Source organism: Stenotrophomonas forensis (genome assembly GCF_028752115.1).
Taxonomy (GTDB): domain Bacteria; phylum Pseudomonadota; class Gammaproteobacteria; order Xanthomonadales; family Xanthomonadaceae; genus Stenotrophomonas; species Stenotrophomonas forensis.
Genome location: NZ_CP082270.1, coordinates 396907 through 508837, shown reverse-complemented (window position 1 = coordinate 508837; position 111931 = coordinate 396907). Strand labels below are relative to the sequence as shown.

At 66.8% G+C, this 111931-nt stretch carries 106 protein-coding genes and 1 riboswitch (2 of these 107 running past the window's edge); of the genes, 49 read left to right on the top strand and 57 right to left on the bottom strand.

The window, feature by feature from the left end:
* Positions 1–719, top strand: the 3' portion of a protein-coding gene (locus tag K5L94_RS02375) for an ATP-binding protein (RefSeq protein ID WP_164086238.1). The gene continues 628 nt to the left of window position 1, outside the view; only the last 719 of its 1347 coding nucleotides appear in the window; its start codon lies off the left edge, out of view; the stop codon is at positions 717–719.
* Here K5L94_RS02375 and K5L94_RS02370 read toward each other — a convergent pair.
* A complete protein-coding gene (locus tag K5L94_RS02370) occupies positions 716–2185 on the bottom strand; it encodes a sensor histidine kinase (protein WP_274511936.1) in 1470 nt (489 codons plus the stop codon). The two genes, K5L94_RS02375 and K5L94_RS02370, sit on opposite strands and share 4 nt — an antisense overlap.
* Positions 2182–2901 carry a response regulator transcription factor gene (locus K5L94_RS02365; protein WP_164086236.1) on the bottom strand — a complete coding sequence of 240 codons (720 nt, stop codon included), beginning with the start codon at positions 2899–2901 and terminating at the stop codon, positions 2182–2184. The genes K5L94_RS02370 and K5L94_RS02365 overlap by 4 nt, the downstream gene beginning before the upstream one ends.
* 144 nt (positions 2902–3045) lie before the next feature.
* Between K5L94_RS02365 and msrB (K5L94_RS02360) the strand changes: the two genes are divergently transcribed.
* The 4 genes from msrB (K5L94_RS02360) (at position 3046) to K5L94_RS02345 (ending at position 7739) form a co-directional block, all read left to right on the top strand.
* The gene (msrB, locus tag K5L94_RS02360) at positions 3046–3621 is read left to right on the top strand and encodes a peptide-methionine (R)-S-oxide reductase MsrB (protein ID WP_164086235.1); all 576 of its coding nucleotides are present in this window, start codon (positions 3046–3048) and stop codon (positions 3619–3621) included.
* Positions 3622–3623: 2 nt separating this feature from the next.
* Complete coding sequence (locus K5L94_RS02355; protein ID WP_274511935.1) at positions 3624–5390, top strand: cytochrome c biogenesis protein DipZ; 1767 nt, start codon at positions 3624–3626, stop codon at positions 5388–5390.
* 14 nt (positions 5391–5404) lie between these two features.
* Positions 5405–6142, top strand: coding sequence for a peptide-methionine (S)-S-oxide reductase MsrA (gene msrA / locus K5L94_RS02350; protein WP_049456430.1), 738 nt, complete (start codon positions 5405–5407; stop codon positions 6140–6142).
* A 148-nt stretch (positions 6143–6290) separates the two neighbouring features.
* Positions 6291–7739, top strand: a complete 1449-nt coding sequence (locus tag K5L94_RS02345; protein WP_274511934.1) for an aminotransferase-like domain-containing protein — start codon at positions 6291–6293, stop codon at positions 7737–7739.
* A 65-nt stretch (positions 7740–7804) separates the two neighbouring features.
* Here the strand turns inward: K5L94_RS02345 and bioD are convergent, their stop codons facing one another.
* A complete protein-coding gene (bioD, locus tag K5L94_RS02340; protein ID WP_274511933.1) occupies positions 7805–8482 on the bottom strand; it encodes a dethiobiotin synthase in 678 nt (225 codons plus the stop codon).
* Positions 8483–8550: 68 nt separating this feature from the next.
* On the opposite strand from bioD, the gene K5L94_RS02335 reads away from it, so the two are divergent.
* Both K5L94_RS02335 and K5L94_RS02330 read left to right on the top strand, forming a co-directional pair.
* Positions 8551–9033 carry a GAF domain-containing protein gene (locus K5L94_RS02335; protein ID WP_004154035.1) on the top strand — a complete coding sequence of 161 codons (483 nt, stop codon included), beginning with the start codon at positions 8551–8553 and terminating at the stop codon, positions 9031–9033.
* Positions 9030–9392, top strand: a complete 363-nt coding sequence (locus K5L94_RS02330; RefSeq protein WP_053448682.1) for a TfoX/Sxy family protein — start codon at positions 9030–9032, stop codon at positions 9390–9392. The genes K5L94_RS02335 and K5L94_RS02330 overlap by 4 nt, the downstream gene beginning before the upstream one ends.
* A gap of 95 nt (positions 9393–9487) precedes the next feature.
* Here K5L94_RS02330 and K5L94_RS02325 read toward each other — a convergent pair whose 3' ends face one another.
* Positions 9488–10066, bottom strand: a complete 579-nt coding sequence (locus K5L94_RS02325; protein ID WP_053448681.1) for a histidine phosphatase family protein — start codon at positions 10064–10066, stop codon at positions 9488–9490.
* Positions 10067–10207: 141 nt separating this feature from the next.
* Positions 10208–10430: riboswitch (cobalamin riboswitch) on the top strand.
* Positions 10431–10545: 115 nt separating this feature from the next.
* Here K5L94_RS02325 and btuB point away from each other — a divergent pair.
* Positions 10546–12390: a TonB-dependent vitamin B12 receptor gene (gene btuB, locus K5L94_RS02320; protein ID WP_053448680.1), complete on the top strand. Its 1845-nt coding sequence runs from the start codon at positions 10546–10548 to the stop codon at positions 12388–12390.
* Between the two features lie 141 nt (positions 12391–12531).
* On the opposite strand, the gene gph is transcribed toward btuB, so the two are convergent.
* The 3 genes from gph to K5L94_RS02305 form a co-directional block, all read right to left on the bottom strand.
* Positions 12532–13188, bottom strand: a complete 657-nt coding sequence (gph, locus tag K5L94_RS02315) for a phosphoglycolate phosphatase (RefSeq protein ID WP_053448679.1) — start codon at positions 13186–13188, stop codon at positions 12532–12534.
* 65 nt (positions 13189–13253) lie between these two features.
* Positions 13254–14045 carry a class I SAM-dependent methyltransferase gene (locus tag K5L94_RS02310; RefSeq protein ID WP_053448678.1) on the bottom strand — a complete coding sequence of 264 codons (792 nt, stop codon included), beginning with the start codon at positions 14043–14045 and terminating at the stop codon, positions 13254–13256.
* Positions 14042–14971 carry a LysR family transcriptional regulator gene (locus K5L94_RS02305; RefSeq protein ID WP_053448677.1) on the bottom strand — a complete coding sequence of 310 codons (930 nt, stop codon included), beginning with the start codon at positions 14969–14971 and terminating at the stop codon, positions 14042–14044. Before K5L94_RS02305 ends, K5L94_RS02310 begins: the two co-directional genes overlap by 4 nt.
* 108 nt (positions 14972–15079) lie before the next feature.
* On the opposite strand from K5L94_RS02305, the gene K5L94_RS02300 reads away from it, so the two are divergent.
* The gene (locus tag K5L94_RS02300) at positions 15080–15718 is read left to right on the top strand and encodes an NAD(P)-dependent oxidoreductase (RefSeq protein WP_053448676.1); all 639 of its coding nucleotides are present in this window, start codon (positions 15080–15082) and stop codon (positions 15716–15718) included.
* A 103-nt stretch (positions 15719–15821) separates the two neighbouring features.
* On the top strand, positions 15822–16733 hold the full coding sequence (locus K5L94_RS02295; RefSeq protein ID WP_053448675.1) for an MBL fold metallo-hydrolase: 912 nt from the start codon (positions 15822–15824) through the stop codon (positions 16731–16733).
* Positions 16734–17094: 361 nt separating this feature from the next.
* On the opposite strand, the gene dinB is transcribed toward K5L94_RS02295, so the two are convergent.
* Positions 17095–18189, bottom strand: coding sequence for a DNA polymerase IV (gene dinB, locus K5L94_RS02290; protein WP_053448674.1), 1095 nt, complete (start codon positions 18187–18189; stop codon positions 17095–17097).
* 191 nt (positions 18190–18380) lie between these two features.
* On the opposite strand from dinB, the gene fabA reads away from it, so the two are divergent.
* Both fabA and fabB read left to right on the top strand, forming a co-directional pair.
* On the top strand, positions 18381–18896 hold the full coding sequence (gene fabA, locus K5L94_RS02285) for a 3-hydroxyacyl-[acyl-carrier-protein] dehydratase FabA (RefSeq protein WP_004154008.1): 516 nt from the start codon (positions 18381–18383) through the stop codon (positions 18894–18896).
* Entirely contained in the window at positions 18896–20104 is a 1209-nt protein-coding gene (gene fabB / locus K5L94_RS02280; protein WP_274511932.1) for a beta-ketoacyl-ACP synthase I, read from the top strand. Before fabA ends, fabB begins: the two co-directional genes overlap by 1 nt.
* Positions 20105–20238: 134 nt before the next feature.
* Here fabB and K5L94_RS02275 read toward each other — a convergent pair whose 3' ends face one another.
* From K5L94_RS02275 to K5L94_RS02265, 3 genes are read right to left on the bottom strand one after another with little or no spacing between them, the layout of a single operon-like run.
* Positions 20239–20922: an HAD family hydrolase gene (locus tag K5L94_RS02275; protein WP_053448673.1), complete on the bottom strand. Its 684-nt coding sequence runs from the start codon at positions 20920–20922 to the stop codon at positions 20239–20241.
* On the bottom strand, positions 20919–21620 hold the full coding sequence (locus K5L94_RS02270) for a pseudouridine synthase (RefSeq protein ID WP_274511931.1): 702 nt from the start codon (positions 21618–21620) through the stop codon (positions 20919–20921). The genes K5L94_RS02275 and K5L94_RS02270 overlap by 4 nt, the downstream gene beginning before the upstream one ends.
* Positions 21617–22681 (bottom strand): class I SAM-dependent methyltransferase, encoded by a 1065-nt coding sequence (locus K5L94_RS02265; RefSeq protein WP_197564372.1) that lies wholly within the window; start codon positions 22679–22681, stop codon positions 21617–21619. Before K5L94_RS02265 ends, K5L94_RS02270 begins: the two co-directional genes overlap by 4 nt.
* A 158-nt stretch (positions 22682–22839) precedes the next feature.
* Between K5L94_RS02265 and K5L94_RS02260 the strand changes: the two genes are divergently transcribed.
* Positions 22840–23103 carry a hypothetical protein gene (locus tag K5L94_RS02260; RefSeq protein WP_005407925.1) on the top strand — a complete coding sequence of 88 codons (264 nt, stop codon included), beginning with the start codon at positions 22840–22842 and terminating at the stop codon, positions 23101–23103.
* 67 nt (positions 23104–23170) lie between these two features.
* Here K5L94_RS02260 and K5L94_RS02255 read toward each other — a convergent pair whose 3' ends face one another.
* Together K5L94_RS02255 and K5L94_RS02250 are read right to left on the bottom strand one after the other, a co-directional pair.
* Positions 23171–23464 carry a DUF3247 family protein gene (locus K5L94_RS02255; RefSeq protein WP_049456370.1) on the bottom strand — a complete coding sequence of 98 codons (294 nt, stop codon included), beginning with the start codon at positions 23462–23464 and terminating at the stop codon, positions 23171–23173.
* A 43-nt stretch (positions 23465–23507) separates the two neighbouring features.
* Positions 23508–25493 (bottom strand): hybrid sensor histidine kinase/response regulator, encoded by a 1986-nt coding sequence (locus K5L94_RS02250; RefSeq protein ID WP_274511930.1) that lies wholly within the window; start codon positions 25491–25493, stop codon positions 23508–23510.
* A 251-nt stretch (positions 25494–25744) separates the two neighbouring features.
* Between K5L94_RS02250 and K5L94_RS02245 the strand changes: the two genes are divergently transcribed.
* Positions 25745–26311 (top strand): DUF3016 domain-containing protein, encoded by a 567-nt coding sequence (locus K5L94_RS02245; protein WP_274511929.1) that lies wholly within the window; start codon positions 25745–25747, stop codon positions 26309–26311.
* A 133-nt stretch (positions 26312–26444) separates the two neighbouring features.
* Here the strand turns inward: K5L94_RS02245 and alr are convergent, their stop codons facing one another.
* Both alr and K5L94_RS02235 read right to left on the bottom strand, forming a co-directional pair.
* A complete protein-coding gene (alr, locus tag K5L94_RS02240) occupies positions 26445–27515 on the bottom strand; it encodes an alanine racemase (RefSeq protein ID WP_274511928.1) in 1071 nt (356 codons plus the stop codon).
* Complete coding sequence (locus K5L94_RS02235; protein ID WP_053448667.1) at positions 27494–28798, bottom strand: D-amino acid dehydrogenase; 1305 nt, start codon at positions 28796–28798, stop codon at positions 27494–27496. Before K5L94_RS02235 ends, alr begins: the two co-directional genes overlap by 22 nt.
* A gap of 149 nt (positions 28799–28947) precedes the next feature.
* Between K5L94_RS02235 and K5L94_RS02230 the strand changes: the two genes are divergently transcribed.
* A complete protein-coding gene (locus K5L94_RS02230) occupies positions 28948–29427 on the top strand; it encodes an Lrp/AsnC ligand binding domain-containing protein (RefSeq protein ID WP_004140558.1) in 480 nt (159 codons plus the stop codon).
* Positions 29428–29482: 55 nt separating this feature from the next.
* On the opposite strand, the gene K5L94_RS02225 is transcribed toward K5L94_RS02230, so the two are convergent.
* Positions 29483–29665 (bottom strand): hypothetical protein, encoded by a 183-nt coding sequence (locus tag K5L94_RS02225; RefSeq protein WP_053448666.1) that lies wholly within the window; start codon positions 29663–29665, stop codon positions 29483–29485.
* A gap of 106 nt (positions 29666–29771) precedes the next feature.
* Positions 29772–30143: a hypothetical protein gene (locus tag K5L94_RS02220; protein WP_053448665.1), complete on the bottom strand. Its 372-nt coding sequence runs from the start codon at positions 30141–30143 to the stop codon at positions 29772–29774.
* A 138-nt stretch (positions 30144–30281) separates the two neighbouring features.
* Here K5L94_RS02220 and msrB (K5L94_RS02215) point away from each other — a divergent pair, with 138 nt between their 5' ends.
* The 7 genes from msrB (K5L94_RS02215) (at position 30282) to K5L94_RS02185 (ending at position 35774) form a co-directional block, all read left to right on the top strand.
* On the top strand, positions 30282–30749 hold the full coding sequence (msrB, locus tag K5L94_RS02215; RefSeq protein ID WP_004153995.1) for a peptide-methionine (R)-S-oxide reductase MsrB: 468 nt from the start codon (positions 30282–30284) through the stop codon (positions 30747–30749).
* A 91-nt stretch (positions 30750–30840) separates the two neighbouring features.
* The gene (gene motA / locus K5L94_RS02210; protein ID WP_008264562.1) at positions 30841–31695 is read left to right on the top strand and encodes a flagellar motor stator protein MotA; all 855 of its coding nucleotides are present in this window, start codon (positions 30841–30843) and stop codon (positions 31693–31695) included.
* Between the two features lie 3 nt (positions 31696–31698).
* Positions 31699–32661: a flagellar motor protein MotB gene (gene motB, locus K5L94_RS02205; RefSeq protein WP_133933691.1), complete on the top strand. Its 963-nt coding sequence runs from the start codon at positions 31699–31701 to the stop codon at positions 32659–32661.
* A 148-nt stretch (positions 32662–32809) separates the two neighbouring features.
* Positions 32810–33298, top strand: coding sequence for a hypothetical protein (locus K5L94_RS02200; protein ID WP_274511927.1), 489 nt, complete (start codon positions 32810–32812; stop codon positions 33296–33298).
* 13 nt (positions 33299–33311) lie between these two features.
* Positions 33312–33587, top strand: a complete 276-nt coding sequence (locus K5L94_RS02195; RefSeq protein ID WP_004153991.1) for a DUF4031 domain-containing protein — start codon at positions 33312–33314, stop codon at positions 33585–33587.
* A gap of 152 nt (positions 33588–33739) precedes the next feature.
* The gene (locus K5L94_RS02190) at positions 33740–34738 is read left to right on the top strand and encodes a formylglycine-generating enzyme family protein (RefSeq protein ID WP_274511926.1); all 999 of its coding nucleotides are present in this window, start codon (positions 33740–33742) and stop codon (positions 34736–34738) included.
* 64 nt (positions 34739–34802) lie between these two features.
* The gene (locus K5L94_RS02185; RefSeq protein ID WP_274511925.1) at positions 34803–35774 is read left to right on the top strand and encodes a formylglycine-generating enzyme family protein; all 972 of its coding nucleotides are present in this window, start codon (positions 34803–34805) and stop codon (positions 35772–35774) included.
* Between the two features lie 58 nt (positions 35775–35832).
* On the opposite strand, the gene K5L94_RS02180 is transcribed toward K5L94_RS02185, so the two are convergent.
* The 3 genes from K5L94_RS02180 to K5L94_RS02170 form a co-directional block, all read right to left on the bottom strand.
* The gene (locus K5L94_RS02180) at positions 35833–38925 is read right to left on the bottom strand and encodes a DNA repair protein (RefSeq protein WP_274511924.1); all 3093 of its coding nucleotides are present in this window, start codon (positions 38923–38925) and stop codon (positions 35833–35835) included.
* A 27-nt stretch (positions 38926–38952) separates the two neighbouring features.
* A complete protein-coding gene (locus K5L94_RS02175; protein ID WP_164086214.1) occupies positions 38953–39198 on the bottom strand; it encodes a hypothetical protein in 246 nt (81 codons plus the stop codon).
* A gap of 397 nt (positions 39199–39595) precedes the next feature.
* Positions 39596–40138, bottom strand: coding sequence for a DUF6630 family protein (locus K5L94_RS02170; RefSeq protein ID WP_164086213.1), 543 nt, complete (start codon positions 40136–40138; stop codon positions 39596–39598).
* A 90-nt stretch (positions 40139–40228) separates the two neighbouring features.
* Between K5L94_RS02170 and K5L94_RS02165 the strand changes: the two genes are divergently transcribed.
* The gene (locus K5L94_RS02165; RefSeq protein ID WP_012509930.1) at positions 40229–40477 is read left to right on the top strand and encodes a DUF3297 family protein; all 249 of its coding nucleotides are present in this window, start codon (positions 40229–40231) and stop codon (positions 40475–40477) included.
* A gap of 84 nt (positions 40478–40561) precedes the next feature.
* On the opposite strand, the gene K5L94_RS02160 is transcribed toward K5L94_RS02165, so the two are convergent.
* From K5L94_RS02160 to K5L94_RS02150, 3 genes are all read right to left on the bottom strand, one after another.
* Positions 40562–42211 carry a Na+/H+ antiporter gene (locus tag K5L94_RS02160; RefSeq protein WP_008267158.1) on the bottom strand — a complete coding sequence of 550 codons (1650 nt, stop codon included), beginning with the start codon at positions 42209–42211 and terminating at the stop codon, positions 40562–40564.
* A gap of 117 nt (positions 42212–42328) precedes the next feature.
* A complete protein-coding gene (locus tag K5L94_RS02155) occupies positions 42329–43117 on the bottom strand; it encodes a dioxygenase family protein (protein ID WP_053448661.1) in 789 nt (262 codons plus the stop codon).
* A gap of 31 nt (positions 43118–43148) precedes the next feature.
* Positions 43149–43559, bottom strand: coding sequence for a DoxX family protein (locus tag K5L94_RS02150; RefSeq protein ID WP_032128753.1), 411 nt, complete (start codon positions 43557–43559; stop codon positions 43149–43151).
* Between the two features lie 96 nt (positions 43560–43655).
* Between K5L94_RS02150 and K5L94_RS02145 the strand changes: the two genes are divergently transcribed.
* A complete protein-coding gene (locus K5L94_RS02145) occupies positions 43656–44537 on the top strand; it encodes a LysR family transcriptional regulator (protein WP_274511923.1) in 882 nt (293 codons plus the stop codon).
* A gap of 171 nt (positions 44538–44708) precedes the next feature.
* On the opposite strand, the gene K5L94_RS02140 is transcribed toward K5L94_RS02145, so the two are convergent.
* A complete protein-coding gene (locus K5L94_RS02140) occupies positions 44709–47771 on the bottom strand; it encodes a bifunctional diguanylate cyclase/phosphodiesterase (RefSeq protein ID WP_164086210.1) in 3063 nt (1020 codons plus the stop codon).
* Positions 47772–47947: 176 nt separating this feature from the next.
* Between K5L94_RS02140 and K5L94_RS02135 the strand changes: the two genes are divergently transcribed.
* Entirely contained in the window at positions 47948–50059 is a 2112-nt protein-coding gene (locus K5L94_RS02135) for a M13 family metallopeptidase (protein WP_053448658.1), read from the top strand.
* Between the two features lie 106 nt (positions 50060–50165).
* On the opposite strand, the gene K5L94_RS02130 is transcribed toward K5L94_RS02135, so the two are convergent.
* Both K5L94_RS02130 and K5L94_RS02125 read right to left on the bottom strand, forming a co-directional pair.
* On the bottom strand, positions 50166–51338 hold the full coding sequence (locus tag K5L94_RS02130; protein ID WP_053448657.1) for an MFS transporter: 1173 nt from the start codon (positions 51336–51338) through the stop codon (positions 50166–50168).
* A complete protein-coding gene (locus K5L94_RS02125) occupies positions 51335–52552 on the bottom strand; it encodes an MFS transporter (protein ID WP_274511922.1) in 1218 nt (405 codons plus the stop codon). The genes K5L94_RS02130 and K5L94_RS02125 overlap by 4 nt, the downstream gene beginning before the upstream one ends.
* A gap of 133 nt (positions 52553–52685) precedes the next feature.
* On the opposite strand from K5L94_RS02125, the gene K5L94_RS02120 reads away from it, so the two are divergent.
* Together K5L94_RS02120 and K5L94_RS02115 are read left to right on the top strand one after the other, a co-directional pair.
* The gene (locus tag K5L94_RS02120) at positions 52686–53273 is read left to right on the top strand and encodes a TetR/AcrR family transcriptional regulator (protein WP_053448655.1); all 588 of its coding nucleotides are present in this window, start codon (positions 52686–52688) and stop codon (positions 53271–53273) included.
* Positions 53274–53628: 355 nt separating this feature from the next.
* Complete coding sequence (locus K5L94_RS02115; RefSeq protein ID WP_004153965.1) at positions 53629–54243, top strand: hypothetical protein; 615 nt, start codon at positions 53629–53631, stop codon at positions 54241–54243.
* Positions 54244–54282: 39 nt separating this feature from the next.
* On the opposite strand, the gene K5L94_RS02110 is transcribed toward K5L94_RS02115, so the two are convergent.
* From K5L94_RS02110 to K5L94_RS02070, 9 genes are all read right to left on the bottom strand, one after another.
* Positions 54283–54627: a hypothetical protein gene (locus K5L94_RS02110; RefSeq protein WP_164242055.1), complete on the bottom strand. Its 345-nt coding sequence runs from the start codon at positions 54625–54627 to the stop codon at positions 54283–54285.
* A gap of 18 nt (positions 54628–54645) precedes the next feature.
* Positions 54646–55416: a LytR/AlgR family response regulator transcription factor gene (locus tag K5L94_RS02105; protein WP_274511921.1), complete on the bottom strand. Its 771-nt coding sequence runs from the start codon at positions 55414–55416 to the stop codon at positions 54646–54648.
* Entirely contained in the window at positions 55406–56665 is a 1260-nt protein-coding gene (locus K5L94_RS02100) for a sensor histidine kinase (protein WP_053448654.1), read from the bottom strand. The genes K5L94_RS02105 and K5L94_RS02100 overlap by 11 nt, the downstream gene beginning before the upstream one ends.
* A gap of 212 nt (positions 56666–56877) precedes the next feature.
* Positions 56878–58527, bottom strand: coding sequence for a M28 family metallopeptidase (locus tag K5L94_RS02095; RefSeq protein WP_164086205.1), 1650 nt, complete (start codon positions 58525–58527; stop codon positions 56878–56880).
* A 109-nt stretch (positions 58528–58636) separates the two neighbouring features.
* Complete coding sequence (locus K5L94_RS02090; RefSeq protein WP_274511920.1) at positions 58637–59923, bottom strand: RNA polymerase sigma factor; 1287 nt, start codon at positions 59921–59923, stop codon at positions 58637–58639.
* 45 nt (positions 59924–59968) lie between these two features.
* Positions 59969–60325 carry a DUF1428 domain-containing protein gene (locus tag K5L94_RS02085; RefSeq protein WP_274511919.1) on the bottom strand — a complete coding sequence of 119 codons (357 nt, stop codon included), beginning with the start codon at positions 60323–60325 and terminating at the stop codon, positions 59969–59971.
* A 23-nt stretch (positions 60326–60348) separates the two neighbouring features.
* Complete coding sequence (locus tag K5L94_RS02080) at positions 60349–60759, bottom strand: VOC family protein (protein ID WP_274511918.1); 411 nt, start codon at positions 60757–60759, stop codon at positions 60349–60351.
* Positions 60760–60795: 36 nt separating this feature from the next.
* The gene (locus K5L94_RS02075) at positions 60796–61218 is read right to left on the bottom strand and encodes a VOC family protein (RefSeq protein ID WP_008266068.1); all 423 of its coding nucleotides are present in this window, start codon (positions 61216–61218) and stop codon (positions 60796–60798) included.
* A 63-nt stretch (positions 61219–61281) separates the two neighbouring features.
* On the bottom strand, positions 61282–61695 hold the full coding sequence (locus K5L94_RS02070) for a YciI family protein (RefSeq protein WP_053448649.1): 414 nt from the start codon (positions 61693–61695) through the stop codon (positions 61282–61284).
* Positions 61696–62418: 723 nt separating this feature from the next.
* Here K5L94_RS02070 and K5L94_RS02065 point away from each other — a divergent pair.
* A complete protein-coding gene (locus K5L94_RS02065) occupies positions 62419–62826 on the top strand; it encodes a YciI family protein (protein ID WP_053448648.1) in 408 nt (135 codons plus the stop codon).
* Here the strand turns inward: K5L94_RS02065 and K5L94_RS02060 are convergent.
* Positions 62804–64885, bottom strand: coding sequence for an NHL repeat-containing protein (locus K5L94_RS02060; protein WP_053448647.1), 2082 nt, complete (start codon positions 64883–64885; stop codon positions 62804–62806). The two genes, K5L94_RS02065 and K5L94_RS02060, sit on opposite strands and share 23 nt — an antisense overlap.
* A gap of 165 nt (positions 64886–65050) precedes the next feature.
* On the opposite strand from K5L94_RS02060, the gene K5L94_RS02055 reads away from it, so the two are divergent.
* Positions 65051–66571, top strand: coding sequence for a tetratricopeptide repeat protein (locus K5L94_RS02055; protein WP_053448646.1), 1521 nt, complete (start codon positions 65051–65053; stop codon positions 66569–66571).
* A gap of 7 nt (positions 66572–66578) precedes the next feature.
* On the opposite strand, the gene K5L94_RS02050 is transcribed toward K5L94_RS02055, so the two are convergent.
* Positions 66579–67355 carry a lytic transglycosylase domain-containing protein gene (locus tag K5L94_RS02050; protein ID WP_053448645.1) on the bottom strand — a complete coding sequence of 259 codons (777 nt, stop codon included), beginning with the start codon at positions 67353–67355 and terminating at the stop codon, positions 66579–66581.
* 194 nt (positions 67356–67549) lie between these two features.
* Positions 67550–68923, bottom strand: coding sequence for a D-serine/D-alanine/glycine transporter (cycA, locus tag K5L94_RS02045; RefSeq protein WP_053448644.1), 1374 nt, complete (start codon positions 68921–68923; stop codon positions 67550–67552).
* Between the two features lie 229 nt (positions 68924–69152).
* Between cycA and K5L94_RS02040 the strand changes: the two genes are divergently transcribed.
* A complete protein-coding gene (locus K5L94_RS02040; protein WP_053448643.1) occupies positions 69153–70769 on the top strand; it encodes an EAL domain-containing protein in 1617 nt (538 codons plus the stop codon).
* 312 nt (positions 70770–71081) lie between these two features.
* Here K5L94_RS02040 and K5L94_RS02035 read toward each other — a convergent pair whose 3' ends face one another.
* Both K5L94_RS02035 and K5L94_RS02030 read right to left on the bottom strand, forming a co-directional pair.
* Entirely contained in the window at positions 71082–72266 is a 1185-nt protein-coding gene (locus tag K5L94_RS02035) for an MFS transporter (RefSeq protein ID WP_274511917.1), read from the bottom strand.
* Positions 72263–73441 (bottom strand): serine hydrolase domain-containing protein, encoded by a 1179-nt coding sequence (locus tag K5L94_RS02030; protein ID WP_274511916.1) that lies wholly within the window; start codon positions 73439–73441, stop codon positions 72263–72265. The genes K5L94_RS02035 and K5L94_RS02030 overlap by 4 nt, the downstream gene beginning before the upstream one ends.
* A gap of 228 nt (positions 73442–73669) precedes the next feature.
* Here K5L94_RS02030 and K5L94_RS02025 point away from each other — a divergent pair, with 228 nt between their 5' ends.
* Positions 73670–74569, top strand: coding sequence for a LysR family transcriptional regulator (locus K5L94_RS02025; RefSeq protein ID WP_008268258.1), 900 nt, complete (start codon positions 73670–73672; stop codon positions 74567–74569).
* Between the two features lie 232 nt (positions 74570–74801).
* A complete protein-coding gene (locus K5L94_RS02020; protein ID WP_274511915.1) occupies positions 74802–76409 on the top strand; it encodes an ATP-binding cassette domain-containing protein in 1608 nt (535 codons plus the stop codon).
* A gap of 100 nt (positions 76410–76509) precedes the next feature.
* Here the strand turns inward: K5L94_RS02020 and K5L94_RS02015 are convergent, their stop codons facing one another.
* Positions 76510–77835: a GTP-binding protein gene (locus tag K5L94_RS02015; RefSeq protein ID WP_053511349.1), complete on the bottom strand. Its 1326-nt coding sequence runs from the start codon at positions 77833–77835 to the stop codon at positions 76510–76512.
* Between the two features lie 69 nt (positions 77836–77904).
* On the opposite strand from K5L94_RS02015, the gene K5L94_RS02010 reads away from it, so the two are divergent.
* Positions 77905–78276: a MerC domain-containing protein gene (locus tag K5L94_RS02010; protein WP_053448638.1), complete on the top strand. Its 372-nt coding sequence runs from the start codon at positions 77905–77907 to the stop codon at positions 78274–78276.
* A 172-nt stretch (positions 78277–78448) separates the two neighbouring features.
* On the opposite strand, the gene K5L94_RS02005 is transcribed toward K5L94_RS02010, so the two are convergent.
* On the bottom strand, positions 78449–78733 hold the full coding sequence (locus K5L94_RS02005; RefSeq protein ID WP_053511351.1) for a metal-sensing transcriptional repressor: 285 nt from the start codon (positions 78731–78733) through the stop codon (positions 78449–78451).
* 50 nt (positions 78734–78783) lie between these two features.
* On the opposite strand from K5L94_RS02005, the gene dmeF reads away from it, so the two are divergent.
* A complete protein-coding gene (dmeF, locus tag K5L94_RS02000; RefSeq protein ID WP_274511914.1) occupies positions 78784–79749 on the top strand; it encodes a CDF family Co(II)/Ni(II) efflux transporter DmeF in 966 nt (321 codons plus the stop codon).
* Between the two features lie 91 nt (positions 79750–79840).
* On the opposite strand, the gene K5L94_RS01995 is transcribed toward dmeF, so the two are convergent.
* Positions 79841–80125 carry a hypothetical protein gene (locus K5L94_RS01995; protein ID WP_274511913.1) on the bottom strand — a complete coding sequence of 95 codons (285 nt, stop codon included), beginning with the start codon at positions 80123–80125 and terminating at the stop codon, positions 79841–79843.
* 90 nt (positions 80126–80215) lie between these two features.
* On the opposite strand from K5L94_RS01995, the gene K5L94_RS01990 reads away from it, so the two are divergent.
* The 3 genes from K5L94_RS01990 to K5L94_RS01980 all read left to right on the top strand — a co-directional run bounded on the left by K5L94_RS01990 (position 80216) and on the right by K5L94_RS01980 (position 82460).
* Positions 80216–80632 (top strand): hypothetical protein, encoded by a 417-nt coding sequence (locus tag K5L94_RS01990; protein ID WP_197582241.1) that lies wholly within the window; start codon positions 80216–80218, stop codon positions 80630–80632.
* Between the two features lie 127 nt (positions 80633–80759).
* The gene (locus K5L94_RS01985; protein WP_148564919.1) at positions 80760–81434 is read left to right on the top strand and encodes a hypothetical protein; all 675 of its coding nucleotides are present in this window, start codon (positions 80760–80762) and stop codon (positions 81432–81434) included.
* A gap of 183 nt (positions 81435–81617) precedes the next feature.
* A complete protein-coding gene (locus K5L94_RS01980; RefSeq protein WP_274511912.1) occupies positions 81618–82460 on the top strand; it encodes a class I SAM-dependent methyltransferase in 843 nt (280 codons plus the stop codon).
* A 3-nt stretch (positions 82461–82463) separates the two neighbouring features.
* On the opposite strand, the gene K5L94_RS01975 is transcribed toward K5L94_RS01980, so the two are convergent.
* Together K5L94_RS01975 and K5L94_RS01970 are read right to left on the bottom strand one after the other, a co-directional pair.
* Complete coding sequence (locus K5L94_RS01975; protein ID WP_274511911.1) at positions 82464–83432, bottom strand: polysaccharide deacetylase family protein; 969 nt, start codon at positions 83430–83432, stop codon at positions 82464–82466.
* A 41-nt stretch (positions 83433–83473) separates the two neighbouring features.
* Complete coding sequence (locus tag K5L94_RS01970; RefSeq protein WP_274511910.1) at positions 83474–84124, bottom strand: hypothetical protein; 651 nt, start codon at positions 84122–84124, stop codon at positions 83474–83476.
* A 133-nt stretch (positions 84125–84257) separates the two neighbouring features.
* Between K5L94_RS01970 and K5L94_RS01965 the strand changes: the two genes are divergently transcribed.
* The gene (locus K5L94_RS01965) at positions 84258–84938 is read left to right on the top strand and encodes a hypothetical protein (protein WP_274511909.1); all 681 of its coding nucleotides are present in this window, start codon (positions 84258–84260) and stop codon (positions 84936–84938) included.
* 27 nt (positions 84939–84965) lie between these two features.
* Here the strand turns inward: K5L94_RS01965 and K5L94_RS01960 are convergent, their stop codons facing one another.
* A complete protein-coding gene (locus K5L94_RS01960; RefSeq protein WP_274511908.1) occupies positions 84966–85139 on the bottom strand; it encodes a hypothetical protein in 174 nt (57 codons plus the stop codon).
* Between the two features lie 9 nt (positions 85140–85148).
* On the bottom strand, positions 85149–85961 hold the full coding sequence (locus tag K5L94_RS01955; RefSeq protein WP_274511907.1) for an alpha/beta fold hydrolase: 813 nt from the start codon (positions 85959–85961) through the stop codon (positions 85149–85151).
* A gap of 220 nt (positions 85962–86181) precedes the next feature.
* On the opposite strand from K5L94_RS01955, the gene K5L94_RS01950 reads away from it, so the two are divergent.
* Positions 86182–86661, top strand: coding sequence for a DUF4440 domain-containing protein (locus tag K5L94_RS01950; protein WP_274511906.1), 480 nt, complete (start codon positions 86182–86184; stop codon positions 86659–86661).
* Positions 86662–86721: 60 nt separating this feature from the next.
* Here K5L94_RS01950 and K5L94_RS01945 read toward each other — a convergent pair whose 3' ends face one another.
* From K5L94_RS01945 to K5L94_RS01935, 3 genes are all read right to left on the bottom strand, one after another.
* Entirely contained in the window at positions 86722–87618 is an 897-nt protein-coding gene (locus K5L94_RS01945; RefSeq protein ID WP_274511905.1) for a hypothetical protein, read from the bottom strand.
* Positions 87619–87718: 100 nt separating this feature from the next.
* Positions 87719–88864: a YncE family protein gene (locus tag K5L94_RS01940; RefSeq protein WP_274511904.1), complete on the bottom strand. Its 1146-nt coding sequence runs from the start codon at positions 88862–88864 to the stop codon at positions 87719–87721.
* Positions 88865–89125: 261 nt separating this feature from the next.
* A complete protein-coding gene (locus K5L94_RS01935; protein WP_274511903.1) occupies positions 89126–90550 on the bottom strand; it encodes a GAD-like domain-containing protein in 1425 nt (474 codons plus the stop codon).
* A 334-nt stretch (positions 90551–90884) separates the two neighbouring features.
* Between K5L94_RS01935 and K5L94_RS01930 the strand changes: the two genes are divergently transcribed.
* The gene (locus tag K5L94_RS01930; protein ID WP_274511902.1) at positions 90885–91310 is read left to right on the top strand and encodes an energy transducer TonB family protein; all 426 of its coding nucleotides are present in this window, start codon (positions 90885–90887) and stop codon (positions 91308–91310) included.
* A 453-nt stretch (positions 91311–91763) separates the two neighbouring features.
* Positions 91764–92132 (top strand): hypothetical protein, encoded by a 369-nt coding sequence (locus K5L94_RS01925; protein ID WP_274511901.1) that lies wholly within the window; start codon positions 91764–91766, stop codon positions 92130–92132.
* Between the two features lie 403 nt (positions 92133–92535).
* Here the strand turns inward: K5L94_RS01925 and K5L94_RS01920 are convergent, their stop codons facing one another.
* The 3 genes from K5L94_RS01920 to aceE all read right to left on the bottom strand — a co-directional run bounded on the left by K5L94_RS01920 (position 92536) and on the right by aceE (position 99619).
* The gene (locus K5L94_RS01920) at positions 92536–95667 is read right to left on the bottom strand and encodes an N-6 DNA methylase (protein ID WP_274511900.1); all 3132 of its coding nucleotides are present in this window, start codon (positions 95665–95667) and stop codon (positions 92536–92538) included.
* Between the two features lies 1 nt (position 95668).
* Positions 95669–96769, bottom strand: coding sequence for a DNA cytosine methyltransferase (locus K5L94_RS01915; RefSeq protein ID WP_274511899.1), 1101 nt, complete (start codon positions 96767–96769; stop codon positions 95669–95671).
* A 162-nt stretch (positions 96770–96931) separates the two neighbouring features.
* Entirely contained in the window at positions 96932–99619 is a 2688-nt protein-coding gene (gene aceE, locus K5L94_RS01910; RefSeq protein ID WP_274511898.1) for a pyruvate dehydrogenase (acetyl-transferring), homodimeric type, read from the bottom strand.
* A gap of 544 nt (positions 99620–100163) precedes the next feature.
* Here aceE and K5L94_RS01905 point away from each other — a divergent pair.
* Both K5L94_RS01905 and K5L94_RS01900 read left to right on the top strand, forming a co-directional pair.
* Positions 100164–100724 (top strand): PadR family transcriptional regulator, encoded by a 561-nt coding sequence (locus tag K5L94_RS01905; RefSeq protein ID WP_274511897.1) that lies wholly within the window; start codon positions 100164–100166, stop codon positions 100722–100724.
* A 60-nt stretch (positions 100725–100784) separates the two neighbouring features.
* Complete coding sequence (locus K5L94_RS01900; protein ID WP_133936411.1) at positions 100785–101582, top strand: siderophore-interacting protein; 798 nt, start codon at positions 100785–100787, stop codon at positions 101580–101582.
* A gap of 750 nt (positions 101583–102332) precedes the next feature.
* On the opposite strand, the gene K5L94_RS01895 is transcribed toward K5L94_RS01900, so the two are convergent.
* Entirely contained in the window at positions 102333–103166 is an 834-nt protein-coding gene (locus K5L94_RS01895; protein WP_274511896.1) for a hypothetical protein, read from the bottom strand.
* A gap of 208 nt (positions 103167–103374) precedes the next feature.
* Between K5L94_RS01895 and K5L94_RS01890 the strand changes: the two genes are divergently transcribed.
* Positions 103375–103776 carry a hypothetical protein gene (locus K5L94_RS01890; RefSeq protein WP_164086172.1) on the top strand — a complete coding sequence of 134 codons (402 nt, stop codon included), beginning with the start codon at positions 103375–103377 and terminating at the stop codon, positions 103774–103776.
* A gap of 220 nt (positions 103777–103996) precedes the next feature.
* On the opposite strand, the gene K5L94_RS01885 is transcribed toward K5L94_RS01890, so the two are convergent.
* The gene (locus K5L94_RS01885) at positions 103997–104704 is read right to left on the bottom strand and encodes a YceI family protein (RefSeq protein ID WP_274511895.1); all 708 of its coding nucleotides are present in this window, start codon (positions 104702–104704) and stop codon (positions 103997–103999) included.
* A 75-nt stretch (positions 104705–104779) separates the two neighbouring features.
* Positions 104780–105370 carry a malonic semialdehyde reductase gene (locus K5L94_RS01880; RefSeq protein ID WP_274511894.1) on the bottom strand — a complete coding sequence of 197 codons (591 nt, stop codon included), beginning with the start codon at positions 105368–105370 and terminating at the stop codon, positions 104780–104782.
* Between the two features lie 126 nt (positions 105371–105496).
* Between K5L94_RS01880 and K5L94_RS01875 the strand changes: the two genes are divergently transcribed.
* The 5 genes from K5L94_RS01875 (at position 105497) to K5L94_RS01855 (ending at position 108875) form a co-directional block, all read left to right on the top strand.
* Positions 105497–106456 (top strand): mitochondrial fission ELM1 family protein, encoded by a 960-nt coding sequence (locus K5L94_RS01875; RefSeq protein ID WP_274511893.1) that lies wholly within the window; start codon positions 105497–105499, stop codon positions 106454–106456.
* 104 nt (positions 106457–106560) lie between these two features.
* Positions 106561–106788, top strand: a complete 228-nt coding sequence (locus K5L94_RS01870; protein ID WP_049457909.1) for a hypothetical protein — start codon at positions 106561–106563, stop codon at positions 106786–106788.
* Between the two features lie 48 nt (positions 106789–106836).
* Positions 106837–107688 (top strand): DUF2145 domain-containing protein, encoded by an 852-nt coding sequence (locus K5L94_RS01865; protein ID WP_274511892.1) that lies wholly within the window; start codon positions 106837–106839, stop codon positions 107686–107688.
* Positions 107689–107723: 35 nt separating this feature from the next.
* A complete protein-coding gene (locus tag K5L94_RS01860; protein ID WP_197565056.1) occupies positions 107724–108239 on the top strand; it encodes a hypothetical protein in 516 nt (171 codons plus the stop codon).
* Positions 108240–108314: 75 nt separating this feature from the next.
* Positions 108315–108875: a queuosine precursor transporter gene (locus K5L94_RS01855; RefSeq protein WP_180880388.1), complete on the top strand. Its 561-nt coding sequence runs from the start codon at positions 108315–108317 to the stop codon at positions 108873–108875.
* Between the two features lie 306 nt (positions 108876–109181).
* Here the strand turns inward: K5L94_RS01855 and glnE are convergent, their stop codons facing one another.
* On the bottom strand, positions 109182–111931 hold the 3' portion of the coding sequence (glnE, locus tag K5L94_RS01850; protein WP_274511891.1) for a bifunctional [glutamate--ammonia ligase]-adenylyl-L-tyrosine phosphorylase/[glutamate--ammonia-ligase] adenylyltransferase. 46 nt of this gene lie beyond the right edge of the window; only the last 2750 of its 2796 coding nucleotides appear in the window; its start codon lies beyond the right edge, outside the window; it ends in the stop codon at positions 109182–109184.

Genomic DNA, 111931 nt, shown 5'->3' with positions numbered 1-111931 from the left:
TGGCCAATGCCTTCAACCACATGGCCGAACAGCTGCAGCAGCTGCTGGAAAGCCAACGCGTGCTGGCGCAGGCCGTGGCGCACGAGGTACGCACCCCGCTGGCGCGGATGCGTTTCGGCCTGGCCGACCTCGAGGACACCGCGCTGGATGAGCTCCAGCGCGATGCATTGGGCGGCCTGCGCACCGATGTCGACCGGCTGCAGCACCTCACCGACGCCGGCGTCGAGTACGCTGCCCTCGGCCGCTGCCACCAGCTGACCCGCCAGCGCCTGCAGCTGGCGGCGCTGGTGCGCGGCGTGATCGCCCAGTTCGCCCCGCTGCCGATGCCGGTGCAGCAGGTGCTGTCGCCGGTGGGCCTGGTCAACGTCAACCGGCACATGCTGGAACTGGCGCTGCGCAACCTGCTCGGCAATGCGCTGCGCTATGCACGCCGGCAGATCCGCATCGCCAGCACGGTGAACGATGGCTGGCTGTGCCTGCAGGTGGAGGATGACGGCCCCGGCATCGCGCCGGAACTGCGTGGCCAGGTCCTGCAACCGTATGTGCGGCTGGACCCGGGAAGTCCCGGCTTCGGGCTTGGCCTGGCGCTGGTGCAGGTAGTGGCCGACAAGCATGGCGGCCACGTCGAGGTAACCGATTCAGATCTGGGCGGCGCCTGCATCCGCCTGCACCTGCCGCTGGAAACCGGCGGCGTAGTAGAAGGCGATACGGCCTGCTAGCCCGCCGGTTCCGCGCGCGGCAGGGCAAACACGAACAGTGCGCCACGTTCGCTGTCACGCAGTTCGATGCGACGACCGTGCAGCTGCACGATGCGCTGCACGATCAACAGGCCCAGCCCACCGTTCTCGCCGCGTCGCGCGCCCAGCGCGGCCGGTGCCTGGAACAGCTGCGTGCGCAGCGCTGGCGCCACGCCGGGGCCATCGTCGGCGACGCTGACCTCTACGCTGTCGAGTGTCGCGCGCAGGCGTACTTCGATCTGGCCTCCCTCCGGCGCATGCCGCAACGCATTGTCGAGCAGATTGGTCAGCACACGCTCGACCAGGCCCAGGTCGGCACGCACCAGCGGCAGGCCGGGCGGGAAGTCGGCATGCAGGCGCTGGTTGCGCGCCTGCGCGGCCAGCTCGAACTTCTGCAGCACGTCCTGCAGCAGCTCCGGCAGCGCGAAGACCTCCCACTCCAGGCGTACCTCGCCATGCTCCAGCCGCGCCAGCTCGAACAGCGCGCGCGCCAGCCGACCGACCTTGGCACTCTGCGCCAGGGCGATGCCGAGGTAGCGGCGGCGCTCATCCGGTGACAGCGTGGCGTCCTTCAGCGCCAGCGTTTCCAGATAACCGTGCAGCGACGACAACGGCGTACGCAGGTCATGCGAGATGTTGGCCACCAGTTCGCGCCGCTGCAGGTCCTGCTGGCGCAGCTGCTGCCATTGTTCGCCCAGCCGCTGCGCCATCTGCGCGTGCGCGTGCTCAAGGATCACCAGCTCGTCGCGCTCGCCGGGGCGCAGGGGCTCCGGTGGCGGCAGTGGCGTCGGTGCGTCGATGTCGAAGGCCTGGATGCGCCGGGTCAGCCGCCGCAGCGGGCGGGTTACCCAGTAGAACGCCACCAGCCCGGCCAGCAGGCCGAGGCTGCCAACCAGCATCACCGACCACCAGGTGGTGTTCCACTGGCTGCCGGCGGCGAGATCGTCGGCCAGCATCTGCCGGTGCTCGCCGACCAGCACCACGTACACGTAACCCGCCTGGCGGCCCTGCACGATCAACGGCGCGGCACTGAACACCTTGCGGCCATCGGCGCTGCGCGGATCGTCGCCGAGGATCGGCAGCGGCGCGCCGGCCAGCAGCCGGCGCAACGGTGCCACGTCCACCCGGTTGCGTAGCAGATGGCCGCTGGGCGCATCGTGGCCGAGGATGCGGCCCTGGTCGTCCAGCAGGTAGACCTCGACGCTGGGGTTGACCGCCATCAACTGGCCGAACAAGGCGCGCACCGCGGCGTCGCGCATGCCGCTGGTGTCCATCAGCTCGCTGCGCTGGGCGATGTGCTCGGCCAGGCCCAGCGACAGGCGCTGCACCACTTCCTGTTCGTGGCGGGTGTTGGCACGCATCTGCAGCGCCAGCAGCGCCATGCAGCACATCAGCATCAGTGCGGCGATCACCGCCGCCAGCTTCTGCCACAGGTTCGGCCTGATCATGCCGCCGCCCCGGCCGGATCGACCAGCTTGTAACCGCGCCCCCACACCGTCAGCAGCCGCCGCGGATTGGCCGGGTCGGTTTCGATCTTGCTGCGCAGCCGGTTGATATGGGTGTTGACCGTGTGCTCGTAGCCATCGTGCTGATAGCCCCAGACCTGGTTGAGCAGTTCCATGCGCGCGAACACCTGGTCCGGATGACGGGCGAAGAACAGCAGAAGGTCGAATTCGCGCGGGGTCAGTTCCAGCGCAGTGCCCTCCACCGACGCGGTGCGTGCAACCGGGTCCAGCTGCAGCCCGCCCAGTTCGATCGCGCCGGCATCGATGCGGGCGCTCTGCGCCATCGCCTCGGCGCGGCGCAGCAGCGCGCGCACCCGTGCCACCAGTTCCGGCATCGAGAAGGGTTTGGCCAGGTAGTCGTCCGCACCCAGTTCCAGGCCGACGATGCGCTGGGTTTCACTGCCACGTGCACTGATGATGATGATCGGCACATAACGCGCCATCGCGCGTGCGCGCTGGCAGACCTGCAGGCCGTCCACGCCGGGCAGCATCACGTCCAGCACCAGTGCATCCCACGGGCCGTCCTGTTCAAGCAGGCGCAGTCCCGCATCGCCGCTGTCGGCGTGGGCTACGTCATAGCCTTCATCGCCCAGATGCATGCGCAGCAGGTCGGCGATGTGGGCATCGTCTTCAACGATCAGCACGCGTTTGGTCGACATCGGCAGCTCGGGGCCAGTGGGGAGGCTGGCTGCATTGTGGCGCGGGACGGCCGCCGATACCTCACGAAAAATTGAATCCTGCGTGAGGATTTGTTGACCCGGGCGGGCGCAGCATGGCCCCGTCGCCCCTTCCCGGAGTCCGCCATGACCCTCACCCGCCGCCATCTGCTGGGCCTGGGCGGTGTCGCCACCGCTGCCGGCCTGTTCGGCCTCGGCGCCTGCAGCCGCGCCGCACCGGCCGCTGCCGAAGCGCGCCCGGCGCGCCAGTTCGAGGTCATGCACAGCGACGCCGACTGGCGCCAGCGCCTGACCCCGGCCCAGTACGCGGTGCTGCGCCAGCAGGCCACCGAGCGGCCATGGAGCAGCCCGCTCAACAAGGAGCACCGGCAGGGCACGTTCGCCTGTGCCGGCTGCGCGCTGCCGCTGTTCTCCTCGTCCACCAAGTTCGAGAGCGGCACCGGCTGGCCGAGCTTCTGGGCTCCGCTGCACAACGCCATCGGCGAAGACCGCGACGTCACCTTCGGCATGCTGCGGGTGGAGGTGCACTGCCGCCGCTGCGGCGGCCATCTCGGCCACGTTTTCAATGACGGCCCGCGCCCGACCGGGCTGCGCTACTGCATGAACGGTGCAGCGCTGGTGTTCGTTCCCGGTGCGGCCGATGGCGGCACCGCCGACGGCTGGCGGGTGCCGGTCGGTTCTTCCCCCACGTCCGGAGCCTGACCATGCTGCTCTTGCTGCTTGCCTACCTCGGGGGTGCGTTGTCCCTGCTCAGCCCCTGCATCCTGCCGGTGCTGCCGTTCGTGTTCGCGCGCGCCGACCGTCCCTTCGTGCGCAGCACGCTGCCGCTGCTGCTGGGCATGGCGCTCACCTTCACCGTGGTGGCCAGCCTGGCGGCGGTGGGCAGCCAATGGGTGGCGCAGGCCAACCAGGTCGGCCGCTGGATCGCGCTGGTGCTGATGGCGCTGTTTGCGCTGGCGCTGCTGTGGCCGCGACTGGCGGACCATCTGCTGGCCCCGTTCCAGCGCGTGGGTGCACGCTTGAGCGCACGCGCCGATGCCGCTGACGCCGCAGGACGCGGTGGCGCAGGGACCTCGCTGCTGATCGGCATCGCCACCGGCCTGCTGTGGGCCCCATGCGCCGGGCCGATTCTGGGCCTGGTGCTGACCGGCGCCGCCCTGCACGGCGCCAGCGTCGGCACCACTGCGCTGCTGCTGGCCTATGCACTGGGCGCGATCACCGCGCTGGCGCTGGCGGTATGGATCGGCGGCCGGGTGTTCCGCGCGATGCAGGCGCGGCTCGGCGTGGGTGATGTGCTGCGCAAGGTGCTGGGCGTGGCCGCGCTGCTGGCCGTCGTGGCGATCGGCCTCGGCTGGGACACCGGCCTGCTGACCCGCCTGTCCACGGTCAGCACCGCGCGCATCGAGCAGGGCCTGCTGGACGCGGTACCCGGCGCACAACCGGCGGCACCGCCGATGATGATGGCCGGCGCCAATGCCGGTGCCGATGCACCGCTGCCGGTGGAGGGCACCCTGCCCGCGCTGGATGGCGCCACCGGCTGGCTCAACAGCCCGCCGCTGACCGCCCAGCAGCTGCGCGGCAAGGTGGTGCTGGTCGACTTCTGGACATACTCCTGCATCAACTGCCTGCGCGCGATGCCGTTCGTGCACGAATGGGAGCGCCGCTACCGCGACCACGGCCTGGTGGTGATCGGCGTGCACACGCCGGAGTTCGCCTTCGAGCGTGACCCACGCAATGTGATGAAGGCGGTGCAGCAGCTGAAGGTCGAGTACCCGGTGGCGCTGGACAACCAGTACACGATCTGGCGTGCGTTCAACAACCGCTACTGGCCGGCGCAGTACTTCGTCGATGCGCAGGGCAACATCCGCGGCCACCAGTTCGGCGAAGGCAACTACGCGCGCTCGGAACAGGTGATCCGCCGGCTGCTGACCGAAGCCGGCCAGACCCACCTTCCGCCGCCAGCCGATCCCGCCGCGGCCGACCTGCAGGGCGTTGCCGCGCAGGCCGACATGGGCAACCTGCGCTCGCCGGAAACCTACCTGGGCCACGCCCGTGCCGAACAGTTCGCCTCGCCCGGCGGGCAACGCAGCGACATCGCGTTCGACTACACGCTGCCCACCGCCCTGGCGCTGAACCAGTGGGGCCTGTCCGGGCAGTGGACGATCACCGACGAAGCCGCGCAACTGCAGCGCGCCGGCGGCCGCATCGCCTTCCAGTTCCATGCGCGCGACCTTCACCTGGTGCTGGCACCGGGCCAGGACGGCAAGCCGGTGCGCTTCCGCGTGTGGCTGGACGGCAAGCCACTGCCCGCCACCGATGCCGGCAGTGACGTCGGCGCCGATGGCAGTGGCGTGGTCAACGAACACCGCCTGTTCCAGCTGGTGCGCCAGCGCGGCACGGTCGGCCCGCACCGCTTCGAGATCGAATTCCTCGATGCGGGCGTGCAGGCCTACGCCTTCACCTTTGGTTGAACCGGGAGGACACGATGAAACTCTCCTTTGAACAGGGTATTGCTGCAGGTGTTGCCGGTCTTGTAGCCACCGCATTGATCGCCGGCGTGCTGCTGGTCGACCACGGCGCGATCGCCGCACCGGTCGAAGCCAGCGCGCAGGCCAAGGCACTGCCGGTACCCACCGGCGATGCGGCGTTCCGCGATGACGCCACCCACGCCAGCGTGGTGTTTGCCGGCGGCTGCTTCTGGGGCGTGCAGGGCGTGTTCCAGCACGTCAAGGGCGTGAGCAATGCGGTATCCGGCTACATCGGTGGCAGCGCCGCCAACGCACACTATGAGCGGGTCAGCAGCGGCCAGACCGGTCACGCCGAAGCGGTGAAGATCGACTACGATCCGCGCCAGGTCAGCTACGGGCAGCTGATGCAGGTGTTCTTCTCGGTGGTGCACGACCCGACCCAGCTCAACCGCCAGGGGCCGGACCACGGCAGCCAGTACCGGTCGGCGATCTTCAGCGACGACGCGCGCCAGCAAGCCGCCAGCCGCGCCTACATCGCCCAGCTCGGCCAGGCCGGCAGCTACCGCGCACCGATCGTCACCCAGCTGGGCAGCGGCCAGCGCTTCTACCCGGCCGAGAGCTATCACCAGAACTACATGACGAACTACCCGCAGGCGGCCTACATCCGCTACTACGACGCACCGAAGCTGGCGGCGCTGGGCAAGCAGTTCCCGGCACTGTACCGGCGCGATGCGGTGCTGGTGCCGATGCGGTAATCGCCGGCAATACCCACGCAGAAAAAGACGCACGGCGATCCCGCCGTGCGCTTGGGAAGTATCGGCCGCGCCCCGATCAGGCCCGTCCGACAACGACATGCTAGGCTCGCCAACGTCAGGGGTACAGCTCCAGTTGACGGGAACTTCGATGGATACAGATGACCAGAGCGCGATGATCCCTCCCCGCTACCAGCGGCTGTCCGATGAACTGGCCGAGGCCATCCACGGCGGTCGCCTTCCCGTTGGCAGCCGCCTGCCCTCGCTGCGGCAGATGGCGCTGCAGCGCAGGCTCAGCCTGAACACCGTGATCGCGGCCTATCGCCAGCTGGAAGATGCCGGCCTGGTGATTCCACGACCCAAGGCCGGCTTCGAGGTCGCACCGCGCCTGTCGGTGCCGGAACGTTCGTTGCGCGATACGCCGTCGGCGCCCACCGCGCCGCTGCAGCAGGCGCTGATGGCCCGTGTGCTGGAGGCACAGCGCCGACCCGGCGTGATCGACCTGGCCTTCGCCGGCCCCCGTGGTCGCCAGTTCTATCCCGGGGCGCAGCTTGCCCGGCACACTGCACAGGTGCTGCGTCATGGCCAGCAGACGGTGGAAACCTATGCACGCCCGAATGGCTCGCCGCGGCTGCTGGCGCAGATCGTGCGCCGCGGCCCGCGCATGGGCCTGCACACCCACAGCGACCGCCTGCTGCTGACCCATGGCGCGATGGAAGCGCTGCAGCTGGCGCTGCGTGCCGTCACCCAGCCCGGCGATGCGGTCGGCATCGAGGCGCCCTCCTACTTCAATCTGTATCCCCTGCTGGCCACCCTCGGCCTGCAGGCCATCGAACTGCCCACCCACCCGCAGCAGGGGCTGGATGTCGATGCCCTGGAGGCCCTGCTCGAACACACGGCGCTGGCCGCGCTGGTGGTGATGCCGACCGTGCACAACCCGCTGGGCTGCACCATGCCCACATCCGCCAAGCAGCGACTGGCCGAACTGGTCAATGCACGCCAGCTGCCGCTGATCGAAGATGCAGTGTATGCCGAGCTGCAGTTCTGCGAACCGCCCGCGCCCCTGCTCAAGGCCTTTGATCGCGACGGATGGGTGATGGTGGTCGGTGGTTTCTCCAAGACCCTGGCGCCGGACTATCGCATCGGCTGGCTGGAGGGTGGCCGCTTCGCCGAACGCATCGCGCTGCTGAAGTTCCAGTCCACCGGCGGCGAACCGCAACTCCTCGGCGATGCGGTGGCAGCCTACCTGGAGGCGGGCAGCTACGAGCACCACCTGCACCGCATGCGTCGCCTGTATCGCGAGCAGGTGGGGCGGCTGCGCCAGCTGGTGGCCGAGCACTTCCCGGCTGGCACCCGCGCCACCGAGCCGCAGGGCGGTTTCCTGCTGTGGCTGGAACTGCCGGGCGTGGACACGCGCGAACTGTTCGAGCGTGCGCTGCAGGAGGACATCGTGTTCATGCCCGGCCAGGTCTATTCGCGCGGCGCCCGCTACCGGCATTGCCTGCGGCTGTCGTGCTGCCAGACCCTGGATGCGCGCTTCATCGGTGCGGTGGAGCGACTGGGTGCGATCGCCCGCGAGCTGGCGGCTGCAGCACGGTAGTGCCGGCCGCTGGCCGGCAACTGCATCCACCCAACGATCCCGGGATTGCCGGCCAGCGGCCGGCACTACAGGTGCGCGGCCAGCGCTTCGCCATTTGCCCCCGGCAGGTGCGGCAGCCGCCCCCAGCACGGCATCGGCAGGCGCTGCCGCAGCGTGGCGATGTTCTCGTCCTGGCGCTGCATCGCCGGGTCGATGTGATTGCCGACCCAGCCCAGGCACTCGACGCCGCTGGCCTGCAGCGACTGCGCGGTCAGCCGCGCATGATTGACGCAGCCCAGCCGCATGCCCACCACCAGCAGCACCGGCAACTGCAGCGCGCGCACCAGGTCCAGCTGGTCCAGCGTGGCCGAGACCGGCGCCAACCAGCCGCCAACGCCCTCCACCACCACGACATCGGCCTGCGCACGCAGGCGCGCGAACGCGGCCACGATCGGCGCCAGCTCCACCTGCACGCCATCTTCGGCAGCGGCCAGCTCCGGTGCCAGCGGCTGCCGCAGCGCATACGGGTTCAGGTCGGCATAGTCCGGTACCGGCCAGCTGGCCGCCTGCAGGGCCAGCGCGTCGTCGTTGCGCAGGCCCTGCCCCAGATCCTCGCTGCCGCTGGCCACCGGCTTCATGCCGACCGCGCGCAGGCCACGACGGCGCAGTGCGTGCAGCAGCGCGGTGCTGACCGCGGTCTTGCCGATCTCGGTATCGGTGCCGGTCACGAACAGGGCAGGTGGCAGCGTGGCGGGCAATGGCATCGATGGGCTCCAGCAGGGCAACAGAGCGTGCATTATCGCCGGCCGCGCACGCTTGCTAGACTGCGGGCATGTTCGCCAATGCCTCGCTCACCGGCAGCAAGCCGGAACAATACGCCCAGCTGCTGGAACAGGCCCGTGGCCTGGTCTACGCCGAGTCCGACCGCATCGCCAACGCGGCCAACCTCTCCGCACTGGTCTACCACGCCCTGCCCGACCTGAACTGGGTCGGCTTCTACCTGTACGACGGCAAGGAACTGGTGGTCGGCCCGTTCCAGGGCCTGCCCGCCTGCGTGCGCATCCCGCTGGACAAGGGCGTGTGCGGCGCGGCCGCCAGCCAGCGCGTGACCCAGCGCGTGGACGACGTCGATGCCTTCCCCGGCCACATCGCCTGCGACTCGGCCTCGCGCTCGGAGCTGGTGGTGCCACTGCTGCGCGGTGATGAGCTGATCGGCGTGTTCGACATCGACAGCCCGAAGGTTGGCCGCTTCGATGCCGAGGACCAGGCCGGGCTGGAGGCCATCGCCCGCGTGTTCGTCGAGGCCCTGGGATGAGCGCACCGAAGCTGCGCAACATCGGCCCCAAGAGTGCGGCGTGGCTGCGCCAGGTCGGCCTGCGCAGCCGCGAGGAGCTGGTCGCGATCGGTGCGGTCGGCGCCTTCGTCAAGGTCAAGCGGGCGGGCTTCAAGCCCAGCCTGAACCTGCTGTACTCGCTGGAAGGCGCATTGCTGGACTGCCACTGGCAGGAACTGAGCGAGGCGCAGCGCGAAGCGCTGGTGCAGGACTACGAAGCACGCATCGCCGCGCACCCGCTGAAGGCGGCCGGCCCGGCCTCCGGCCCGGTGCATGAGCAGCGCTTCGATGCCTACGATGACGCTGAAGACAGCGTCGCCGAGAGCGCCGACGAGGATTGAGGCCTCCGCGTTCCTGGGGATGCCGGCCAGCGGCCGGCACTACCACTGTGATGCGGGATCGGTCGTGCCGGCCGCTGGCCGGCACAACCCTCGGCTCAGGGCTGCTGCAGTTCCAGCAGTTCGCCCACCAGACCTGCTTCACCGCGTTCCAGCCGTACCCGCAGGCGTGTGCCATGGTCGATGCGCAGCGCCCAGCACAGCGACATCGGCAGGCCGCACACCTGCGACAGCACCATGCGCAGCGGGCCACCGTGGCTGACCACCAGTGTCGGCAGCGGGTCATCATCATCGAGCAGGCGATCCAGCGCGCGTGCGATGCGCCGCTCGAAATGGCCCCAGCTCTCGCCGTTCGGTGGCGGGAACGCGTGCGGGTCGGCATGGAACGCCGCCAGCGCGTCTTCCGGCAGATCGAACAGGGACTGCCCGTCCCAATCACCGAAATCCAGTTCTTCCCACTCTTCGTCCGGCTCCACATCCAGGCCGCGCGCCGTGGCCAGCGCCATCGCCGTATGCAGCGAGCGCAGCCGCGGCGAACTGATCACCCGCTCCCACGGCTGTGCGGCGTAGGCGTCGACCAGTTCCTGTGGCAGCGGCGCCAGCTGCGGTGGATCGGTGCGGCCATCGAGGAACTCATCGCGACCGTTGCCGGCATGGCGGACCAGGTCGAGGATCATGCGTGCGCCCCGTACAGGCAACGCGGGAACAGCGGAAAACGGGCGGACATCGGCAACGGCACCACGGGATCGAGGGACCATTCTAAGGGCACAGCAAAGGCAGTCGAGCAAGCTCGACCCTACGGCTGCCGGGGATGGCGTAGACTGCGCGCACTTCCAGGTGACCTGCGGCCTTGGCCGGCAGGTTGAAACGGGAAGCCGGTGACGCGTGATTCCACGCCAGGCCGGCGCTGCCCCCGCAACGGTAAGCACGTCAGTTCCAGGCAACAACGCCACTGTGCCACGCGCATGGGAAGGCGCCTGGACGGTGGCCTCGCGCCACCCGGCGGCAAGCCCGGAGACCGGCCCGGAAGCCTCAGGTCGCGATGCGGTGGGCATGGCGCTGGATGAGCACGGCGTCGGCCGTGGCATCGGCGCGTGTCTGGCTTCGCGGCTCCTCCCCTTCGCTGCGCGGGCGTGCGTGGCACCTGGAGTACCCCATGAAGCTGCAGTCCCGAATGCTGTCCCTGGCCGTGCTGGCCGCCCTGCCCGCGCTGGCGCAGGCCGCCGATGACACCACCGCGCTCGACCAGGTGCTGGTTACCGCCACCCGCACGCCGATCGCTCTGCAGGACAGCATCGCGCCGGCCCAGGTGATCGACCGCGCGCAGATCGAATCCAGCCAGGCCACCTCGCTGCAGGAACTGCTGCGCGGCCGCGCCGGCATCAACCTGACCAACACCGGCGGCCTGGGCAAGCAGAGCTCGCTGTTCCTGCGCGGCACCAACTCCGGCCACACCGTGGTGCTGGTCGACGGCGTCCGCATCAACAGCGCCGACCTCGGCCTGGCCATGTACCAGGATCTTCCGCTGGCGCAGATTGAACGCGTGGAGATCGTGCGCGGGCCGCAGTCCAGCCTGTATGGCGCCGATGCCATCGGTGGCGTGATCCAGATCTTCACCCGCCGCAACGCCGGTGACTTCGCTCCGCACTTCCAGCTCGGCGGCGGCAGCAACGGCCTGCGCGAGGCCAGCGGCGGCATCGGGGGTGGCACCGAACGTGGCTGGTTCGGTGCCGACATCGCCTACCAGCATTCCGATGGCATCGACGCCTGCCGCGGCTCTTCCTCGGTGTTCACTGCCGGCTGCTTTGCCGACGAGCACGACCGCGACGGCTACCGCAACCTGTCCAAGAGCCTGCGTGGCGGCTACACCTTCAACGACCAGTGGAACGTGGAAGGCAGCGCGCTGCGTGCCGATGGCAGGAACCACTACGACGGCTACTACAACTACTCCGAAACCCGCCAGCAGGTACTGGCCGGCAAGGTGCGCTACACGCCGTCCGAACGCGCGGCATTCACTGCCAACGTCGGCCGCAGCGACAACGAATCGGACAACTACGGCGCGCCAGGGGTGTTCGGCAGTGCGCAGACCCACCGCGACAGCGCCTCGCTGCAGGGCGATTTCGGCCTGGCCGAAGGCCAGCTGCTGAGTGCCGGCGTGGACTGGAGCGAAGACAACCTGGATGGCAGCAGCGCGGGCTACCTCGTCGACAGCCGTCGCAACACCGGCGTGTTCGTGCAGTACCAGGGCCGCTTCGGCCGCCACCAGCTGCAGGCCAGCGCACGCAACGACGACAACCAGCAGTTCGGCAACCACGCCACCGGCAGCGTTGGCTGGGCGATGCAACTGGAGCACGGCCTGCGCGTCAACGCCAGCTACGGCACCGCGTTCAAAGCGCCGACCTTCAGCGACCTGTACGACCCGTGGAGCGGCGTGCCGACGTTGAAGCCGGAGAAGTCCAAGAGCGCCAACCTTGGCGTTTCACAGCAGGGCCAGGGCTGGCGCTGGGGCCTGGACGTGTACGAAACCCGCATCGATGACCTGATCACCTACGATGCGCTCACGATGAAGATGCAGCAGGTGGAGAAGGCGCGCATCCGTGGCGCCGAACTGACCGGTGGCGTGCTGCTGGCCGGCTTCGATATCAACGCGCAGTTGAGCTACACCGACCCACGCAACCGCACCCGCGGCAGCACCCAGTTCGACAACTGGCTGCCGCGCCGCGCGCAGCAGACCGCGCGCCTGGACATCGACCGTCGCTTCGGCGACGTCCGCGCCGGACTGACCGTGCAGGGCGCGGGCAAGCGCTATGACAACGCCGGCAACTCGGTGAAGGTCGGCGGCTACGGCACGCTGGACCTGCGCGCCGAGTACGCGCTGACGCCGTCGTGGTCGCTGCTGGCGCGTGCGGCCAACGTGTTCGACCGCAGGTACGAGACCGTGGCGTGGTACAACCAGCCCGGCCGCGAGTACCAGCTGAGCGTGCGTTACCAGCCGAAATGACCGCAACGGTCATGGTGGTGCCGGCCGCTGGCCGGCAGCATCATGACCTCCGGCAGAGCGCCCCGGATTGCCGGCCAGCGGCCGGCACTACCCGTTGCGTCGGTCCGGGTTACCGGCCGGCGACCAGGGATGTCCGTTGCATCAGCGCTGCAACCCCGGCAACTCACGCAGGTCGTCGATCACGGCCACCGCATGTGCGGTGGCCAGATCCAGGCCACGCGGATAGCCATAGCGCACCAGCGCGATCGGCATGCCGGCCTCTTCGGCGGCGCGGTAGTCGGTCAGCGAATCACCGACCATCAGGCAGGCGTCTACCGGCAACCCGAAGTGCGCAGCGATGTGGCGCAGCGGTTCACCACTGGGCTTGCGCTGCGGCAGCGAGTCGCCGCCCAGTATCAGCGCGAACGCTTCGCCGATGCCCAGGTGCTGCAGCAGCGGAGGCACCAGCGCTTCTGGCTTGTTGGTGCAGATCGCCAGCGGCACGTTGCGCGCACGCAGCTGTGCCAATGCGTCGGCAACGCCATCGAACAGGCGTGGGCTGCGCAGCAGGCATTCCCGGTAGTGCACCATGAACACCGGCATCACCGCGGCCAGATCGACCTCGCGGCCGGCGGCATGCACGGCCTGCTCCACCAGGCGACGCACACCATCGCCGATCCAGCCCAGCACCGTGGTTTCCGGCACGCGCGCCACACCGATGTCTTCCAGCGTGCGGTTCAGTGCTTCGGCGATATCGGCCGCGCTGTCGACCAGCGTGCCATCGAGGTCGAACACGACCAGCGGATAGGGATACGACAAGGGACGGCACCTGTGCGACGTGGGGCCGTCCATTGTACGTCGGCCTGCTTTTCTGCAGGCCCGCCTCAGCCGATCCTGCGCGCGCGGGTGGCCAGGAACGTGGGCAGATAACGGTCGATCAGAAAGCGCGGCTGCGGCTGCCAGTCTTCCATGAAACGATCGATGACGAAGCCGGCGTCGAGCTGACCGCCGATGAGTTCGGTCAGGCTGTGGCCGAAGGTGAGCGCATCGCCGCGCGCCAGCTTGGCCTCGCGCTCGGCCGGTGCCAGGTCTTCCAGGTCCGAATAGGGAATGGCGTACTGCGGCCGGATCAAGCCCTGCGCATCCAGCTGCGGATCGCGCGCACCAACGAACAGCACCGGGTTGTAGAAGCTGGCCATCAGCATGCCGTCGCGCGCGAGCACGCGATGGCACTCGCTCCACACCGGGCGCACGTCGGGCACGTACAGGTTCGAGATCGGCTGGAACACCACATCGAAACTGCCGTTGGCGAACGCGTGCAGGTCGCGCATGTCGCCCTGCACCGTGCGCAACTGCAGGCCATCGCGCGCCGCGACCTGGCGGTCCTGCTCCAGCTGCCCGTCGGACAGGTCGAACACGGTGACCTCGGCACCGGCCGCGGCCAGTACCGGCGCCTGCTGTCCCCCGCCCGAAGCCAGGCACAGGATGCGGCGGCCGCGCACATCGCCCAGCCAGTCCAGCGGCAGTGCACGCGGCGTCAGATGCACCTGCCAGCGCCCTTCGCGCGCGGCGGCGATGGTTGAGCTTTCAACCGGGCGCGACCACTCGCGCACCTCGCTGGCCTGGCGGTCCCAGGCAGCACGGTTGTGGTCGATCAAGGCCTGTCCATGGTTCATGTGTTCTCCTTGCCCGGCGGGCGCCAATCCAGGTCCTGGAAGGCCGGGCTGGCGAAACACTCGCCCAGGTAGTCCAGGAATCGACGCATGATAGCGGGCTGCTGGCGCCGTGATGCGTACACGGCATGAATGCCGAGTTCGTCCAGGCTGAAATCCGGCAGCAGTTCGATCAGCTCGCCAGTGCGCAGCAGCGGCGCCACCTGGTAGGTCGGCAGCATCGCGATGCCGGCACCGGCCCGCACCGCCTCCAGCAGCAGCGAGGCCTCGTTGGCACTGATGTTGCCGCCCACCGCCACCGACAGCGAACGGCCGTCGCGGTGCAACTGCCAGAGGCTCTTGCCGACGTAGTGGTGGGTCAGGCAGTTGTGTGCGGCCAGGTGCTCGGGAGCGGTCGGCGTGCCGCGTGCCTGCAGGTAGGACGGCGTCGCGCACAGCACCGAGCGGCAGGTGGCCAGCCGCCGCGCGATCAGGCTGGGATCGATCTGGCGCGCGATGCGCACCGCCAGGTCCACCCGCTCTTCCACTAGGTTCACCGTGCGGTCGACCAGCAGCAGCTCGATGCGCGCCGCCGGGTGGCGTGCGACGAAACCGGCCACCGCGCGCGCCAGATGGCTCTGCCCGAACGACACGCTGGCGGTCACCCGCAGCGTGCCGTGCGGCTCGGGATCATCGCTGGCCAGCTCGCCCTGCAGCGCCTCGCCGATCTCCAGCATCTGCCGGAAGCGCGCCAGCGCCGCTTCGCCGGGACCGGTCAGGCTGACCCGGCGCGTGGTCCGGTGCAGCAGGCGCGCCCCCAGCCAGCCTTCGACCTCGGCCAGGTAGCGGCTGACCATCGCCCGCGACATGTCCAGCACCTCGGCGGCCGCGGTCAGGCTTCCGCGCTCGGCGACCTCGACGAACACAGTCATGGCGGTCAATCGGTCCATATGCTCGATCCATGCAACAAACAAGCGCGTTATACGCTGTTTTTCGAGCGACTGCAGCGGCCTAGAGTGGCCCCATTCGCACCCCACACCGCCCCACGGAGTCCTGCCATGAAGATCGCCCTCATTGGTTCCACCGGCAACATCGGCCGCCAGATCGCCCGCCACGCGCTGGCCCACGGCCACGAACTCACCGTCATCGTGCGCAGCGCGCAGGATCTTCCGGCCGAGCTGGCCGGCGCGCATCCGGTGATCGCTTCGCTGGACGACCCGGATGCGCTGGTTGCCGCCATCACCGGCCACGACGTGCTGGCCAGCGCCTACGGCCCGCGGCCGGGCGATGACATCGGCCGCGTCGGCGAGGTCGCCGCACAGCTGGCCGCCGCTGCGCGCAAGGCCGGCGTGCCACGCCTGGTAGTGGTCGGCGGTGCCGGCAGCCTGGAAGTCGCCCCCGGCGTGCAGCTGGTGGATACCCCGAACTTCCCGGAGGCCTACAAGCCGTACGCGCTGGCCCATCGCGAAGCCTTCAAGCGCCTGCAGGCGGTGGAGGACCTGGACTGGACCTTCTTCTCGCCGGCCGCCGAAATCGGCCCGGGTGAAGAGCGAGGCCAGTACCGCGTGCAGCCCAAGGCGTTCCTCGCCGATGCCAGCGGCCACAGCCGCATCAGCTACGCCGACTATGGCGCTGCGTTCGTCGCCGAGCTGGAAGCACACAAGTACCCGAAGCAGATCATCACTGCGGCGTATTGATCATGGCGTGCGCGGGCCTGCCCGTTCGCCGGGCATGGCCTGGCGCTACCCACCTGTAACGCCGAGCCGATGCTCGGCACGATATCCCCACAAGGACATCCCCATGCGTACCGCTGCCCTGCTGCTCCCCCTCGCCCTGGCCGCCAGTTTCACCAGTGCCCCGCTGCTGGCCGCACCGGCTACCCCGTCGCACGCCACGGCGGCCAAGTCCCAGCTGCGCCTGCAGACATTCCACCCCGGCCCGCAGGCCATGTTCTCGGTGTCCTCGGTGCTGATCGAAGGCCGCCATGACGCAATGCTGGTTGATGCGCAGTTCGGCGCCAGCGACGCGCGCAGGCTGGTCGAGCTGATCCGCGCCAGCGGCAAGCAGCTGACCACGATCTACATCAGCCACGGCGACCCGGACTACTACTTCGGCCTGGCCACGCTGCAGGATGCGTTCCCGCAGGCGCGCATCGTCGCCACCGCGCAGACTGTCGCCCACATCCAGCAGACCCAGGCCGGCAAGCTGGCCTACTGGGGACCGAAGATGGGGGCCGATGTCCCCGCGCGCATCGTGGTGCCACAGGTGCTGGAGGGAGACGCGCTGCAGCTGGAAGGTCAGCGCCTGCCGCTGATCGGCCTGGATGGCCCGACCCCGGACCGCAGCGTGCTGTGGATACCGTCGCTGCGCGCGATCGTCGGCGGCATTCCGGTGGTGGCGGGCGAGCATGTGTGGATGGCCGACACCCAGACGCCCAAGTCACACGCCGACTGGCTGCAGACCCTGCAGCGCCTGCAGGCACTGAAGCCGAAAGTGGTGGTGCCGGGGCACTACGCACCGGGTGCGGCACTGGATGCCAGTGCACTGCGCTTCACCGCCGATTACATCCGCGCCTTCGATGCCGAGACGGCAAAAGCCAAGGACAGCGCGGCGCTGGTGAAGGCGATGCAGGCGCGCTACCCGAAGCTGGCCGGCGTCGAGTCGCTGCAGCTGAGTGCGAAGGTGGCCAAGGGCGAGATGCAGTGGCCATGAGGTAGGGGTTTTCTTTTGCAGGGCTGCGCCCTGCACCTGCCGAAGCAACGTCAACGTCAACGTCAAGGTCAAAAGCCGAGGTTCCGTGGGTTGGCGGGGTGGGTCCGGTGGCGGGGGACGCCGTAAACCCCCAGACCGGCCCAGCCGCTGGCGGCTGTGCGTTCGGGCGCTTGCGAAGCAGTGCTTCGCAAGCAAAGCGCCCTCACCCCTGGGGGCTTGGCCGCGGCATCCATGCCGCGGACACCCCCGCCACCGGACCCACCCCGCCTTCGACAGTTCTCTGCGATCTGTAGCTTTTTGTAGAGTCGAGCCATGCTCGACTGCCGTTCGTTGCGGAATCGAAATGTTCGACGGCGAACGATCAATTTCCTTCAGAATCGTTCGTTCCGTGCTCGAACAATTCGCCCTGCACCACCGGCTCCTTTTCGCGGAAACCGCCCAGGCCGACGCCCACCAGGCGGTAGCGGGTTTCGGCCGGCAGGTCGACGCGGGCACGCAGGGCCAGGGCGATGTCGCGCAGTTCTTCCATCGATTCCGGCGGGCGCTCCGGGGTGAAGCTGCGGGTAAGGATGCGGAACTGCGCGGTCTTCAGCTTCAGCACCACGGTGTGGCCGACGCGCTCGGTCTTGCGGGTGGCATGCCAGGTCTTCTCCGCCAGCTGCACGATCGCCTCGCTCAGGTCCTCCAGCAGCAGGTCTTCGGCGAAGGTGTCCTCCGAAGAAATCGACTGCACCTGCTGGTCCGGTTCCACCGGCCGCTCGTCCACACCGCGTGCGCGGTTGTACAGGCTGCGGCCGAAGCTGCCGAACGCCTCTTCCAGATCAACCAGCGCCCACTGCCGCAGGTCGCCACAGGTGACGATGCCGCGCGCGGCCAGCTTGCCTTCCATCACCTTGCCCACGCCGGGCACCCGGTTCACCGGCAGCGGCAGCAGGAACGCGTCCACCCGCTGCGGTGGAATCACGAACTGCCCATCGGGCTTGCGCCAGTCCGATGCGATCTTGGCCAGGAACTTGTTCGGCGCGATCCCGGCTGAAGCGGTCAGCTGGGTTTCTTCACGGATCTGCGTGCGGATGGTGCGGGCGATATCGGTGGCCAGCTCGATGCCGCTCTTCGGCTCGGTCACGTCCAGGTAGGCCTCGTCCAGCGACAGCGGCTCGACCAGATCGGTATGGCGCAGGAAGATCTCGCGCACCTGGCGTGACACCGCCTTGTAACGCGAGAAGTCCGGCGGCACGAAGATCGCATCCGGACACAGGCGTTCAGCACGCAGCGCCGGCATCGCCGAGCGCACGCCGAACACGCGGGCTTCGTAGGAGGCCGCACACACCACCGAGCGGGCGCCGCGCCATGCCACGACCACCGGCTTGCCACGCAGTGACGGATCGTCGCGCTGCTCCACCGACGCGTAGAAGGCGTCCATGTCGACGTGGATGATCTTGCGCAGTGCGTTCATGGTTGGCCGACATCATACCCGCACCGTACCGGTCCAGACGGCGAAGTATGGTCGTTGTGCATCAACGGGATGCGCGATCTGGGCGGAAAACACTACGCACGCGTACGGTGCGGCGGTTTGATTCCCGCTGCAACCGTCGTGCATCCTCGACGGATTGTTGCCTCGTTTTCGCTTCCAGGATTGCGCTTTCCATGACTCGTCTCCACGCGTTCAACCGCGACCAGCTGCTGGCCAGCGCACGCGGTGAACTGTTCGGCGCCGCCGCCGGCCGTCTGCCCAACGATCCGATGCTTATGTTCGACCGCATCACCGAAATCCGCGAGGACGGCGGACCACATGGCAAAGGCATGGTACGCGCCGAACTGGATATCCGCCCGGACCTGTGGTTCTTCGGCTGCCATTTCATCGGCGACCCGGTGATGCCCGGCTGCCTGGGCCTGGATGCCATGTGGCAGCTGACCGGCTTCTTCCTGACCTGGCTGGGCGCCCCCGGCAAGGGCCGCGCGCTGGGCTGCGGTGAAGTGAAGTTCACCGGCCAGGTGCTGCCGGATGCCAAGCTCGTGCGCTACGAGATCGATATCAGCCGGGTCATCAACCGCAAGCTGGTGATGGCCCAGTCGGACGCCCGCATGTACGTGGATGACCGCGAAATCTACAGCGCGCGCGACCTGCGCGTCGGCCTGTTCACCGAAACCGGGAGCTTCTGATGCGTCGCGTCGTCATCACCGGCATGGGCATCACGTCCTGCCTCGGCAATGATCTGGATACCGTCTCGGCCGCGCTGCGCGAAGGCCGCTCGGGCATCACCACGCTGGCCGACCACGCCGAAGCCGGGCTGCGCAGCCAGGTCGGCGGCCGTGTCGACCTCGACCTGGACGCGCTGATCGACCGCAAGCAGAAGCGCTTCATGAGCGATGCGGCGGCCTTTGCCTACCTGTCCATGCGCGATGCCATCGCCGATGCCGGGCTCAGCCCCGAGCAGGTCAGCAACCTGCGCACCGGCCTGATCGCCGGCTCCGGTGGCGGCTCCAGCGAATGGCAGATCGGCGCGGTCGACCTGCTGCGCGAACGTGGCGTGCGCAAGGTCGGCCCGTACATGGTGCCGCGCACGATGTGCTCGACGGTCTCGGCCTGCCTGGCCACCGCCTACCAGATCAAGGGCGTCAGCTACTCGCTGTCGGCCGCCTGCGCGACCTCGGCGCACTGCATCGGCGCGGCCGCGGACATGATCCGCCACGGCGCGCAGGACATCATGTTTGCCGGCGGCGGCGAAGACCTGCACTGGTCGATGAGCGTGATGTTCGATGCGATGGGTGCCCTGTCGACCAGCTTCAACGAGACCCCGGCCAGCGCCTCGCGCCCGTACGACAAGGACCGCGACGGCTTCGTCATCGCCGGTGGCGGCGGCATGCTGGTGCTGGAGGACTACGACCACGCCGTCGCACGCGGTGCGCACATCCATGCCGAACTGATCGGCTACGGCGTGACCTCCGATGGTGCCGACATGGTGGCGCCGTCCGGCGAAGGCGCCGTGCGCTGCATGAAGATGGCGCTGCAGGGCATCGATCGCCCGCTGGACTACCTCAACACCCACGGCACTTCGACCCCGCTGGGCGACGTCACCGAGCTCAACGCGATCCGCGAAGTGTTCGGCGATGCAGTGCCACCGCTGTCCTCGACCAAGGCGTTGTCCGGTCATTCGCTGGGCGCGGCCAGCGTGCACGAGGCGATCTACTGCCTGCTGATGATGCGCGACGGCTTCGTTGCCGGTTCAGCCAACATCGCCGAGCTGGACCCGAAGGTGGAGAACTTCCCGATCCTGCGCGAAAGCCGCGAGCAGAGGCTGGATACGGTGATGTCCAACAGTTTCGGCTTCGGTGGCACCAACGCCGCCCTGGTGTTCGGGCGGGTGTGAGGGGAAGGTGTGCCGACCAACGGTCGGCACCCACCGGGGCATTGGGGTGTGCCAACCAAGGTTGGCATCCACCAGAGCGGTGAAGTGTGCCAACCAAGGTTGGCACCCACCGTCAGGTGCGGTTGGCACCCACCTTATTTCGGCAGCAGCGGCAGCAGCAGTGCGTGCGCGTCCACCAGCGAGCCGACGATGCGATGGCCCAGTGCGCGCAACTCTTCGTCCGGGTGCACCAGGTCCGGCACCTGGATCACGGTCATGCCGGCCGCCAATGCGGCGCGCGTACCGGCTGGTGAGTCCTCCAGCGCCAGGCAGCGCTCCGGCGCCTGGCCCAGCCGCTGTGCAGCCAACAGGTAGATATCCGGCGCCGGCTTCGGCCGCGCCACGTCGCCACTGGTGATCACCGCATCGAAGTAGGGCAGCAGGCCCGCCGCGGCCAGCTTGCGGTTGGCGCGAGGCTGCCGCGTGGTGGTCGCCACCGCGCGCGGAACCGCGTGCGCCTTCAGCAGTTCCAGCAGCTCCAGGATGCCCGGCCGCAGCGGCAGGCCGGTCTGCGTGCGAGCTTCATACAGGTCATGGCAGCGTGCCGCGACCGCTTCGATCACGCTGTCTTCGATGCCCTGCGCGCGCAGCAGCGCGTGCGTGTCACGATCGCCGAGGCCAACCATGCGCAGGAACACTGCCTTGTCCAGGCCCAGTCCGAATTCGTCCGCGGCCTCGCTCCAGCAGGCCAGCGCGACCCGCTCGCTGTCGATCATCAGGCCGTCCATGTCGAAGATGACGGCGTCGGGCAGGAACGGCAGCGCAGCGATGGTAGTCATGGAGCGAACAACGTATCCAGGTCGGTGGAGGTGAGCTGCCGCCATTGCCCTTCCTCCAGCCCCTGCAGGTCCAGCCCGCCAACGCAGCTGCGGTGCAGGGCCTGCACGTGGTTGCCGGTGGCGGCGAACATGCGACGTACCTGATGGTAGCGGCCTTCGTGCAGCACCAGGCGTGCGCGGCGCGCGTCCAGCACCTCGAGTTCAGCCGGCAGCAGGGGCGTCTTCTCGGACTCCAGCATCAGCGTGCCGCTGGCGAACAGGGCCACTTCATCGCCGCGCAGGTCGTCGCTCAGTTCCACTTCGTAGACCTTGGGCAGCTTCGATTTCGGCGAGATGATCCGGTGCAGCAGGCCACCATCGTCGGTCAGCAGCAGCAGGCCACTGGTCTCGCGGTCGAGGCGGCCGACCGTGGACAGCACCGGGTCGCGGTCGCGGAAGCGCGGCGGCAGCAGGTCGTAGATCAGGCGGCCGATGTCCTTGGTCGAACAGGTGTAGCCGGCCGGCTTGTACAGCGCGATCGACAGCCCCACCGGCGGGTCCAGCGGCTCGCCGTCGACGCGGATGGCCTCGTGCGGCACCTGATCATCGGCGTACAGCACTTCGCCGTCGGCATCGGTGACGCGGCCCTCGCGGAACATCCACTGCACCTGCTTGCGGCTGCCATAGCCCAGGTTGGCGATGTGCTTGACCAGTTTCATCGGCCCTTCCCCTTCACCGCTTCAACCAGCTTGAAACCGTCGCGCTCGGCAACCACGCGCACCGCGCCGAAGCTGTCGTTGAGGGTGTGCTCGTACGGCAGGTGGCGGTTGGCCACCACGTACAGCCGCCCGCCCGGGCGCAGCGCCTGCGCGGCTACGGCGATGAAACGCTGGCCGATGTCCGGGCGGTCGGCCCGCGACGGTGTGTGGAACGGCGGGTTGCTGATGATCACGTCGTAGCCCGGCTCGATGCCGGCGGTGACGTCGCGCCACAGGAAACGCAGCGGCAGCGGGCGCGGCGGCGGCGCCAGGTTCAGTTCGGCCAGGGCCAGCGCGCGCTGCTCGGCCTCGTACAGGTCCAGCGCGGTGATCTTCGGGCAGCGCTCCAGCAGCTCGCGCGACAGGTAGCCATAACCGGCACCGAGGTCGGCGGCACGCCCGGCCAGGTCGGCCGGCAGGTGCTCGGCCAGCAATGCCGAGGCCGGATCGATGCGGTCCCAGGCGAACACGCCCGGGCGGCTGAGGAAACGGCCGCCGACGATCGGGCGCACCGCATCCAGCGCCGACCAGCGCTTGGCCAGGTCGGCATCGTGCTGGCCCTGCATCGGCGCGGTCCAGTACACGCGGCAATGGTTCTTGGTCAGGCTGCCGCCGAGGCCGGTCAGCTGCTTGAGGTCGCCTTCGCCGGAGCGTGCGCCTTCGTTGTTGGACTGGCAGGCCACGATGCGACCGCCGTCGGCCACCAGCGCCAGCGCGCGGGCGAACAGCGCACGGGCCTCTTCGCGCTGGCGCGGCGGCAGCACCAGCACCAGCGGGTAGCGGCCCTTGCCGGCCACGTCATCCAGCTGGCCGCTGACGGTCCAGCCGGCGGCCTGCTGCAGCGGCTGCGCGAACGGGGCGAAGCTCTGCTCGCAGTGCACCTCGCGGTTGCCCGCCGCTTCGCGCAACGGCCAGCCGTCGCGGGCACGCAGGAAGGCCACCGGGCCCTCCGGCCAGCGCAGGGCACCTTGGGAGAACGGCAGGAACAGGGTCTGCAGGGGGGCGTCGTCGCTGGAGGCCATCGGCGCGGGTACTTCAAGCGTGAGGGCCGTCCATTGTACCGGCTTGGCCGGTCCGGCCCCGGCGGGCCACTTTGCGAAACCCGAACGGGGCCTTGATGTGCCAGCAACATTGAAACGTTCAGGGTAGAGGCTCCCCCCGGAAACCCAGGAGAACCTGCATGCGAGCCTTGTTCGTCGGTGGCGTGGTCGACAACAGTGAAATGGACCTGGAAGGCAGCCATCCGCCCGTGCACTACCCCGAGGACACCGGCGGCGGCCACTCGCGCTACCGGCTGCACCAGGTCGGCCATGGCGCCGACGGCAGCGTGGCCTATGCGGTGTACGGCGCGCCAGACCTGGCCGACGATGAGGTAGCCCGGGTCGCGGAAGAACGCGCCTATGCGCGCCGCTTCGAGGCAACGCCCACGCTGTTCGAGCATTGATCCCCCTGCAGCGCCGGAGCCCGCGCTCGGGCGGTAGCGCCGCGCGAGGGCTCGGCGCTCCATCGGATCAGGGCGCCCTGGGTGGCAGACGGTCGATGCTGGCGATCTCATCCAGCCAGACGTGGTGCTGCTGCACCGGCGTGTCGTAGTCATCCAGGCGCAGCTGGCCATTGCTGCCTTCATCGCCAGCATCGTTGCGGTACTGCTGGAGCGTGGGTTTCACCGCCACGGTACCCAGCAGGCGGCGACCGTCATGCAGGGTGAGTTGCACCTGCGTTTCACCTTCCAGCTGTGGTAGCAGGGCTTCCAGGCGCGCGATCTGCGCCGGATCGGTATGGATGCGGGGAGCTGTGCGGGACATCGGCGACCTCCTGCATGCAGGGTCGCCGATCGGCCGTGAATGCTCAGTGCAGCGCGCTGTCTGCGCGCGGCACCTGCACCTTGCGTACGGCGGCCACCAGCTGCGCCACCGAATAGGGCTTGGCCACGTGTTCCTGGAAGCCCGATGCCAGCGCGCGGCGGCGGTCATCGGCGCGCGCCAGCGCGGTCACCGCCACCGCCGGCAGGGTCGCCGCATCCACCCCCATGTCCTCGCGCAGCGTACGCACCAGGCCATAGCCATCCATGCCCGGCATGCCGATGTCGGTCAGCATCACGTGGTACTGCAGGTGGCCGGTGTCGGCCAGCAGCGCCAGCGCCTCGCCGGCCGAACTGGCCGCGGAGACACTGGCGCCCTGCTCTTCCAGCATGCGCCGCAGGTACTCCAGCACTTCCGGCTGGTCTTCCACCGCCAGCACATGCATGCCGCGCAGCGGATACGGCTCGACGATCACCGGTTCCAGGATCGGCCCGCTGATCACTTCGCGCAGCGGGCGGCGCTCGGCATCGGGAAGGTGCTGCGGCAGCCGCACGGTGAAGGTGGCGCCGTGGCCGTGGCCTTCGCTGGCGGCGGTCACGGTGCCACCATGCAGTTCGACCAGCTGCTGCACGATCGCCAGGCCCAGGCCCAGGCCACCGTGGCGGCGCGTGGTGGTGCCATCGGCCTGGCGGAAACGGCTGAACAGGTGATTGAGGAATTCAGGCGCGATACCGTCGCCGGTGTCATGCACGGTGATCACCCAGTGGTTGCCGTCGGCCTGCAGCTGCAGGTCGATGCGGCCTTCGGCCGGGGTGAACTTGATGGCATTGGAGAGCAGGTTCCACAGCACCTGCTGCAGGCGGGTGGCATCGCCCAGCACCAGGCTGGGCTGCTCGGGCAGTTGCAGGTGAACGTCCAGCGCCTTGCCTTCGGCTACCAGTTCCTGCGCGCCGATGGCTTCGCCAAGCAGCAGATTGAGGTCCAGCACTTCCACTTCCAGCTGCACCTTGCCCAGCAGCATGCTGCTGAGGTCGAGCATGTCCGAGATCAGCCGCTTCTGCGCGCCGGCGCTGTTGGCGATCACGTTCAGGCCCTTGAACAGCGGGCTGGTGTTGTCCACGCGCTGCAGCAGCAACTCGCTCCAGCCCAGGATGGTGGTCAGCGGCGTGCGCAGCTCGTGCGACAGCGTAGCCAGGAATTCGTCCTTCAGCCGCGCCATGTTTTCCGCGGCACTGCGCGCGGCTCGCTCGGACTGCAGCAGTTCCTCGCGGGCCAGCTCGATCTCGCGGCGTTCGGTCACGTCCGGGCTGCTGCCGGCCAGGCCGATGAAACGTCCCATGCGCGAGAAGCGCGGCCGGGCGTTCATCTCCAGCCAGCGCCACTGGCCATCGGCGCGGCGAGCACGCACCAGGGCATGCATGGAACGCTGTGCCTTCAGTGCCTCCTGCAGTTCGTACTCGAACACCGAGGCGTCATCGGGATGGACCAGGCCGCGCCACACATCTTCCGGCACGCGCGTCTCGTCACCACCGAAGAACTCACTGAAGGCACTGTTGACGAAACGGGCATGGCCACGCTCGTCCAGCACCCACACCGGCATCGGCAGGCCATCGGCCAGCGCGCTGAAACGGGCTTCGCTCTCGCCCAGTTCCACTTCCATCTGCTTGCGCGCGGTGATGTCGAAGAACAGGATGCCGACCTTGTCTTCGCCGGGACGGCCCACGCGCACGGCATCGACCGCGAACGAACGGCCGAGCGCACGCGCTTCCATCTCGAACTGCGCCGGGCGGCCGCTGCGGGCGACCTCGCCGTAGATGCGGAACCAGTCTTCCTCGTGGTTCGGCTCCAGCAGGCTCATGCGCTGGCCGCGTACATCCTTCAGCCCGGTATGGCGCTCGAAGGCATCGTTGACCTCGATGAAGCGATAGTCGACCGCATGATCGCCCTCGAACAGCACCTGGATCACGCAGAAGCCGGCGTTGATGCGCTCAAGCACGCCATGATGCAGGTCGGGTTCGGGCGCCGGCACCATCAACGGTGGGCGCTCCACTAGGGGCGGCAGTGTGGACAAGGGCGTCTGGACGGGCCGGATTGGAGACACAGCATCTTCCAGAGAGCGTATTCACAGCGTCAAGCGCCGTCAGTCAGGGTTGACGACGATGAATTGGCGGCAACCGCTCTTGCGCATGACGCAATCGGCCGTTGCGGTGGCCCGGAAGCGGGATCACACTCGATCCATAGATGGATAGAACCGTCCCCAACGATGGGGCGCAGGAGACCGTCATGAACCGCACATTGGCCACCGCCCTGCTGCTGGCAGGCGTCCTCATGGCCGGCGCCGCGAACGCCGCGCCGCGTACCGTCACCGATCCGCAGGCCCCACGCGCGCTGCAGGCCGATGGCCCGGTCAGCGTGAAGTGGGACGATCCGGCCGGTTTCACCGAAATCCGCCGCAGCACCAACCGCTTCGAAGCCGAACGTGGCGACTGGGTGCAGCAGCTGGCCCGCTACGTGCAGACCACGGCGGCCAAGCCGCTGCAGTCCGGGCAGACCCTGGACGTGACCCTGGTCGACATCAAGCGTGCTGGCGACTATGAGCCCTGGCACGGCCCGCGCGGCAGCGACATCCGGATCATGCGCGACATCTATCCGCCGCGGATCACGCTGCAGTACACGCTGAAGGACGCCAGCGGCCGCATCGTTGACGAGGGCGAAGCCAAGCTGAGCGACAGCGGCTACCTGCACAACCTGGGGCTGAGGAGCGAAAGCGATCCGCTGCGTTACGAGAAGCGCCTGATCGATGATTGGGTGAAGCGTCAGCTGACCAGCCAGGCGACCGCAGCGCGGTAATTCCGCGCCGCGCTCGGCTCTGGCAGGTGTCGACCTTGGTCGACACGCATTCAAAGCGCCGACCAAGGTCGGCCGCTACCAGAGCCGTGGACGCCATGCATCCAGGTAGTGCCGGCCGCTGGCCGGCATCACCTCACTCCTGATATACGCGCGCCACGCGCTTGACCGCACAGGGCAGCTGATAGGCACTTACGCCACAGCGCGGTGCCAGTTCAGACAACGTCGGCGCAGTACCCCACAGTTCCACGACACTGCCGACGCCGGCCTGCGGATGCGCGGTCAGCTCCACGGTCAACATGTCCATCGACACGCGCCCGATCAGGCCACCGGGCTGGCCGTCGATCAGCACCGGGGTGCCGTTCGGGGCGAACTGCGGATACCCGTCGGCGTAACCCAGCGCGACCACACCCACGCGGGTGCGCGACTTCGCCACGAAGCGGGCGCCATAGCCCACCGGCTCGCCGGCCTCGATCCAGCGCTCGGCGATCACCTTCGACTGCATGGTCATCACCGGGCGCAGCCGCGCAGTGATCTCCGAAGCCTCCGGCAGCGGGTTGGCGCCGTACAGCATCAGGCCCGGGCGCACCCAGTCGCTGCGCACATCCGGCCAGCCGAGCAGCGCCGGCGAATTGCACACGCTGGTCTCGCCTTCCAGGCCGTCGATGGCGCGGGCGAAGGTCGCGGCCTGTTCGTGGGTGCGTTCGCTGTCCAGCTCGTCGGCACGCGCCAGGTGGGTCATCAGCACGATGCGCTCGACCTGCGGCAGTGCCGACAGGCGCGCATGCGCGGCACGGAAGCTGTCCACGTCCAGGCCCAGGCGATGCATGCCGCTGTCCAGCTTCAGCCACACGGTCAGCGGGCGCGGGCTGTCGAAGGCAGCCAGCGCCTCCAGCTGCCACGGTGAGCCCACTGCGAACCAGAAATCGTGTTCGGCCACCAGCCCCATGTCGCTCGGCTCGAAGATGCCTTCCAGCAGCAGGATCGGCGCGCGGATGCCGGCCTGGCGCAGTTCCAGCGCCTCTTCGATGGTGGCCACGCCGAAACCATCGGCCTCGCCTTCCAGCGCCTGTGCACAGCGCACCGCACCGTGGCCGTAGGCATCGGCCTTGATGATCGCCAGGGCCTTGCCACCGCCCAGTTCACGGGCGAGCCGGTAGTTGCTGCGCAGGGCGCCCAGATCGATCAGCGCGCGGGCAGGACGCATGTGCGGTTCTCATGTTGCGGCGCGTGACCGTACTGGCCGTAGCGGAAAATATCCAGGCCCTCGGTGCTGATCTGCGGCTGGCGCGCGCTCATCAGGTCGGCCAGGTAGCGGCCCGAGCCACAGGCCATGGTCCAGCCCAGGGTGCCGTGGCCGGTATTGAGGTACAGGTTGCGGAAAGGTGTGGCGCCGATCACCGGCGTACCGTCCGGCGTGGCCGGGCGCAGGCCGGTCCAGAACTGCGCGCGCGACAGGTCGCCGCCCTTCGGGTACAGGTCGCTGACCACCAGCTCCAGGGTTTCGCGACGGCGCTGCGACAGCGACAGGTCGAAGCCTGCAACCTCGGCCATGCCACCGACACGGATGCGGTCGTCGAAGCGGGTCACCGCCACCTTGTAGCTCTCATCAAGGATGGTCGAGGTGGGCGCCATCGCCGGATCGGTGATCGGCAGGGTCAGCGAGTAGCCCTTCAGCGGGTACACCGGCAGGCGCATGCCCAGCGGTGCCACCAGCGCGGGCGAGTAGCTGCCCAGCGCGACCACGAAGCGGTCGGCGGTTTCCAGCGTGCCGCCGATGCGCACGCCGCTGATGCGGTCGCCATCGAACTCCAGGCCGGTGATGTCCTGGTCGAAACGGAACTCGACGCCGGCATCCACGCACATCTGCGCCAGGCGGCGGGTGAACAGCTGGCAGTCGCCGGTCTGGTCACGCGGCAGGCGCAGCGCGCCGACCAGGCCATCGACATGGGCCAGGGCCGGTTCGGCCTGGATGATGCCGGCGCGGTCCAGCACCTCGTACGGCACGCCGTACTGGGCCAGGATCTCGATGTCCTGCGCCGAGGCATCCAGCTGCTGCTGGGTGCGGAACAGCTGGGTGGTGCCCAGGTCACGGCCCTCGAACTCGATGCCGACCTGCGCGCGCAGCTCGTTCAGGCAGTCGCGGCTGTACTCGGACATGCGCACCATGCGTGCCTTGTTGATCGCATAGCGCTCGTGGGTGCAGTTGCGCAGCATCTGCCACAGCCAGCGGTACTGGGCCAGGTCCATGCCCGGCTTGATCGCCAGCGGCGCGTGCTTCTCGAACAGCCAGCCGATGGCCTTCTTCGGCACGCCCGGCGCTGCCCACGGCGAGGTGTAGCCGAACGACAGCTGCCCGGCATTGGCGAAGCTGGTTTCCAGCGCCGGACCGGGTTGGCGGTCGATGACCGTGACTTCAAACCCGGCCTGTCGCAGGTACCAGGCACTGGTGGTGCCGATCACGCCGCTGCCGAGAACTAGGACTCGCATGGGACTTCTCCAACCCGATCATTCCCTGCACTGGAGCGTGCCGGGACCATAATTGGGGAAGTATAGACAGCCAATACCAGTTGATTTGCCTGATTTGAAATCAACCGGCAGGATGTTCTCCTGCAATTCATTCCCCAAGGTTGACGGCCATGGCCACCCGTACCCGCGAACTGGACAAGATCGACCGCAAGATCCTGCGCATCCTGCAGGCCGAGGGCCGCATTTCCTTCACCGAACTGGGTGAGCGGGTCGGCCTGTCCACCACCCCGTGCACCGAGCGCGTGCGCCGGCTGGAACGCGAAGCGGTGATCACCGGCTACCACGCCCACCTCGACCCGGCGGCGGTGAAGGCCAGCCTGCTGGTGTTCGTGGAGATCAGCCTGGCCTACAAGTCCGGCGACATCTTCGAGGAATTCCGGCGCGCGGCGCTGAAGCTGCCCAACGTGCTGGAGTGCCACCTGGTGTCGGGCGACTTCGACTACCTGCTGAAGGCGCGGATCAGCGAGATGGCCTCCTATCGCAAGCTGCTCGGCAGCACGCTGCTGACCCTGCCGCATGTGCGCGAATCGAAGAGCTACATCGTGATGGAAGAAGTGAAAGAGACGCTGAGCCTGCCGATTCCGGACTGAGGGCTCAACGCAGTTGGGGCCAGAGCCCGCAATGCGGGATCCGACCCCGGGCCCGTCAGCGCTGCTGAGGGTGCTTCTGCGAGCGCTGCTCCTGCTGCTTGCCGCCCTTGTGCGACTGCTGCGGTTCCATCTGCTGTTGTTGCTGCTGCTGTTGCTGCGGGTTGCGGCCCTGCGGTTCCTTGCCGGGATGACGGTTCTGCTGGTTTTTCATGATCGCGATCCAATGGACGAAGGACATGCGACGACGGGATGCCGGCGCACCGCCAAAGTGGTCCCGGAACGGTTAATCGCAGGCGAAAAAGCAGTGATCCGCACGCGGTTGTTTTCGTGCGTTCAGGCCGGCGCTAGCGGATCTGCTGGCCGTCGCCCTGCGGCACGCTGTCGTAATAGCGGCCGGTACGCGAATCGAACACACGGTTGGGACCGGCCGGGCGCACACCGGGGACGATGCGTCCATTGCGGTCGTAGACCTTGTCGGCCGGCTTCGGCGCCGGGGTGGGTGCAATCCGGGCCGGACCGGTGGATTTGATCGGTTGCGCCGGCTGCGGTGACGGCAGCACCTGGGGCTGCGGGCGGGCCGCTTGCGGCGGCGGTGCCACCGGCGCGGGGGCCACGGTGGTGGTGCTGCGGGTGGCGGTCGGATCGGCAGTGGGCACCTGGGCCAGCGCCAGCGCGGGCAGCAGGGCGATCAGCAGCAGGGGAAGGGTCGGTTTCATGGCACGCTCCGGCGTGGATCGCGTTCACCTTGCGCCTGCGCCTGTGTGCCGCCCATGAACGGCCATCACACTTGCAAGGCCTCGCCGCCACCCCCATTTCCGCAGGCATCCCCAGGCCATCACCCACGGAGAGCCGGCATGACTGCCTTCGACCTGACGCCCCCCACCGCCACCCAGACCGAGGCGCTGATTGCCGGCCTCAGCAGCGAGGAGCGCCGCGTGCTACTGCAGCACGGCACCGAAGCGCCGTTCTGCGGGGTCTTCCTCGACAACAAGCGCGAGGGCGTCTACTGCTGCCGGCTGTGCGCGTTGCCGCTGTTCCGCTCCAGCACCAAGTTCGATTCCGGCACCGGCTGGCCCAGCTTCTTCGCCCCGTTCGACCCGGCGCATGTGCGCGAGATCCGCGACACCAGCCACGGCATGGTCCGCACCGAGATCACCTGCGCCCGCTGTGGCAGCCATCTGGGCCATGTGTTCCCGGACGGCCCGCCGCCCACCTACGAGCGCCACTGCCTGAACTCGGTCTCACTTTCGTTCACCGGCAATGGCGAGCCATGGCCTGATCCGCTGCGGCGTGGCGGTGCGGAGGCCGGTGTGGCGGGCTGAAACACCCCGCCGACCGATTTCACAGAATTCCCTCTTCAGAAAACCACGTGAAGGGCCGACAAGGAGATATCCCCGCTCCTTGCGTCGCGCCATGCTCATCATCGTTGGATTCCTGGTCGTCATCATCAGCGTGCTGGGCGGCTACCTCGGCGCACACGGTCGGCTGGGGGCGCTGTGGCAACCCTACGAGCTGGTCATCATTGGCGGTGCCGCACTGGGTGCGTTCCTGGTCGGCACCCCGGCCAAGACGGTCAAGCAGACCCTGCAGGCCATGGTCGGCGTGTTCAAGGGCCCGCGTTACAAGCAGCAGGACTACATCGATGTGCTCAGCCTGCTGTACGAACTGCTCAACAAGGCGCGCCGCGAAGGCTTCATGGCGCTGGAAGACCATGTCGAGCGTCCGGCCGAGAGCGCGCTGTTCGGCAACTACCCCAAGGTGCAGGCCGACCACCACCTGATCGACTTCATCACCGACTGCCTGCGCCTGATGATCGGCAGCAACATCGAGCCGCACGAACTGGAGCCGCTGCTGGAATTGGAGCTGGAAAAGCACCACGCCGAGGCCATGGCGCCGTCGCAGGTGCTGACCAAGGTCGCCGACGGACTGCCCGGTTTCGGCATCGTCGCCGCAGTGCTGGGCATCGTCATCACCATGGGCTCGATCGGTGGTGACATCGTCGAGGTCGGCGGCCACGTGGCCGGCGCGCTGGTCGGCACCTTCCTCGGCATCCTGCTGGGCTACGGCTTCGTCGGCCCGATGGCGGCGGCGATGGAAGCCCGTGCCGAGCAGGACAGCCGCATCTACGAGTCGGTGAAGACCGCCCTGCTGGCCTGCCTGCGCGGCTACAACCCGAAGATCGCGCTGGAATTCGCCCGCAAGACGCTGCCGTCGAATGTGCGCCCGGCCTTCTCCGATTTCGAGCAGCACCTGAAGACGGTCAAGTAAGCCATGGCCGAGACCAAGCCCACCGTCATCGTCCGCCGGGTCAAGAAGGGCGGCCACGCCGCCCACCACGGCGGCTCGTGGAAGGTGGCCTATGCCGACTTCGTGACCGCGATGATGGCCTTCTTCCTGGTGCTGTGGCTGATGGCCAGCACCAGCAAGCCGGAACGGGCCGCCATTTCCGAGTACTTCCGCAACCCCAGCCCGCTCAGCGGCAAGAGCGCCACCCCCGCCCCCGGCATGGCCGGCCCGGGCGGTGCCAGCACCTCGATGATCAAGCTCGGCGGTGCCACCGACGTTTCCCGCGGCAACAGCAACGATCCCTTCCAGAACCAGAAGGAGGCGGTGCCGCAGCCGGTGGACCAGCAGCAGCGCGACAAGCAGCAGCTGGAGCAGCTGATGAAGGAACTGCAGGAAGCGATCAGCAGGAGCCAGGCGCTGGAGCCGTTCAAGGACCAGCTGCTGCTGGACCTGACCCCGGAAGGCCTGCGCATCCAGATCGTGGACAAGCAGAACCGGCCGATGTTCGACCTCGGCAGCGCCACGCTGAAGCCGTACACGCAGCAGATCCTGCACGAGCTGGCCGAATACCTGAACCACGTTCCGAACCGGATCAGCCTGACCGGGCATACCGACATCACCGCCTATTCGGCCGCACGCGGCTACGGCAACTGGGAACTGAGCGCCGATCGCGCCAACGCCGCGCGGCGTGCGCTGATCGATGGTGGCCTGGAGGACAGCAAGATCACCCGCGTGGTTGGCCTGTCCTCGTCGGTGCTGTTCGACAAGGCCGACCCGCAGAACCCGATCAACCGCCGCATCAGCATCGTGGTGATGACCCAGGCCGCCGAAGCCGCCGCGCTGGCCGGGGCCGGCCCGCAGGTGGGGCTGTCGGCGCCCAGCGCCGACCCGGACGTGCAGGCCGCGCAGGGGCCGGCAGAACAATCTGTGCAGGGGCAAGCAGAATAAACTGTGGGTGCGGGCCTTGGTCCGCACATCGGGCACAAAGCGTGCGGACCAAGGTCCGCACCCACCAAGGCCATGGCCATGGCCGGCGAGCGCACCCTGCAGCACCCGCTACAATGGCGGTCTTTCCGTATCCAGGTGACCCCACCTCATGTCCCAGAACTCCAAGGCCAAGCGCGACAAGCGCAAGAAGCAGCAGGGCAAGCGCCCGTTCCTCCGTCTGAACGCCCAGCAGCAGGTGCAGAACCACGCCGTGCTGACCAGCGAAGACGGCCAGGTGGTCGCCGCCATCGGCCTGCAGGGCCGCGAGTGGCTGCTGGCCATCGGCGGCCAGACCATGGGCAACGCCGAGAACCCGGTGCCGATGCTGGCCATGCTCAAGCACCTGGCCAACGTGCAGGAGAAGGAAGGCCGCAAGGTCAGCCTGGAATACTCCGAGCTGCTGCAGAAGCTGCTGGACACCCTGGCCGAAGAGTCCGGCCAGACCGCTGACGAGTACCTGGACAAGCTGGTCGCCGAGTTCGAGGGCGTCGAAGCCGCCGAGGGCGAGGAAGAGGCAGCCGTCGAGGGCGACGTGGCCGAAGAAGCCGCCGCCGAAGCGACCCCGGCCGCTGACAGCGACAGCAAGCCGCAGGCCTGAACCGGCCGCGGCGGTGACGGTCTACGTCGATGACGCGGTGCATCCCTGGCGCGGACAGCGCTGGGCGCACCTGATGGCCGACACCCTGGCCGAGCTGCACGCGATGGCGGCGCAGCTCGGCATTCCGCCGCGGGCCTTCCAGAACAAGGCCAGCGGCGCCCACTACGATGTCACTGCAGAGCTGCGCGCGCAGGCGATCGCGCTCGGTGCCCGGGCCATTTCCCGGCATGCCGACCGAGAGCTGGTCAAGGCGGTGATCGCCAACGCCAGGGCGCAGTACCGGCCATAGGCAGCCGTCATTCGGTAGAGGCCAACCTGGGTTGGCACTCTTGTTTCCCTGCATGCCGACCAAGGCTGGTATCCAACCACAGGCAGACTCTATCGCCACGCGCCTGCGTTGCTACGCTGATTCAGTCCATCCAGAACTGATCGGTGCTTCTCATGCCGCCTCTTCGACCCGTTCTTCTGAAATCCCTTGTGCCAACAGCACTTCTGCTGACTGCGTGCCAAGGCTCGACCGTCAGAACGCCCCAGAAGCACTCTCCTGAGCTCACAGCACGGATCGAAGCGCTGTCGCAAAAGACCAAGAAAGACCTTGTGGAGGTGGAAGGCGGCACCTTCATCATGGGCGATTTCGGCCCCATCGATCCGCGCGCGAAGATGCCTTACAGCGGTGAGCGCGACGATGACGCGCTGCGCGAGGTGACATTGAGCAGCTACGCAATCGGTGCGAAGAAGATCACCTACGCCGACTTCGACGTCTATACCGATGCAACGGGCCAGCCCCGGACCGCGCAGTACCCGATGGATCTGGAGTACCGGAACCTGCCGGACGATCTACCGGTCGGCGTGAGCTGGGAGGCCGCACAGCAGTACTGTGGATGGGTCGGAGAGCTGATTGGGCGAAAGATGGAGCTTCCGACGGAGGCGCAGTGGGAGTACGCGGCACGTACCCGGGGCGAGTTCGTCATCTGGCCCACCGATGATGGCAGCGTCGACGATGGAAGGAACGTTGGGGACTACAGAACCGTCACACGCTACGCGTCGAAGCATGGCTACATGTCTGGACCGACTCCAATCGGTCAGTATCCACCCACTCCGTTGGGCCTGTACGACATGATCGACCATGGATATGAGTGGGTTTTTGATTGGTATCAGGATACATACGATGGTTTGGATGTACGAGATCCTCGCGGACCGGCGCATGGCAAAGAGAAGGTACTGCGCAGCCACGGCAATCGAGGCGGAGATTCGCTTTTCATCGTGTCGATGACGTTCACGCGATTCAAGCGCAATCCGGACCCAGGACCGAACCCACTCCTAGACGACGAGGACAAGCACCTATTCAACCCCAACAGTTCGACCAGATTCCGCTGCGCCGCCACCGCACCTCTGCGTCCTATGGAAAGTGCCGCCTCACGTTCCTTGACCCCGTCATGAGTGCCTCCCCATATCTGGCATTGCTACGCTGATTCAGTCCATCCAGAACTGATCGGTGCTTCTTATGCCGCCTCTTCGACCCGTCCTTCTGAAATCCCTTGTACCAACGGCGCTTCTGCTGACCGCATGCCAAGGCTCGACCGTCAAAACGCCCCAGAAGCACTCTCCTGAGCTCACAGCGCGCATCGAAGCGCTGTCGCAAAAGACCAAAAATGACCTAGTAGAGGTGGAAGGCGGCACCTTCATCATGGGCGATTTCGGCCCCATCGACCCACGCGCGAAGATGCCTTACAGCGGCAGGCGCAACGACGACGTGCTGTGTGAGGTGACATTGAGCAGCTACGCAATCGGTGCGAAGAAGATCACCTACGCCGACTTCGACGTCTACACCGATGCAACGGGACAACCTCGTACCGCACAGTATCCGATGGATCTGGAGTACCGGAACCTACCGGACGATCTACCCGTCGGCGTGAGCTGGGAGGCCGCGCAGCAGTACTGCGGATGGGTGGGAGAACTGATCGGACGCAAGATGGAGCTTCCGACGGAGGCCCAGTGGGAGTACGCAGCACGTAACCGGGGCCAGTTCGTGATCTGGCCCACCGATGATGGCAGCGTCGACAACGGTCGGAATGTTGGGGATTACAAGACGATCACCCGCTACGCGTCGCAGCATGGCTACATGTCTGGACCTACACCATTAGGTCAGTACCCACCTACTCCGCTGGGTCTATACGACATGATCGATCATGGATTTGAATGGGTCTTTGACTGGTACCAGGATCCGTACGCCATGTCTGACACCAATGATCCACGCGGACCGACGAGCGGCGAGGAGAAAGTGCAACGAAGTCACAGTGATCGCGGTGGGGATTCGCTTTTCATCGTGTCGATGACGTTCACGAGATTCAAGCGACACCCTGATCCCGGGCCAAATCCATTGCTATCCGAAGAGGGAAAGCTGAAGTTCAATCCAAACAGCGCAAACAGATTTCGCTGTGCGGCTACTGCCCCTTCCGCCCCAGGTGGTGGGTAGCGTCAGCTGCGACTGACCTTCGCCACTGCTTCGTCTCCTAAGCAGCAACGACAGCGAGCTAGGAGGCGGTTGCTGACGGAATGGGGCGACCGGATGCGGCAACAGACCGCTGTTCATGATCCCGGAGTCTGAGGTAGTCACCATCGATACTCGCGAATGTAGCCGCCTCCCGCCCTTCAAGCGCCAGCAGCGCATCTACATCCATCGTTTGCAACTGGGTCACTTCGTACCCTTTCGGGAAGCGTCCCAACAGCCTCCTGCGATGGGCAATGAACTGCTCAAGGTAGCTGCTTCCCAGCCCCTCTGATGACACATCGCCATCCGCATTGATTGGATCGATAACTTTTGATCTGAGATCATCGGCCAATGAGCGCCCATAGTTCAGGAACTTCATAACATCACCTTCAAGCTTGCCCACCTCTTCACCGCTGGGCTCGCCGTCGGCAGTCATGTGCTGGAACATGGCCTGCCACTCACTAACGAGGCTGATGCCCTTTATCACCCGAATAACAGCCCTCTTGTGATCAGGAAGATAGTGCAATTGCGGGTCAAGCACTCCCTCGAGTTCTGCTGGACTCTTCATATGCGTCATCCAATCGTGGCGGGTGATGGCGTAGAGAAGCATGCCCCTCGTGATTGGCGTCGCATACACGAGCCATGCGCCGGATCCAGCCTGCCCTTCGGTCGGCGCAGAGTTGATGCGCCGCACAAGCCCGGATCGACTCTCGGCAGTTTCAAGCCGCTGAATCACATCTCGCACCATTTCCTGCGCCATTTCGATGTTTGAGTGCAGATACCGACCTACAGACCCGTCACTTGAAATCTGCAGAAGCTCCAGCTTGGCCAGATAGCCTAGTACACCATCCGCAAAGAACATCAACTCCTTAAACCCAGCATGCGCCAACTGGTAATACACCCACTTGGCGAACTCCAGCATCCCCTCCACACCCACCACAAAATCCAGCGCCCCCTTGCATCCAATGCCCAGGCACAACCGCGCACTGACCTTGATCCGGAAACGCCCATCCTCGTAATACACATACATCTGCGCCTTGGCGCCCACGCCTGCAGAACCCGCCGTATCCAAGCTCAGCTTCGCAAGCGTTACCGGTGTTCCCTGCTGGGGCGGCAGCCATTGCAGTTCACCCGCAGGCGTCAAGCCCGCCTCAACACCCACAAACGCCTCGGCATTCACCTGCATGCCATTCAGGCTCTCCGGCGGCTTCTCGCCCACCGCAGCCATCACCACGCGTCTCGACGGCCGGCCGTCCTCGCCCGGCGGATCGCCCATGTCGGCTCGCGGCATGCCGCGCACGATATCGAAGCTGGGCACGAAGCTGTCGTCACGATCGCGCGGCTGCGCCTCGACCTTGGCAGCACCACGATCAATGCTCACGCCGGCAGCGCCCATCAACGCCCGTTTCACTCCGGCAAAGCCGTGCAGCTCCAACGACATCTGGAATACGATCGCGCCCAGGTCGATATCGCCGTAGCGCTGCATCCACCCGGTACGCGAGGGAATCGACCACGTATGCACGGCTTTTGCTTCAAACAGCGCCAGTTTGTAATGTGCACCCGCTTCAACCTTGGCGCTGGCCTTGCGGTGCAGTGGGTCCCACTCGGCCTGGGCACTGGCCCCGGCACCCGCCACAAACCGCAGCCACTGCGCGGAGGTCTCCACCGAGTAGGTTTCCGACGCGCGCACCAGCTCGGAGAACTGGTTCCCACCCAGCTCGATAAGGTCGAACTGGATGTTCGGCGCCTTGACGCTCCGGCCAATCTGGGCCTTGATCGTCATCAGCGACTGCATGAATTTTCGTGAATCAAAGTTCTGGAAGGCCGGCCCCTTCTGCCGGGCCGCGCTGCCCACGGACATCCCGCTGTCGCCCGCCCGTGTCGACATGCCCACATCCACGTGGGTAGGCACACCCATCACCCGGCGGCCTTTGAATTCATCGTATTTGAACCGCGGCAGGTAATTGCGGCGAAGGCCCACCTCCTGCTGTGGCTGGCCGTCGCTTTTGCGGCTGTAGCTTTCAAAGGTGATCACTTCGACCAGGTCTGTCTTTCGGGCGAAGTTCCCGTTGAGCATGGCCGCTGCACGGTCCTCGGCCATGCCCAGGTTCTTCTCGGCCAGGGCCACCGCCTCCAGGCTGCGGCCGGCCAGCGCCTCCTCCAGTTGCCAGCGGGCGCGCGGCACGGCTGAGAGGCTGCCTTCAATGGATCGCGCAACCTCGCGGAACTCCTCCCAGACCTCGGGTGTCAGCAGCAGGAGTTCTTCGTCGGCCACGTTCAGCAGCGCCGGTGCACTGATCTTCCCGGCCAGCTCCAGCGTGGCGCCTTCGCCGGGGCCGCTCACCACCGCATGCATCTTCACCGACACCACCGGCACCAGGCGCGATTGCCCGACCACCCGTGGCTCGGACAGCGCACTGCGCAGTTCGCTGCGGCTGCCCGGCAGGGTGAACACCAGCCGCAGATCCTGTTCGCAGAACAGACGCGGGGTCATCCCCTGCCTATCCGTTACGCCACGGACCGGCCGCCCGTGCACGTCGAGGGCGATCACCTCAGTGCCGTCGCGGTCGCGGCGGTAGCCCACGAAGCCAGCCTCCGGCACCGGTGTTGGCGGGCTCTGCCGCTGCAACTGCAGCTGGTGGAACGGCCGCAACCGCAGCCGCCGCACCTGCAACGCAGGCCGCAGCGACGCGTCGGCCCGTGGATCTTCGCTCCAGGGGCCCAGCTGCGCGGGCTCATGGCAGTCCGGATGCAACAGCGGATCGGTCCACTCGCCGCTGGCAGCTTCGCGCACCTGCAGCTGGTATCGATGCTCACTCTGTGGCAGGCGGGCGCCCTGCCCGGCCCCGGCGGCTGCGTCCGGCACGTTGCGCCGCGGCCAGGGCAGCTTCAGGCCGGCCGGCCCCGGGCCGAGGTTCGGCCAGCCTCTGCGCCAGTTGGGAAGGACCGGTGGTGCCGGGGTCTGCACACGCTCCGGCAGCGTCACCAGATCGGTGTCGCCGAGCGTGTCGGTCGTGCCGGAGGCCACGACGGCGAAGCCATGCAGTACATCGCGGATACGATAGGTGACGTCGGCGCAGGGCACCACGTTGCCATGACCATCATGGCGGAACAGGGTGAACTTTCCAGAACTCATGTACCAGATTCCTTTCTTCTGACCCGCTCAGCTGTTGCCTGCGTCGCGCAGGTAGCCTTCGTGCCGTTCGTCATCCACGAACAGGCCCACCTTCTCCGGGCCATCGGTGACGACCTCCTCGGTGAGTCCGTCGCCGTCGGTGTTTCCACTCAGCCAGCGGCCATCCGGCAATCGCATCGAGTAGGCCGCCCCCACCAGCGGTGCACCGGCGTGATCGCGCACAAGGAAGCGGGCACGGCAGGGTGCGGCGCCCAGCGTGTGCAGCGAATGCATATCTGTGGCGACCCGTGCACCGACTTGGCGCACTTCTTTGCACAGGACCCTAGCAATGGGTTGAATGAGAGAAAATCAGAATGTTACGAATGCGCACAAGAACGGCTAGATAGCGACATTTCATCGCGGATTCGGGGGTCGGATCGCATCACAGAACATTAATCAACAGCCGCCAAGCACGCTGATCGCGACAGAGTGCCGGGATATACAACCTCGACGGCCAGGCAAGACTTGCCAACCACGAACGCTGCGGTAGCGGAGGGTACCGATTGCTGTGCTGGGTGGGGTGACCACTTCCTGTGGTGGGTGCGGACCTTGGTCCGCACATTCAGGCACAGGGCATGCCGACCAAGGTTGGCATCCACCCATAGGCGGGCTCCGCACCCACCTCCCCCGCTCAGAACGGGTCGCTGCCCAGCCGGATTTCTACGTTCAGCAGTGAGCACAGCGCCAGCATCGCGTCATCGTCACGGGTCAGCGCCATCACGCCGCTGAAGCCGTCGCTGCCGGCATCCACGCTCCACAGGGTGTAGTTGTGCTCGCGCAGGCGGTCGAAGGCGGTGGACATCAGCTGCACGCCGTCCAGGCCTTCGGCGAAGTCCTCGTCGTCCAGATCGCCACCCCAGTCCAGCTGCAGGTTGAAGCGCGCCGACAGCTCGTTCACTGCCGACTGCAACGATTCCAGATCGTCCCGCTCGACCTCGAAGCCGGACTGCCAGGCGATGGCGCTGAACAGCGCCGGCAGCCAGTCGCTGTCTGCTTCCAGCGGCTGGCCGTCCTCGGCCAGGTGCTCGCGCCAGCGGTTGAACTGCTGCAGCGCCAGCTCCTCATCGCCCGGGTTGATCAGCACCAGCAGGTTCCAGACCCGCGCCTCGAAGCCCTCCTCGTCGAAGTCGTGGATGTCTTCCTCGAAGTCGAAATAGTCGCTGTTGTCGGGCATGGCGGAACTTCCTCTGGGGCAGGCCGGCATTCTACGGTTTATCCTGTGCCGCTGAAGCCGGCCGTGGTGGCCGTCATTGTGAATGAAGCGATGAGCGATACCCCTCCCGACCACCTGGCGATCAATCCGGCCAGCCCCTTCCATGATGCGCAGGCGCTGGAGCGCGGCGTGGGCGTGCGTTTCAACGACGTCGAGCGCGACAACGTCGAGGAATACTCGGTCAGCGAAGGCTGGATCCGCGTGCAGGCCGGCAAGGCCCGCGACCGCCGCGGCAACCCGATGACCATCAAGGTCAAGGGCAAGGTCGAGGCGTATTTCCTGGAAACGAAGCCGGAGTAACCGGATCTTGTAGAGTCGAGCCATGCTCGACTGCTCTTTGCACCAGAAGAGCAGTCGAGCATGGCTCGACTCTACATTTCAGGGTCATTCACGCTTGCGCGATTCCAGCAGGTCCAGGTTGCGGATCAGGCGCCGCGAGATCTCGTCGGAGATCACCCCGCGCCGGGTCAGCCGGAACAGTTCCTCGCGCTCGGCATTGAGGCCGGCGCTGCGCAGCTGGCGATAGCCCTGTTCCATGCGGCGCACCTTGTCCGGGTCCACGTCGGGGCCGTCACTGTCCTTTTCCAGGTGCCGCTGGTACAGCAGGCTCACCCGTGAAGCGGCATCGTTGTACAGCTGCACGTTCTCGGTGTTCTGGTTCATCACCATCTGCTGGCGCATGCGTTCGACCCCGGCCAGCGCCGCTTTCGACGACAGCCGGCGTGCCAGATCCTCTTCCTTGCGCTCGCCCGAATCGGCCGGCAGCTGCAGGCCCTTCAACAGCTGCGGCAGCGCGATGCTGGCGCCCAGCAGCGAGAACAGGATCACCGACGCGGCCAGGAAGATCACCAGGTCGCGGGCCGGGAACGCGCTGCCATCGGGCAGGAACAGCGGCAGGGTCAGCACACCGGCCAGGGTGATCGCACCGCGCACGCCGGCCACCGAGGTCGCGACCACGATGCGCCAGTTCGGCGCCTCGCCCCGCTCCAGGCCGCGGCGCCGTGCGCGCAGCAGGTTCCAGCGCAGCGACAGCCACACCCACAGCAGGCGCAGCACGACCAGGGCCAGGTTGATCACCACCACGTACACCAGCAGCCACCATGCACTCTGGTGGCCGCTCTCGTTCATGGTGGTGGTGGCGCGCTCGACGATGCCCGGCAGCTGCTCGCCCAGCAGCACGAACATGATGCCGTTGAAGCTGAACTGCAGCATGTTCCAGACCCCGGCACGCTGCACGCGCATGCTGCCGGAGACGCGGCCGGTCAGCTCCACGTAACTCATCGCGATACCGGCGGCAACCGCGGCGAGGATGCCCGACGCATGGATCTCTTCGGCCAGCAGGTAGGCGGCGAAGGGGATCAGCAGGTTGACCAGCATCGCCGCGCCCGGCTCTTCGCCGAAGCGGCGCCACAGCCAGCGCTGGAAGGTCGATACGCCCAGGGTGACCGCCACGCCCACTGCCAGGCCGGCCACCGCCACCCACACGAAGGTCAGCGAGGCGGTGGCCAGCGAGAACGTGCCGGTCATCACCGCCGCCACCGCGAAGCGGAAGCAGACCAGGCCGGACGCATCGTTGAGCAGCGACTCGCCTTCCAGGATGTGCATCAGGCGCTTGGGAATCGGCGCCTTGGAGGCGATCGCACCGACCGCCACCGGATCGGTGGGCGACACGATCGCCGCCAGCGCGAAGCACACCGCCAGCGGCATCACCGGGATCAGCCAGTGGATCAGGAACCCGGCGCCGATGACGGTGAACACCACCAGGCCGAACGCCAGTTCGAGGATCGCGCCCTTGTCGCGGAACAGGCCCTGCTTGGGAATGCGCCAGCCATCGAGGAACAGCAGCGGCGGCAGGAACAGCAGGAAGAACACTTCCGGCTCCAGCGCGTGGCCGCGGTTGAACACCCCGGCGATCACCGCGCCCAGGCCGATCTGCACCAGTGGCAGCGGCAACGAGAACGGCAGGACACGAACCAGGTAGCCGCTGGCAACAACGGCCACCAGCATCGCCAGGACGACTTCGATGGTATGCATGCTTCTTCCAGGAAGCGGCGCGCGGGGAGGCTCGGGAGCCAGCGCCGGAAACCCGGGAAAAACTACCACACGCCGCCGCGGCCGCGACCAACGCGGCCGTCGCGCGTCAGCCCCGGCTCATGCCCCGTCGAAGCGATACAGGTCCATGGCCAGGAATCCGGCATCGATACCAGCATCGATGCGCTGGGCACCGAAGCCGCCCTCGCCCGCCGCGCCCATCGCGAAGAACAGCGGCAACAGGTGCTCGTCGGTCGGGTGCGCGCGTTCGGCGAACGGCGCCTGCCTGCGGTAGTCGAACAGGGCCTGGCGATCATCGGCGGCCAGGCGCTGTTCCACCCACTCGATGAAGGGCCGCACGTACGGCGCTTCCTTGCCGTCCTGGTAGTCGCCCCAGTCGTGCAGGTTGTGGGTAATGCTGCCCGAGCCGACCAGCAGCACGCCCTGCTCGCGCAGCGGCACCAGCGCGCGGCCCAGCGCGAACTGGTGCTCGGGGCCGAGCAGCGGCTGGATCGACACCGGCACCACCGGGATGTCGGCCTGCGGGCGCAGCAAGCGCAGCGGCACCCACGCGCCGTGATCGAGGCCGCGCTGCGGGTCGAGGGCCACCGGCAGGCCGGCGGCGGCGATGCGGTCGGCCACCTCTTCGGCCAGCGCCGGATCACCCGGCGCCGGGTACTGCAGTTCAAACAACGCGCGCGGGAAGCCACCGAAGTCGTGGATCGTAGGCGGCTGCGGATGCGCACCGACCAGCGGCTGCCGGCCCAGCCAGTGCGCCGAGGCCATCACGATGGCGCGCGGCGTCGGCAGGTCCTGCGCCAGCTCGGCCAGGCGCACGCCGACCTGGCCCGGATGCAGGGCAGTCATCGGCGAACCATGCGAGATGTACAACGAAGGCAGGCGGGACATGGAATTCTCCAGTTGCAGGGTCAGGCGGCGATCAGCGCGAACGCAGGGTCCACTTGCCATCGCCGACCAGGAACAGCACCACCAGCGCCAGCGCCCAGAACGCCGGGTATTCCCAGCCGCCGCCGGCATTGGCGAAACCGAAGCCATTGGCGCCGTGCACGGTGACGATGGTGCCCAGCAGCAGCGGCACGCCGACCAGGCCGACCCAGCGCGCGTAGATGCCCAGCAGCAGCGCGGCAGTGATCACCAGTTCGACGCCGATGGTGAGGTAACCGAGCACGCCGGGCAGGCCCAGCGACTCGAAGAACGCCGCCGTACCGGCCGGGGTGAACACCAGCAGCTTGGTCAGCGCATGGACCAGGAACAGCACGCCCAGGGCCAGGCGCAGCAGGGTGGCGCCGTACGGGGCCAGCGGCGAAACAGGAGCGGTCGTGGTGTGCATCGGAAAGCACCTTGAAGGGAGTAGGCACAGGTTATTGCGCCTTCACGGACTGATAAATACGATCGTTTGACCGTATTTATTTCAAAAGGCGCAACAATGGACACCCTTGAGGCGATGCGCGTGTTCGTGGCCGTGGTCGAGCGCAATGGCTTCAGTGCCGCCGCCCAGGCGCTGGGCCTGTCCACGGCCGGGGTCACCCGCCAGGTCGCCGCGCTGGAGAAGCGCCTGTCCACCCGCCTGCTCCACCGCACCACGCGCCGGGTCAGCCCGACCAGCGCCGGCGCGGCCTATTACGCCCAGTGCGTGCGCCTGCTGGCCGAATTCGATGCGCTGGAAGCCAGCATCGGCGCGCAGGCGCTGGAGCCGTCGGGCACGCTGCGCATCAACGCACCGGTCAGCTGGGGCATCGCCCGCCTCGGGCCCTTGCTGGCCAGCTACCGCGAACGCTTCCCGCAGGTGGAGCTGGACCTGGCCCTGTCCGACCGGCTGGTGGACATGGTCGAGGAAGGCTACGACGTGGCCATCCGCATCACCCGCGAGCCTGGCCCGACGCTGATCGCGCGTCGCCTGGGCCAATCGCGGGTGAGCCTGTGTGCCGCACCGTCCTACCTGGCCGCGCGTGGCACGCCGCAGACCCCGCAGGATCTGGCGGCACACGCGTGCCTGAGCTACAGCTACTGGGCCGCTGGCGATCACTGGCCGCTGCAGGGGCCCGGCGGCGAAGCGAAGGTAGCGGTGAGCAGCCTGCTGCACGCCAACAACGGCGATGTGCTGCGCGAAGCGGCGATTGCCGGCATGGGCGTGATCCTGCAGCCGGACTTCCTGCTGGAAGACGCGCTGGCCGATGGCCGCCTGGTGCGCGTGCTGCCGGAGTGGGAGGCCTCGCCGATCGGTATTTTCGCGGTCTACACCAGCCGCAGCCACCTGGCACCGAAGGTACGCAGCTTCATCGACCACCTGGTGGAGGCCGGGGTGTAGCCGAGTCTGGCGTTTGCCGGCCAGCGGCCGGCACTACCGTCATGGTTCGGCCTGGCGTTTGCCGGCCAGCGGCCGGCACTACCATCATGGTTCGGTCTTGCGTTTGCCGGCCAGCGGCCGGCACTACCGGTCGGGTCGTGCCGGCCGCTGGCCGGCAGATGCGAAAGCCGCTCAGGCGGGGACTTCATCCAGCGCGTCGATGATCTGCTCCAGCGGCGCCGGCCGACCCAGCAGGTAGCCCTGCACCTGGTCGCAGCCGTGTGCGGCCAGCCAGTCCAGCTGCCCCGGCGTCTCCACGCCTTCGGCGATGATGGTCAGCCCCATGCTGTGGCCCAGCGACAGCAGCGCGCGGCAGATCGACGCATTGCGCGGGTTGGTTTCCACGTCCGCCACGAAGCTGCGGTCGATCTTCAGGATGTCCAGCGGCAGGTGCTGCAGGTAGGACATGCTGGAGTAACCGGTGCCGAAGTCATCCAGCGACACGCTGATGCCCTGCTCGTGCAGGCGCTGCATGGTCTGCATCGCCTGCGCCGGCTTGCGCATCAGGCTGCTCTCGGTCAGCTCCACGTGCAGCGCGCCGCGGGCCAGCCCGAACTCCTGCTGGGCGCGGGTGAACTCGGCCACCAGGTCACTGTTGAAGAACTGCACGGCCGAGACATTCACCGCGATCGGCAACTCGCCCCAGCCGGCCTCGACCAGCCGGCGCTGCGCCTTCGCCGCCGCGCGGATCACCCAGCGGCCCAGCGCCAGGATCAGCCCGGTCTCCTCGCACAGCTGGATGAACTCGTTGGGCGGGATGAAGCTGCCATCGGCCTGCGGCCAGCGCAGCAGGGCCTCCAGCGCGGCCGGGCTGCCATCGCCGGCATGCCGGATCGGCTGGAAGTACAGCTGGAATTCGTTGTCGATGGCGGCATGGATGCGCCCGGCCAGGCGCAGGCGGTCGGCCAGCCGCGTGGTCACCGCCGCATCGAACCACACCACCACGTTGCCTTCCGCACGCGCTGCATGGGCCGCCTGCGCGGCCATGCCGATCACCTGCTCGGCGGAGTAGCCGTCACCGGGCACATGCACGGCCACGCCGATGCGTGGCTCGAACTGGTGCAGCGAATCCTTGCCCCGCATCGGCGCCGACACGATCTGCAGCAGATCATCCAGCACGCGCTGGGTATCGTGGCCGGTACCGATGGCGAACACGAAGTCCTCCGCTGGCTGGAACGCCAGCGTGCCGCAGCGCGCGCCCAGCCCGCCCAGCCGCGTCGCCATCGACTGCAGCACCGCATCGCCGATCTCGCGGCCCAGCGTATCGGCCACCAGCTGCAGGCCACGCAACTGCACGAAGGCGATGGTGTAGCCCGCGTCCTGCTCGTCCAGCTGTCCGGTCAGCGCGCGTACGTTGAGCAGGCCGGTAGCCGGGTTGTGCCGCGCCTGGTAGGCCAGGTCGCGCTCGTAGGCCAGCCGTTCGCTGACATCCTCGGCCAGCACCAGGCACGCGGGCTGGCCATCGAAGTCCAGCTTGGACAGGTGCGTGCGGACTTCGAACACGCTGCCGTCCTTGCGCCGGTGCAGGCGCACGGTAGCGTCCTGCAGTTCGCCGACACGGGCCTTGGCGATGGCCCCTTTCACCTCGTCCCAACCTTCGCGCGGGCGGATGTCGAGAATGCTCATCGCCAGGAATTCATCGCGGCTGTAGCCGTACTGGCGCACCGCGGCATCGTTGACCTCGATGAAGCGCAGCGTGTCCGGGTCGAACACCCAGAACGGTGCCGGGTTGCGATCGAACAGCAGGCGGAAGCGGCGTTCCACCTCGCTCATCTGCTCGCGTGCCTGGTAGCGTTCGCTCAGGTCGGTCAGCGCACCGATCATGCGCCGCTCGCTGTCGTCCACCTCCACCCGCTGCCCGCGCGCGCCCACCCAGCGCACCTCGCCACCGGGCAGCACCAGGCGGAACACCTGGTCGAGCACCGCGCCACCGGCGAAGGCCTGGTCGAAGGCCTGCTGCAGGCGCGCGGCATCGTCGCGGTGCACGCGCGCAAAGAAATCGGCGACCGGCAAGGCATCGGTCTGCACGCCGAAGATCTCGCGCGCCAGCGGCGACCAGCGCAGCAGTGCGGCATCCTCGTCCACGTACCAGGTGCAGACACGGCCGACCTGGTGCGCCAGGCGCAGTTCGGCATGGCCGGCTTTCAGTTCCTCGGCCATCGACTGCTGGCGGCGGGTGCTGCGGCGCACGGCATACAGCAGCGCCAGCAATACCGCGATGTAGGCCAGCACGATCGCCACCGAGGCCTGCAGGTAGGGCCACCATGGCGCCAGCACGTCCTCGTCGGCCAGCCCGACCTGCACCGCCAGCGGGCTGCGTTCCAGCGTACTGATGGTGATGATGCGCGGCACGCCATCGACCGCGCCCGGCAGGCTGCCCAGCTCGACCACCGCCTGCTTGCCGAGCAGGTCGCGGCGCGGCAGGTCGTAGCGGCGGCCGACCGTGCCATGAGGGTCCGGCACGCGGGCCAGCATGTAGCCATCGGCGTCGCTGATCGAGACCAGTCCATTGGGGCCGACATCGAGGCCACCGACGATGCGCTGCAGTTCGCCACAGCGCAGCCGTGCCAGCAACCAGCGGTCGCCAGCCATCGGCAGCGCCAGCGGTACCACCCAGCCGCCATCGCCGGCCCGCTGCGGCGGGCCGATGTACAGCGCGCTACCCTGGCCACGGCGCTGCGGGTCGGTCCACAGCGGCAGCTGCAGGTCGCCCTGGCCGGCGGTCAGCGCTCGGCCGTAGCTATCGAGCACGACGATGCTGTGCAGTTCGGCATGGCGCCGCAGCACGCCACCGATGGCAGCGTCCAGCAACGCCGGTGCCTGCACCGGCACGCTGCGGAACAGCTCCACGGCATCGGCGGCGATGCCGGACATCGCCCGCTCCAGGTTGCGCAGCTCCAGCGCCAGCAGGCGTTCACTGCCCACCGCCAACGCGCGGCTCTGGCGTTGCGCGGCCTCCAGCCGGCGCTGGTGGTCGTTGACCAGCATGGTGGCCAGGCCCGCCACCAGCAGCACGCCCAGCAGCACGCCGCCCCAGGTAATGGCGCGCAGTGGCCGGGCCAACGCCCGCTTCAGTGCGGGCATCGGTCGATCTTCCTTGTGCAGTCGGCTGGCTTCATGCGCGAACGAATCCTCCACGTCCCCGACCTCAACGGCCGGCGGACGCCATTCTTGACGCCTGACCCAACCCCGCATGGCCACCTCCCCGTGACCACGCAGGGCTCCCGGGACCAGCATGCACCACCCCGATGACGGCGTGAAGATCGCATCGGCGCGTTCAGCCAGATCCTGCACAGGACAGGCGGCACAACGGGACGGCCAGGCGGGCCGGAGCGGATTAGACTTGGGGTTTTCCGCTGCAAGAGAAGTCCATGTCCAAGCTGCGCCGTCCCACCCTGGCACTGGCCATCATCGCCAGCCTGTCCCTGGCCGCCTGCGACCGCCCGGCCGATCCGGCCGCCGGCACCGCTGCGCCGGCCGATGCTGCGCCCGCTGCCGCCAAGCCGATGCTGGGCAGCTTCGGCTTCGACGCCAGCGGCATGGACCGCAGCATTGCCGCCGGCGACGACTTCTTCGGCTTCGCCAACGGCACCTGGGTGAAGAACACCGAGATTCCGGCCGACCGTTCGCGCTTCGGCAGCTTCAACGTCATCGCCGAGAAGACCCTGGCCGACACCCGCGCCATTCTCGAAGGCGCCGCCGGCAACGCCCAGGCCAGCGGCGACGACAAGCTGATCGGCGACTACTACGCCGCCTACATGGACGAAGCCGCCATCGAGCAGCACGGCATCGCGCCGGTGCAGCCGCAGCTGAAGGCCATCGATGCGATCGCCGACAAGGCCGGGCTGGCCCGCGCCCTGGGCGGCGACATGCGCGCCGACGTCGACCTGCTCAACGCCACCAACTTCTATACCGATCGCCTGTTCGGCCTGTGGGTGTCGGTGGACATGCTGCAGCCGGACCGCACCGCCCCTTATCTGGTGCAGGGCGGCCTGGGCATGCCCGACCGTGACTTCTACCTGGGCGGCGGCCGCATGGCCGAACTGCGCAAGCAGTACCAGGCCTACATCGCGCAGATGCTGCAGCTGGCCGGCGCCGCCGACCCGGCCGGCAAGGCGCAGCGCATCCTCGCGCTGGAGACCAGGATCGCGCAGGCGCATGCCACCCAGGAAGAAACCAACGACGTGACCAAGGGCGCCAACCCCTGGACCCAGGCTGACTTCAACGCCAAGGCCCCGGGCATGGACTGGAACGCCTTCCTCGATGCGGCTGCACTCGGCAACCAGCAGGACTTCATCGTGTGGCAGCCCAAGGCCGTCGCCGGCCTGTCGAAGCTGGTCGCCACCGAACCGCTGGACGCCTGGAAGGACTACCTCGCCTTCCACGCGCTTGACCGCGCCGCCGCCTATCTGCCGAAGAAGTTCGCCGACGCCCGTTTCGCTTTCCATGGCACCGCGCTGAGCGGCACGCCGCAGCAGAGCGACCGCTGGAAGCGGGCCGTGGATGACGCCAACCATGCGGTCGGCGAAGCCATCGGCAAGCGTTACGTCGAAAAGCACTTCGACGCCAAAACCAAGGAACGTGCGGACGAGATGGCGAAGAACATCATCGCCGCCTTCGCCAAGCGCATCGACGCGCTGTCGTGGATGTCGCCGCAGACCAAGGCACACGCCAAGGCCAAGGTTGCCGGCCTCACCGTGGGCATGGGCTATCCGGAAAAGTGGCGCGACTACACCGGGCTGGAGATCCGCCGCGATGACGCGCTGGGCAATGCACAGCGCGCCGAGCTGTTCGAGTACCAGCGCAACATCGCCAAGCTGGGCAAGGCGGTCGACCACAGCGAGTGGGCGATGCTGCCGCAGACCATCAACGCGATGAACGTGCCGCTGGAAAACCGCCTGGTGTTCCCGGCCGCCATCCTGCAGCCGCCGTTCTTCGACGGTGCGGCCGACGACGCCGTGAACTACGGCGCGATCGGTGCGGTGATCGGCCACGAGATCAGCCATGGCTTCGACAACGCCGGCGCGCTGTTCGATGAAACCGGCAAGCTGCACAACTGGTGGACCGCCGAAGACCTCAAGCAGTTCAATGCCGCCGGTGACGCGCTGGCCGCGCAGTTCAGCAGCTACGAACCGTTCCCGGGCGTGCACGTGAACGGCAAGCTGACCCTGGGCGAGAACATCGCCGACGTGGCCGGCCTGGGCACTGCCTACGACGCCTACCAGCTGTCACTGCAGGGCAAGCCCGGCCAGACCCTGGAGGGCTTCACTCCGGACCAGCGCTTCTTCCTCGGTTTCGCCCAGGCGTGGCGCAGCAAGAGCCGCGAGCAGGCGCTGCGCAATTCGCTGCTGACCGACGTGCATGCACCGGGCCAGTTCCGCGCACTGACCGTGCGCAACATCGACGCCTGGTACCCGGCGTTCGAAGTGAAGGAAGGCCAGAAGCTGTACCTGGCCCCGGACAAGCGGGTCAAGGTGTGGTGATGTAACCGGAACGGGCGCCGCAGGGCGCCCGTTTCATTTTCCGGCCTCGCTCTGGTGGGTGCCGACCTTGGTCGGCACGGGGCAGGAATCCACCCACGGTGTGAATCTACCTGCGGGTAGTGGCAACCATCAGCAGAGCGCTCGCAGCCAACACCGCCGCAGCCCACAGATTGGCGTGCAGCCCGGTGCTGTCCAGCAGCCTGCCTCCGACCCACGCCCCTGCTGCAATGCCGATGTTGAACACACCGACATACAACGCGGTGGCGATTTCCACGCCATGTGGCACCGCTTTCATCATCCAGCTCATCAGGCCGACCGACACACCGCCGTAGGCCAGCCCCCACAGCAGCAGCACCGTGATGCCTCCGGCCGGCGTGCCGCCCATCCACAGCAACAGCAGCGGCGTCAGCAGCAGGCCCGAGGCGATGGCCAGCAGCACGCCACGCGGATGGCGTGCGGCCAGTGGCCCGGCAACGAAGTTGCCGACGATGCCGGCCAGGCCATAGGCAAACAGCAGTCCGCCGATCCACGACGCCTGCACCCCCGATACGTCCATCAACAGCGGACGCACATAGGTAAACGCGATGAAGTGCCCGGCCACCAGCAGCAGGGTCAGCCACAAGCCCTGGCGCAGGCCACGATGGCCGAGCTGCTGCACGAACTGCATCGGCCGAACCGACCTCGCCACCGGCAACGCGGGAAGCACCGCAGGCTGCAGCAGCAGTATCGCCGCACTGAACAGCGCCATCGCTGCAAACGCACAGCGCCAGCCCAGCGCGTCGCCGATCAGTGCACCGAGCGGCACGCCCAGCACCGACGCCGCGGCCACGCCGCCGAAGATGATCGAGGTGGCCAGGCCCACGCGGTGCGCGGGCACCAGCCGTGCGGCCAATCCACCGGCGATGGCCCAGATGCCGCCCATGCAGAACCCGACCAGTACGCGCGCGGCCAGCAGCCAGCTGATGCTGGGCGCCAGCGCGGAGGCGATGTTGGCCACTGTCAGCAGGCCGAGCAGTGCACACAGGATGCGGCGGCGATCGATGCCACCGGCAGCGATCACCACCAGCGGTGCGAACAGCGCCGCCAGCAGGGCCGGCAGCGAGATCATCAGGCCGGCGGTACCGGTGGACGCGCCGAGCGCTTCGGCAATCGGGGTCAGCAGGCCGACCGGCAGCATCTCGGTGGTGACCACCGAGAACGTGGCCAGGCCAACCGCGCTGACGGCCCACCATGGATGGCGCACAGGGGGCACGGCATGCGCAGGCGAAGCAGCACTCACGGGACGACTCCTTCAGCGCAGAGAGAGGGAACAGGCCTGCGCAGCGCACGGCAGGCAGACAGCGCGACCAGCAGCACCACGGCGCCCGCCACCAGCGCGATCACGAAGCCGCTGCGCACGCCACCGGCATCGACGCTGTACCCGGACAGCGCCGCGCCCAGCGCAACGCCGATGTTCAATCCGGCCAGCAGCCAGGTCATGCCTTCGGTAAGCCGCGATGCGGGCACGCGCTGTTCGACCAGCGACATCGCCACGATCATCGTCGGCGCGAAGAACAGCCCGGCCAGCAGCACCGCCGCCGCCAACGCGGGCAGCGTGCCGGCCCACGGCAGTGGCAGCGTGGTCAGGGCGGTCGCCGCTGCCCCCAGCAGCAACAGCCGCGGCATCGGCACCTGCAGCTTCAACGCACCGAACAGCAGGCCGGCCGCGCAACTGCCCAGCGCATAGGCCGAGAGCACCGCACTGGCTGCCAGCGGCTGCCCGCGCTGCTCGGCGAACGCCACGCTGGTGATATCGACGGTGCCGACAATCACGCCCATCGCCAGCATCAGCAACGCCAGCAGGCGGATCTCCGCCTGCCGCAGCAGAGAACGCGAAGGCAGCCCGGCTTCTTCGCGCGATTGCAGCGGCGGCTCGGTGCCCCGTTGCAGCACCAGCGCAGCCACGCCCACCACCAGCAGCAGGGCCGCCACCAGCACGCCGGCCTGCGGCCACACCGCCACCGCCAGCCCCACCGACAGCGGTGGCCCGGCGATGAAAGTGACCTCGTCGAATACCGTCTCCAGCGAGTACGCGGTCTGCAACGCCGGGCGCCCGCGATGGATCGCGGTCCAGCGCGCGCGCACCATCGCCGACACGCTGGGCATGCAGCCGGCCAGCATCGCCGCGCCGAACAGCATCCCGTCCGGCGCCGCCATCACGGTGCAGGCCAGCAGCAACAGCAGGCCGGTCGCGCTGGCCGCGGCGGCCCACGGCAGCACCCGTGCCTGGCCGTACCGGTCGACCCAGCGTGACACCTGCGGCGACAGCAACGCGTAGGTCAGCACGAAGGTGGCCGACACCGCACCGGCCAGCGCATAGCTGCCGCGCAGCTGCGACAGCAGGGTGATGATGCCGATGCCGGTCATCGGCAGCGGCAGGCGGGCCAGCAACCCGGCCAGGGCAAGCCCGGCCGTGCCGGGCGCAGCGAACAGGTCGCGATAAGGGGTGGCCATCAGGATCTCCAGAGCGGCGGCTTGCCTGGCGCGCGGGGCGCCACGACAATACATACAGGGCGTATGAATAAGAGGCTACATTCATACGATCCGTATGTAAATAATCATACACTGCGTATGTAAGGAGCTCTGGATGGTCCGCCGTACCCGCGCCGAGATGGAAGAAACCCGCGCCAGCCTGCTGGCCACCGCCCGCCGAGTGTTCAGCGAGCACGGCTATGCCGCCACCTCGATGGATGACCTGACCGCCCAGGCCGGGCTCACCCGGGGTGCGCTCTATCACCACTTCGGCGACAAGAAGGGCCTGCTGGCGGCGGTGGTCGCCCAGCTCGACGCCGAGACCGACCTGCGCCTGCAGGCAATCAGCGAGCGTGCCGACGACGCCTGGGACGGCTTCGTGCAGCGCTGTCGCGCCTACCTGCAGATGGCGCTGGAACCGGAAATCCAGCGCCTGGTGCTGCGTGATGCGCGTGCAGTGCTGGGGGGCGCCTCGCCGGAATCGCAGCGGCACTGCGTGCAGTCGATGCAGCGCCTGATCGAACAGTTGATCGCCCAGGGCGTGGTGACGCCGGTGGATGCGCAGGCGCTGGCGTCGTTGATCTACGGCAGCCTGGCCGAGGCGGCGTTCTGGATTGCCGAAGGCGAGGATGGCGATGCGCGCCTGGCGCAGGCGACGGCCGCGCTGGAGATGCTGTTGCGTGGGTTGAAGCCGGCCGGGTAACGCCCCTGCTCGCAGGGCGTGGGTCTACGGTGCATACCCGCGTTGCCGGAGGCTGGCCGGGGTCGGCATCCACCCGCCGGGTTGCGCGGTCGGGCCCGATTCCGGGCGATCACCGCGCCGATGGCCGGTCTGCGTGCTCAGCCGCGGTTTCATGTGCGGCTGCAGCACGTTTCACCCTGCGACATCCTGTCGCAGGCTGTGACTGCGATGCTGCAATGCAGCAACATTCACCCATTCAGACAAAACCCTTACCGCGCTTGGCATTTCGCCCATTGCACGGCTCGCTGGAAGTGCTAGAACTGAACCCGCCACACCGTCCAATGCTGATCGACGCACGTTCCACAAGGAGCCAGCCATGATTGCTTTGTTCAAGGGTTTGGGACTACTGCTTCGCGACAACGAGCTCTACAGCAGCCCGTTCGAAAAACAGGTTGCGCACTGGCGCAGCCTCAGCGAGCAGCAGATCCGCGATGAAGTGGCTGTGCTGGCCCAGGCCAAGTGCCAGTGGCTGATCGCCTCGATCGTCGGCTGGCAGGCGGCCTCGCTGCTGATCCTCGGCCTGATCACCAACTACCTGTGGCGCGACGATTACCACATCACCTTCACCCGCGTGGTCGTGGTGTTCGGCTCGTGGATCTCGATCCTGTTCGTGATCTGGTTCATGGCCAACATGTTCGACCGCACGGCCGGCTTCGAGCGCTGGATGAAGGCCTTCAACAGCCGCGCCCGCATCAGTTCCAAGGCCGACAGCGTCGAGCACGTGGCCGAGGCGCTGGACCTGGCCGAACACTATCCGGAAGTGCTGGACTACAAGCAGGCGGTCACCGCCCGGCGCGAGCTGCGCCATGAGGACATCCGCATCATGACCGAGATCGGGCGTATGAAGCAGCACTCCGAACTGGTCGGACGCCTCAACCATGTCGGCGAGAACGAGCATCACCACGACCTGACGCTGCAGCCAGCCTACTGACCCTTCTGGAAAGCGGGGGGACCCACAATGCCACCGTGATCACTCACGGTGGCATTGTTCTATCGGGTCCTGGCTGACGCACTGGCGGAAGCCCTTGGGCAGGTCGCGCATCGCTTCGGTCTTGCCCACCGCCACCGCGAACCGGCGCAGCGGCGGCCTGGCGCAGGCCGCATCGGTGCTGCAGGCCGGGTCCAGCACCACATAGTGGCACTGGCCGCTGCGGCTGGCGATGCACTGGAACCGCGCTTGACCCTCGACCACGGTGCCCTTGCTGTACAGCGTGTCCACGCCGTTGGCCTGGGTACGGGTGATCGAGGTGGTGCTGGATTTCTCGCAGCCGCCCAGTGACAGCGCAGCGACGCAGGCAAGCAGGAACAGGCGCATGGTGCCTCCAGGGTGCGGTTACATGCCGCGGAACAGGCTCATGAACGGTTGGCTGACCACCAGGGTTTCCGCACGCTGGCGCAAGCGCAGCACGCCGCGCCCGGTATCGTCGCGGCTCACCGCTGCCACCGCTTTCATGTTGACGATGGTGGAGCGGTGGATCTGGCGGAAATGCTGTGGATCGAGCACATCCAGCAGCTCGCGCAACGGCGTGCGCAGCAGGCTTTCGCCAGCGGCGGTGACCACGGTGGTGTACTTGTTGTCGGCGCGGAAGTAGGCCACGTCCTCGAGCATGATCAGCTGCGTCTCGCGGCCATTGCTGGCGGTGATCCAGGCCAGTGGCGGACGCTCCGCGCCTGCCTGCGATGGGCCCAATCGCTGCAGCAGGCGCTCCAGCACGGCATCGTCCTGCCGCGTCGATGGCAGCCGCGACAGAATGCGCTCGCGGGTCGCCAGCAACCGCTCGTCGCTGACCGGCTTCAGCAGGTAATCCATCGCGCCCTGCTCGAAGGCGTCGATGGCGTATTGATCGTAGGCGGTCACGAACACCACCTGGGTACGCGGGCTCAGCTCGGACAACGCGCGCGCCACTTCGATGCCACTGATGCCGGGCATGCGGATGTCGAGGAAGGCGATGTCCGGCTGCTTCTCGGCCAGCTGCTCCAGCGCCGTGGCACCGTCCTCGCACTCGGCCACCAGCTTCAGCTCCGGCCACAGGCGGCCCAGCTGCTCCACCAGCGATTGCCGCAGCAGTTCCTCGTCTTCGGCGATCAGTGCTTCAAGCGGCATGGCTGCGCTCCTTGCCCGACTGCGGCAGGGTCATGGTCGCGGCGACGCCGCTGGGGAAGTTGGCGACGATCGCCACGCCGGCCTGCTCACCGCAGGTCAGGCGCAGGCGCTCGCGCAGGTTCTTCAGTCCGATGCCGGTGCCGCTGGTGCCCTGGCCGAAGCCAAGGCCATCGTCGGCCACGGTCACGGTGACATGGTCGTCGAAGCCGCGCGCCAGGATCCAGATCGTGCCACCGCCGGGCTTCGGTTCCAGCCCGTGCTTGATGGCGTTCTCCACCAGCGTCTGCAGCGCCATCGCCGGCAGGTGCACGCCATGCAGTTCAGTGGGCACCTGCACCTCCACCGACAAGCGTGCCCCCATGCGGATGCGCAGGATTTCCAGATAGGCGCGGGTGCGTTCCAGCTCCACGCCCAGCGTGGATACCGATTCATCCACCTGCGGCAGCGAACTGCGCAGGTACTGGATCAGGTGGCCGAGCATCTGCTCGGCACGCGCCGGGTCGGTGCGGGTCAGCACCTGGGCATTGGCCAGCGAGTTGTAGAGGAAATGCGGTTCGACCTGCGCGTGCAGCAGGTTCAAGCGCGCCACCGACAGTTCCTTCTCGACCTGGGTCTGTTCGGCGGCCGCCTGCTCGTCGCGGCGCTGGTCGGCAACCCGCCGGCTGATCGCGCGGGTGACCGCTTCAGCATTCTCGTAGTTGCTGCCCTCGTCCAGTGCCAGCAGGTCGGCCCACCAACCGGCATCGGGCTCGAACAGCAGGGTGACGGTGCTGGTGCCCTGGCCCGGGGTGACCGTGGCCAGCACGCTGTTGCGCTTGATCGCCAGCCGCGCCGGCAGGTTCCAGCGCGACGGCTGGCGGCCGTTCCACAGATCGACGCGGCGCACATAGGCGCGCACCTGCAGGCTGCCTGCCGAGCTTTCCACCTCTTCCACCCGCGGCAGTTCGCCAACGGCCGCCTCGACCACCGCGAACGCATGGCCGGCATCCATCGGCAGTTCGATCTGCCGGCGCTGGCGCCCCGACAGGGTGGCGCCATCGAGGCGACCGGCCACCAGCCAGACCCGCCGCACATGGGTCACCGCACTGCCCAGCGCGGAGATCATCAGGAACATCACCAGCAGCCCGAACACCCAGCCGGGGCCATCGTTCATGCCGCTGAAAATGCCGCTCCAGACCATGCCGGCCACGAACAGTGCCGCGGCCCAGGCGAGCAGGTGACGAAGGATGAGGGAGAGGCTGGCGAACACGGCGGCGCCTTGGAGGAAGGGGGTGAGCCGAGCATAGGGCGGCCCGCTGGGCAAACAAGCGGGTTGCGACGAAGGGCCTGAAAGCGGGGATGGAAGCCGTTCTGGTAGAGCCGGCCGCTGGCCGGCTCCCCACGACCTCCGCAAGCATCACAAGGTTGCCGGCCAGCGGCCGGCACGACCCGGGAGGCGCCGGGCGAACCCGGCGCCCTCCCTTACTTGCGCTGGTCGGCGCTGGCGTCACGCACGGCGCGGAACGACTCGTCCTTGCTCCAGTTCGGCCAACTGCGCGAGTTGGCCAGCTGGTCGCCCAGGGTATACAGCACTTCCAGGTCGCGGGCCGCGCCGGCGAACACCCAGTCCGGCTGCCATTCGTCGCCCTGCTGGTGGTAGCGCTTGGCGGTATAGTCTTCCGAGGCCTTCTTGCCTGCGGCCACGCCGCCGTCCACCCAGTCCTGGCCGGCCGACCACGACAGTGCCGGCACGCCGCGCTTGGCGAACGGGAAGTGATCGGAACGGAAGAACAGGCCTGCTTCCGGCTTCGGGTCCGGGGTGTAGCGGATGTCCCAGCCCTTGGCCACGTCCTTCAGCTGGTCCAGCAGCTCGAAGCGCGCCGCACCGTAGATGCCGAAATCACGCGACGGTCCGAACGGCGCCATGCCGTCCATGTTGATCACCGCCACGGTCTTTTCCAGCGGGTACAGCGGATGGGTGGCGTAGTACTCTGAACCCAGCAGGCCCTTCTCCTCGGCGGTGACCGCCAGGAACAGCACCGAACGCTGCGGGCGCTTGGCCTTGGCGAAACCGCGCGCCAGCTCGACCAGCGAGGCGGTACCGCTGGCATTGTCCAGCGCACCGTTGAAGATGCGGTCACCGCGCGCATCCGGCTCGCCCACACCGATGTGGTCCCAGTGCGCGCTGTAGATGATCGTCTCGTCCGGATGGCGGCTGCCTTCCAGGCGCGCGGCCACATTGTGCGAGGTGATCACTTCGGTCTTCACCGCGTACTTCGCATCCAGGCTGGCGCCGGTCAGCGGCACCGGGGTGAAGTCGCGCTGCTGCGCCTTCTTCTTCAGCGCATCGAAGTCCTGCCCGGCCGAGCGGAACAGCTCCACGGCCAGGTCGCGCTGGATCCAGCCTTCCAGCAGCGGATGGCTCTCGGCCGGGTTGTCACGCACCACGTCGAACATGGTGTTGGTGTTGGAGCCGGCCACGGTGGCCCAGCCGTACGAGGCCGGCGCGGTCTCGTGCACGATCAGCACTCCCAGCGCGCCCTGACGGGCGCCCTCCTCGTACTTGTAGGTCCAACGACCGTAATAGGTCATGCCCTTGCCGTCGAAGTCGCCCTGCCCGGTCTCGAAGTCCGGGTCGTTGATCAGCACCACGGCGATCTTGCCCTTCAGGTCGACGCCCTTGAAGTCGTCCCAGTTGCGCTCCGGTGCCTTCACGCCATAACCGAGGAACACCAGTGGCGCCTTGCTGATATCAACGTTGCTGGCGCCATTCATCGCGGCACGCACGGCGATCTGCTTGCCCTGTTCCAGCGGCAGGGTCTTGCTGCCCTGGTGCAGGGCCAGCTGCGGTGCGCCGACGATGTCGCCCTTGCGCAGCGGCACGGCCTGGGTCCACAGGCGCTTGCCGTCCTTGAGGTCGCCGCCGGGCTGCAGGCCGGCATCGGCGAACTGCTTGCTGAGGTAGGCGACGGTCTTCTCTTCGCCGGCAGTGGCCGGCGAGCGGCCCTCGTAGGCGTCGGAGGCCAGTTCCTTGACGTCGGCGGAGATCCGCGCGCCATCGAATTTCGGCGTGGCCGCCATCAGTGCGCTCGACACCGACAGGGCCAGCACGCCCAGTACTACTCGTTTCATTGCTCTCTCCAGCAGGGAAATCTCTCTGGAGTGTAATGGGATTCGGCAGCGCTGCGCCCCGCCTTTGGTAGGTGTCGACCTTGGTCGACACGCCACGCCATGCATGGGGTCAGATCCCGTTCCTGTCAGAAGAGAGCGCTGACCCCGATCGCTGGGCGCGCAACAGCAGCAGCTCGCGCTCGCGGGCGTTGCCGGTCAGCGCGGCGGCGGCGGCGAAGGCCGCGCGCGCGTCATCGGCCCGGCCCAGCTGCTGCAGCAGGTCACCACGCACCACCTGCAAGGGCGCATAGCCCTGCAACCGCGCATCGGCCAGCAAAGGTTGCAACAGCGCCCAGGCCGCAAACGCGCCGTCGCTGCGCGACACCGCCACCACCCGGTTGAGGGCCACGACCGGCGACGGCATCACCTGCAGCAACTGCGCATACAGTGCAGCGATGCGCGCCCAGTCGGTATCTTCGGCGCGGCGTGCGGCGGCATGACAGGCCGCGATGCGCGCCTGCAGCACGTACGGGTCCTGGCCGCCACCGGCCGTCAGTGCGCGTGCCAGTGCCTGCTGGCCGCGCTCGATCTGCAGCCAGTCCCAGCGTGCGCGGTTCTGCTGGTCCAGCAGCACGGGCGTACCCTGCGCATCGGTCCGCGCGGCCGCGCGCGAGGCCTGCAGTTCCATCAACGCCAGCAGGCCCAGCACCGGCGGCACCGGCAACCGGTGCGCCAGGATGCGCGCCAGCCGCAGCGCTTCCTCGCACAGTGCCGGGCGCATCCAGTCATCACCGGCACTGGCCGCATAGCCTTCGTTGAACACCAGATAGATCGCCTCCAGCACCGAGGCCAAGCGCTCAGGCATCGCCTCCGCGCGCGGCACCTCGTAGGGCACCTGCTTCTGCGCCAGGGTGCGCTTGGCGCGCACGATGCGCTGGGCGATGGTCGGTTCCGGCTGCAGGAAGCCGCGGGCGATCTCGGTGGTGGTCAGGCCGCCGAGCAGGCGCAGGGTCAGCGCGACCCGCGCATCGGCGGGCAGCACCGGATGGCAGGCCACGAACATCAGCCGCAGTAGATCGTCACCCAGGTCATCTTCCAGCGCCTGGCTGTCATCCGGTGCCGGAAGCGCCGCCGGATGCAGTTCCTCGCCCCACTGCGCATGCTGCTGCGCCACCCGCTGGTGCTGGCGCAGCACATCGATGGCACGGTTGCGCGCAGTGGTCATCAGCCAGGCTCCGGGGTTGTCCGGGATGCCCTGCTCCGGCCAGCGCTCCAGCGCGGCCAGCCAGGTGTCCTGGGCCAGCTCCTCGGCGCGACCCACATCGCCCCCGAGCAACCGCGCCAGGCGCGCGATCAACACCGGCGACTCCATCCGCCAGAGGGTTTCAAAGCGCTGCGTCAGTGCGGGATCAGGCATGCAGCGATCACAGCACGCACGCCCGGCCCGCACAAGCGCCGTGGCTCACGCTTCAACGATGGGCTTGAAGCCGCCCCAGAACATACGCCGGGTATCGAACGGCATGTCCTTCGGGCCCAGCGACGCCAGCCTAGGGTCGGCCATCACCTTTGCGTTGATGCGGTCGCGCGCCGCCCGAGAGCGGAACACCACGAAGGCCACGATCACCGTTTCACCGGGTTTGGCCTTGACCGCACGCGGGAACGAGGTGCTCTTGCCCGGTTCCACATCGTCGGCCACGCATTCCATGTACTGCAGCGCGCCATGCTCCTTCCACACCGCACCGGCCTTGCGGGCAAGGCGGCGGTAGGCCGCCACCTTGTCCTGCGGGCACGGCAGCACGTAGGCATCCACGTAAGCCATGAGGGTTCTCCCTGCGGCGGCCGTCAGCCCGGCTCGCCGTCCATGTGTGCGATTTCCCAGAGATGGCCATCCAGGTCCTGGAAGCCGCGCTGGTACATGAAACCGTAGTCACGCGCCGGCTGCGGTTCGCTGGCGCCGGCGGCGAGTGCCTTGTCCACCATCACGTCCACCGCCTTGCGGCTGTCGGCCGACAGGCAGGTGATCACCTCGGTCTGACTGTGCGCATCGGCAATCGCCTTGTTGGTGAACTGCTTGAAGAACGGCTGGGTCAGCAGCATCACGAAGATGCTCTCGCTGATCACCATGCAGGCCGCATCGTCGTTGGTGAAGGTCGGGTTGAAGCTGTAGCCCAACGCGGCGAAGAAGGCCTTGGACGCATTCAGATCCTGCACGGGCAGGTTGACGAAGATCATCTGCGGTTGCGGTGCACTCATCGGTGAAGCTCCTTGTGGAGGGAAGAAAGGCCGGGATCAGGGCTGCTTCATGCAGTTGACCATCCACGGCTTGCCGTAGCGATCGATCAACATGCCCCAGCGATGCGCCCAGAACGTTTCGGCAATCGGCATCTGTACCTGGCCCCCCTCGGCCAGCGCCGCGAACACGCGCTCGGCCTCTTCGATGCTGTCGACGTCGACGTTGATGGTGGTCGAGCCGCCCTCGCCACCGCCCGGGCCGTCGGCGGCCATTACGATCGCGTTGCCGATCTCCAGCTGGCTGTGCGCGACGTGATCCAGGGTTTCCGGCGGCATCTCGTTGCAACCCGGCGAGCCATCGGACGGCGGCATGTCGCGGTACTTCATCTCCGAAGTGACCTGGCCACCGAGTGCCTTGGCATAGAACGCCATCGCATCGTGGGCCTGGCCGCTGAAGCCGAGGAAGGGAATCAGTCTCATGGCATTGCTCCGTTGATTGATACAGGGTGTTGCCAGGCCGCGCCCGGCGTGGAGTGAGTCGGGTCAGCCTTCCAGCTGTGCACGCAGACGCTGTTCCTGCTGCTGTAAGTCGGGGGTGAAGGCTTCACCGAAGTCTTCGGCGGAGATCAGGGGGCGCAGTTCCAGCGTGCCGCCGCTGCCGAACGGCGCACGGCTGGCCCACTCGACGGCCTCGTCCAGCGAGCGCACGTCCCACAGCCAGAACCCGGCGATCTGTTGGCTGGCGGGACCGAATGGACCGGCCTCGACCGTGGGTGCCGTGCCACCGAAGTGAATGCGGCGACCGCGTTGGGTGGCATGCAGGCCTTCACCGGCCAGCATGATGCCGGCGGCCACCAGTTGTTCGTTGAAGGCGCCCATTTCGGACAGCTCCTGCTGGCTGGGCATGCGGCCGGCTTCGGAGTCGGCGTTGGCCTTCACGATCACCATCACTTTCATTGCTGTCTCCCGTGGGGACGCGTGGTGCGTGCCCTTCACTGGTTACAACGAACCAGGGCGCAGGGAATCGACACGTCTTCTGAAAATTATTTCTTCCGCGGGAAGCGCGCCTTCGGCGGGAGCCGGCGAACGGCGGAGCCCCTCCGTGGTGGGGTGGGAGGGTCGCTGGAAGCTCCGGCTCATGGGTTTGGCCGGGTGGGTAGGCGGGTCGGGGGACGCCGTAAACCCATCCTTGGGGGCTTGGCCGCGGCATCCATGCCGCGGACACCCCCGCCCCGCCTACCCACCCGGCCACGGACAGGTTCCTGTCTCCGTTCCACCACGGGAAGATCAAGAGAAAAAGGCAAAAGCAACAGCAACAGCAACAGCGGTTGGCTGGCGGCCTCGGCTTTGCGAGCGAAGCGACCCGCTTTTGCTCTTGTTGTTGATTTTCCGTGGTGGTTCGGCGACCGGAATCTGTCAGGGGTCGGGCGGGTGGGGTTGGCGGGGTATCCGCGCCATGGATGGCGCGGCTAAGCCCCCAGGGACGGGTTCACGGCGTCCCCGCCAATCCCACCCGCCCGACCCACCCTCTGAAACCCTGCTTTCAGCGACCCACCCACCCCACCACGGAGGGGCCTCGCCGTTCGCCGATCCCCGCCGAAGGCGCGCCTCCCGCGCTGCAACATGCCCACGCGCAATCCTGCGCCATCATGGGCACCCCGCCCGCGCCAGGACCGTGCCATGCAGCAGTACCTGCTTCTGATCTACATCGAGCCTGCCCTGCTGCAGGCGCTGCCCACCGAAGAATTCAACGCGCTGATGCGCGACTGCCTCGCCCACGCCGACAAACTGCAGGCCGAAGGCACGCTGCTGGCCGCGCAGAAGCTGCAGCCGGTCGATACCGCGCAGACCCTGCGCGTGCGCGAGGGGCACAGCCGCGTGCTGGATGGCCCGTTTGCCGAAACCCGCGAACTGCTGGCCGGCTTCAACCTGATCGTGGCGCGCGACCGCGATGAAGCCATGCGCATCGCCCGCGAGTTCCCGTGGGCACGCTTCGGCAGCATCGAGGTGCGTCCACTCGAAGACATGGACGCCGAGCGCGAACGCTGCGGCGCCCCCGCCGCCGCTATGGCAGCAGCCGTACCCTGATCTCGCGCGGGCCGATGCCTTCGTTGCCGCTGTAGTCGCGCACGCTGGCACGCACGATGTACTCGCCCGGCGGCAGCGCCGCTGGCTGCCAGCGGCCGGTTTCCATGAGGCCGTCACGCACGGTGTTGGTGGCCAGGTAACGGAACCGGGTCACCGCGCTGCCATGCACGGTGATGCCACTGTCCGGTGCATAGGCCACGCGCACCGCTTCCTTCTGCGGCGGCATGCGGTTGAACACGATGTTCCAGCGCGGCTGCTCGTAACCCTGCAGCGGCTGTCCAGCGCCATCGAGGATCTGGTAGCCCACCTGGTACATGCCCAGTCGGCGGCGCGGCAGGTTGTTGTCGACCTGGTCCCAGGCCTCGACCACGATCTGCACGCCGCGACCCTGGCGCGCCACCATCACCACGCCATCGCCACCTGCGGCCATCGGCTGGTCGTTGTCGTCCAGCAGGGCCACATCGGTGATGCGCGGTGCGAAGTGATCGGCGTAGTTGCGGAAGCCCAGCGCCACCGCGTTGGTCTCGAAGCCACCGTTACCCACCGCCAGGTGCACGTGCGCCTGGTTGTTGATGCTGCCCAGGCGATCACCCACGTGGATGCGCATGCCACGTCGCACGCGCATCCGCTGCAGCGTGCCCTGCTCGTCGTACAGCGCCTGCCAGCGCGCGTCGAACGGTGCATCGCGAGGCGTGCGGCCGACCCGCATGTGGATGTACTTGAGGCGATCCACCGACAGGCCTTCGGCCTGCTCGCCCAGGCTCCAGGCGGCCATCGGGCTGCTGACCTTGCCCTCGGCGATCGCCAGCACGGTCTGCCCGACATCGCCGCGCACATCGAAGCCGCCGTGCAGGTGGTGGCGGCTCTCGCCTTTGAAGTTGCCGCGCACCTCGCCCAGCGTGCCGACCACTTCGTGCCAACCGTCCTGCGGTGCCAGCGGCCAGCGCCCGCCGGTGTCCGGCAGCGCGGCATCGGCGGCGGGGCCGACCAGCGCCGGCGCCGGCAGGTCCCCCACCGGCAGCGGACGCAGCCGGTGCAGGCGGTAGCTGGCGGCGTCGGCCACCAGCACACTGCCATCGGCATCCATCGCCAACCCGCTGGGGCGGGCCAGGCGCGGCAGGCGGCCGTTGCCCACCAGCGCGATCTGATGGCCCTGCGGTGTCACCTGCACGATCCGGCCATCCATATCCCCCACGTACAGCACGCCGTCGTGGGTGGTGGCCAACGACAGCGGCCCGTTGATCACCCCACCGGCAGCCACCACCGTGCTGACCGTGCCATCGGGGCCGACGCGGCGCACCGCATTGTTGAACAGGTCGGCCACCAGCAGTGCGCCCTGCGCGTCGAAGGCCAGTGCCACCGGCGTATCGAAGCGCGCCGCCTCGCCCACGCCATCGGCCAGCCCCGGGCGCTCACCGCCGGCCAGCGTACGCACGCTGCCATCGGTGCCGATCACCCGGATGCGATCGTTGAACGTATCAGCCACGTAGACCTGGCCCTGCGCATCCACTGCGATGCCCATCGGTGCATCGAAGCGCGCCTGCGCGACCGGTCCATCGGCATGGCCCTGCTCGCCCCCGGCCAGCGTGGTCACCTGGCCGTCAATGCCGATGCGGCGGATCGCATGGTTGCCGGTATCGGCCACATACAGGTTGCCCTGCGCATCGGCGGCAATGCCGGAAGGGGTGTTGAAGCTGGCCTGCAACGCCGGGCCATCGATGCGCCCTTCGCCCTGCCCGGCCACGGTTTCGACACGGCCATCGGGCAGGCGGCGGCGGATGCGGTTGTTGTCACCGGCATCGGTGAAGTACACGCTGCCATCGGCGCCGCGCAGCAATGCATAGGGATCGGCAAAGCGGGCCTGTGCCGAGGCGCCGTCACGATCACCCGGATGGCCATCGCCGGCCAACGGCTCGATCTGTGCGGTCCAGGCCAACAGCGTGGGCGCCGGGCCTGCCGGTTCAGCCAGCGTATGCAACGGCGTCTCCCACCAGGTTGCAGCCAATGCCACTGCGGTTGCCACTGCCACGCCTGCTGCCATCCATTGCCACCGTGCCATCGCGCTGCGCTGCCTGCCTGTTGCCTGAAGAGGCACCGACAATAGACGCTGTGCAGGCGATCCGCCACGGCCAATCGTACCGGCGGGCGCCAGAGTTCCATGCATCGCGCTTGTTCTCGCTGGCGGCAGCGGTTTCAATGTTGTCCCCACGGATGGAGATCCTCCATGCCCCGCACCCTCCCTCTCGCCGCCGTGCTGCTGGCCGCACTGGCAGGCACCCCGGCTTCGGCCTCGATCACCGTGGCGCCGCAGAAGCCGTCGGTCACTAGCGATGCCGTGCACATGGCCTACGCCAAGCGCTGGGATGACGCGATCGAGCAATCGCGCAGTGGCAACACACTGGGTGCGCTGATCACGATGGAACAGCTGATGGAGGATCCGCTGCTGGATGACTTCGACGCCGAACGCCAAGGCCGTGCCTCGCAGGTGGCCGGCTGGACGGCGATGGTGCAGAAGAAGCCGGTCCAGGCCCGCCGCTACCTGCAGCGCGCCGTGGACGCATTGCCGGACGACGCGCAGATCCTGCTGACCCTGGTCTCGCTCGAACTGTCCGAGAGCCAGCCCGCACCGGCCACGAAGTACCTGGTGCGGGCGCTGAAGCATGCCGACGCGCCGCTGCCGCTGCAGAACGACACCGTCAGGTACCTGCAGTACCGCCTGCGCGACCAGCCGCAACAACGCATGGAACTGCTGCAGGCGCTGTTCGACAACGGCTGGAAGAGTGGCGGCCTGGAACCGACCGGCATGTGGCTGGCACTGGCCACGTTGCAGGCCGAGAACGGCCGTAGCGATGACGTCCCGGCAACTCTGGCCCGTATCAAGGGCCCCGCCGAGATCATCCGGCTGCGCAGCGACAAGCGCTTCGACCGCTATGTCGACCGCAGCGATCCACACTTTGATCCGGTGCAGGCCGCGCAGAAGCATCTGGACGAACTGCGTGTGTCGGGCCTGCTCGATCGCGCACTGGACGCGCGCATGGCCGAATTCAGCAGCACGCTGCTGATGCTGGACCGCAACGAGGAAGTGCTGGCGCTGACCGACGGCATGGCCCGTGCGGCCGCCGCAGGTGAGTCGCCTTCGGCCACCGACGCCGAATGGGTGGGGTGGCTGCTCAACAGCCGGCTTACGGCACTGCGCCGGCTGGGCCGGCTCGACGACGCACTGGCGACCGCGCAGCAGGCCACGCGCATCGGTGCACTCGGTCCCAACAGCATCGAGCACCAGTTGAACATCGGCTTCCTGTTCATCTCGCTGGGTCGCCCGCAGGAGGCGGCGCAGGCGGTGCAGGGCATCCAGGGTCTGGCCGGCTATGGCAAAGCCGCACAGGCGCTGGTGCAGTTCGCCGCCGCCCGCGGCCAGGGCGATACCCGCGCAATGGAGGCCGCACGCGAGGTGATCCTCGCCCAGCGCGACGATGCCCCGCTGTTCCATCGCGAGATGCTGCTGGAGCAGGGTGACCTGGACGGCGCGGCTGCGGTGCTGATCGAACAGCTGCGCTCGCCGGTCGACCGCGGCGAGACCCTGGCCAGCCTGCAGGACATGCGCACCTATCCGTCGCTGCCCGGCGATGTGCGCATCGATGCGGCATGGCGTGCGCTCAAGCAGCGTGCCGACGTGCAGGCCGAGGTCGCACGCGTCGGCCGCATCGAGCGCTACGCGCTGGTCAGCAGCGGCACCTCGCGCTGAGCAGCGCCTAGCGCGCCGGTACCTCGGTACGGATGCCCATCGCTTCGCGGTAGCGCGCGTACAGCGCCATCACCTTGTCCACATAGGCCAGGGTTTCGGCATACGGCGGGACGCCCTTGTAGCGGGTGACCGCCCCGATGCCGGCGTTGTAGGCGGCCGCCGCCAGCGGCCGGTCGCCGTTGTAGCGGCGCAGCAGCGCGCGCATGTAGCGGGCGCCACCATCAATCGACTGCTGCGGCGAGAACGGATCACGCACGCCGTACTCCTGCGCGGTATCGGGCATCAGCTGCATCACGCCCTGTGCGCCCTTGGTCGACACCGCCAGCGCATCGAAGTTGCTTTCGGCATGGGCAATCGCACGCAGCCACGCATCGTCGACGCCGGTGGCCTTGGCGGCGGCCTTGAACTGCCTGGCGTGCTGCGCCAGCTGGGGCTTGCCGACCTTGCCCAGGCCCTCATGGGCCGGCTCGCCCGGCGGCGTGGCCACGGTGAATTTCAGGAACACCCGCGAGCCGGGCAGGTTGCGGGTCGAGTAGACCAGCGCACCGTCCTGCTCGCGCTCGTACAGCACACCGCTGAACACGCCCATGTTGCCCCACAGGTTCGGGGTCTGGATGGCGTTGTCGTCGATTTCCTTCGGCGTGCAGCGCGAACCCGGTTCCGGTGCGGTGGCCAGACTGACGGTGTTGCCCTGCACGCAGCGGTAGACCGTGCGCGCGCTGGCCGGCCCGGGCCACAGGCCGGGCAGCAGCAACAGCGCGAGCAGGAGCGGGCGACAGGACATGGCGGCCGGATGATCCGGCCGCGCCCGCTAATGTTGGGTGAATGGGGGTCGGCAGGGCTGCGCCCTGCACCTGCGGTAGTGCCGGCCGCTGGCCGGCAACCTCAACAGCAACGGCAACGGCCGTTGCTGAGCAACGGGCTCTGACCCCACTCCAGAAAGATCTCTGGATCAATCAATGGAACGGAAACGCCGGATTACTTCGCGGTCCTGCGGCGCATCCAATACCCCACCCCCAGCAGCACGAACCACGCCGGGCTGGCGATCAACGCCTGGCGGGTGTCGCCCTGCAGGCTCAGCAGCACCAGCACGCCGGCGAAGAACACCAGGCAGGCCCAGCACATGGCCACACCGCCGGGCATCTTGAAGATCGAGGCGGCGTGCCGCTCCGGATAGCGGCGGCGGTAGACCATGTAGGCCACCAGGATCAGCGACCAGACGAAGATGAACAGCACCGTCGCCAGCGTCGTCACCAGGGTGAAGGCGGTCACCAGGTTGGGAATCAGGTAGATCAGCAGCGTGCCGCCCAGCAGGCACAGGCACGAGAACAGCAGGCCGCGCGCCGGCACCGCCGCACGCGACAGCCGCGACAGCCCGCGCGGTGCATGGCCCTCTTCGGCCAGGCCGTACAGCATGCGGCTGGTGGAGAAGATGCCGCTGTTGGCAGAGGACGTGGCCGAGGTCAGCACCACGAAGTTGATCAGGCTGGCGGCGGCGGGAATGCCGGCCAGCACGAACAGCTGCACGAACGGGCTCTTGTCCGGCACCACCTGCCGCCACGGCGTGACTGCCATGATCGCGATCAGCGCCAGCACGTAGAAGATGATGATGCGCACCGGAATCGAGTTGATCGCCTTGGGCAGGTTGCGCTCGGGGTCGGCGGTTTCGGCGGCGGTGGTGCCGACCAGTTCGATGCCGACGAAGGCGAACACCGCAATCTGGAAACCGGCAAAGAAGCCGACCAGCCCCATCGGGAACATGCCGCCGTCATTCCACAGGTTCGACAGCGCAGCGGTGTGGCCGCTGGGCGAGGTGAAGCCCCACGCCACCAGGCCGGCGCCGGTGATGATCAGCGCGCAGATCGCCACGATCTTGATCAGCGCGAACCAGAATTCCATTTCGCCGAACAGCTTCACCGTCACCAGGTTCAGTGCCAGCAACAGCAGCACGCAGGCCAGTGCCGGTATCCACGCATCCAGGCCAGGGAACCAGAACTGCGCGTAGGCGGCGATGGCGATCACATCGGCGATGGCGGTCACGATCCAGCAGAACCAGTACGTCCATCCGCAGAAGAAGCCGGCCCAGGGACCGAGCAGGTCGGTGGAGAAATCGATGAAGGATTTGTACTGCAGGTTGGACAGCAGCAGCTCGCCCATCGCGCGCATCACGAAGAACAGCATCGCGCCGATGATCAGGTAGACGAAGACGATGGACGGGCCGGCCAGGCTGATGGTCTTGCCCGAGCCCATGAACAGGCCGGTGCCGATGGCACCGCCGATGGCGATCAGTTGCAGGTGGCGGTTGGACAGGCTGCGGCGCAGGTGCTCGGGGGGCGTTGCGGGCTCGGTCATGGGCGCGGAAAAGGGCGGGCGAAGCGTCCGACGGTAGTCCTCCACGGGCCGGAGCGCCAGCACCCGGCGAGCTGATTCCGTCAATCTTGGCCGCTTTCATCACAATGTGACGAAATTCCGGATTACGCCCATTCCGCCCGGCCCGGCGCCATGCTCAGATAGCCGCATCTGCCCAAGGACCGGCCCCGCCCATGCCCTCTGCCCTGCCCCTCCCGCTGGAGCTCCGGCCATGAGCCGGCTGCGCGTCATCATCGGTGGCACTGCGCTGGCATTGCTGGCCGCCGCCGTACCGATCGCGGTGATGGCCTACGCCACCTGGGACCGCGCGGTCACGGTCGAACAGCAGCGGCTGCACGACATCGCGCTGCGCACCCTGCGCCGCTCCGACCTGTCCTACCACGAGGCGCTGGCCGCGCTGAAGTCGGCCGAAGCCGGTACCGCCTCCGGCTGCAATGAAGAACACATCCGGCGCATGCAGACGCTGGTGATGACCACGCCGTCGGTGGACCAGATGGGCTACTTCGAAGGGGGCAAGCTGCGCTGCACCTCCTGGGGGCCGTTCCACTCGGACGTGAACCAGCCCAGGGCCGACCATGTCACCAGCGACGGCGCCGGCATCGCGGTGGATGTGCGCCCCGAAGCCAGCGGCCGGCGCCAGGTGCTGGCGATCCTGTACGGCTCCCACGACGTACTGGTCGATCCGCGCCGCTTCGTCGATGTCATCGTCGATCCGAATGTGCGCCTGGCCCTGGCCAGCCCGGATGGGCGGCTGCTGGCCAAGCAGGACGGCATGGACCCGGCCCTGCTGCAGAACCTGCTGCGCAATCCCGGCGAGGGGCTGGACCAGAACACGCTGTATGCCACCGCGCGCAACGAGGAATGGTTGGCGATCGCCACCACGCCACGCACCGCGCTGGCCGCCACCTTCCGCCAGCAGGCCTGGCTGTTCGTGCCGCTGGGCCTGCTGCTGGCGGCCGCGGGGGCCGGCCTGGTGATCTGGCTCTCCCGGCGCCGGCTGTCGCTGCGCGGCGAGCTGGCCACCGCCATCCGCCGCCGCGAGCTGTACCTGCATTACCAGCCGATCATCGAGCTGGATACCGGCATCTGCGTCGGCGCCGAGGCGTTGATCCGCTGGCAGCGCCCGGACGGCACCCAGGTGCGGCCGGACCTGTTCATTCCGCTGGCCGAAGAGGCTGGCATGATCGCCGACGTCACCGACCTGGTGATCGAGAACGTGGTGCGCGACATGCGCGAGCTGCTGGTGGCCGACCGCAGCGCGCACATCGCGATCAACCTCGCCGCCGAGGACATCAGCAGTGGGCGTGCGTTGAAGATGATCTCCAAGCACATGGCCGGCAGCGGCATCCTGCCGCAGCAGATCTGGATGGAGGCCACCGAGCGCGGCTTCCTCGACCTGGACCGCGCCCGCACGATGCTGGCGCAGGCGCGCCGCGCCGGCCACAGCGTGGCCATCGATGATTTCGGCGTGGGCTTCTCCAGCCTGCAGTACCTGGAGCAGCTGCCGCTGGATGCACTGAAGATCGACAAGTCGTTCATCGATGCCATCGGCACCGAGAGCGCGACCAGCCCGGTCACGCCGCACATCATCGACATGGCCAAGGAACTGGGCCTGTGGGTGGTGGCCGAAGGCGTGGAAACCGAGGCGCAGCTGGCCTACCTGCACAGCCGCCACGTCGAGTTCGGGCAGGGCTGGCTGTTCTCGCGGCCGCTGCCGCGCGACGAGTTCGTGGCGTTCCACAACAAGCGCCAGCAGCGCTACGGCGCAGCGCGCGAGCACATGCAGAATCCGCGCAGCGTGCCGATCGAGCGCGAGGGCGTGGAGTAGGACGGCGAACGGCGGGGCCCCTCGTGGCGGATCGCGCCCGGTGGATCCATCAGTTGGGGCCGGGTGGATGGGTCGCGCAGGGGGCGCTGCAAGTACGTCCATGTAAGCTCGGTCGCCGCATCCATGCGGCTCACGCCCCTGCGCAACCCACCCATCCGGCCACGGACAGATTACGGCGGCGTCCCACCACGGAATCAACAGAAAAATCAAAGGCAAACGCGGGTCGCTGCGCTCGGTAGATCCACGTCATGCGTGGATGGCGTGGACCCCGGTAGTGCCGGCCGCCGGCCGGCACCTCCGTTTGGTCTGCGCCTATTCCCACGCCTTCGGCCGCGCCAGCAACCACGCTGCCGTCACCACCAGCAACAGCAACGGCAACCATCCCAGCTGGCTGGCGCCGCGCGCCTGCAGCAGCACACCGCCTGCCACGCCACCGGCGGCAATGGCCAGGTTCCAGCCGGTCACCAGCATCGACTGCGCCAGATCCGCAGCGGCACCGGCGCGGCGCGCCAGCGCGGTCTGGAACAGGGTCGCCACCGAGCCGAAGGCCACGCCCCACAGGATCGTCGCCAGCAGCAGCGGGGTCGGCCGGCCTGGCCACAACAGCAGCGCCAGCACCGGCAGGAGGAAGCCGACCACCGCCGCCCAGACCAGCGTGCGCAGATGACGGTCCACGCCCCAGCCGGCAATACCGATGCCGGCAATCGCCGCGATGCCGAACGCCAGCAACAGGCGATCCAGCCAGGCACCGGCACCGGCCTCCACCGCCAACGGTTCGATGTAGGTGTAGAGCACGTTGTGCGCCAGTACGTACAGCACCATCACCAGCAGCGCACTGCGCACACCGGGCATGCGCCAGACCATGCCCAGCGACATGCGCTGGCCGGCCGCCGCCGCTGGCAATGCAGGCAGCGCCCAGCGCGCGTACGCCAGCAGTCCCACGCCCAGCAGGCTCATCAACGCGAACGCCCAGCGCCAGCCGATCTGCTGGCCCAACAACGTGCCGGCGGGCACCCCCAGCGACAACGCCAACGGTGAGCCGACCATGGCTACAGCGATCGCCCGGCCCTGCAGCGAAGGCACAACCATGCGCGCCGCATAACCGGCCACCAGCGACCACAGCAGGCCGCCACTCACCCCGGCCAGGAAGCGTGCGGCCAGGATCAGCGCGTAGCTGCTGCTCAACGCGGTCAGCGTATTGACCACCACGAACCCGGCAATCGCCGCCAGCAGCAGCGGACGCCGCGGCAGGCGCTGGGTCAGCGCGGTCATCGGCAGCGCAGCCATCACCGAGCCCAGCGCATACACGCTCACCAGCTGGCCCACCGCCGCATCACTCACACCGAGGCTGTCGCCCATCGGTCGCAGTACGCCGGCCGGCAGGGTCTCGGTCAGCAGGGTGATGAAGCCGCCGCCGGCCAGTGCCAGCAGGCCCGCCCACGGCAGGCGTGTGGCTTCACCGGCCGGGCTGCTCGCATCGATGGCATGGCCGCTCATCGGGCGGCCTCCAGATCGGCATAGACCGCATTGCGCAGCGCATCGACGAAGGCGCCATCCATGCCCTCGTACAGGGTGTTGGTCAGCGCCACCACGCTCAGCCCACGCGCCGGGTCGACGAACCAGCTGTGGCCATACGCGCCGCCCCAGCGCCAGGTGCCTTCGCACTGCGGCGTGCCGCTGGCAGTGGCATCGCGCAGCAGTGCAAAGCCCAGGCCGAAGCCCCAGCCGGCCGGTTCCGGCGGGCCCTGCTCGCCCACCTGCGGGGTCGCCATCTGCGCCGCCAGTGCGGGCGGCAACAGGCCCGAGGCGCGCACGTCGCGCAACGCCTCCAGCACCGCCATCAGCTCATCGGCGGTGCCCACCAGACCGGCGCCGGCAGAGGCGAATCGGCTGGCATCGGTGGCGCGCGCAAGGCTGTACTCGATGCCGACCGTGCCTTCGAACGGCGCCACCACTTCGCCTTCCTGAAGGCGATGCGGCTGCGGCATGTCGCTCACATAGGGCGTGGCCAGCCGCGCAGCATCGGCGGTGGCGAAGGCGGTATCGCGCAGGCCCAGCGGTGCGGCCAGCAGGCGCGCGAACAGCGCCTGCAGGGTTTCACCGGTTGCGGCTTCGGCCACCGCACCGGCCACATCCACGCCCAGCGAGTACAGCCACTGGCTGCCGGGTGCGAACAGCAGCGGCGCCTGCGCGATGCGGCGCACGTTCTCGGCCAGGGACACCGGGCTGGCATCCATGCCATCGCTGACGCCGGCCCGCGCGTAGGGGCCGTCCGCATCGGCCTCCAGGAAACGGTAGCCCAGCCCGCTGCTGTGGCTGAGCAGCTGGCGCAGGCTGATCGGTGGCGTGCTGCCATCGGCCAGCGCCGGGCGGAAATCCGGCAGCCAACGCTGCACCGGGGCATCGAGGTCCAGCACGCCCTCGGCCACCAGGCGCAGGATCACCGTGGTCAGCAGCGGCTTGCTGACCGAGGCCAGCCGGAACAGCTGGTCGCGCTGCATCGGCGTGGCCGATTCGCGGTCCGCCAGGCCGCTGGCGCTGGCGTGGCGCAGCACCCCGTGCTGGCGCACCAGCACCACCGCGCCGACCAGGCGCAGCGGATGCACCTGCTGCAGCAACCGCTGCACCGACGGCAGCGTCGGTACGGGTTCAAGGGAAAGAGCGGCATTCATCGCAGTGATCCGTGGGGAGAGGCCCGCCACGTTAGGCAGCGCGCCGCCGCGCAAAAAGCCGGTTTCCGCTCCGGGCATCATGGACCGTGCAGTCCGCAATCGGCATCATGGCCGGAACTGCAAGGCCACAACCGCCCACAACCCGCCCCTCACCACAGTGTTGCGAGGGCGGTGCCGACCGCCGCCAGCGCGCCCCTCTACCCTGCTGCTTTCGTCGCCCGCACGCCCATGACCGTCCTGGACAACCTCGCCAACCTGCAGACCTTCGTGCACGCCGCCGACACCCGCAGCTTCGTCGAGACCGGGCGCCTGCAGGGCATCTCCGCCTCGGCCGCCGGCAAATGCGTTGCCCGGCTGGAGCACGCCCTGGGCGTGCGCCTGTTCCATCGCAGTACGCGCAGCATCACCCTTACCGCCGAGGGCCAGCTGTTCCTGGCGCGCTGCCGGCGCATCCTCGACGAGCGCGATGCTGCGCGCACCGAACTGGCGCAACCGCACGCCACGCCACGCGGCACGCTGCGCATCGGCCTGCCGCTGGTCGGTGACCTGACCCTGCCGCTGATGGCCGAGTTCATGGCCGCCTATCCGGATATCCGCCTCGATCTCGATTTCAGCGATCGGCTGGTCGATGTCATCGAGGAAGGTTTCGATGCCGTGCTGCGGGTTGGCGAGCCCAGCGACTCGCGCATGAACGCGCGGCGCCTGGGTGTGTTTCCGCGCCGCATCGTCGCCTCGCCTGGCTACCTGCAGCAGCGCGGCATTCCGCGCACGCCGGCCGAGCTGATGCAGCACACGCTGCTGCACTACCGCTTCCCCAGCACCGGCAAGCTGGAGCTGTGGCCGATCCATTGGCCTGAAGATGAAACCCCGCAGGAACTGCCGGTACACATGGTGGCCAACACCATCGAAGCACGCGTGGCGCTGGCGCTGCGCCACGTGGGCGTGGCGTTCGTGCCGGTGCACTCGGTACGCGATGCGCTGGCCGACGGCCGGCTGGTCACCGTGCTGGACGAGCACGTGCATTCCTGCGGCATCTTCCACCTGTTGTGGCCCTCCGGCCGCCACGTGCTGCCGAAGCTGCGGGTGTTCATCGACTTCGTCAGCGCACGCCTGGAAACCGTGCCGTAGGCGCGATCAATCCACACCACGCATGGATGCCTGTGTAGAGTCGAGCCATGCTCGACTTACCGGATGCCTGGCGCACCACACCCGGCCATTCAGCCAGCCCCGCTATACTGGCGCCTCATTCCTCCCAGAGGCTCGCGACCAATGCGCCATTGATGCCGCCGTCTTCCCATCAGACGGCCTGACTCTTCCCGCCCCTGCGCGCAGGGGAGAACCCGGCATCCATGGAGGTCGCATGACCCCGCATTCCCTCACGCTCGATCGCGTGTCGTACCGATTGGCCGACGGCCGCCCGCTGTTTTCCGATCTGTCGTTTTCCTTTGAACCGGTCGCCACCGGCCTGGTCGGTGCCAATGGCACCGGCAAGAGCGTGCTCGCCCGCCTGCTGGCCGGCCACCTGTCAGCCGACAGCGGCCAGGTGCGCAGCAGTGGCCGCGTGTTCCTGTTGCCGACACCCGGCTATCCACCCTCCGGCACCGTTGGCGCACTGGCCGGTGTCGGTGAAGCACTGGCCGCGCTCGCGCGCATCGAAGCCGGCAGCGTGGACGAGGCCGACTTCACCTGCGTCGGTGACCGCTGGGACCTGCGCGAACGCCTGCAGCAGCAATGGCAGGCAGTGGGCCTGCCCGACGACCTCGACCCCGCCCAGCCCGCCGCGCGACTCAGTGGTGGCCAGGCCATGCAGGTGGCCCTGTCCGGGGCGTGGGCCAGCGGCGCTGACTGGCTGATCCTCGACGAACCCAGCAACCACCTCGATACTCGCCATCGCCAGCAGCTGTACCACCAGTTGCAGCAGTGGCGTGGCGGCCTGCTGGCGATCAGCCACGACCGCGAGCTGCTGGAACAGATGCAGCAGATCGTCGAACTCGATGCGCGTGGACTGCACCGCTATGGCGGGCCGTGGCAGCACTACGCCGACGCGCGTACGGCTGAACGCGAAGCCGCCGCCGCTCAGCTGGACCATGCGCGCGCGCAGCACCGGCAGCAGCAACGCAGTGCGCGTGAACAGCACGAACGCCAGCAACAGCGGCAGGCGCGTGGCAACCGCGATGCGAAGCAGGCCAACCAGGCACCGATCCTGCTCGGCCGGCAGAAGCAGCGCGCCGAGGCCAGCCACGGCCGCGCGCAGCAGGTGCAGGCCGATCGCCTGCAGGCCAGTGCCGATCAATTGCGCGCGGCGGCCTCTGCGGTTCATGCCGCGCCGGAACTGGCGCTGTTTGCCGTTGACGGTGAACGCGGCAGCGCGCGCCTGCTGCAGGCGCAATCGCTGGTATTGCCGCATGGCTGCAGTGCCCCGTTGCAGCTGGAGATCCGTCGCGGGCAGCGCATCGCCGTGGTCGGTGACAATGGCAGCGGCAAGTCCACCCTGCTGCGCGTGCTGGCCGGCCAGTTGCCTGCACGCCATGGCACCGTGCAACGTCATGCACCCCTGGCGCTGCTCGACCAGCAGCTGCTGGGCTTGTCCGGCGAGCGCAGCATCCTCGATACCGTGCAGGCCGCCAACCCGGCGGCCGATCCCGCTGAACTGCGCACGCGCCTGGCCCTGCTCGGGCTGGATGCACAGCGCATCCTTCGCCCCTCCGGCAGCCTCAGTGATGGCGAACGGGTAAAGGGTGCCCTGTCCAGCGTGCTGTATGCCGATCCGGCACCCCAGCTGTTGCTGCTGGACGAGCCCGGCAACGCGCTGGACCTGGGCGCGTTGCAGGCGCTGGAAGAACTGCTGGCGGCCTGGCCCGGTGCCCTGATGATGGTCAGCCATGACCGGCACCTGCTGCAGGCCTTGCGGCCCACGCAGGTGCTGCAGGTGACCGCCGGCGGCTGGCAGTGGCGCGACGCAGTGTAGAGTCGAGCTTGCTCGACTCCGCCATGCCGGCATCCACGCATGGCGTGGATCGACCGGAACAGCAGCCGAGCGTGGGCTCGGCTCTACAACGGTATCCTGCTCACCGCTTCCACACCGGGAACGCCTGCGGCAATTGCTGCCACAGCAGCGGGCCGGCACGCAGCTCCTGATCGTTCAGCAGGCACGCGTCCAGTTCCGCACGCACCGCGCGCTCATCCATGTGCACACCGATCACCACCAGCTCCTGGCGGCGGTCGCCCCACAGCGGGTGCCACAGGCGCTGCATCGCCGAATGCGCGGCCCTGTCCGGGAACTCCTCAAGGCCCGGCAGCGGCGCGCTCCAGCACTCGGCCTGCTGCCGCGCCCAGCCGAGGTCACTGTAGGGCAGCGGCGTCGGTGGCAGCAGCGGCGTGGTGTCTTCCTGCCCGGCGCGCACGCGCTCGCGCGCGGCGTACCAGAAACCCGCCGCTTGCGTGCGCGTTGCCGCACCCACGGTGTTCAACTCACCCACCCAGTCCATGCGGTTGGCCAGCCAGAACCAGCCCTTGCTGCGGATCACGCCCGGCATGCCCGACTGCAGCGCGCGTGCGAAACGCGCGGGATGGAACGGACGCCGCGAACGGTAGACGAAACTGGCGATGCCGTACTCCTCGGTTTCCGGCGTGTGTTCGCCGCGCAGCTCCTTCACCCAGCCCGGTGCACGTTGCGCACGCTCCATATCGAAGCGGCCGGTGTCCAACAGTTCGCTCAGCGGCACGTCACCGAAGCTGGACAACAGCAGCTTGGCATCGCGGTTCAACCCGCGCAGCACCGCCAAAGTGTCCTGCAGCACTTCGTCGTCCACCTGGTCGACCTTGCTGACCACGATCACGTCGGCGAACTCCACCTGCTCGCACAGCAGGTCGACCACGCCGCGGTCATCCTCCGGTCCGGCCTGCTGGCCGCGCTCGGCCAGGCGCAGGGTCGAGCCGAAGTCAGCCAGGAACGCGCTGCCATCGACCACCGTCACCATCGTGTCCAGCCGCGCGATGTCGCTCAGGCTGAAGCCGTGCTCGTCGCGCACCGCAAAGGTGGCGGCCACGGGCATCGGCTCGCCGATGCCCGTTGATTCGATCAGCAGGTAGTCGTAACGACCGGCATCGGCCAGGCGCCGCACTTCCTGCAGCAGGTCATCGCGCAGCGTGCAGCAGATGCAGCCGTTGCTGAACTCCACCAGCGTCTCCTCGGTGCGGCGCAGTTCGGCGCCCCCCTCGCGCACCAGCTGCGCATCGATGTTGACCTCGCTCATGTCGTTGACGATGACCGCCACCCGCAGGCCCTCGCGGTTGCGCAGGATCTGGTTGAGCAGGGTGGTCTTGCCGGCCCCGAGGAAGCCGGACAGCACGGTGACCGGAAGGCGACGGTCGGCGCGGGAAACAGTGTTCATGTCGGAGCGGGTTGGCTGCGGAACGGAAATGTTACTGTATAACACTTGTCAAGCAAGGAACCTCCCCCGATGAAGTCGCCCTCCGCTGCCCTGCTGGATGCCGGCGCGGTCGCCCTGTCCAGCCTGTGCCTGCTGCACTGCCTGGCGCTGCCCCTGCTTGCCGCCGCGCTGCCGCTGTTCGGCGCCTGGGCCGAAGCAGAATGGGTGCACCTGCTGTTCGTGGCCATCGCCCTGCCGCTGACCGGCTATGCGCTGTGGCGGGCCGAGCGCCGTCGGCCGCTGCCGGTACTGGCCTGGGCCACCGCCGGCATGGGGCTGGGCCTGCTGCTGGCCGGTGCGCTGGCGCTGCCCTCGCACGGCTGGGAGACACCACTGACCGTCACCGGCAGCCTGCTGCTGGCCGCAACGCATCTGTGGAACGCGCGGCAGCGGCACGGGTAGTGCCGGCCGCTGGCCGGCAGCCCCATGAACTCCGGACATACCCGGTAGTGCCGGCCGCTGGCCGGCATCCCCATGAACGCCGGACATACCCCGTAGTGCCGGCCGCTGGCCGGCAACCGCATGAACCCCGCCACCACCTGACGTTGCCGGCCAGCGGCCGACACCACGCCAGCTATTTGCCGTAGCGGCGCAGCAGCTCCACCAGCACCTCGGCCTCGGCCGCGCGCTGCTGCGGATCTTCCGCGCCCACCACATGCTCCTGCAGGTGCTCGTGCAGCAGCTCCATCAGCAGGCTGTGGGCGGCGCCGCGCACCGCGGCGACCTGTACCAGCACGTCCGCGCAGTCGCCCGCCTCACCCTCGGGCCGGTCCAGCGCCTGCTCCAACGCCGCCACCTGTCCGCCGATACGGCGCACCCGGGTCAGCAGCTGCTTTCGGTTCTTGTGTACATGCGCCATGGCCGGATCATATACCCTATGGGGGTATCCACTCCACCCCTCGGGCTACCATGCACCTGGACACCCTCGCCGCCGCCCGTCGCCACGAACACCGCTTCGACGACGGCAACCCGCTGGCCGAACGCAACACCCGCCGCGCCCTGTGGCTCACCGTCGGCATGATGCTGGTGGAGATCGTCGGTGGCTGGTGGTTCAACTCCATGGCCGTGCTCGCCGACGGCTGGCACATGAGCTCGCATGCGCTGGCGCTGGGCCTGTCGGTGTTCGCTTACCGCTGTGCGCGCCGCTACGCACACGACCCGCGCTTCGCCTTCGGCACCTGGAAGATCGAGATCCTGGCCGGCTACACCAGCGCCATCGCGCTGCTCGGCGTGGCCGCGCTGATGGCGGTGCAATCGCTGCAACGGCTGTGGGTGCCGGCACCGATCCACTACAACGAAGCCATCGCCATCGCGGCAGTCGGGCTCGGCGTGAACCTGCTGTGCGCGTGGTGGCTGCACGACAGCCCGGGCCATGCGAATCACCACCACGGGCACGGCCATGATCATCCCCACGGGCATGACCACGATCACCACGGCCATGGACACGGTCACGACCTCAACCTGCGCTCGGCCTACGTGCACGTGCTGGCCGACGCCGCCACCTCGGTGCTGGCCATTGTCGCGCTGCTCGGCGGCAAGCTGCTGGGCCTGACCTGGCTGGACCCGGTGATGGGACTGGTCGGCGCGGTGCTGGTCACGGTGTGGGCGATCGGCCTGCTGCGCGACAGCGGCCGTATCCTGCTCGACGCGCAGATGGACGCGCCGGTGGTAGCCGAGGTACGCGAAGTGATCGAGCAGGGCCCGTGGCCGGCACGCCTGGCCGACCTGCACGTCTGGCAGGTCGGCCGCGGCAAGTACGCGGTCAGCGCCAGCGTGGTCACCAGCGATGCCCGCCTGGATGCCGATACCGTGCGCAACGCGCTGGCGATCCATGAAGAACTGGTACACGTGACGGTGGAGATCCACCGCAGCTGATCACCCGCCTCGGGTAATGCCGGCCGCTGGCCGGCAACCTCATGAAGCCTGCACTCCACCTGCTGCTGCCGGCCAGCGGCCCGCCCTACCGCTAGAGCTTCAGCATCATCCGCAGCAGGTACATCAGCAGCGGCAGCGCGCTCACGACCGCACCGGCAATGCCGATCCACGGCCAACGCTCGCCGCGCACGCGCGATGCCACGGCAAAGCCGGCACCCACCAGCGCCGCACCCAGCACCGCCACGCCCATCCCCGCGGCCAGGCCATTGCCACCGGCCGCCACCGCCGCCTGCGCGGCCATTGTGCCCGCACCCCAGCCGGCCACCATGCCCAGCCAACTGGCCACGCCGCACCACGGTGCCTTGCCCTGCGCCATCCGAAAACCCCTCTTCTCTTGCCGAATTCCTGTACGGGCCGTGCCCGCATGCTGCCTACACTAGCCGCACCTGCCCCGTAGGGACATCCCATGCGCACGCTCCGCCTGCTGCTGCCCGGTGCCCTCGTGCTGCTCACCGCCTGTAGCGGTGATGCCGGGCTTCCCTTCTCCGCCGACCCGTTGCAGGGCTGCTTCGCCACCAGCGCGCGCAAGCCCGCCGACTTCCGCATCGAGAAGGAAGGCGGCCAGTACTTCGTCTCCTTCAACCGCGACGGCCAGTGGCAGCGCGAGCCGAACGCCCTGCACAAGGCCAGCAACAGCGAGATCAGCCGCTACTTCCGCGATGACGCTGCGCAGATCGACAGCGCGCTGATCCGCATGGCCGGCGGCTTCGGCATCTTCCATTTCAACAAGGGCGCAACGCTGAAGGGCAAGGCCAGCGACAGCGACTACATGGCGCTGATGCTGATCGGCGCCGGGCCGGTGTATGCGGTGAAGTGCGATTGAGCGATGGATCAACATTCAAACGAATGAGGAAAGTTTGAAATCTGGACAAGCACAGCGCGGGTCACAATCTGAAAACTGAATATTGTTGAGCCTAGTGTCTCCGCAACGCTAGAACGGAGACTCACAAATGAGTAATCGGACGCTGCTCCTGTGTCTCGCAATCGCCGCCACATCGCCTGCATTCGCAGGAACACCATTGAGTATCGACAGAACGGAGCTCAGCCCCAAGGGAGAGATCATCATTGTTCGCCGTACAACTTGGCCAGACTTCGACGGAGGGCAGATTGAAGTTGATCAGCATCTGAAGCCAGATGGATTTGGACGTCTGATCTATCGATACAGCGATCAGTCGGAGGCGACTAAGCTCTATCATCAGGCCTTCTGCGCTTCCATGGATATGGAACCATCTCAAGGGGAGGGGACGATTGAAGGACCAGCAGCAGGCTGGGTATGCACACGTGAAAACACCCCGGGGAATCCAACCTCAAAATTGAATTCGAAGAGTATTGACTGGGTTACGGCAACTGCGCCGAACGGACGCGTGCCTGTGGGAATCTCCTACTACTCAACAGGCCAAATGAACGCAGAAAGCTCTGTCGCCGGAGCCCGAACAGCCACGATTGGCATTGACAACGGAAGGTGCTACCTCAGCGATACACGTCATTACTCATCCCCCTTCTATCTCAGCGAGGGAATTGGCGTCGTCTGCACCGTAAATGAGTCACGATTCGTGAGCACCTCGCTGGACGTGTGCATACCAAAGCAATGCGCATCCAATCGCGGAACTCAGTTCGCCCAGTAGACAACTGATCTTAGGCGGCCTTCAGCCTTCCACTGAAGGCCGTGTCACGGCGTCCCGTCATAATGACTAGCTGCGCTTGCCCATGGGCCGTTGTTTTCAACGACCATGGTCAGGAATCGCTCTTTCAACCCTTCATGAGGGCTGCGGTACCATGCCCTCCCCCGAACCGCCCCGGTACCCGCCGTGCCCCACTACACCGGCCCCCTGCTGACCCGCGACAGCGCCGACACCCTGCGCCGTGCCCATGACAAGGGCGCCGCCGATTGGCAGGGCTCGCTCGATCTCGGCCGCAGCCAGGACACCGTGGCACTGGATGCGGACGGCTTCCACTTCCGCGGCCAGGTCTACCCGTGGCCGGGCAAGCTGAAGGACCGCACGCTGTACTACTGGGATGGCGAGGAGTTCGCGCCGATCTCGCGCTACAGCGGCTCGCTGATCAAGCTGGTGCCCACCGAGTGGGGCGCGCCCACCTTCGAGATCGACGGCATCAAGATGCTGCCGACCTCCAAGTTGTCGCCGTTCGAGGACGCACGCCGCAAGGTCGAGCTGGTCGCGCCGGCCGGCAAGGTCATCCTCGATACCTGCGGCGGCCTCGGTTACTTCGCCGCCTGCGCGCTGGAGGCCGGCGTCGGACAGATCCGCTCGTTCGAGAAGAACGCCGACGTGATGTGGCTGCGCACGCTCAACCCGTGGTCGCCGGACCCGGACTCGACCGCCGCCGGGGGCCGCTTGCAGTTCAGCCACGGCGACGTCTCGCAGCAGATCGAACAGGTCGCCAGCAACAGCGTCGACGCGATCCTGCACGACCCGCCGCGTTTCGGCATTGCCGGCGAGCTGTACTCACAGGTGTTCTACGACCATCTCGCCCGCGTCATCCGCAAGGGCGGCCGCCTGTTCCACTACACCGGCGCGCCGAACAAGCTGACCAGCGGGCGCGATGTTCCGCGCGAAGTGGCCAAGCGGCTGGAAAAGGCCGGTTTCAAGGCGGAACTGGCACTGGACGGCGTGCTGGCCGTCAAGCGCTGAGCCCTACTCCGACTCCACCTTCGCCAACGTCATCACCCACTTCGGCACCACCGGCTCCCCGGCGTAGAAGTCCTTCGGTTTCTTCTCCGCCATTGCCCAGCGGTGCAGCCAGCTGGGACCATAGCGGCCGTTGTAACCTTCGGCGCCACGCGCGTAAGCCGGGTCACGCATCGCTTCGTCCAGCGACACGAAGCGATAGCCACGCCGCTTGGTCGCCGCCACCAGTTCGGCAAACGTGGCCGCGTTGAGCTCGTTGGCGTGCATCAGCCACACCTGCGGCAGCGCATAGCCCAGCAATGCCTGCGACTGCTGTTCGTAGTAGTCCAGCTTGTTCAGCATGTACGGCACATAGCCCTTGCGCAGCTGTGCCAGCGTCGCCTCGCGCGCGGCCGAATCGGGTTGCTGGTTCATCACGTTGGCATAGGCGAACGCCCACACCCACTCGCCGTTGTCGACCGTCACCGGCGCCACGCGGTAGCCGTGCTGCTTGAAGAACGCGTCCATCTGCACGCGCTCTTCCGCAGTACGCCCGGCGCGCAGGTAGGGGTGGCGCATCCACTGTGGCACCTGCCCACGCTCGGCCAGCAGCGGCCGCAGCACCGTCTCGCCGCGCAGGAAATCCTGCTGGAACGCCGCCACGCCCTTGGCGTTCAGGTCCATGTGCGAATACGTGTGGTTGCCCAGCACGTAGCCCGCGTCCAGCCAGTCGCGCAGCATCTGCACGCGCGCAGGCTGCACCTGCCCGTCCACCTCAAGTTTGTTCTCGTTGACGAAGCCCACCACCGGCACATGCGCCTGGCGCAGCTGCGCCATCAACGCGGCATGCCGCGCCTGCAGGTCTGCCGGCACGATCTCGTCCACCCGCGCCCAGGGCAGGTCATCGATGGTCACCGCAATGCGACGATCCACCTCGGCCGCCTGCACCGCCAGCGACAGCAACAGCAACGGCAGGGCTCGCAACAACGCACGCATCAGCACTTCCTTGTCGGGGCAATGCGTGGACTGTAACGCGATCAGGTAGGCGTTCGCATACCCTTGGCCACCGCACGCCACAGCACGATACTGGCCACCATCGCGGTCACCAGCAGCGATACCGCCATCATCGCCAGATCATCCGGGTTGCGCTGCAACGGGGCGTACTCGCGGGTGAGCACGTGCAGCACCACCTGCTGGGCCTGTGCCAACGGCATCCGGCCCTGCTCGGTCAGGTCCACCAGGCAGGCCGCCGGCGACAGCCTCGCCACGCTGCTCCACGCATCCTCGTACAGGTGCAGCGTCCACCCTGCCAGCGCCAGCACGCCCACATGCAGCGCCACCAGCCCCCGCCGCAGCCTGCCCAGGCGGTACTGTTGGGGCATGGCACGCAGCGCACAGACCGTTGCCGCGCCGAGAAGCGCCAGCAGCGTGCCCACCAGCGGAATCCAGCGCAGCGGTTGCCAATCATCCAGCGCCTCGGCGCGCGCCAGCAGTTGCTCGGCCACGCGCAGGCGTGCCACCGGATCGGGACCACCGCAGCCATCCGCCACCGGCACCAGCAGCAGATCCACGCGGGAGTGGAAGCAGCTGGCCCCCAGGCCCAGCGACAGCAGCGCCACCAGCTGCAACAGAAACACCATCACCCCCGGCCCGAACAGGCGGCCGAGGCGGGAAACAGCAGAGCGCATCGATTCATCCATGACAACAACGCGCCATGCTATCCAGCCGCACCACCGCTGTCGGCTGGCAGATACGACAACAGCTGGCGCCTATCGGTAGGATGTCGATTGAAGTGGATGCATATGTGAGGACGTGCACAGGATGGTGATGTTGTACCTGGTGGTGCGAACACTGCTGCCACTGCTGGCATTCGCACTGGCGGCGTGGGGAGTGTCGCGCCTGATCAATGCACGCGTTGCCCGCCTGCCGCCGGTTCCGCTGAACCTGCCTGCGCACAGCAGCAGCCCGCGCAAGAAGGACCGACGCCTGTACGCACGTGCACTGCGTCGCCGGCCAAGCCTGCGCACCGCAACCCGCCCCGCCAGCGCACCGCGCAGCTGGCATCTGCTGGGCGTGATGGTGGCGATCGCTGCGCTGGCCGCCACAGTGGTGGTCATGCCCGACGGCGCACGCTTCCAGGTGATGGTCGAGAGCGTGCGTAGCTACCCGGTCACGCTGGCTGAAGTCCGCGTTCCGGTGGCGGCACAGGCCGTGGTGCTGCAGCGATGGCGGCCCTCGCTGGCGCCGCTGGCGCGCCCGGTGACGATGCGCTATCCGATCGGCCGCTTCGGCGGCGACCATGAAGCGCGCGCACGGCTTCCGGTGCAGATCCGCCACCTTGACGATCGATTGCAGGTGGCCCTGCCCATCGCTGTGGATGCGGTGGCATTGCAGGCCGAGCTGGCACAGCGGGCTGGCCTGCCGGCCGGCGCGGTTTCGGTGCGCCAGACGCGGGTAGCGCCCTGGATGGACGCTGGCTGGGAACCGCTGAGCGACCCGTAGAGCCGAGCCCGCGCTCGGCTGCCAGGCTTACACCTCGCGCGGCAGTTTGGCCGCCCACATGTTGTCGACCAGATTCGGGTACGGGCGACCATTCTCCTCCGCCCGCTGCCGCGCCGCCTCCTTCTGGGCAGGCGACAGCGGCTGGGATTTCTGGCCCATGGGGTTGGGCTTCTTCCACGGCGGGGTTTCGGTCTTGCGCATGGCGCCAGCTTACTTCTTCAGGAAGTTCAGCAGCGCCAGATTGAAGTGATCGGCATGGCTGGTGTTGCAGCCATGCGGCGCGCCTTCCAGGATCACCACCTCGCTGCCCGCTATCGCCTGGTGCGTGCGCTGGCCCGAACCTTCGAACGGCACGATCGCATCGCTGTCGCCGTGCAGGATCAAGGTCGGCACGGTGATTTTCTTCAGGTCGTCGCGGAAGTCGGTGGTGGCGAAGGACTGCATGCAGCCCAACGCGGCCGTCTGATCGGACTGGTGGCACAGCGCGATCGCTGCCTGGCGCTGCTCCTCAGTCACCATCAACTTGCCATCGGCGCTGAAGAAGTCGCGGGTGAAGCCATCGAAGAAGCTCTCGCGGTCCTTCTCCAGGCCGCTACGCATCTCATCGGCCTTGTTCTGGGTCAACGGCCCGTCCGGGTTGTCGTCACCTTTGAGCAGGTACGGCGGCACAGCGGCGGCGAACACCACGCTGTGCAAGCGATCCTCACCATGGTTGGCCACATAGCGCGCCACCTCACCACCGCCCATCGAGAAGCCGACCAGCGTGACATCGCGCAGATCGCGTTCTTCAATCAGCGCGGCTAGGTCCGCCGCCAACGTGTCGTAGTCGTAGCCGTCGGCGGGCTTCTCGGAACGCCCGAAACCGCGTCGGTCATAACTGATCACCCGGTACTGGGCATCGCGCAGGATCGACACCTGCGTCTTCCAGGCGTCGGCCGACAACGGCCAGCCGTGGATCAGGATGACCGGGCGGCCGTCGCCGCCGGTGTCTTCAACGTGCAGGCGGATGCGGGAGGCAGGCATGGGGGCTCCTGTGGAAGGGAAGAGTTGCAGGCTAGAACCCCGCCCCTATGCCGCCCGTGAGGGAATCGCGGCGCGCTGTGACACGGCGTGCACAGGCTGAAGGGACGCCCGCCCCGCCAGATACCAGTTTCATCGCGTCCAGCGCCGGTTTCGTCGCAGCACGGCGGCAGGGTGCGGTGGGGCGTGCCAGCCTGCGCGGACCACTTCCGGGAGATTCGCCATGCTGCTGCTCACCCTGCCCCTGCTGGCCGCCGGCCTTGCCGCCACCCCGACCGCGCCGGACACCCTGCGCGAACAGATCCGCCAGGCCGATACGCAGCTGTTCGCCGCCGCGTTCGACGCCTGCGACGCCGACAAGGCTGCGTCGATGACCACCGAAGACATGGAGTTCTTCCATGACAAGGCCGGCAAGTCCGCCAGCAACCGCGACGACTTCCGGCGCAGCGTGGCCGCCCTGTGCGAAAGCAACCGCGCCAACCACACCCATCTGCGCCGTGAGCTGGTGGAAAGTTCGCTGCAGGTGTTCCCGCTGCACGACGAGCGGGCGCTGGAGATCGGTGACCACCGCTTCCACGAGCGCGATGCGAAGGGTGTGGAGCGTTGGACCGGCCAGGCGCGTTTCGTCCAGGTCTGGCGGCAGGTGGATGGGCAGTGGCAGGTGGAGCGGGTGATCAGCTATGACCATCGGCCGGCGGATTGAGGGGCACGGCGTCATGTAGAGCCGAGCCTACGCTCGGCTGTGGTTCGGTGGATGGGAAAGTCATCGAGTTGATTTTCGAAGAGTCTCGGGCGCAGCATCCACCTTCGGTACGCCAATGGCTGGTGCTGGGCTGGCCACGCCGGAGGATTTTTGATTCTTGGGTTCCGTACCCGGGCCCTCCCAGTAGTGAACATCTATTGATACGTCACCTCCGGGCACACGGCGAGCTATGGAGTACACGCCGTTGGCATGCATCAAGAATCGCTCATTTTCAGGAATTCCTGGATAGCGACTGGCGGCCTGGTAGTCACCGACGTACGCGACCCATCTTGCAAAGCGCTTGACCTCAAACTGCCAGGATTCAGCGTACTGAAGCGCACCATTCAGTACCAGGAACAAGGTCAGCATTCCAACGAATCGCGCAGCCCCAAGCGCTGCCATCCGCTTAAGGGAGTCTGTGCGCCTCTGGTCTTCCCAGGGAGCAGGAGCGGAAATAATGGCCTGCGCGAACATCGCCAACAGGAAATATATCTGTAAGCCAATCGCAGCGATGCCAGCAGCAAAGGCCACAAGCCACACCCATACAAATGGATAGAGCGGCAATACAAGCGCGCTGCTTGCCAGTGCGAAGTCCTGCCCTGGAAGACCTGTTGCAGCTGTCATTACATTGCGAGCAATGATGGCAACAAGCAGCAGTACTCCCAGGTGAAACAGGATAGCCGCGCGTCGAACTGCGGGATGACGTCGTGCTCTTTGGAAAAGAGGCGTGAGTCGGGCAATGACGCCTAGCGCCATGCACGAGCATGACAAGGCGAGAATCCCAGTAGACCAGCCAGTGTTCTTGGTGAGAAGCAAGACCAAGAACCACACGGTCATCGGCACCAAGCCCACCAAGTACAGCTTTACCTCGGTGCTCAGGCTCTTGAATTTTTCAACCCAACAGCGAATATCGATCATTCTTCTTGTTACGCAGAGAAGCGAGCTCTACTTTGCTGCATAGTCAAGGGAAAGGCCACTGGAGCGAGCATGTCTCTCCAGCGACCTTCCCGAGCAGCAATTACAACTGAATCCGCGCCACGCTCTCGTCAGCGCCCTTGTCGTCCTTCTCGCCGTTCTTGATGCTCACGAACAACACGTTGTTCTTCGCATCCAGCGCCAGGCTGTTCGGGTGGGTCGGCACCTTGTAGGTGGCCACCTTCTGATAGCTGTCACTGTTGTACGCCGTCACCGTACCGGCTTCGCGGTTGGTCACGTACAGGCGCTTGCGCGGTGCATCCAGCAGGATGCCCAGCGGACCGGCATCGGTCGGGATGCTGGCAAGTTCCTTGCCGGTGCTGCGGTCAAGCACCAGCACGCGCTGGCCCGGGTGCTTGCTGACCAGGCCGCTGCTCTTGGCCTGGTAGCCACGCAGGAATTCCGAGCCCTGGTCGGTCACGAACAGGCGCTTGCCGGCCGGGTCCAGCGCGATGTTCATCGGCTGCTCGGCGGCAATCTTGTGTTGCGCCACCACCTTGTTCGAATCGGTGCCCACCACCACCAGGTCGGCCAGCAGGTTGCTGGTGTAGACGCGCTTGTTGGCCGCATCCAGCGCCAGACCCGGCGCCTTGGCGTTGCCCAGGCCGTCGATGGTGTTGATCACCTTCAGCGTGGTGGTATCGATCACGAACAGCACGCTGCTCACGTCCGGCTGGCTGCTGTGGCCGGTCACGTACAGGCGGTTGCCCGCGCTGTCCACCACCAGCTCGCGCAGGTCGTGGGTGTAGGCGGCCTTGCCGTCCTTGCCGGTCTTCTTCTCCATCAGCTGGATGGTGCCGATGGCCTTGTTCTGCGCGGTGTCCACCACGGTCACCGACAGGTCCACGGTGTTGCCCACGTACAGGCGGTTGTGGGCGTCATCCAGCACCACGCCGAACGCCTTGCGTTCCAGTGGGATGCGGGTTTCCACGGCCAGCGTGGCGGGGTTCAGGCGCAGCACCTGGGCCGGGCCGGCGTCATCGCCGAAGCCACCGGACGAGGCCACGAACACGGCGTTCTGTTTCGGGCTGTAGGCCAGTTCGTACAGGCCCTTGGCCACGGCCTGGCGCTGCACGGCGGTGCTGGCGCTGGCGGCGGGGGCGTTATCGGCGAACGCGGACGGCACGCCAAGGCAGAGCGAGACGGCAAGGGCCAGGGCGGCCGAGCGGAGAGCGGAATGACGGAACATGCGAGCATCCTTGAAAGGGCACGGGAGGGTGTCCTGGCTCGCTGGGCCGTACTGCGACGGCCCGCTCCGGCGCGGTTTGCGCGGGTGGGCTGGCTGGGTTGCGGGGGGAATGTTAACAGGAGACAGCGAGCGGGGGTGGTCTCCGGTACTGTGCGCTCGCGTCACCCCTGCAAAACGCCCATCCGCGGCCGTGTGGTGCCAACGAGGGGGCGTTCCAGGCCGGTAAGGTTGCCGCTTGGAACTCACGGCCCTGCCGCCCGCCTAGAAGTCCGGAGCACGGGTAGTCAACACGTCCCCGACCACAGGCCCGTGTTCAATGACACCGTCTGCTCCGCGCCGATACCCGATGCCCGCCTTGCAGGCACGCGGTGCCATATCCCAAACCCATCCGTGGAGTTGGCGACTGGCATTTTCAGGCGAATAGAGCGGCATGTTCATGCGCAACCCGTCGTCCTCGCCCAGATCAAGCGTGCACATGACCGTGCCTTCGCATTCATACTCTTCGTCGAGATCTGGATCGCCTACATGGGTAATGGTCGCAAGGAGATGGTCAACATGGATCAGTTCTTGTAGCGCATGTGGCAGGTTCGTGAATGATGGTGCTGCGCGGCCATCGCCAGGCTCTTCCACGAAGGGGTCTTCCAACGTAATGCGGCGGAAATAGTGTTCACTCCGCCCCATTACGTCACGACCGCGGATGGCAGTTGCCATGTCCTCCAACGCTTCGGTGCGCAGCAGGAAGGTCGCTTCCTCTGCATGCATCACCACCAGTTCTTCATCGTTCGCGTCACTGCCTAACGAATCGTCCCGCAGGGTGACGTCGAGCGCGACGATGTCATCCCCTGCGGCGTTGACGGAGATCTCGTAGGAACCGCTGTAAGCGCGTATCTCAGTGCGCTCGAAGGTCTTGTGATGAATGCGCCAGAACAGCAAACGGTAGTGGCCGCTCGATTGCAGCGCCAGCAGCCGATGCCAGTCGATGTAGGAAGACAGATACAGGCCGGCGAGTCCCGGCCCTGTTGCAATGTTCTCGAACATGGAGCGATGTTCGACCGGCAGCGCGTTGGCTGCTGTCGTCGGCTTTTCGGCCGTTGGCGTGGGCGGATCAACGGCGTCGAGAAGACGGCGATGCATGCCGAGTGCATCGACTTTCGTAATCCGTAGCATCTGCATGGAGAAAAGCATCTGATCGACTTCGTAGACCTCGCCGGGGGCAAGTGCTCCGCACTCTTCTCTTGCGGACCGAACCAAGACCGTTGGAATGAGCGATTCGAGTGCTTCTCGCTCGCAAAGGAACGTGTTGAAGAAGTCATCGAGACTCCACGCCAGGTCACCCGTCTTCTTTGACACGGGATCGATATAGGCCACGTCCTCGTCAGTTTCCGTCAGTTTTCGGTAGTAGAGAAGTGTGCCGAAGGGCGTCAGCGCGATAGGAACACGCCGTACGGTGTCGGGTGGCGAGACGATCCACTGATCGAGCACGGATTGCCATGGCCGGGGATCGATCAGGGCGAGTTGATGGTCGCCATAGAATCCGAGACCTTTTCGGCGCCACAGATCGAGAACGCTGTCAGGAAGAACACCCTCATAGGCGGAAACAAGCTCACCGGGAGCAGGCGAAACCTGTCGTGATGGAGGATGGATCTTTACGAAGCGATGCAGGGCGAGGCGGCGAAGAAAGATCATGCAAGTGTTCCTATGACGTTGGATCAGTAATGGCCAGCAAGCCAGGATCGTTGATATCCATCTTGGGGAGGCCCATCTTTAGACCTGATTCCCATGAAGTGCCACTGCAATTTTCCTTGAGGCGCGGCGGTGTTGATGACAGCGGCCTGCCAGCCAGACTCCTCGATCATGGCTGGAAAGCGAATCAACTTGGGAACACCGGCCTGGGGGCGCCGTCATCCCGGCTGGACACGCCAGTGTGAGCCGTGCAGCAGCGAGCGGCGCCGCCATTCAACGGCCGCTGATACCAGGCAATGGGCGCTATGCTGTTGCCGCACCGGAATGGAAACCACGTATGCCCCGTTTGAACGCCGCCCTGGCACTGACCCTGGTTCTGATGCTGCTGGGCGCTATGCCTGCCATGGCCATGGATACAAACCAACGTATTTCCACGGAGGTGTTTGTAGGGGCGGGGGACAACCCAACCTTCAAGCTGCAGCAGGCGCCTGCGGTGGTGTATTCAACGCCACCGATCACGGCCGCCGATAGCTTGCCGCAGTTTCCCTTGGAGGTGCTGTTGGTGGCTCAGCTGGATGAGCTGGGCCACGTGTCCAACGTGATGGTGGCGCGGTCCAGCGGGCGGCGGGAGTTTGATCGTGCGGCGCTTGATGCGGTGGATGAGTGGCGCTTCGATCCGGTCGTGATTGAGGGCGTCGCGAAGCATGCGCGGGTTCGGGTGCGTTTGATCTTTACGCCCGAGTCCGAGTCGCCCGCGGCCTGAACCGCTGATCCAGCCTGTCGCAACTGGCCCTACATCGCGGCCCTCGCTGCAGGCATTTCTGTGCTTGGGGTCAAAAACGCCAAGCCCTTCAAGACCATTGCGGCGCAATAGCTTGATGGCTTAACACCGTGTGCGACAATGCCGAAAGCGTCAGGACTGGCAGTCGCCGGTTCTGGAGTTTCTTGGCATTTGGCAGCTGCGCGGGTATCTCTTGGTGTGCCACCGAAAAAGGGTGGCGCGGGACTCGAAAACCCGTTTCTGTACCAGCTGTATGCGCTTTGCCAGCCGGCGTCACCTTTTGTGTGGCGTCGGCTGGCAATCCGTTCGCGTTCCATGGCGGGCGGTGCGTGGGGGTCTTCGGACCCGCCGGTCTGGTACATACCGGTTTTCGAGCCCGCACCGTCCGCCACCTTTATCGGTGGCCCTGCTGTCTGTCCTGTACGGAGCATTGCCATGAGCGCAACGAAACTACCCGGTGTGAACACCCGCCGCGATCCGGCCAACGCCGATCACGAGAAAGACCCCTCCGCCTATCCGCTTGGATTTGTCGCCACGCTGCATCGCATTGGAGCGGGCGCCGCTGCCGATGGGCAGCCCTGGCCCGAGCGCAATCTGAGCCTCGGGCGCAGTATGCAGATGGCTGATGCGGATTGCGCGCTGGGTGGCCTGCGCGTGGTGGCGGAGCTGATGCTGGCGGCGGAGCGCACGCGACAGGACGGCACCGACGAGGAGTACGTTGGGGACCGGGTGATGGAGGGGTTGAAGATGGCGTGCGTGGCGTTGACTGTGATGGCTACTGAGCGGGTTCAGGGGCAGAATTAGGCCTAGATTTGAACCTCAAGCACCAGAAAATGGGCTGTAATCTCCGCTACGATTTTTTGTTCGCTTCTGAACCTGTACGAATTCCAATTAGGTCGCGGAGAAACACCATTGTGTTAGTGATAGTCCTGATAGATAAAGCGCTCATCAATCTCCCACCCAAAGCATACATGGAGCTACAGACTCACTCAGGCATCTACTGCTGAGTTTGCAGCAAGCGGGAAAGGACTATGCATTAGGTTGCCCGCTCCACGTCAGTGGGCACGGCCTCGTGCACCGCATCGTGGAAAGTGCAACACAACCAAGAACGCACCTCACCTGACGCCAGTGGTCTGTATGAACAAGGCAAACACCGGTCGACCGTTCCTCAGGACGTCCATAGCGAGGCCGCAGCGTTGCAGGTTAATTACTGAGAAATGAGCTTGACCACATAATCATCTATTCGATTCATCATATCCTCCGTCACCTCTGCGCCGCCAGAAGATACAGCCATCACTTCCTCCGCTATCCGTCTCATCAACTCAACTCGCTGGTCGTACGTCGGAATGTGGATGTAGTCGCTAACACTCACCCCAAAACTAAGTGTCGCACCGTACGAAGCCACAGAGCGTGACACCGCGCGTGATCCAAGGAAGCCTGTAACGAACGCGGCCTCGTCCTCCGTCTCAACGGGAATGAAGTAGAGCTTGTGGTCGGGAATAACCACCACATCCCGATCGCCAATCTTTGAGCTTCCGATATACGACACTTCAAATCCACTTCCGCCAATCTCTCGCCAGAGCACTTTGTAAGGTGAGAATGTGTAGTCGCCAACGGTCCACAGAGAGTAATACGCCTGCCCCTTTTGAAACCTCTTCAAGCTAGAGCGCGCAGAGAGCTGATCCCGAAAATTCCGCAAGAATGCATAGGCAAGAGGACTGTGCTCATGAAGGTCTGGATCTCCATGCATGGTTCGTTGAGGGACGAGGTAGCGGAGCTCTGGGTCTGGAGTAGCCTTGAATCTAGAAACTCCACGTCCTCTCAGTAGAGGAAAGACATGATTGGCTTCGACAAGCGAAGTGATCTTCGGGATACCTTTGGTCTTCCCAACATCCGCCTCGTTTGTGATGGTTAGCAGGCCATCTTTTTCGGGCCCAGACTGCTTCACCCAGAAGATTCCGTTTCGGTCGGCCGTCACCCCTTTCCTTGCCTGGTACCTGGGATTTGGCTGTCCAAAAACGGCATTCAGCGTATCCATCTCATCACTGCGGCCGACGATCCATGGCCTATCCCATCCACCTGGGACAGGCCAAGCAGAAAGGCGCTCCACATCGGCGATCGCAGTGAATTCATCGGCACATCTAGCGATGCGAGCAACACTAGCGGTCGTGCCCCTAGTAACCCATCGATTGTACGGAACCGGATAGCTGGTACGCTCTGTCTTTCTTATGAGGACAGCTCGAGGCATGTTACTTACACCATCGAATGGCGCAATTTTGTCGAAATCATCAACGCGTTCGAACGCGCATTGCGTCCCTTCAGTTCCCACGCGCAGCTGGCGGAAACCGGCACTTGAGGGAGTCTCAAAGACGGACCCAGGCATAAGCAGACACATCTGACCGCCGGCCGCTAGGTAAGTACGAATGGCCTGGAACGCGACTACCGTCGAAACATCACCTTCAATACCACCCACCCACTTGGCATTACTGAAGACACCGAGTTCTTTGCAGAGAGGCTGGATTCGCTTGGTGTACTCACGTGGCAGATTGCTCCACTTGATCCACGGTGGATTCCCACACACATAGGATGCGGGTTCCACCGCGCCCGCCGCGAACCGATCCGCAACAATCGAGCACCAGATTCCGTTCCACCCTTGCTCATGGAGTCCTACAAAAGAAGTGATCGCCCCTTTCAACGTGAGCATCAAAGAAGGATCAAGCCCGTGGCGATCAATAATCTTCTCGATATCGCCAGCAATGTAATCGACTGATCGATCTTGCTCGATGAGATCCCGAATTCTTCTGAAGACCGGAAAGAACGCGTCGTTCTTTATCAACTGCAGTGGTACGGCAAAATTGACAAAGCCAAGCTCGGTACTGAGAGAGTAACGATATGATGGAAACAATCCATCATCGGGCCTTGCCGGATTGATACTATCGGCCAGATAGACAGGAAGCCGCACGGGCTCGCTTGGATTGAGGTAGGGCGCGACGAATACCGCCAACGATGCCTTTGCCGTCAGTACCGCCAGGGGATTCAAATCGACGCCATTGATACCCTCCAAGAGGGTCTTAGCGTTAGAAAATCGACCATCGAGTAGGCGTCGACGTAGCGCTTCAAGTAAGAATGTACCTGAACCGCATGCCGGGTCTGTCACCGAGTCTTCAACGGTCCAGTCAGTCATCGCGAGGGTCATCTCTGCAAGCCAATCCGGGGTGTAGAACTCGCCCAACGCATGGCGAATTTCCCTAGGGATAAACTGCTCGTAGATTCCTTTAAACAGATCGCGCGTGGTGGCCGGGTCCTTTTTCACCACTTCAAAGTCAATTCCCGACAACTTTCCGAGCAGGATCGCAAGACCGTCCTCGAACAGGCTCCAACCACTTTCATCCAAGTACCAAGAGAAGAAGTCCCCGTCTAGCATGTTGAGAATTCCAGAGCCCTCATAGAGTCCTCCATTCTCAACAGCAGAGAGCCGCGTCCTGACAGGAACGGAGCCATCTAGTACGTCCTGTGTGGCGCGTGGCAACGCACAGGCAACCACCACCTTTGCGACGATCGCAACGTATGTATTCAGCGCAAATAGATATGCCGTCGGATTTGAGTCATAGGGCTGACCGTGGGAGAGTTCCTGCCGTCGAAGAAGCTTCTTCATTCCATCCGGCTGGAACCCTACCACTTGGGCAAATAAGCGCCCCCACTCTTTAAAAAGCATATGGGTTCTGCTGGCACCATCGCTTGTACTACTGCAGACTCTCGAGTAGAGGGCAGGAATTAGCTGAGTTCCTGATGCAGAATCAGGACCGATCAATGATTGCAACAGCTTAGGATGAACCAGCGGCTTGCTGCTTGACTTCATTGCCAGCAGCAAGTAACGCGCCGAGTTCAGATCGAATGGAACTACCGCTTCCCAGTTGCAGTCACCACGTTCACGGTCATGACGACCAAACGTAATCGAAGCACCATCCCATGCCACTAGAAGGTAGTCGCCAATGGGGCGCCCCTCTTCAGAGGCAATCAGGCTCGAATACTCTTCAACCTGCCTTCTTGCGTGCCTAGCCTTAGCGTTGAGCATGCCGGCGAAGCAACGTGGAGGTTCGTACTCAATGAGAACTCCTCCGTGCGCGACATCTATGAACTTGGTAGATTCACCCTTGCGCTTCAGCGCTCGCTCCATCTGGAACGGTGTCCATGGAATACCTATAGCTGCGCACGCGGCACGAAGCGCGACTTCGACCTCGTGTCGAAGCTGCGCCTCATTTCTGGCCTGAACAGACGCACTTGACACCGCCCGCACCAAGCTATCGCACGCATCGCCGAATAGGTGTTCCTTCTTCACTTTATTTCTCCCTGCGACTGCGTTTTGAATCAATCAATCCTTCGCCCGAGAAAAGGTGGCGGAAGATGACCTCTGCCAATTTAGGTGGAACGGCGTTACCAATCTGGGTGAACTTAGAATCGACATCACCGATTGGCTCGAAGTCTTTCGGAAAGGTTTGGATTCGAGCGCACTCGCGCCAGGATAGGCGCCGAGGCTCCTCAAGGACGTGCCGATCCTCGCCTTCCACTTTATGATCGTACTCGCCGGTAAAATCCCATCGCTGCTTCCAACCATCGGCGAGATTTGACCAAGTCAACTTCATAGTTGGGCTAGCCGGGTGGAGCGTTATGTGCCTCCAGTTCGCCACTACAGTAAAAGCAGGATCGTCCCATTTTGCCTTTCGGTTGCGTGACATGAAATACCACGAAAAATTGCCTGCCGGATCATGTGGGCGCTCGTAGAATTCACCAGCAGGCCAGAGCGGAAGATCCTTGATGGCATCGCCGTGAGACGTGTAAGGCAGCAGGTGCGGTGACTTCTTGGTTGCTTTGCCGTGGGTTGGGTCGGGAAAGGTGAACCTCTGAGCTAGATCTTTCCTGACACCTACGATGAATAGGCGCTTTCTAGACTGCGGCACGCCGAAATCACGAGCATTAAGAAGGTGATGAGTTACCTCATATCCAGCCTTCTTGTAGGCCTTTTCCTGCTCTTCCAGAAAACTTCCTTCACCAAGCTGCTTCAGTCCAGAAACATTTTCTGCGACGAAGTACTTAGGCTGCACTAGCTCAACCACCCGGAGGAACTCCTTGTATAGGTTGGTTCGAGCATCCTTCTTCGGATCGCGATTCCCCGCCATGGAGAACGATTGGCATGGATACCCCCCCACGACCACATCAGCTGGAGGGAAGTTCGTGACTCCAGCGATATCACCGCATGTAACCCTGGTCTCAGGGAAATACTTCTCCAGAGTCTTGCAAGCATCGGTCAGGATGTCATTGCTAAAGACGATGTTGCCACCAGCGGCCTTGATTCCGAAATCCATTCCGCCGCAACCGGAGAACAGCGAAATTACGCTGGGACCGGCTTGCTTGGTTTTGGGTTCGCCACTCTTTTTCTTCATTTTCTTACTGTGTCTTGTGCCACTCGCCTGGCCTTAGGGACTTCGGTGGCGAGCTTGCGGGATCCCGTTCGCAGGGGCTGAGACGGGGAGGAATTTTGACATTTATAGCGCGAAAGGGCGGCCTCACGGCCGCCCTTTCGATTCATTGAACCGCTGAAGGGATCAAACCCCAACAGGATTAGCCTTCTCCGGATCAATCTTGTACTGCTTGATCGCCCGGGCCACATCCTTCGCGGTCATCTTCCCTTCCTTCGCCAGCGCCGCAATCGCGGCATGCGCGATGTAGTAGCGATCCACCTCGAAGAACCGGCGCAGGTTCGCACGCGTATCCGAACGGCCGAAGCCATCCGTACCCAGCACCGTATACGACATCGGCACGAACGCACGGATCTGGTCCGCATACGCACGCACGTAGTCGGTGGCGGCAATCGCCGGGCCCTGGCGGCCTTCCAGCAGCTCGGTCACGTAGGCCTTGCGCTGTTCACCTTCCGGATGCAGGCGGTTGGCACGTTCCACGTCGAAACCATCGCGACGCAGTTCGTTGAAGCTCGGGCAGCTCCAGATGTCGGCGGTCACGCCGAAGTCCTTGTCCAGCAGTTCGGCGGCGGCAATGGCTTCGCGCAGGATGGTGCCCGAGCCCAGCAGCTGCACGCGCAGCTCGCCCTTCTTCGGCTTGCCGGCGTCGGTCAGCAGGTACATGCCCTTGACGATGCCCTCGGCCGCACCTTCCGGCATTTCCGGGTGGGTGTAGTTCTCGTTCATCAGGGTGACGTAGTAATACTCGTCCACCTGGTCTTCCATCATGCGCTTGGTGCCGTGCTGCAGAACCACCGTCACTTCGAAGCCGAAGGTCGGGTCGTAGCTGCGCACGTTCGGGATGCCACCGGCCACCAGATGGCTGAAGCCATCTTCGTGCTGCAGGCCTTCACCGTTCAGCGTGGTGCGGCCGGCGGTGCCGCCCAGCAGGAAGCCGCGGGTACGCATGTCGGCGGCCTGCCAGGCGATGTCGCCCACGCGCTGGAAGCCGAACATCGAGTAGTAGATGTAGAACGGCAGCATCGGCACGTTGCTGACCGAGTAGCTGGTACCGGCCGCCATCCACGAGCTGATCGCACCCGGCTCGCTGATGCCCTGCTGCAGCACCTGGCCGCTCTGGTCTTCGCGGTAGAACATCAGCTGGTCGGCATCGACCGGCTTGTACTTCTGGCCGAACGGCGCGTAGATGCCGATCTGGCGGAACAGGCCTTCCATGCCGAAGGTACGGGCTTCGTCGGCCACGATCGGCACGATGTGCGGGCCCAGTTCCTTGTCACGCAGGGTGATGTTCAGGCTCTGCACGAACGCCATGGTGGTGGAGTAGCTGCGCTCGCCGCTGCTCTTCAGCAGGCGGTCGTAGGCTTCCAGCTTCGGCGCCACGAAGGTCTTGTCGGCCTTGCGGCGGCGCTGCGGCAGGTAACCGCCCAGCGCGGCACGGCGTTCCTGCAGGTACTGCACTTCCGGCGAATCCGGGCCCGGGTGGTAGAACGGCACCTGGCCGTCGGCCAGCTGCGCGTCGGTCACCGGAATGTTGAAGCGGTCGCGGAAGTGGCGCACCGCTTCGTCGTCCAGCTTCTTGGTCTGGTGGGTCGGATTCAGCGCTTCACCGGCGCTGCCCATGCCGTAGCCCTTCACGGTCTTGGCCAGGATGACGGTCGGCATGCCCTTGGTGTTCACGGCCTGGTGGTAGGCGGCGTACACCTTGTGCGGGTCGTGGCCACCACGGTTCAGGCGCCAGATGTCGTCGTCGCTGAGGCCGGCGACCATCGCAGCGGTTTCCGGGTACTTGCCGAAGAAATGCTCGCGGGTATACGCGCCGCCGAAGGCCTTGCAGTTCTGGTATTCGCCGTCGACGGTTTCCATCATCAGCTTCTTCAGGACGCCGTCGCTGTCCTTGGCCAGCAGGGCATCCCAGTAACCGCCCCACAGCAGCTTGATCACGTTCCAGCCGCCGCCACGGAACACGCCTTCCAGTTCCTGGATGATCTTGCCGTTGCCGCGCACCGGGCCGTCCAGGCGCTGCAGGTTGCAGTTCACCACGAAGATCAGGTTGTCCAGGCCTTCACGGCCGGCCAGGGCGATGGCACCCAGGGTTTCCGGCTCGTCGCTCTCGCCGTCGCCGATGAAGCACCACACCTTGCGGTCGGACTTCTCGATCAGGCCACGGTTTTCCAGGTAGCGCATGAACTGCGCCTGGTAGATGGCGGCCAGCGGGCCCAGGCCCATCGACACGGTCGGGGTCTGCCAGTAGTCCGGCATCAGCCACGGGTGCGGGTACGAGGACAGGCCACCGCCGTCCACTTCCATGCGGAACTTGTCCAGCTGCTCTTCGCTGATGCGGCCTTCCAGGAAGGAACGCGCGTAGACGCCCGGGGCGCTGTGGCCCTGGATGAACAGCAGGTCGCCCGGGTGGTTCTCGCTGGGGGCGCGCCAGAAGTGGTTGAAGCCCACGTCGTACAGGGTGGCGCCGGAGGCGAACGAGGCGATGTGGCCGCCCAGGTCACCCGGCTTGCGGTTGGCGCGCACCACGGTGGCCATCGCGTTCCAGCGGATGATCGAACGGATGCGCCATTCCAGCTCGGCATTGCCCGGGCTCTTGGCCTCGAGCTGCGGCTCGATGGTGTTGACGTACTCGGTGGTGGGAGAGAACGGCAGGTAGGCGCCCGAACGACGGGTCAGTTCCACCATGCCTTCCAGCAGCTGATGCGCGCGCTCGGAGCCCTCGACATCAATAACGGCCTTCAACGACTCGATCCACTCCTGGGTTTCCACAGGATTCGGGTCGTTGTTCAGCACCTCGTTCAACCAGTTCATTAGCGCTCCCATAACCGCACGCACGCGCGCGACTGTTGTATAGATTTCTAGACCGCAAAGTGTAGCGCACCAAGGGCTTTCGTCACTTGGCTACGCAGGCGTATGGATGCAACCGGCCAGTGTCCGCAAGGGGCTTGCAAGGGCCCGTGATGGCCCTGCGGCGGGCCTTGGCGGCTGCGCGGGCTGTCGCTTGCGGGCCGCTGCGGCCATGTGCAGGACGCAGTGTTACCGCTGCCGATGACGGTTGTAGGGCAACGCCGGCACCACGGTAGGTGGAGGCCGGGGCGTGGTTCTGAACCGGCGACAACATGTCGCAGCCGCCACTGGATCGGCGCCGCCGATGGGCCCAGCGTGGGCCGCGAGTGATGGGCCTGGCGCCCTGCTCCCTTCCACAGTACCGCCGGGGCGCCCTGCAAGGGGCGCCCCTTTTTCTGTGCGCGGGGCCGGCCGTGGCCCAAAACGGGATTGCTTGTGGCCGGATCGATGATTGCCGGCTTCGATATATCGATATATCGTTTGCACACTCGTTTACCGATATATCGAAATGAGCCGTACCCCCTCTCCCAGAGCCCGTTCCACCGATTCGGCGGTGCCGCGTCGCAACGGCCAGCCGCGGGTGCTCAGCCGTGGCGACCTGCGCCTGCTGGTGCTGGCCCTGATCGGCGAGCAGCCGCGCCATGGCTACGAGCTGATGCAGCTGATCAGCAACCAGTTCATGCAGGCCTATACGCCCAGCGCCGGCACCATGTACCCGCTGCTGGCCAGCTTCGAGCAGGCCGGCTGGATCGAGGCCGAGGAAGTGGACGGCAAGCGGATCTTCCGCATCACCGCCGCCGGCGAGTTCGAGCTGAAGGTGCAGCGCACCCAGGTGCGGCTGGCGCAGCGACGCGCCTTCGACCGCGCCCGCGAGATCACCAAGGCCTCGCTGCCGCCGCCGCTGGCCACTGCCCTGCGCGAGTTCAAGCGGGCGCTGGTGCATCACCACGGCCGCTGGGCCGAGGGCGAGGCGGACGAGGTGGCGGCGCTGCTGACGCGGGCCTCGGCCCTGCTGAACGGTACCGCCGGTAGCGAGACATCACCGCTTTCAACGACCCAGCCAGACTGACTCCAGCCAGGTCCTCCCCCATGCCGCGCGCCCCCGCGCGACCCTTTTACAGGTATCCCCATGACCGAACACAACAACACGCGCCTGCGCCTGGATGTGCGCTTCCGTGAACTGACCGTGCTGCGCACCGAGGAAGTCACCCCGCACATGCGCCGCGTGGTGCTGGGTGGCGACGATCTGGCCGGTTTTGATTCGCCCGGCGCCGACGACCACATCAAGCTGTTCTTCCCCAACGCTGCGGGCGAGATGGTGCTTCCGGTACTGACCGCCGAAGGCCGCAGCTACCCGGCAGGCAAGGAGCCCTCGCCGGCCCGCGACTACACCCCGCGCTGGTGGGACCACGAAACCGGCGAGCTGGCCATCGACTTCGTGCTGCACGACCAGGGCATTGCCGGGCCGTGGGCCGAGCAGGCGCAGGCCGGCGACGTGCTGGTGATCGGCGGCCCGCGCGGCTCGTTCGTGGTGGCCGACAGCTACGACGCCTATGTGCTGATTGGCGATGAAACCGCGCTGCCGGCCATCGCCCGCTGGCTGGACGTGCTGCCGGACGGCGCCGAGGTGCAGGCATTCATCGAAGTGAGCGATGAGGCCGAACGCCAGGACCTGCCGCAGTACGAGAACGTGCGCATCCACTGGCTGGAGCGCAACGGCTTCCCGGCGGCCAGCAGCACGCTGCTGGAAGACATGCTGACCGACTTCGAGGCACCGGACGGCGATGTCTTCTACTGGATCGCCACCGAATCGCGTCGCGCGCGGATGATGCGCAAGTTCATCGAAGGCCACCTGGGCGTGCCGCGCGACTGGATCCGCTCGACCGGCTACTGGAAGGCCCACCCGGACGAGACCGACGGCGATTGAGCAAGAGAGGGTGGGTGCGGGCTTCCCTTGGGTGGTTGCTGACGTCCCTGGGTGGTTGCTGACTTCCCTTGGGTGGGTGCGGACCGTTGGTCCGCACGCCCTTTGACCGGTAGTGCCGGCCGCTGGCCGGCAACCTCATCAACCTTCGGCAGGAACCTGCAGCTGCCGGCCAGCGGCCGGCACTACCACGCTGGATGCCACCTGCAGCGCGATGATCAGCAGCGGCAGCAGCCCGAAACCCGCACGCATCGCGCTGCGCGCGATGAGTCGAGCGTGGCTCGACTCTACAGGGGGCCATCGGCGGTCGCCTGGGGGTAGTGCCGGCCGCTGGCCGGCAACCTCATGAACCTTCGGCAGGAACCTGCAGCTGCCGGCCAGCGGCCGGCACTACCACGCTGGATGCCACCTGCAGCGCGATGATCAGCAGCGGCAGCAGCCCGAAACCCGCACGCATCGCGCTGCGCGCGATGAGTCGAGCGTGGCTCGACTCTACAGGGGGCCATCGGCGGTCGCCTGGGGGTAGTGCCGGCCGCTGGCCGGCAACCTCATGAACCTTCGGCAGGAACCTGAAGTTGCCGGCCAGCGGCCGGCACTACCACGCTGGATGCCACCTGCAGCGCGATGATCAGCAGCGGCAGCAGCCCGAAACCCGCACGCATCGCGCTGCGCGCGATGAGTCGAGCGTGGCTCGACTCTACAGGGGGCCATCGGCGGTCGCCTGGGGGTAGTGCCGGCCGCTGGCCGGCAACCTCATGAGCCTTCGGCAGGAACCTGCAGCTGCCGGCCAGCGGCCGGCACTACCGCGTAGGATGCCACCTGCCGCGTCCACCCGAACCGCCGCGCGGCCCAGATCTCCAGCGCTACCAGCAGCGCGATGACCAGCAGCGGCAGCAGCAGCCCGAAGTACACACCGGGCATCATGCCGTTGATCTGCGCCTTCACCAGCCGCAGCACGCCACGGGTGTGCAGCAGCTCATCGACGTGCATGGTCAGCGCCTCGCGCACCACCTTGGGCTCCAGGCCGATCGTGCCGGCCTTGTCCACCAGCGTGTCTTCCACCATGCCGCGCAGCAGGCCTTCGCGCACCTTGCCGATCACCCAGCCGGTGCCGCGCGCCAACGGGCCGTTGCCAAGGCGGTCGAGGCCGGGCAGCGGATGCTCGCTGAGGTAGGCCGAGGCCACGATATCGGCGACATCGCCCACCGTGCCCTGGCTGCGCAGGGCCTCGCGCATGCGCGGGTCATCCAGCGAATCGGTGAAGCCTTCGCTCCAGCCTTCCACCAGCGTCTGCAGGTGCGGCTGGAAATGATCGAGCTGCTTGAACAGCGCGCGGTGCGCACCGGCAGTGAAGCCCAGTTGCAGGCCGAAGAAGGCGGTGGCCAGCGGCAGCAGCACCACGTAGCTGGCCAGCAGCCAGTGATGCCAGCGCTTGCGCCGCTGCAGCCAACCGCGGCGGTGCAGCCAGCGCCAGCCGAGGATGCCCAACGCCAGGCCCAGCAGCGTGCCGAGCACACTGCCGCCCAGAAGATCGAGCACGCTCAGGCCCGTCCAGAATTCGTTCAACCAGTACTGCGCGTCCTGCATGGGTCTTCCTTCCGTGGGTAGGCTGCACGCGAATGCCAGCCAGGTAGAGTCGACTGTTAGCCGACTATCGCGCGCAGCGCGGGGGTTTCCGGCATCGCGCGAAGAGCAGTCGACCAACAGTCGACTCTACCAAAGCGGAGGCCTCCCGGCCCGGAGCACGCCCAGCAATGCGACAATCGCGCTCCTTTCCTGCAGCAACGAGGCCCACATGGCCAAACTGACCCTGGCCAGCGTGGATGCGCTGCGTACCCGCTTCGCTGATGACGCTGCGTGCGATGCCGCGCTGGCCACCTTCGCCGACACCGCCGCCCTGCGCGTGCCGCTGCGTGAGCTGGTGGAAGCGCAGCACCGCTACCTGCAGGCCGAATTCGAAGTGGCGCAGGTGGCCGATGTGCTGCGCCGCGACCAGAAGTACGCACCGGTCGGTCGGCCTTCGATCAACATCGTGCAGCTGCGCAAGCAGCAAGCCGCCACCAAGCAGGCCGCGTTGATCGCACGCCAGGTGGTGGCGCAGGCCGCGCAGACCTTCGTGCGCGTAAGCGGGCTGGCGGTGAAAGCCAAGCAGAGCCCGAGCGAGGCGTGTGCAGCGTGGTTGGGCGCGCTGCGCTGAGGGATCGTGCGGACCAACGGTCCGCACCCACCCGATGCAGGTTGGCACCCATCCAATGCAGGTTGGCATCTACCGGGTAGTGCCGGCCGCTGGCCGGCAACCCCATCCACATCGGGCACCTCGCGTGCAGCCGGCCAGCGGCCGGCTCTACCGGAACCCAAAAAGAAGGCCCGCTTTTCAGCGGGCCTTCTGCCTTCTCACGACGAGTGAGCGGGGTGCATCAAGCGGCCGGCTTTTCGCCGGTGGCTTCGGTGGTGATGCGGATCTTCACTTCATCGCTGACGTTCGGGGCGTAGGCGCCGACGCCGAAATCGCTGCGCTTCAGCGTGGTGGTGGCATCGAAGCCGGCGGCCGGAACCTTGGCCATCGGGTGCTCGCCGCCGCCGTTGACGGTGACGTCCAGGGTGACCGGCTTGGTGATGCCCTTGATGGTCAGGTCGCCGGTGACGGTCAGCTTGTTGGTGCCGGCCGCTTCCACCTTGGTGCTCTTGAAGGTGGCATCGGCGAACTTGGCGGCGTCGAAGAAGTCGGCGCTCTTCAGGTGCTCGTCGAACTTGGCGGTGAAGCTGTTCAGGCCGCTCAGCGGCAGCTTCACTTCCACGGTGGACTTGGTCACGTCTTCGGCGTTGTACACCAGGGTGCCTTCAACGTTGCCGAAGTGCGCGCTCGGGTTGGAGAAGCCGAAGTGGCTCCACTGCGCCAGCACGTCGGTGTGGCTCGGGTCCAGCTTGTAGGTGCCCGAGGCGATCTTGATCGCTTCGGCCGCCGGCGCGGCAGCGGCGGCATCGGCGGCCGGGGCAACAGCCTGTTCGGTGGTGGCCGGGGCGGCGGCATCCGCGGCCGGGGCAGCGGTGTCGGCCGGCTTGGAGCAGGCGGCGATGGCCAGGGTCAGGGCCAGCGGCAGCAGCAGTTTACGGGTGGCGCTCATCTGAGGAACTCTCCGGATCGTAGGGTGGGTGCAACAGGGGCCGCCAAGGTGACGGCCCGAAACCGATACAGCGACTTACGCGATGCGCGCCGCTTCGTCGAACGACAGGCGCGGCAGACGCGGGAACAGGCCCGCCGGGTCACCGTAACCCAGGTTGACCAGGAAATTCGACTTGATCGAGGTACCGGCAAAGAACGCCTCGTCCACCTTGGCCGCATCGAAGCCGGACATCGGGCCGGCATCCAGGCCCAGCGCGCGCGCGGCCAGGATCAGGTAGGCGCCCTGCAGGCTGCCGTTGCGGATGGCGGCTTCGTGGCGGCCTTCCTGCGGGCCGTCGAACCAGGCCTTGGCATCGGCGTGCGGGAACAGGTACGGCAGCTTTTCGTGGAAGTCCAGGTCGAAGCCGATGATGACGGTGACCGGGGCGGCCATGGTCTTGTCATGGTTGCCTTCGGACAGGGCCGGGGCCAGCTTGGCCTTGGCGTCCTTCGAGGTGACGAAGACGAAGCGGGCCGGCGTGGTGTTGGCCGCGGTCGGGCCCCACTTCACCAGGTCGTACAGTTCCTGCAGCAGGCTGGCCGGAACCGGCTTGTCGAGGAAGGCGTTCTGGGTACGGGCAGTGCGGAACAGCTGATCGAGGGCAGCAGCGTCGAGCGCGTGGGACATCGGTGGATCTCCAGGGCGGCGAAGGGAAGTCAGTGCCCGCGGGCGGCGCGGGGCGAATCGACGAGCCGCAGTGTAGAGTGTCGCGACTGTTGCAACACCCAGCAGGGCTGAAACGAATTAATGCCAATGGTGAAACGATCGAGCGCACCCTGGACGGTCACTGACGGCCGCGCGGGCAATGTCCGCCAGGCGGCTGCGCTGGCCTCGGCGCTGCGCCAGGGCACCCATCGGCCGCTGGTGCTGCAGCCGCGCGCGCCGTGGCGCTGGCTGTCGCCGCGGCGCCTGCCCGGCGATGTGAACGGCTATGGCGAGGCCTTCGCGACGCTGGCCGACGAGGCCCCGGCGCTGGCGATCGGCTGTGGCCGCCAGGCCGCCGGTGCCCTGCGCGTGCTGCGTGCGCGCGGCAGCCAGGTGGTGCAGATCCTCGATCCGCGTATCAGTGCCCGCCATTGGGATGTGGTGGTGGTGCCCGAACACGACACCCTGCGCGGCAGCAACGTGCTGACCCTGCTCGGCAGCCTCAACCCGGTGGACGACGACTGGCTGGCCTGGGGCCGCGCCGCGTTCGCCGGCTTCAGCACCCTGCCCGGCCCGCGCACCGCGCTGCTGGTGGGCGGGCCCACGCCATTGGCGCCGTGGGACGAACCGGCGATGGTGGGTGTGTTCCGCGCCCTGGCCGAGCAGATCCGCAGCGAGGGAGGCAGCCTGCTGGCCACCACCTCGCGGCGCACGCCACCGGCCTTGGCCGAGATCCTGCGTGCGACCTTCGCCGACCTGCCTCACGTGATCTGGGGCGATGGCGGCGACGGAGTGAATCCGTATGGCGGCCTGCTCGGCTGGGCCAACCGCGTGGTGGTCTCGCCGGACTCGGTAAACCTGCTCTCTGAAGCCTGTGCCACGCGCATGCCGGTGATGGTGGCGCTGGCGGCTACCGCACAGGGACGGCTGGCACGCTTCCAGCAGCAGTTGCGCGAACGCGGCCGGTTGCAGGAACGCTGGCTGGACTGGCAGTACGACCGCATCGAACCGCTGCGCGAAACCGCGCGGATCGCCGCGGAGGTGAACCAGCGCCTGGCATCAAGGTAGTGCCGGCCGCTGGCCGGCACCATCTGATCGCCCAGCGATTTTTGAACATCTCGATTGGGCCGCACGGTTAGAGTCCGGTGTTTCCGATCGGACTGAACGCCTCCATGCGCACCCTGCTCCTGCTGCCGCTGGCCCTGCTCGCCGCGTGCTCCACGTCGCCCACCGAGCTGGACCCGATCTCCTACCAATGCCAGCAGCAGCTGGACGCGTACCGCGAACAACCGGCGCTGCGCGATCCGAAGGGCCAGCGCCCGCCGTTGCCGGTGGCACCCATCAGCGACGCCTGCGACCGCGAACTCAAGCGCAAGGGCGTGGACCGCCCGCTGCGCTGACCGGCGTATGATCGGCACGCGGCCCTCACCGCCGTTGAAGGTACCGACATGGATCGTTTCTATCGCCTGCCGCGCGCCGCGCTGCTGATCGCCAGCCTGCTGGCGACCGCAGCGGCCTGGGCCAACAGCACCGAGTGCCGCGAGCGCTTCCCCAGCGTGGCCGCACAGGCCGCCATGCTGGATGTGGCCTGGACCACCGCCGAACGCCTCGATGCGCTGCCCGATGTGGACGTGGTGGTGGCCGCGCGCGGTGGCCAGGACCTGAGCCGCTATGGCCTGCGCCACAGCCACCTGGCCTTCCTGCTGCGCGAGGACGACGGCCGCTGGCGCGCGATGCACCTGCTCAACCGCTGCAAGACCGACAGTTCGCAGTTGTACCACGAGGGCCTGGGCAACTTCGTCGGCGAGAGCGGTGGCCATACCGACCTGCGCATCGGCGTGCCGTCCGCGCCGCTGCGTGCGGCACTGCGGGCGATGCTGGTATCGCCCTCGATCCAGCCCAAGGCACTGCACGAATCGAAGTACAACGTGGTGGCCTACCCGTTCGCCACCGACTACCAGAACTCCAACCAGTGGGTGCTGGAAGTGCTCGCCGCGGCGATGGCGCAGAGCGAGGGCGCGCCGGCCATCGTCAAGCGCGAACAGGCGCAGCAGTGGCTGCGCCAGCAGAAGTACCAGCCCAGCGTGCTGCACATCGGCCTGGGCAAGCGCGTGGGTGCGCGCCTTTTCGTGGCCAACGCCACCACCACCGATCATCCGGCCAGCGAACGCATCTCCGGCAACTACTCGGTGGTGACGGTGGAATCGGTGTTCGACTTCCTGCACCAGCGCAGCCAGCTGCAGCAGGAACTGGTGATTCCCCATGTGCCGGTGGCCGGTGCGGCCGCGGCCACCCCGTGAATTTCATCCCCTTTTTCTGGCGACCAGGAGGTCCCATGTTCCGTTGCCTGCGCGTTCCCGCCTCTGCCCTGCTGCTTTCCGCCTTGCTGGTGCCCACCGTCCATGCGGGCGCTGCGCCGCAGTTGAACAGCAGCCAGGCCAGCGTGATCGTGACCTCGTTCGTGGTGCTGTCGCTGCCGATGGCGGCTTCGATGGGCCTGTCCGAACTGTCCAAGGCGCCGTTCAAGGCCAGCGAGCGCAACGGCAAGGCCACCCGCACCAAGGCGGTGCCGTTGCCGCCGATGGAAGTGAAGAAGGTGGAGACCACGCCGGAGGGCGAGCGCCAGGTGCAGCTGCAGGTGCCGGACAAGGCCGACCACACCGCCACCCTGCGCTGGACCGTGCAGCCAGAGGGCGAAAACCCGACGGCCGCCTTCGTGGTGGGCCAGCAGGTGCATTTCGACCCCACCGAAGCCGGCGCTGGCTGGAACGTGAAGAGCGCACAGGGCCAGACCCTGGCCTACGTGCCGACCGCGTATGCCGCTGGCGATGTGATGAGCGAAGCGCTGTAAAACTGAACGACCGGTTTTGGATTTGCCGCGGGCCGGGCGGATAATGGGCGATCCCCTTTATTCCCCTGGCTCGCCATGTCCGTGCGTCCTGCCCCTGTGTTTGCCCCGCTGACCCCGCGCGCCCTGGTGCTGGCGGTGCTGGCGATGGGCGTGGTGGTGCTGCTGTCCAACGTGCTGGTGCAGTACCCGATCAATGACTGGCTGACCTGGGGCGCCTTCAGTTATCCGGTCGCGTTCCTGGTCAGCAACCTGATCAATCGCCGCTTCGGCCCGGGCCCGGCCCGCCGCGTGGCGTGGATCGGGTTCCTGGTGGCGGTGCTGCTGTCGATCTGGGTGGCGACGCCGCGCATCGCCATTGCTTCATGCTCGGCGTTCATCGTGGCGCAGCTGCTGGACATCACCGTGTTCGACCGCCTGCGCCGTGGCAGCTGGTGGCGCGCGCCGATGGTGGCAACCACCTGCAGTGCCACCGTGGATACCACCATTTTCTGGTCGATCGCGTTTGCCGGTTCGACCCTGCCGTGGGTCAGCTGGGCCGCAGGCGACCTGGCGGTGAAGCTGGCGATCGGCGTGTGCCTGCTGGCCCCGTTCCGCGCACTGCTGTGGAAGATGGCGCCGCTGCGCGCCACCAGCTGACCGCACTTCTCTGGTGGGTGCCAACCTTGGTTGGCACGCTGTTGCCGAGGTCATGAACCCTGATGGGTTGTGCCAACCAAGGTTGGCACCTACCAACAGCGGGGCATCGCCGGGCCATTGCTCTGGTGGGTGCCGACCGTTGGTCGGCACGCTGTTGCCGGGGTCATGAACCCTGATGGGTTGTGCCAACCAACGGTCGGCACCTATCAAGGGCGGGCCATTGCCAGAGTCATGAACCCTGATGGCCTGTGCCAACCAAGGTTGGCACCCACCAGAAGCAGGCCATTGCCCAGCCATCGCTGCCTGTCAGGCGAACGGCAGCTTCGCTTCAACGCACGCCGAAGTGATCGCCGCACACGCCTCTTCAATGGCCGGGGTGGTCGGTGCCAGCCGTGGCCGCCGATCCAGCGTGCAGGCCAAGCCAACCTCCAACAACGTCGCGTGCGCGGTGTGCAGCGCCTGCGTGGTGGCTTCGGGCAGGAAACCGGCGGCGCCCAGCGCATCGATCAACGACGGTGTGTCGCGCGGCTCGAGCAGCGCCGGCACCTGCGCACTGCGCGCCAGCACGCCGGTCTGCAGCAGGAATTCCAGATCCACCACGCCACCGGCGCCCTGCTTCAGGTCCAGCCGCGCGGCATCGCTGCGGTCCAGTTCGGTGCGCATGCGCCCGCGCATCTTCAACACGTCGGCATACAGCACACCGGCATCACGCTCGCGGCCCAGCGTCTGCGCACGCACCTGCTCAAAGGCGGCCAGCAGGCTGGCATCGCCGGCCACGCCACGCGCGCGCACCAGCGCTTGGTGTTCCCAGGTCCACGCGCGTTCGCGCTGGTAGTCGGTGTAACTGGCCAGCGAAGACACCAGCGAGCCCTTACCGCCATCCGGGCGCAGGCGCACGTCGATGTCGTACAGGCGGCCGGCGGCGGTGACCGCGCCAAGCAGCGCCATCACCTTCTGCGCCAGGCGCGCATACCACCGCCCCGGCTCCAGCGGGCGCGCGCCATCGCTGGCGTCCACGCCGGCCGGGTTGTCGTGCAGGAACACCAGATCCAGATCGGAACCGAAGCCCAGCTCCAGGCCGCCGAGGCTGCCGTAGCCGATGATCGCAAAGCGCCCACCGGGAATCTCACCGTGTGCAGCCCGCATGTCCGCCTCGGCCATCGCCAGCACGGTGATCACCACCGCCTGTGCCAGCTCGGCCAGTTGCCGGGTGCTGTCCACCGCGCCCTGGCGACCATCCAGCGTGGCCATCGCCATGCGGAAGCTGAGCGCCAGCCGCGTCTCGTTGAGCCAGCGCAGCGCGGATTCGGGATCTTCCACCGACAACACCTGCTGGCACTCGGCCAGCATGCCGGCGGCATCGGGCATCGGCCCGGACACGCGCACGTCCAGCAGCTCATCCAGCAGCAGCGGATAGGCGGCCAGCCGCTCGGCCAGCAGTGCACTGCGCGCCAGCACATCGACCAGCCGCGCCAGCGCGCTGGGTTGTTCGTCCAGCAGGGCGAGATAACTGGTCCGGCGCAGCACCGCCTGCAGCAGGCCGAGCACGCGCTTGAGCGCGGCATCGGGCTGCGGAGAGCGCGTGGCCGCGTGCAGCAGCGCCGGCAGCACGCGGTCCAGGCGCGCACGCGCGGCATCGGACAACGACTTCACACCGCTGCCCTGGGCAAAATCGCGCAGCGACTGGTCGGCGCCGTTCGCATCGAGGAAACCGGCTTCGGCCAGCAGCGGCGCATTGCTGCCGTCGGGCAGGCTGCGCCAGTAGTTGGCCAACGCATCGGGCGCGGCCTGGCCCTTGCGCGGTGCAAGCAGCGCGGCGAATTCGGTACTGACCCGCTGCTGCTGTTCGGCCAGCGCCGCGCGCAGCACCTCCCAATCCGGATAACCGAGGCCGACGGCGATGCGCTCGCGGTCCAGCGTGTCGCTGGGCAGCACATGGGTCTGTGCGTCGCGCAGCATCTGAAGGCGGTTTTCCAGCCTGCGCAGGAACAGATAGGCCTCGCGCAGCGCGGCGCCATCCTCGGGCGCGATCTGCCCGGCCGCCACCAGTGCCTCCAACGCCACCAGCAGACGACGCTCGCGCAGTGCCGGTTCACGGCCGCCGCGGATCAGCTGCAGTGCCTGGCACAGGAACTCGATTTCGCGGATGCCACCGGCACCCCGCTTGATGTCCTCGTGCAGTTCACGGCGCGCAACTTCGGCAGTGATCGCCGCCTTCATCTCGCGCAGGCCGTCGAGCGCGGTGAAATCCAGGTAGCGGCGGTACACGAACGGGCGCAGGGTCTGCAGCCACGCTTCACCGGCCTCGATGTCGCCGGCCACGGCACGCGCCTTCAACCACGCATAGCGCTCCCAGTCGCGGCCCTCGCGCTGGAAGTACTGGTCCATCGCCGCGAACGACAGCGCAACGCGGCCGGCGCTGCCGAACGGGCGCAGGCGCAGGTCGACGCGGTGGCTGAAACCATCGACGGTGGTTTCGTCCAGCAGTTTGGCCAGGCGCTGGCCGAGGCGGGCGAAGTACTCCTCGGCGGCCAGCGCGCGCGGGCCGTCGGATTCGCCGCCCTGCGGGTAGGCGTAGACCAGGTCGATGTCGGAACTGAAGTTGAGCTCGCCACCGCCCAGCTTGCCGAGCCCGAACACCACCAGCTGCATGGGTTGGCCGTGGTCATCGCGGATGACCCCGTGGCGTTGCGCGAATTCCTGTTGCAGCGCGTCCAGCGCCAGCCGCAGGCAGTCTTCGGCCAGGGTGGTGGCGCCGGCCAGGGTCTGTGCCACGTCGTCCAGGCCGGCCAGGTCGCGCCAGATCAACCGCGTCGACATCGCCGTGCGCCAGCGCCGCAACTGTGAAGGCCAGTCGCTGGGCTGCAGCGGGTCGAGCACCGGCGCGGGAATCGGCGGGCAACCGGGCGCGGCCAGCTGCGCCAACAGCGCCGGTTGGCGAACCAGGGTGTCGAGGGCAAAGTCGCTGGCCACCGCCAGCCGGGTCAGCAGCGGCTGCAGGTCGGGTGGGATCGGCTCGGGCAGCACCTGGGCCAATCGCGACAGGGCACGGTCGA

Coding starts and splice junctions, on each gene's coding strand:
- K5L94_RS02370 (WP_274511936.1), bottom strand. CDS start 2,185: ATGATCAGGCCGAACCTGTGGCAGAAGCTGGCGGCGGTGATCGCCGCA.
- K5L94_RS02365 (WP_164086236.1), bottom strand. CDS start 2,901: ATGTCGACCAAACGCGTGCTGATCGTTGAAGACGATGCCCACATCGCC.
- msrB (WP_164086235.1), top strand. CDS start 3,046: ATGACCCTCACCCGCCGCCATCTGCTGGGCCTGGGCGGTGTCGCCACC.
- K5L94_RS02355 (WP_274511935.1), top strand. CDS start 3,624: ATGCTGCTCTTGCTGCTTGCCTACCTCGGGGGTGCGTTGTCCCTGCTC.
- msrA (WP_049456430.1), top strand. CDS start 5,405: ATGAAACTCTCCTTTGAACAGGGTATTGCTGCAGGTGTTGCCGGTCTT.
- K5L94_RS02345 (WP_274511934.1), top strand. CDS start 6,291: ATGGATACAGATGACCAGAGCGCGATGATCCCTCCCCGCTACCAGCGG.
- bioD (WP_274511933.1), bottom strand. CDS start 8,482: ATGCCATTGCCCGCCACGCTGCCACCTGCCCTGTTCGTGACCGGCACC.
- K5L94_RS02335 (WP_004154035.1), top strand. CDS start 8,551: ATGTTCGCCAATGCCTCGCTCACCGGCAGCAAGCCGGAACAATACGCC.
- K5L94_RS02330 (WP_053448682.1), top strand. CDS start 9,030: ATGAGCGCACCGAAGCTGCGCAACATCGGCCCCAAGAGTGCGGCGTGG.
- K5L94_RS02325 (WP_053448681.1), bottom strand. CDS start 10,066: ATGATCCTCGACCTGGTCCGCCATGCCGGCAACGGTCGCGATGAGTTC.
- btuB (WP_053448680.1), top strand. CDS start 10,546: ATGAAGCTGCAGTCCCGAATGCTGTCCCTGGCCGTGCTGGCCGCCCTG.
- K5L94_RS02310 (WP_053448678.1), bottom strand. CDS start 14,045: ATGAACCATGGACAGGCCTTGATCGACCACAACCGTGCTGCCTGGGAC.
- K5L94_RS02305 (WP_053448677.1), bottom strand. CDS start 14,971: ATGGACCGATTGACCGCCATGACTGTGTTCGTCGAGGTCGCCGAGCGC.
- K5L94_RS02300 (WP_053448676.1), top strand. CDS start 15,080: ATGAAGATCGCCCTCATTGGTTCCACCGGCAACATCGGCCGCCAGATC.
- K5L94_RS02295 (WP_053448675.1), top strand. CDS start 15,822: ATGCGTACCGCTGCCCTGCTGCTCCCCCTCGCCCTGGCCGCCAGTTTC.
- dinB (WP_053448674.1), bottom strand. CDS start 18,189: ATGAACGCACTGCGCAAGATCATCCACGTCGACATGGACGCCTTCTAC.
- fabA (WP_004154008.1), top strand. CDS start 18,381: ATGACTCGTCTCCACGCGTTCAACCGCGACCAGCTGCTGGCCAGCGCA.
- fabB (WP_274511932.1), top strand. CDS start 18,896: ATGCGTCGCGTCGTCATCACCGGCATGGGCATCACGTCCTGCCTCGGC.
- K5L94_RS02275 (WP_053448673.1), bottom strand. CDS start 20,922: ATGACTACCATCGCTGCGCTGCCGTTCCTGCCCGACGCCGTCATCTTC.
- K5L94_RS02270 (WP_274511931.1), bottom strand. CDS start 21,620: ATGAAACTGGTCAAGCACATCGCCAACCTGGGCTATGGCAGCCGCAAG.
- K5L94_RS02265 (WP_197564372.1), bottom strand. CDS start 22,681: ATGGCCTCCAGCGACGACGCCCCCCTGCAGACCCTGTTCCTGCCGTTC.
- K5L94_RS02260 (WP_005407925.1), top strand. CDS start 22,840: ATGCGAGCCTTGTTCGTCGGTGGCGTGGTCGACAACAGTGAAATGGAC.
- K5L94_RS02255 (WP_049456370.1), bottom strand. CDS start 23,464: ATGTCCCGCACAGCTCCCCGCATCCATACCGATCCGGCGCAGATCGCG.
- K5L94_RS02250 (WP_274511930.1), bottom strand. CDS start 25,493: ATGGTGCCGGCGCCCGAACCCGACCTGCATCATGGCGTGCTTGAGCGC.
- K5L94_RS02245 (WP_274511929.1), top strand. CDS start 25,745: ATGAACCGCACATTGGCCACCGCCCTGCTGCTGGCAGGCGTCCTCATG.
- alr (WP_274511928.1), bottom strand. CDS start 27,515: ATGCGTCCTGCCCGCGCGCTGATCGATCTGGGCGCCCTGCGCAGCAAC.
- K5L94_RS02235 (WP_053448667.1), bottom strand. CDS start 28,798: ATGCGAGTCCTAGTTCTCGGCAGCGGCGTGATCGGCACCACCAGTGCC.
- K5L94_RS02230 (WP_004140558.1), top strand. CDS start 28,948: ATGGCCACCCGTACCCGCGAACTGGACAAGATCGACCGCAAGATCCTG.
- K5L94_RS02225 (WP_053448666.1), bottom strand. CDS start 29,665: ATGTCCTTCGTCCATTGGATCGCGATCATGAAAAACCAGCAGAACCGT.
- K5L94_RS02220 (WP_053448665.1), bottom strand. CDS start 30,143: ATGAAACCGACCCTTCCCCTGCTGCTGATCGCCCTGCTGCCCGCGCTG.
- msrB (WP_004153995.1), top strand. CDS start 30,282: ATGACTGCCTTCGACCTGACGCCCCCCACCGCCACCCAGACCGAGGCG.
- motA (WP_008264562.1), top strand. CDS start 30,841: ATGCTCATCATCGTTGGATTCCTGGTCGTCATCATCAGCGTGCTGGGC.
- motB (WP_133933691.1), top strand. CDS start 31,699: ATGGCCGAGACCAAGCCCACCGTCATCGTCCGCCGGGTCAAGAAGGGC.
- K5L94_RS02200 (WP_274511927.1), top strand. CDS start 32,810: ATGTCCCAGAACTCCAAGGCCAAGCGCGACAAGCGCAAGAAGCAGCAG.
- K5L94_RS02190 (WP_274511926.1), top strand. CDS start 33,740: ATGCCGCCTCTTCGACCCGTTCTTCTGAAATCCCTTGTGCCAACAGCA.
- K5L94_RS02185 (WP_274511925.1), top strand. CDS start 34,803: ATGCCGCCTCTTCGACCCGTCCTTCTGAAATCCCTTGTACCAACGGCG.
- K5L94_RS02180 (WP_274511924.1), bottom strand. CDS start 38,925: ATGAGTTCTGGAAAGTTCACCCTGTTCCGCCATGATGGTCATGGCAAC.
- K5L94_RS02175 (WP_164086214.1), bottom strand. CDS start 39,198: ATGCATTCGCTGCACACGCTGGGCGCCGCACCCTGCCGTGCCCGCTTC.
- K5L94_RS02170 (WP_164086213.1), bottom strand. CDS start 40,138: ATGCCCGACAACAGCGACTATTTCGACTTCGAGGAAGACATCCACGAC.
- K5L94_RS02165 (WP_012509930.1), top strand. CDS start 40,229: ATGAGCGATACCCCTCCCGACCACCTGGCGATCAATCCGGCCAGCCCC.
- K5L94_RS02160 (WP_008267158.1), bottom strand. CDS start 42,211: ATGCATACCATCGAAGTCGTCCTGGCGATGCTGGTGGCCGTTGTTGCC.
- K5L94_RS02155 (WP_053448661.1), bottom strand. CDS start 43,117: ATGTCCCGCCTGCCTTCGTTGTACATCTCGCATGGTTCGCCGATGACT.
- K5L94_RS02150 (WP_032128753.1), bottom strand. CDS start 43,559: ATGCACACCACGACCGCTCCTGTTTCGCCGCTGGCCCCGTACGGCGCC.
- K5L94_RS02145 (WP_274511923.1), top strand. CDS start 43,656: ATGGACACCCTTGAGGCGATGCGCGTGTTCGTGGCCGTGGTCGAGCGC.
- K5L94_RS02140 (WP_164086210.1), bottom strand. CDS start 47,771: ATGCGGGGTTGGGTCAGGCGTCAAGAATGGCGTCCGCCGGCCGTTGAG.
- K5L94_RS02135 (WP_053448658.1), top strand. CDS start 47,948: ATGTCCAAGCTGCGCCGTCCCACCCTGGCACTGGCCATCATCGCCAGC.
- K5L94_RS02125 (WP_274511922.1), bottom strand. CDS start 52,552: ATGGCCACCCCTTATCGCGACCTGTTCGCTGCGCCCGGCACGGCCGGG.
- K5L94_RS02120 (WP_053448655.1), top strand. CDS start 52,686: ATGGTCCGCCGTACCCGCGCCGAGATGGAAGAAACCCGCGCCAGCCTG.
- K5L94_RS02115 (WP_004153965.1), top strand. CDS start 53,629: ATGATTGCTTTGTTCAAGGGTTTGGGACTACTGCTTCGCGACAACGAG.
- K5L94_RS02110 (WP_164242055.1), bottom strand. CDS start 54,627: ATGCGCCTGTTCCTGCTTGCCTGCGTCGCTGCGCTGTCACTGGGCGGC.
- K5L94_RS02105 (WP_274511921.1), bottom strand. CDS start 55,416: ATGCCGCTTGAAGCACTGATCGCCGAAGACGAGGAACTGCTGCGGCAA.
- K5L94_RS02095 (WP_164086205.1), bottom strand. CDS start 58,527: ATGAAACGAGTAGTACTGGGCGTGCTGGCCCTGTCGGTGTCGAGCGCA.
- K5L94_RS02090 (WP_274511920.1), bottom strand. CDS start 59,923: ATGCCTGATCCCGCACTGACGCAGCGCTTTGAAACCCTCTGGCGGATG.
- K5L94_RS02085 (WP_274511919.1), bottom strand. CDS start 60,325: ATGGCTTACGTGGATGCCTACGTGCTGCCGTGCCCGCAGGACAAGGTG.
- K5L94_RS02080 (WP_274511918.1), bottom strand. CDS start 60,759: ATGAGTGCACCGCAACCGCAGATGATCTTCGTCAACCTGCCCGTGCAG.
- K5L94_RS02075 (WP_008266068.1), bottom strand. CDS start 61,218: ATGAGACTGATTCCCTTCCTCGGCTTCAGCGGCCAGGCCCACGATGCG.
- K5L94_RS02070 (WP_053448649.1), bottom strand. CDS start 61,695: ATGAAAGTGATGGTGATCGTGAAGGCCAACGCCGACTCCGAAGCCGGC.
- K5L94_RS02065 (WP_053448648.1), top strand. CDS start 62,419: ATGCAGCAGTACCTGCTTCTGATCTACATCGAGCCTGCCCTGCTGCAG.
- K5L94_RS02060 (WP_053448647.1), bottom strand. CDS start 64,885: ATGGCACGGTGGCAATGGATGGCAGCAGGCGTGGCAGTGGCAACCGCA.
- K5L94_RS02055 (WP_053448646.1), top strand. CDS start 65,051: ATGCCCCGCACCCTCCCTCTCGCCGCCGTGCTGCTGGCCGCACTGGCA.
- K5L94_RS02050 (WP_053448645.1), bottom strand. CDS start 67,355: ATGTCCTGTCGCCCGCTCCTGCTCGCGCTGTTGCTGCTGCCCGGCCTG.
- cycA (WP_053448644.1), bottom strand. CDS start 68,923: ATGACCGAGCCCGCAACGCCCCCCGAGCACCTGCGCCGCAGCCTGTCC.
- K5L94_RS02040 (WP_053448643.1), top strand. CDS start 69,153: ATGAGCCGGCTGCGCGTCATCATCGGTGGCACTGCGCTGGCATTGCTG.
- K5L94_RS02035 (WP_274511917.1), bottom strand. CDS start 72,266: ATGAGCGGCCATGCCATCGATGCGAGCAGCCCGGCCGGTGAAGCCACA.
- K5L94_RS02030 (WP_274511916.1), bottom strand. CDS start 73,441: ATGAATGCCGCTCTTTCCCTTGAACCCGTACCGACGCTGCCGTCGGTG.
- K5L94_RS02025 (WP_008268258.1), top strand. CDS start 73,670: ATGACCGTCCTGGACAACCTCGCCAACCTGCAGACCTTCGTGCACGCC.
- K5L94_RS02020 (WP_274511915.1), top strand. CDS start 74,802: ATGACCCCGCATTCCCTCACGCTCGATCGCGTGTCGTACCGATTGGCC.
- K5L94_RS02015 (WP_053511349.1), bottom strand. CDS start 77,835: ATGAACACTGTTTCCCGCGCCGACCGTCGCCTTCCGGTCACCGTGCTG.
- K5L94_RS02010 (WP_053448638.1), top strand. CDS start 77,905: ATGAAGTCGCCCTCCGCTGCCCTGCTGGATGCCGGCGCGGTCGCCCTG.
- K5L94_RS02005 (WP_053511351.1), bottom strand. CDS start 78,733: ATGGCGCATGTACACAAGAACCGAAAGCAGCTGCTGACCCGGGTGCGC.
- dmeF (WP_274511914.1), top strand. CDS start 78,784: ATGCACCTGGACACCCTCGCCGCCGCCCGTCGCCACGAACACCGCTTC.
- K5L94_RS01995 (WP_274511913.1), bottom strand. CDS start 80,125: ATGGCGCAGGGCAAGGCACCGTGGTGCGGCGTGGCCAGTTGGCTGGGC.
- K5L94_RS01990 (WP_197582241.1), top strand. CDS start 80,216: ATGCGCACGCTCCGCCTGCTGCTGCCCGGTGCCCTCGTGCTGCTCACC.
- K5L94_RS01985 (WP_148564919.1), top strand. CDS start 80,760: ATGAGTAATCGGACGCTGCTCCTGTGTCTCGCAATCGCCGCCACATCG.
- K5L94_RS01975 (WP_274511911.1), bottom strand. CDS start 83,432: ATGCGTGCGTTGTTGCGAGCCCTGCCGTTGCTGTTGCTGTCGCTGGCG.
- K5L94_RS01970 (WP_274511910.1), bottom strand. CDS start 84,124: ATGCGCTCTGCTGTTTCCCGCCTCGGCCGCCTGTTCGGGCCGGGGGTG.
- K5L94_RS01965 (WP_274511909.1), top strand. CDS start 84,258: ATGGTGATGTTGTACCTGGTGGTGCGAACACTGCTGCCACTGCTGGCA.
- K5L94_RS01960 (WP_274511908.1), bottom strand. CDS start 85,139: ATGCGCAAGACCGAAACCCCGCCGTGGAAGAAGCCCAACCCCATGGGC.
- K5L94_RS01955 (WP_274511907.1), bottom strand. CDS start 85,961: ATGCCTGCCTCCCGCATCCGCCTGCACGTTGAAGACACCGGCGGCGAC.
- K5L94_RS01950 (WP_274511906.1), top strand. CDS start 86,182: ATGCTGCTGCTCACCCTGCCCCTGCTGGCCGCCGGCCTTGCCGCCACC.
- K5L94_RS01945 (WP_274511905.1), bottom strand. CDS start 87,618: ATGATCGATATTCGCTGTTGGGTTGAAAAATTCAAGAGCCTGAGCACC.
- K5L94_RS01940 (WP_274511904.1), bottom strand. CDS start 88,864: ATGTTCCGTCATTCCGCTCTCCGCTCGGCCGCCCTGGCCCTTGCCGTC.
- K5L94_RS01935 (WP_274511903.1), bottom strand. CDS start 90,550: ATGATCTTTCTTCGCCGCCTCGCCCTGCATCGCTTCGTAAAGATCCAT.
- K5L94_RS01930 (WP_274511902.1), top strand. CDS start 90,885: ATGCCCCGTTTGAACGCCGCCCTGGCACTGACCCTGGTTCTGATGCTG.
- K5L94_RS01925 (WP_274511901.1), top strand. CDS start 91,764: ATGAGCGCAACGAAACTACCCGGTGTGAACACCCGCCGCGATCCGGCC.
- K5L94_RS01915 (WP_274511899.1), bottom strand. CDS start 96,769: ATGAAGAAAAAGAGTGGCGAACCCAAAACCAAGCAAGCCGGTCCCAGC.
- aceE (WP_274511898.1), bottom strand. CDS start 99,619: ATGAACTGGTTGAACGAGGTGCTGAACAACGACCCGAATCCTGTGGAA.
- K5L94_RS01905 (WP_274511897.1), top strand. CDS start 100,164: ATGAGCCGTACCCCCTCTCCCAGAGCCCGTTCCACCGATTCGGCGGTG.
- K5L94_RS01900 (WP_133936411.1), top strand. CDS start 100,785: ATGACCGAACACAACAACACGCGCCTGCGCCTGGATGTGCGCTTCCGT.
- K5L94_RS01895 (WP_274511896.1), bottom strand. CDS start 103,166: ATGCAGGACGCGCAGTACTGGTTGAACGAATTCTGGACGGGCCTGAGC.
- K5L94_RS01890 (WP_164086172.1), top strand. CDS start 103,375: ATGGCCAAACTGACCCTGGCCAGCGTGGATGCGCTGCGTACCCGCTTC.
- K5L94_RS01885 (WP_274511895.1), bottom strand. CDS start 104,704: ATGAGCGCCACCCGTAAACTGCTGCTGCCGCTGGCCCTGACCCTGGCC.
- K5L94_RS01880 (WP_274511894.1), bottom strand. CDS start 105,370: ATGTCCCACGCGCTCGACGCTGCTGCCCTCGATCAGCTGTTCCGCACT.
- K5L94_RS01875 (WP_274511893.1), top strand. CDS start 105,497: ATGGTGAAACGATCGAGCGCACCCTGGACGGTCACTGACGGCCGCGCG.
- K5L94_RS01870 (WP_049457909.1), top strand. CDS start 106,561: ATGCGCACCCTGCTCCTGCTGCCGCTGGCCCTGCTCGCCGCGTGCTCC.
- K5L94_RS01865 (WP_274511892.1), top strand. CDS start 106,837: ATGGATCGTTTCTATCGCCTGCCGCGCGCCGCGCTGCTGATCGCCAGC.
- K5L94_RS01860 (WP_197565056.1), top strand. CDS start 107,724: ATGTTCCGTTGCCTGCGCGTTCCCGCCTCTGCCCTGCTGCTTTCCGCC.
- K5L94_RS01855 (WP_180880388.1), top strand. CDS start 108,315: ATGTCCGTGCGTCCTGCCCCTGTGTTTGCCCCGCTGACCCCGCGCGCC.